Below are 95,464 nucleotides of genomic sequence, written 5' to 3'. Positions count from 1 at the left end.
GCTCACCACCCCACGGCGTCCCCGCCACCCCACACCCCGCGCTCACCACCCCACGGCGTCCCCGCCACCCCACGGCGTCCCCGCGCGGCCCGCGCCCGCCGATCTTGGAGTGTGGTGGGCGACGCACGAAGCGTTCGTGGTTGGCAGCGGGGCCTATGACCCCGACCAGGCTCCACGAAGCCGTCGCCCACACCCCCTAGCTCTCCACAGACCTCGTAGTGGTGTCGGCGATCAGGGGCCCGCCGGCCAGCAGCCCCGTGCCTTAGCCCATGACCGGGAACAAGCCTGTAATCGGACCGGAAAATTGCCGCCCGCGTGAGCCGGCAGCCGCCCGGTGCACGCCGCCACCACCGTGCCGCCACCACAGCGCCGCCACCACCACCGCGCGGCCGCCACCCTCTACCAGCCACCGGGCGCGCGTTCTACCGGGACCGTGCCGCCCGGTGTCCCGCCCGGTGTGCCGCCCGGTGTGCCGCCTGGCCCGCTGAGCCGCCCGCCCTCCGGGTCCATCACCTGACCTTGCGGCTCACCGACCGTCCGTGCCCGGCCTGGTGACCCTGCGGCCGACACCATGCTCGCCGGGAAAGACCCCGCCCGGCCGACACCGCCGCCTGCGGCATCACCCCCGCGTCCCCTCTGGCCCGGTGACGCCGATCGCGCGCCCACGTCGAGATGTTGATCTGCCAGCGCTACGAAATCGCTGTGATCATGGGGTTGAAACCGCGATTTCGCATCGCTGGCAGATCAACACCGCCACGCCACCGTGACGCAGCGGGCCGCGGCTTCCGCGCTACTCCCTCCGGAAGAACGCGCTACTCCCTAGAGACGAACGCGCTACTCCCTCGAGACGAACGCGCTACTTCTTGGGGACGAAACTGTCGAAGATCAGCTGGAGGTCCTTGCGGGCGGCGTCCCACTCGGAGTCCTTGGTCTGCCAGTAGAAGCCGTACGCCTTGCGGCTCGACACGACCACGCCGCGATTGTTGACGTGCTGGCGCGTACCGCCCCTGGTGAAGGTGAATTCCCAGTCCGCGGCCTTCTCGAAGTACTTGACCGAGGCGATTTTGACCTCGTCGTAGTTCGGGAAGTCGCCGCGCGACACCCGGTAGTCCGACTGACTGCGCCAGTCCGCCACCGGGTTCGACTTCGGCTTGTTCGTCTGGTCGATGCCGAGCACCTTCCCGTCACCGCGGAAGTAGTCGATCGTCCCTTCCTGCCGGTGCGTCCAGCCCACGGGCACATAGACGGAGTAGCCGGTCGAGTCCTTGTACTCCTCCCAGCCCGACGCCGGCAGCGCCGGACGCCCGGCGGCACTCGGCGGCGGCTTCGACGGTGCCGGCGCCGCCGAGGACGGCGCGGCCGACGACGCCGCGCTTGTCGGTGCCGTGTTCGCCGGTGTCTGCCCGGCGGGCGGGTTCGCCTGCGGCGCGCTGGTCGCGGTGGCCGGCGCGCTGGTGGCCGGCGTCGGGGTCGGCTGCGCCGCCGGGTCACCGTCGGGGCGGTTCATCGCCCACGCCACCCCACCGGCCGTCAGCATCGCGACGGTCACCACCGCCGCGAGCAGCCGCGGCGCCAGCCGACGCCGCGGCACGTCGTCGTCGGGCACCTCCGACGGCAGCGGGGCGGTGCGCTGGACGGGGATGTGCGGCTCCTCCGGCACGGGTACGGTCACCGCGCCGGTGTCTTCACCCAGGTCGGCGATCGCGATGCGGATGAGCCGTTCCGCCTCCTCGATGCCGATCCGCTTCTTCGGGTCCTTGCGCAGCAACCCGTCCAGTGCCCGCCGCAGCGGCCCGGCGTGCACCGGCGGTTCCGGATCCTCGGTGGCCAGCGCGGTCAGGGTGGCCATGGTCGACGAGCGCTCGTACGGCGAATGGCCCTCCACGGCCGCGTACAGCGTCGCGCCCAGCGACCACAGGTCCGCCTCCGGTCCGCTCACGCCCAGCCGCGCCCGTTCCGGTGCCATGAACTGCGGCGAACCCACCACCACGTCGGACCGGCTGATCACCGAGTCGTCGTCCATGGCCGCGATGCCGAAGTCGGTGAGCAGCACCCGGCCGTCGTCGGCGAGCAGCACGTTCGCCGGTTTGACGTCCCGGTGCTCGACCCCGTTGCGGTGCGCGGCACGCAGCGCGTCGAGCAGGGCCAGCCCGAGCCGGCCGGCCCGGCCCGGATCGAGCGGGCCGTCCTCGGTGATGACCTGTTTCAGTGACCGCGACGGCACGTACTCCATGACGATCCAGGTGCGTCCGTCCAGCTGCAGGACGTCGTACACCTGGACCACGTTCGGATGGCTGAGCCGCGCCGCCGCCCGCGCCTCCCGCAGGGTCCGCCGCGCCGCGGCGCCACCCTCCTCGCCGGGAGGTTGATCGATCTCTTTGATCGCGACGTCGCGTTCCAGCGTCTCGTCACGGGCCAGGCGCACCGCGCCCATCCCGCCGCGGCCCAGCAGCTCGCCCAGCCGGTACCGCTCGGCAAGGATTGTCGGCGCATCGGGCATAGGTTCCGTCATACCCTTTCCGCGGGCTTCCCCAACGTAGGCCGTGCCGGCCCCGCGTGTCGCCCGCCCAGGGCCGTCCCCGACCCGGTCGATTTCTGTCGCATCCGTCCGCCGCATCCCTGCCCCTGACCCGACCCCGGCACACCCTCAAAGGCATCCTAGGAGGCTAGGTTGATGCGGTGACTCCTGCGTTTGTCGTGCGGGCCTACGCTGGCCCGCGTGTCGTTCAACGATCATGAGACTGCCATAGCGGCGGCCGAAGCCGGAGCCGCCGTGGTCCGTTCCCGGTACGGCACCGCTCTGGGCCGTGTCGACAAGACCGGCGGCGACTTCGCCACCGAGGCGGACATCGCCGCTGAGCAGGCAATCCTTGCCGCGCTGCGGACCCACCGCCCCGGCGACGCGATCACCGGCGAGGAGAGCGGCAGCAGCGGCGACACCGGCAACGGGCGGCGCTGGCTCGTCGACCCGCTCTGCGGAACCCTCAATTACGCCGTACGCAATCCGCTCGTCGCCGTCAACGTGGCCCTGCGCCTGCCCTCCGGCGAGATCTCCGCCGCCGCCGCGGCCGACCCGTTCAGCGGCGAGACGTTCTGGAGCAACGGGCACCATGCCGGCGTACGCCGCGACGGCCGCGACCACCCCCTCCACCCGTCCCCGGAATCCACGCTCGTCGACGTGAACCTGGACCCGCCCTTCGACAGCCATCCCGCACTGCTGCTGTCCGCGCCCGGGTTCACGGGCACGTTCCGGCCGCGCGTACTGTCGACGACGCTGGCCCTGCTGTGGGTGGCATCCGGGCAGCGGGCGGCCTATGTGACATATGGCAGTGTCCGGGACAGCGTCCATTTCGCCGCCGGCACGGCCGTGTGCCGGGCCGCCGGCTGCGTCGTCACCGGGGTGCTGGGTCAGCCACTGCACACCGGCGCGGAAGGTCTGCTGGTCGCCGCGGACACCGCCACGCACGCCGCCCTGCTCACGCTGATCCGGGATTCGTGGTCATCGGCCGGTGCCCCTTCCTCTTCCCCCGCCGACTCTTCCCCCGCCTCCTCCTCGGTCGCTTCTTCCTCCGCCGGCCCCTCCTGATGGCTGATCCATAACGGCCACATCTCCCCCGGTAGTGAGACTCGGCGGGCTGACCAGCGGCGGGGCGATTAGTCGGGATTCGCAGGGGTACGTCTTCGTGCGGACAACCGTGCAGGACGGAGGGGACGATGACCCACACAGACGCACGTACCGAACAGGCGTCGACCGCTGAGCTGGTGAGCCGGCTCAGTGAGCAGGTGACCACACTGGTCCGGGACGAGCTGGCACTCGCCCGCATCGAGATGGTGGAGAAGGGCAAGAAGGCCGGTAAGGGCGCGGGCCTGCTGGGCGGGGCCGGCGTGATCGCGATGTACGGCCTCGGCGCCCTGTTCGTCACCATCGGCGCCGCGCTGGCCCTGGTGATGCCGGTGTGGGCGGCCGCCCTGATCGTGACGGTGGTGCTCTTCGCAGCCGCCGGGATCGCCGCACTCGTCGGGAAGAAAGAGGTCGAGCAGGCCGTACCGCCCACGCCCGAGAACGCGATGGCCAGCGGCCGCCGTGATGTGGAGACGCTGATGAACGCGGCCCGCGAGGGCAGGCAGTCGTGAGCCAGGACGCCTCGTCGCCGCAGAAGCGCGACCACAACCCCGGCACGCCGCAACCCACCCACGGGATGTCGGCGAACACGCAGAAGACGCCGCCGAACCGCCCCGGCCCGTCGTCGGGCGTGAACGCGACCACCCGGCCCCGGCCGACACCGGACCGCAAACAGCACGGCTCGAAGCCCACCACCCCGAAGCCGGCGCCACCACCTGGGCAGAATCGGACAGGCCCGGGTACGGCCAAACCTGCCCGCAGCGACGGCCCACCCTCGCCGGGCCGCACCGATTCCAGTGGCGCGCCCACGAAGACCTCCCCGACGCCGAACGAGCCGGTCAAGAGCGAGCCGGTGAAGGCTTCACCCGCGAGCACGGCGACGACCGGTGGGGCCGGCGCCAAGCACGGATCCGCGGCAGCCCGCGACCAGGCTGCGACGGCCACCCCGGCAAGCGGGACAGCTGCGGAGAAGCCGGCATCGGCGACCGCTGGGAAGCACGCGGCGACGACCGCCACCGGTAGCGTGCAGGCGGCGGCCACCTCCTCAGCTGGAAAGCCGGGGGCGGCGATCGGGCAGCACCGGGCCGATACGGCAACCGGATCAGGCACCGCAACCGGCTCGAGCACGGCAACCGGCTCAAGCACGGCAACCGGCTCCGGGACGGGGACCGGATCAGGCATGGCCGGCGGCGGTTCGACCTCGGCCGGCGGCGATCGGGTCCGCACCTCCGGTGGCAGCGGGGCGAGCGACAAGCAAGGCGCCGGCGGGACCACCGTTGCGGCCCGGCCGGCGGCTCCCGGCGAATCGGCGAAGAGTGGGGCACCGGCTGCCGGGAACGATTCCGGGAAAATGGCGGAGCCGGCGAAGAACGGGACCACCGGTACCGTTCCGGTCACCCCACAGAAGTCTGCCGGCAGTGATGGGCCGCCGTCCCGTACCAGTGAATTGAAGGAAGAAATCGAACGCACCCGGGCCGAGATGGGCGAGACCGCCGCGGCCTTGGCGGCGAAGGCGGATGTGCCCGGCCGGGTACGGCAGTCGGCCGCGCAAACCGGCAAGCACGTCGTGGAGTCGGCCGCCGAAACCGGGAGGCACGTGGCGGCGTCGGCCGCCGAAACCGGCAAGCAGGTGGCGGCGTCGGCCGCCGGAGCAGGCAAGCAGGTGGCGGGATCGGCCGCCGGAGCAGGCAAGCAGGTGGCGGGATCGGCCTCCGGAGCGGCCGGACGCGCGTCGGGCGCCATCGGTTCGATGCCCCGGCGGGTCGGCGAGGAGCCGCAGCGTTACGCGATTCTGGGTGCCGCCCTGGCTGCCGCCGCCATTGGCGCCGTGCTGATCCGAAAAGCACGCTGAACCGCGATTCTCAACGGCCGGGCCATTGATGGGCCCGGCCGTTTCGCATGCCGCCGCCGGTGTCCACCAAAGCGGCGAGGCACGAACCCCGAGCCGGCACCGCGGCCGAGGAACAATGCTCTCGGCACGCTGACCGCCGATGCATCACCGGGCCGGCAAACCCGGTCGCGGTCTTTGCGGCCCTGCTCGTATGCGGGCGCGCGCTTCCACCGCGTGCAGCCTCTCAAACGGCGTGACCGGGCGGTCACTGCGGGATTCGAGCTGGTGACGGCTCGAGAGCCACCGTACGCAAGCCAGGCGCCGCCGGCTGTCACCCACGGTCGCTAAACCCGTCCTCCGCCAGCCGTGGGTGACAGCCGACCCCCCAGCTGTCATCCACGGTCGAAAAACGCGCAGCCCGACAACCACGAGTGACAGCCGGCACCCAGCTGTCACCCACGGTCGAAAAGCCCGCCCTCCACCAACCGCGAGCGACAGCCAGACCCACCCAGCTGTCACCGACGGTCGAAAAACAGGCGCCCCACCAACCGCAAGCGACAGCCAGACCCACCTAGCTGTCACCCACGGTCGAAAAACGCGCAGCCCGCCAGCCATGAGCGACAGCCGGGACCCAGCTGTCACCCACGGTCGCCAAACCCGGCTCCCCAGCAACCGCGAGTGACAGCCGGACTCGATCGAGGACGACTACGGCGGACGGTGTCGCCCCCGCGCTGCTGAACGGAACACGTGAGCGCTCGGCCGGCTGCCGCTGCAGGGACCGGCGTAGTGGGCCGATGACATGTCCCGCGTGTCCGGTGACCTTCAGCCCAGCCCGACTGACGCCCAGCCCGACCAACGTCCCACCCTCGAGCAACGCCCAGCCCGACCAACGGTCCCACCCCCGAGCAACGCCCCACGCCAAACGCACCCCATCCCGAGCAACGCCCGGCCCGGACACACGCCGACCCTCTACCCCCACTCGAGACATACTTGAAACGTCTCACCCCACAACCCCCGAACGCCCCCGCTGACCAGGCATCGCCGCCCATCCGCGACGGCCACCCCGAATGCCCACCTCAAAGAGCACCGATCGCACCTCTTGACCCACCCCTAACACGATCGTAACGTGAGTCACACCCCCGCTAGAACGTTTCAAACATGTCCTTACTTGGAGGCGTCATGCGTCCTCGGTTCGCCGCCGCCGTCGCGCTCACCGCGACGGCTGCCCTGGCTCTCACCGGGTGCACGAAGAAGAACGACGACACGGCCGCGAGCGGAGACGCCGGCGGCGAAAAGACGTACAAAGTGGCTTTTGTACCGAAGCTGCAGGGTGTTCCGTACTTCGAGGCGATGAACGCGGGCGGTAAGGAAGCCGCCGCCGCGCTCGGCAACGTGGAGTGGCTCTACCAGGGGCCGACGCAGGCGGACGCGGCCGCGCAGGCCGACATCGTGCGGTCCTACATCCAGCAGAAGGTGGACGCGCTGATCGTGGCGCCGAACGACCCGGACAGCATGGCTCCGCTGCTGCAGCAGGCCAAGGACGCCGGCATCCACGTGGCGACCGCCGACACCGACGCGCCGAGCAGTGTGCGCGAGGTCTTCGTCAACCAGGCCACCGCCGAGGGTATCGGCCAGGGACTGACCGACGCGCTGCTGACCGCGATGGGCGGCAAGGGCAAGTACGCGATCGTCTCCTGCGGTCAGACCGCCGAGAACCTGAACTCGTGGATCGAGGTGCAGAAGGCGTACACGAAGGAGAAGTACCCGGAGGCTCAGATCGTCGACATCGTCTACGCCGGTGAGGACCAGGCCAAGGCGACGCAGATGGCGACCGACCTGATGAACGCGCACCCCGACCTGACCGGGCTGGTGGGCGAGTGCACCTCGTCCGCGCCGGGTGTGGCGCAGGCGGTGAAGGACGCCGGCAAGATCGGCAAGGTGTTCACGGTGGGTCTCGGCACGCCGCAGGCGATGAAGCCGTACCTGACCGACAAGTCGTCGACCGCGGCGATCCTCTGGGACGTGGAGAACCTGGGCTACCTGACCGCCTGGGCCGGCGCGCAGCTCGCGCAGGACAAGCCGTTCTCGGCCACCAACAACGTCTCCGGCGACCTGTCCTCGGTGACCTACGACGAGGCGAGCAAGATGCTGCTGCTCGGCCCGGCACTGCAGATCACCGACCAGAACGTCGACCAGTTCAACTACTGATGGCCGCGGAGACACAGATCCCCCGACTGCGCCTGACCGCTGTCTCCAAGCGGTTCGGCGCGGTCCGGGCCATTCAGCACGCCGATCTCACGGTACGGGCGGGTCAGGTGCACGCCCTCGTCGGGGAGAACGGCGCCGGCAAGTCCACGATGATCAAGATTGTCGCCGGTGCGGAGACGGCCGACACCGGCGAGATCGAGTGGGACGGCAGCCCGGTGCGGATCGGGTCGACCACCGACGCGATCGCGCTCGGCATCGCGACCGTCTATCAGGAACCGCAGCTCTTCCCGGAGCTGACCGTCGCCGAGAACATCTTCCTCGGCAAGGAGCTCAAGAAGCAGGGCCGGGTCGACTGGGCCACCCAGAACACCAGGGTGGTCGAGCTGCTGGAGCTGCTCGGCCTCCCGGCCGGCTATGCCACCGCCACCGTGGGCGACCTGTCCATCGCCGAGCAGCAGCAGGTCTCGATCGCGAAGGCGCTGTCCGGCGACGCGAAGGTGCTGATCCTCGACGAACCGTCGGCGATCCTGACCGACGCCGAGATCGAGGTGCTCTTCGACGTGGTGCGGCGGCTGACCGCCTCCGGGGTGAGCGTCATCTACATCTCGCACCGGCTGGACGAGCTGTTCCGCATCGCCGACGAGGTGACGGTGATGCGCGACGGGCGGACCATCGGCACGTACCCGATCGGCGAATTGAGCGTGCGCCAGATCGCTCACCTGATGGTGGGCGAGGAGCTGTCGGACGCCCGGCCGCACCGGGAGGTCCCGGCGGGGCCGGCCATGCTGGAGCTGCGCGGCCTGACCCGGACCGGCAAGTTCGCCGACGTCGACGTCACGGTGCACCAGGGTGAGATCGTCGCGCTGTACGGCCTCGTCGGCAGTGGCGTCTCGGAGATCGCGGCCTGCTGCTACGGCATCGAACGGGCGACCGGCGGCACGCTCGCCATCGCCGGAAAACCGGAGAATCCGAGAAATCCGGAACATGCGCAACGCCTGGGTGTCGCGCTGCTGCCCGCCAACCGCAAGGTCGAGGGCATGTTCGGCTTCCAGTCGCTGGCCTTCAACATCTCGGCCGGTCACCTGCGGCTGCTGTCGAAGCTCGGGGTGTTCGTGGACCGGGCCCGGGAGAAGGCTGTCGCGCTCGACCTGATCAAGCGACTGGCGGTGCGCACCCCGCACGAGCGGCAGCCGATCAGCGCGATGTCCGGCGGCAACGCGCAGAAGGTGGTGCTGGCCCGGCAGCTGGTGGAGCGCCCGAAGGTGCTGATCCTGGCCGAGCCCACCCAGGGCGTCGACGTGGGCGCCAAGGAGGAGATCCACCGCCTCATCACCGAGCTGGCCGAGGAGGGCACCGCGGTGCTGGTGGTCACCTCGGACCTGCCGGAGGCCCTGCGCATCGCCGACCGCATCCAGGTGGTGCGGGGCGGCACCACGACGGAGGAGTTCGGTCCGGACGCCAAGCAGGTCGATCTGCTGGCCGCGGCTGCGGGAGGAAGCGAATGACGATCACCGCCACTCCCCCAGCGAAGATCAAGAATCTGCCGAGCCCGGTCACCGGCCAGGAGATCGTCCTGATCGGCGTGATCGCGGTGCTCTGGGCCGCCCTGGCGGTCAGCACCCCGGCGTTCCTCACCGCCGGGTCCCTGCAGCCGCTGCTGGTGGCTACCGCGCCGGTCGCCCTGGTCGGCGTCGGCATGACCATCGTGATCATCACGGGCGGCATCGACGTCTCGGTCGGCGCGGCCATCATGGTGTGCTCGGTGATCACCGCGAAGACGCTCGTCGGCTCGGACGTGAACCTCGCCGTGGCGGTGCTGATCTCGGTGCTCGCCGGCGGTGCGCTCGGCCTGATCAACGGTTTCCTGATCGCCTACGGCCGGGTGCACGCCATCATCATCACGTTCGGCACGGCGAACCTTTTCATGTTCCTCGGCCTGCAGATCTTCGGCTCGGGCACGGTGAACGGGATCCCCGGCACGCTCGGCTTCTTCGGCCGCGGCGAGGCCGGGCGGACCCTGGGCATCCCGCACGCCTTCCTGATCACCGCGTTGATCACCGCGGCGGTCTGGTGGTACCTGCGGCACACCGCCGGCGGCCGGCACTTCTTCGCGATCGGCGGGGACGCGCAGGCGGCCCGGCTCGCCGGTGTCCGCGTGCAGCGCCGGGTCCTGCTCGCCTACCTGACCACCGGGGTGCTCGTCGGCCTCGCGTCCTGCTTCGTGATCGCGCAGGGCACGTCGACGCTCGACCAGTCGGTCGGTTCCGGCAAGGAACTCGCCGTGATCGCCGCCGTGGTGATCGGCGGTACCTCGATCATGGGTGGCCGCGGTTCGGTGCTCGGCACCTTCCTCGGCGCGCTGCTGGTGCAGACCGTGGCGTCCGGGGTGACCCAGCTGGGCTGGCGCTCGCAGCTGTCCGACCTGTTCGTCGGCATCTTCATCATCGTGGCGGTCGGCGCCGACCTGCTGCGGGCCAGGGCGAGGAGGTCCCGATGACGGCAACCACACTGGAGAAGCGCGAGAAGACGGATCTCACGCGGCTCTTCCTGACGCAGCGGATCCCGCTGCTCGCGGTGCTGATCGTCATCGTCGTCGTCACGTTCTTCATCAACGACGCCGGTGGCTACCTGACCGCGCCCTACGACTTCGACTACATGTCGGCGGCGCTGATCACCGCGGTTCCGCTGGCGATGCTCGGCCTGGCCGAGATGCTGGTGATCCTTTCCGGTCGCGGCGGCATCGACCTCAGTGTGGGCGCGATCGTCAGCCTGGCCGGGATGCTGTTCGGCTTCGCGTACGGCGAATGGGGCTGGCCGCTCTGGCTGGCGATCATCGCGACGGCCGCGTTCGGTGCGCTGCTCGGCGCGGTGAACGGTTTCCTGGTCTCCTACATCGGGTTCCCGGCACTGATCGCGACGCTGGCGACGTTCTACGCGTACAAGTCGCTGGCCATCGTGGTCAACAACCAGCAGCCGATCAGCACCGAGCCGATCCAGCAGCTGTTCTCGCTGAGCCGGTCGGTCGAACTGCCGATCATCGGTCAGTACATCCCGGACGTGCCGCTGGGCATCTTCACGTTCCTGCTGCCCACGGTGGTCGCGGTGTGGGTGCTGATGGCCCGGACGGCGTACGGGCGCCGCCTCTACGCGATCGGCACCAACGACGTGGCCGCGCGCTGGGCCGGCCTCCCGGTCCGGGACACGCGCTTCAAGGCGTACGTCTATGCGGGTCTGATCTCCGGCCTGGTCGCCGTGGTGACCGTGGCCCAGTTCGCCTCGGCACGCCCGGACGCCGGCGTCTCCGGCAACGGCATGGCCCTGCCCGCCATCACCATCGCCGTGCTCGGCGGCGTGGCGATCACCGGCGGCATCGGCCGGGTCGCCGGCGTCGTGCTCGCCACCCTGCTCATCGTCTGGCTCAACGCCGGCATCCTGCTCGCCTTCGTCGGCAACGAGGGCTCGCAGTACCAGCTCCTCGCCCTGGGCACCGTGCTCGTCTTCGCGGCACTGCTCAACGGGCTCACCAACCGCAAATACGGAGGCAGTTGACCATGAACCTCGACGGACTTGACGGCTTCACCATCGAGGTCCCCAGCTGGGCGTACGGCAACTCGGGCACCCGGTTCAAGGTGTTCACGACCCAGGGGGTGCCGCGCAACCCGTACGAGAAGATCTCGGACGCCGCGCAGGTGCACCGGGTCACCGGGCTGGCCTCGCGGGTCTCCCTGCACATCCCGTGGGACGTCGTCGACGACTGGTCGGACCTGCGGGCGCACGCCGAGAAGCTGGGCGTCTCGATCGGCGCCATCAACTCGAACCTGTTCCAGGAGGACGAGTACCGGCTCGGCTCGCTCTGCCACCCGGACGCAGCGGTCCGGGACAAGGCCGTCGCGCACCACCTGCGGTGCCTCGACGTGATGCGGCAGACCGGCTCCACCGACCTGAAGATCTGGCTTCCGGACGGCCTGAACTATCCCGGTCAGGACTCGCTGCGCGGCCGGCAGGAACGGCTGGCCGGGTCACTCCGCCGGATCTACGACGCGATGGACGGCGACCAGCGGATGCTGCTGGAGTACAAGCTGTTCGAGCCGGCCTTCTACAGCATGGACATCCCGGACTGGGGCACCTCGCTGCTGCACTGCCTGGCCCTGGGCGAGCGGGCCACCGTCGTGCTCGACACCGGTCACCACGCGCCGAGCACGAACATCGAGTTCATCGTCATGCAGCTGCTGCGGCAGAACCGGCTGGGCGCGTTCGACTTCAACTCGCGCTTCTACGCCGACGACGACCTGATCGTCGGCTCGGCCGACCCGTTCCAGCTCTTCCGGATCCTGTCGGAGATCGTGGCGGCCGGCGCGCACCGGCCCGAGTCGAAGGTCAACTTCATGCTCGACCAGTGCCACAACATCGAGGAGAAGATCCCCGGCCAGATTCGCTCGGTGCTCAACGTCGAGCAGGCGCTCGCCAAGGCGCTCCTGATCGACCAGGAGAAACTGGCGGCGGCGCAGCGGGCCGGCGACGTGCTGGGGGCGAACGCGATCCTGATGGACGCGTACGAGACCGACGTGCGCGGCGCACTGGCGGACCGGCGGGAGGCGCGGGGCCTGCCCCGGGATCCGGTGGCGGCTTTCCAGAGCTCGGGGTACGCGGAGACGGCCGCGGCCGAGCGTGTCGGCGGCACCCAGGCGAGCTGGGGGGCCTGACGATCCGCTCGCCGGCAGGCGCCCGCGCGGCCTTTCCGCGGCGCCCGCGCGGCCTTCTCTGCGGCGCCCGCACGGCCCTTCCGCGGCGCCCGGGCGAGCTGAGGCCGGGTGATCCGCCGAAGGCCGGGCGGGCGGCGGTGGCGCGGCGCACCATGGATCTCATGGACGCCGCGCAGGCCGCTCACGACGCCCGGACGGCGCAGGTCCGCGCCCGGCTCGCCGACATCACGCAGGGCGAGCCCGAACCGCACGAGCGGGCCCTGCTGGTGCGGTTGCTGCGCTCCTTCACGGCGAAGACGCCGGCCGCCGCCGACGAGGTGATCCGGCTGCTGGGTGAGGCGGCGGACGGGACGGCGGGCCAGGCGACGGATGGCACGACGGTCGGCGCGGCGGACGCCACGGCGAACCAGGCGGCGGCGGAGCTGCGGGAGCGGGCGCACGCTCTCAAGGGCTCGGCCGCCAACGTCGGCGCGACAGGTCTCGCGGCCGTCTGCGCCGACGTGGAGTCGCAGGCCCGCACCGGGGTGCGGCCGGACCCGGTGACCACCGCCCAGCGGATCCGTGCCGAGGTCACGGGCACGCTGCGAGCCGTCACCGAGGTGGCCGACGACTACGATCGGTGACTACGACCGGTGACTGCGGACCAGGTACCTGTGGTAGTCCGGCACCGCCGCCAGGACCGGCTCGACGATGTCCACCACCCGGGCGAAGTTGGTGAGCCGGTCCAGCATCACCTCGGTCGCCACGGTCCCCCGGCCGATCAGGACCAACCCGTTCACCGCGACCACGTCCTCGGCCAGGCGCATGCCGACCTCCAGCTCCATGATCCGGACGGACTTCACCACCTCCTGGTGCGCCCGGACGCCCTTGACCTTGCGCAGCGCGGCCAGCACATGCGCCGCGCCGTCCCCGCGCTCCTCGAGGGCACCGATCGCCAGCGCGGCGGTGGCCGACCGGGATTCCATTATCTCGAAGTCGATGGCGGTGCGCACCACGTTGATCCCGGCCTCGACAAGTGCCGAACGGCCGCTCTCCGGCGCCGGCTCGCCCGCCAGCCCCTGCACGATCTCGACCACGTCGTGCAGCATCGGGATGTCGCGGAGCAGGCGCACCGCGGCCCGCGGCATCGCGTTGACCATGGCCTGCTCGTCCGGGCCGAGCGCGACGCCCCGGTCCAGCTTCTTCAGCACCGCCGGCGGCACGGTCACCGCGCCGAGCTGCGACGCCATCGCGGCGACCTCGATCTCCCAGAGCCCGACGAGCTGCAGTTCGTGGCACAGCTCGGCGACCAGGGCGCGGATCCGGCCGGCCCGGGCGAACGCCACCGGGCTGGCCAGTTCGAGGCAGCCGAAGAGCGCCTGCACGCTGGTGCGCAGCGTCTTGTCGAGCAGTTCGCGCTCGGCCATCGCGCGGCTGTGCCGGGCGACCGCGTCGTCGACGATGCTGCGCAGCTCGTCGGTGCCGGCGGGCTTCGGCAGGTAGCGGTAGACGCCACCGGAGTTGATCGCGGCGATCGCGGTCTCGATGTCGCCGTGCCCGGTGTGCAGCACCCGGGTGGTGTCCGGGTACTCGATCTGGATCCGGCGCAGCAGCTCGATGCCGTCCATGCCGGGCATCCGCATGTCGCTGACCACTGCCGCGACCTGACCGTGCTCGGCGAGCACCCGCAGCGCCTCGACACCGTCGCCCGCGGTGAGCAGCTGGTGTTCGCGGCCCAGTTGCAGCGCGAGCGTCTGCAGCACGGTTTCCTCGTCGTCAACGAGCAGCACCACGGGCTTCTCGTTGTCGGCGCCGGCCGACCGGAACAGCTCGGTCCCCATGCTGGTTACCTACCTCTTCAGCGACGGTGTCGGTACGCCCGACCAATCGGCTGGCCCCGGCGCCTGGATGAGTGTTCGGCGGTACTGCGATTCGTGGCGGTGTTCTACTCAACCCGTTGCCGTCCGGCGCCGAATCTCTTTACACGTTCCGCCCATCGCCGCACCTCGGCCTCGAGAAACGGATGCCAATGACCGCACCTGGGCACGACGACTCCCGTATCGCGGCGGTGCGCAGTTACCGGTTGCTCGACGCGCCCCGCCCGGCGGTGCTCGACGAGCTGACCCGGCTCGCCGGTGCGGTCCTCGAGACGCCGATGTCCACCGTCACGCTCGTCGACCGGGACCACCAGTGGTTCGCCGGCAACACCGGCATGCCGGCCGACGGCGGCTCGCTCGACACCTCCTTCTGCGGGCAGGTGGTCGCCGGCCGGAGCGCGCTCATCGTCCCGGACGCGCTGGAGCACCCGGTCTACCGCACGTGGTCGAACGTGGTCGGCGCGCCGTACATCCGGTTCTACGCCGGGGTGCCGCTGCTGGACGAGGACGGGCACCTGATCGGGACCATGTGCGTGCTCGACACCCGGCCCCGCGACATCGGCGACCGCGAGCTGGACCTGCTCACCACGATGGCCGGGCAGGCGGCCGGGCACCTCTCGGCGATCCGTAACCGGCTGTTGCTGGCCGAGGTCGGCGACGAGCTGTCCCGGGCGATCGGCCGGGAGGAGGACTTCGTCGCGACCGTCTCGCACGAGCTGCGCACCCCGGTCACCACCATCCAGGGCTACCTGGAGCTGCTGGTGGAGAACGAGGAACTGGCACCGTACCGGCGGCTGATCGACCCGATCCGGCGCAACGGCGAGCGCCTGGTGCGGATGGTCGACCACCTGCTGGCCGGCACGCGTCCGGAGGCGACGCCGCTGCCGCTGCTGCGCGGCGGCAGCAACCTGGTGGCAGTCGCCGAGGCGGGCGCGGCCTCCTGCCGGGCGCTGGCCGAGCAGCGCGACGTGCGCATCGTCATCGAGGCCCCGGACGAGAGGGTACGGGTGATCGGCGACTTCACCCGGCTCAGCCAGGCGGCCGAACAGTTGATCAAGAACGCGGTGCTGTTCAGCGTGACCGGCACGACCGTCACGGTCCGGGTGCGGCCGGACGGTCTCGAGGTCGCCGACTCCGGCGCCGGCATCCCGGCCGGGGAACTGCCGCACGTGACCGATCGCTTCTACCGCGGCCGGCACGCGCAGGAACAGGCGGTCCCCGGGGTCGGGCTCGGCCTGAGCATCGCCGACCGGATCGTCCGGGCGCACGACGGCACCCTGGAGGTCACCTCCGACGGCGCCGAGCAGGGCACCACCGTCCGGATGATCCTGCCCGTCTGATCACGTACCGCTCAGTACCGCACCGATCCTGCCGAAACGGCTGACGAGGGCGGTTCGAGGCGGGAGATGTCATGGCGATCTTGCGACGGTTACGGCTGGCCGGGCGGCTCGGGGCCGCGTTCGCGGTGGTGCTCGTACTCCTCGGCGTCGCCGTGGCCGTCGGCACGCTCGGCCTGACCCGGCAGCGGGACGCGGTCGAACGCCTGCACACGCTGCAGAACCTGATGCACCAGGTGGCCGAGCAGAAGTTCTACAACGCCGACGTCTCCGGCTGGCAGCTGGCGTACGTCTGGGACGCGTACCGGCTCAGCCCGGTCAAGGCCGTCGACCCCGCCAACGAGAACCGGGCCGGCTTCCTGACCTCGCTCGACGCCTTGGACGACCTGCTGGCCGCGACGGACACCGCCGCCATGACCGACGCCGAGCGCGCGATCTTCGACGACCTGAGCGCGATGTGGGATGACTACCGCGAGGCCGACGAGCAGGTGGTGGCGTTCTTCAACGCCGGACAGACCGAGCAGGCCAGCAAGGTCATCCTGGGTAGCGTCTACGACATCTACTTCGACATTGTCGAGGGCACCAACGCGGTGGCCGCCTCGGTGACCGCCCGCGCCGACACCGCTGCCACGGACGCCCGGGCGGAGGCGTCGTCAGCCCGTACCCTCATGATCGTTGTCTTCGCCCTTGCCGTGGTCGCCGCGGTGCTCTTCTCGATCGCGGTGACCCGCAGCGTCACCGGCCCGGTCGCCCGGCTCGCCTCGGCGCTGCGCGGGATGGCCCGCGGTGACCTGACCGTGCGCGTCGACACCACCGGCTCCGACGAGATGGCCGAGATGAGCCGGGCCGTCGACGAGGCGGTCAGCGGTGTCCGCGCCACGGTCGTCGACATCCTCGAGAACAGTGGCCGGCTGACCGCCGCCTCCCAGACGATGCACCAGGTCAGCTCGCAGATCGACACCGCCATCGCGGACGCCGACCAGCAGGCCGGGCTGGCCGCCGCCAGCGCCGCCGGGGTGTCCGGCAACGTCAACACGGTCGCCGCCGGGTCCACCGAGATGGGCTCGGCGATCGTCGAGATCTCCCGCAACGCCGCCGACGCGGCCCGGGTCGCCTCCGAGGCGGTCGGCGCGGCCTCGGCCACCAGCACCACGATCAACCGGCTCGGCGACTCCTCGGCGCAGATCGGCGACGTGATCAAGACGATCACCGCGATCGCCGAGCAGACCAACCTGCTCGCCCTCAACGCCACCATCGAGGCGGCCCGCGCCGGCGAGGCCGGCAAGGGCTTCGCCGTGGTCGCCAGCGAGGTCAAGGACTTGGCCCAGGAGACCGCCCGGGCCACCGAGGACATCGCCCGCCGTGTCGAGGCCATCCAGAACGACACCGGGCAGGCGGTCACCGCGATCGACGAGATCAGCCGGATCATCACGCAGATCAGCGACTACCAGACGACCATCGCGTCGGCGGTGGAGGAGCAGAGCGCCACCACGGCCGAGATGAACCGGGGCGTCGGCGAGGCGGCGGCCGGTGTCACCGACATCGCGAACAACATCGCCGGCGTCGCGAGCAGCACCGCGTCCAGCCGCGAGGCGGTCGGGCTGGCGGCGCGCACGGCCCAGGACGTTCAGGCGCTCGCCGACCGCCTGCGCGACTCCGCCGGCCGCTTCATCGTCTGAGCTCAGCCCTCGACGCCGCCCGGCCGGGCGAACACGGCGGCCAGGCCGGTCGGGCTCATCGCCGGCAGCGGGGTGCCGTGGGTGAGCGCCCGCAGCACCCCGGTCGCCATCAGGGACCGCCGCACGATGCCGCGCGGCCGGGCCACCCGGAACTCGACGCCCCGCGCGTCCGTCTCGGCCCGGGCGGCGAGCAGCAGGTCGATGCCGGAGGAGTCGCAGAACGTCAGGCCGCCCAGGTCGACGATCAGCCGGTCCGGCACCGGATCACCGGCGAGCGCCCGGGTCACCTGCTCACCCACCAGGTCGGTGGTGGCCAGATCGAGCTCACCGCGCACCTGGAGGCGAACCACGGCGCCGTCGTCGATCCGCACGATTCTCACGACTCACCTCCGCGGCTGCTCACGGACTCGCCGACGCGGGCGTTCGGGCAGGGATGCAATTCGACCAGCACGCGCTTGCCGCCCTCGTGGTTCTCCACGGTCCAGCCGACCGCCAGCGCCTCGATCAGCGCGATGCCGCGGCCACCGACCCCGTCCGGGTCACGCCGGCGGGGCACCACCGACGAGCCGTCGGCGACCGACACGATCACCTTCGTGTCGTGGGCCTCCACGGCCAGCGCCACACAGCCACCGCCGTGCCGGACCGCGTTCGTGACCAGCTCGCTGACCACGACGGAAACACCGTCCAGCCAGTCCGGATCGCGGAAGCCCCAGCCGCCCAGCACCGCCGAGACTGCCCGGCGGGCGGAGCCGGGAGCGCCGCGGTCCAGCGGCACGTCCAGATGGGCGGTCAACACACTCATAAGCAAAACCCCGTGAGTCACCGATATGCGGCCGGACAGTACCCCGCGAACCGGTGATGTGAAACCTCGCCATCAGTGACTGTGGTCCCCCAGCAGCTTCGTCGCCAGCACCGCCGCCTGGGTACGCCGCTCCAGACCCAGTTTCGCCAGCAGGCTGGAGACGTAGTTCTTCACCGTCTTCTCGGCCAGGAACATCCGGCCGGCGATCTCCCGGTTGGTCAGGCCCTCCGCCACGAGCTCCAGGATCCGGCGCTCCTGATCGGTCAGGGACGCCAGCTCGCGGGGCTGTTCGACACCGTTGCGGATCCGCTCCAGGACCCGCTGGGTGACCGCCGGGTCCAACAGGGACTGTCCGGCGGCGACCCGGCGCACCCCGTCGACCAGATCGGTGCCGCGGATCTGCTTCAGCACATAGCCCGAGGCGCCGGCCATGATCGCGGCGAACAGGGCCTCGTCGTCCTCGTACGACGTCAGGATCAGTCCCTTGATCGACGAGTCGACGGCCCGCACGTCCCGGCACACGTCGATGCCGTTGCCGTCCGGCAGCCGGGCGTCCAGGACCGCCACGTCGGGGCGCAGCGCCGGGATGCGAGCCGCCGCCTCGCGCGCGGAACCGGACTCGCCGACGACCTCGATGTCACCGCCCGCCTGGAGCAGGTCGACGAGGCCGCGGCGGACGACCTCGTGGTCGTCGAGGAGGAAGACTCGGATCATGTCTCCTTCCTACCAACCAGCCGGCCCGCGCACCTAGGGCCATTGGTCCCGCGCCACCGGCCCGGCGCACCGGTACCCTCGACCCGTGTCCGACGCACCGCCCCCCTCGCTCGGCCTGAGCCCGCTCTCCCGGGTGCGCCTCGACGAGCTGCTCCAGGAGATGCAGAACCGGGTCGGCGAGATCGTGACCAGCCGGGAGCGGCTGCGCGCCCTGCTCGACGCGGTCGTCGGCATCGGCACCGACCTCGACCTGCGCAGCACGCTGCAACGGATCGTGGAGGCGGCCTGCGCCCTCGCCGGCGCGAAGTACGGCGCCCTCGGTGTGCTCTCCCCCGGCCACGACAGCCTCTCCGACTTCGTCACGCACGGCATCCCCGCCGAGGCGCACGCGCGGATCGGCGACCTGCCGCACGGCCGCGGTGTGCTCGGGGTGCTGATCACCGACCCGCAGCCGGTCCGGCTTCCGGACATCACCCAGCACCCCGACTCGTACGGTTTCCCGCCCCACCATCCGCCGATGCACAGCTTCCTCGGTGTGCCGGTGCGCACCCGCGAGCAGATCTTCGGCAACCTCTACCTCGCCGAGAAGCAGGGCGCCGAGCAGTTCAGCGACGACGACGAGGAGATCGTGGTGGCGCTGGCCGCCGCGGCGGGTGTGGCGATCGACAACGCCCGGCTCTACGAGCTGGCGCAGCGGCGGCAGCGGTGGCTGGAGGCGGCCGCCGAGATCACCGGCGTGCTGCTGGGCACCGTCCGGCGGACCGAGGCGCTGCGCCTGATCGCCCGCCGGGCCCGTGAGGTGGCCGGCGCCGCACTGGTCCTGGTGCTCCTGCACGACGAGGAGAACGCCCGGTTCACCATCGAGGTCGCCGACGGTGCCGACCCGGGCTGCGCCGCCATGACCGGCCGGGTGCTGCCGGTGGACGCGGTGCAGGTGCGCGACTTCGGCCGCAAGGCGTACCGGTTTCTCGACGACCTGCGCGACGCCGCCGAATGGCCCGGGCCGGTGCCCGCCGGCCCGGCGCTGGCCGCCCCGCTCGCCGGCGGTGACATCCCGCAGGGTGTGCTGATCGTCAGCCAGCCGCCGGAACGGGCCGCGTTCGGCGACGACGACGCGGTGCTGCTCTCCACGTTCGCCGGCCAGGCCGCGCTGGCCCTGGAGCGGGCCCGCGCCCAGGAGGAGCGCGAGCTGCTGGCAGTCCTGGAGGACCGTGAGCGGATCGCCCGTGACCTGCACGACGTGGTCATCCAGCGGCTCTTCGCCACCGGCATGCAGCTGCAGGCCGCCGCCGCGCCGCAGGCGGTCCGGCCGGACGTCGCCAAGCGCATCAACGCGGCCGTCGACGACCTCGACGCCACCATCCGCGACATCCGCCGGTCGATCTTCGAGCTGCGCGCCCCGGTCGGCGCCGCCCTGCGCACCGAACTGCGGGACACGGTCGACGCCGCCGCCGCGACCCTCGGGTTCCGGCCCGCCCTGGAGACCTCCGGCCCGGTGGAGAGCGCGGTCCCCGACGACGTGGTGCCGGAGCTGACCGCGGTGCTGCGGGAGGCGTTGTCGAACGTGGCCCGGCACGCCCGCGCCACCGACGTCCGTGTCTCGGTGCGGGTCGCCGGCGGCGAACTGATCCTCCAGGTGCGCGACGACGGCGTCGGCATGGATCCGGCGCTGGCCCGCGGCGGTGTGGTCAACATGGGCGAGCGCGCCCACGACCTGGGCGGCGCCTTCGAGATCGGTCCCGGTCCGGACGGCGGCGGCACCCTGGTCACCTGGCGTGTCCCGCTCGGGACCTTCGACTCTTAACGGCGGCGCCCGGGCGCGGCACGGTAGGGAGGACCACCGCCCGAAGGAGAACCGCCGTGAACCGCTACGACGAGTCGGACCTGCGCCGCGCCGCCGCGGCCGCGATCCAGGCGCCCTCGATGCACAACACCCAGCCGTGGTCGTTCCGGCTCCGGGACGGCGGGATCGAGGTGCTGGCCGACCCGTCCCGCCGGCTCGGCGTGGCCGACGGCACCGGCTGGGCGCTGCGCGTGGCCTGCGGCGCGGCCACCTTCAACGCGCGCCTCGCGCTGGCCTGGGCGGGCACCCCGGCCGAGGTGCGGCTGCTGCCGGCGGACGACCCCGGCGTGATCGCGCGGCTCACACCGGGCCGGCACCGGCCGCCCACCTACGCCGAGCGCGACAGGTACGCGGCGATCGAGCGCCGGCACAGCAACCGGGACCCGTTCTGGCCCGACCCGGTCCCCGCCGACGTGCGCGTCGCGTTGATCGAGGCGGCCCGGTCGGAGAACGCCTGGCTGGACCTGCTGGTCGGGATGACCGCGCTCACCGGTTTCTCGGAGATCGCGCACAGCGCCGACCGGGTGCTGCGCCGCGATCACCGGTACCAGGCCGAGCTGATCACCTGGACCGGCACCGAGGAGGCGCCGGACGGGATCCCGGTGGCCGCCGGTGCCCCGCTCGCGGAGCCGCAGGACCTGGTGCCGCAGCGGGTGTTCACGCGCCGGCGGCGGGCGCCGGGCCGCGACTACGAGCCGGAGCCATTGATCGGCATCCTCGGCACCGCGGGCGACCGGAAGCTGGACCAGGTGATCGCCGGGCAGGCGCTGCAGAACGTGCTGCTGACGCTCACCGACGCCGGGCTGTCCGCGTCGATGATCTCCCAGCCGATCGAGGTGCCGCCGGCCCGTGACCAGCTGCGCCGTTCGCTCGGCCGGACCGGTTTCCCGCAGATGGCGATCCGGGTCGGTTACGGCCGGCCCGGTCATCCCGCACCACGCCGGGACGTCGCCGACGTGCTCGGCCACTGACCCGGCACCTATGCTGTCGCCGGCGGCACGGCGTTGTCACCAGCGGCACGACGCTGTGGCCGGCAGTACGGCGCTGTCGCCGGCAGCACGGCACGGCACCAGGAGGCGGCATGGCACCACAGGGCACGGCGGTCATCGGATGAGCGCCGGTCACGCGCACCCGCTGCACCTGGAACGGGACAGCCCGATCCACCGGCTCTCCCCCGAAGTCAAGATCGTCGCGGTGGTGCTGTTCACGGTGATCGTGGTGGTCACCCCGCGCACCGAGTTCGCGGCGTTCGGCGGTTACGCGCTGCTCATCGCCGGTGTCGCGGTCCTGGCCCGTGTGCCGGCGCTCTGGCTCGCCAAGCGGGCCACCATCGAGCTGCCGTTCGTCCTGCTCGCGGTGGCGCTCCCGCTGGCCGGCCAGGGCGAGCGGGTGGACTGGCTGGGCCTGTCGCTCTCGGTCGACGGCCTCTACGGCGCCTGGAACATCTTCGCGAAGGGCACCCTGGGCGTGCTGGCCTCGCTGCTGCTGGCCGCCACCACCACGATGCGTGACCTGGTGCTGGGCCTGGACCGGCTGCACTGCCCACCGGTCTTCACCCAGATCATGACATTCATGCTGCGCTACATCGACGTGCTCGCCGACGACGCGCGCCGGATGCGGATCGCCCGGCTCTCGCGCGGCTACGACCCGCGCTTCCTCTGGCAGGTCAAGGCGTTCGCGGTCGGGGTCGGCGCGCTGTTCCTGCGCTCCTACGAGCGCGGCGAGCGGGTCTACCTGGCGATGCTGTCGCGCGGGTACACCGGCCGGCTGCCGCAGATCACCGGCGGCCCGGCGCCGGGCCGCGACTGGGCGCTGTCGGCGGTGCTCCCGGTCGCCGCCGCCGGCATCGCCGTCGCCGGCCTGCTGCTGACCTGAGCCGGCAGCCTTCCCCGGCACCACCCCGGCCCCCGCCTCCGCGCGACCACCGCCGAGCCGGAGCCGGGCCTCTCCTAACATGATCGGAGTGACCACACCGGCCCTGCGCATCAGCGGACTGCACTTCGCCTACCCGGACGGGCGCGAGGCGCTGCGCGGCGTCGACCTGAGCCTCGCGCCGGGCGAGCGGGTCGCCCTGCTCGGGCCGAACGGTGCCGGCAAGACCACGCTGGTGCTGCACCTCAACGGCATCCTGCACGGCGGGCCCGGGCGGGTGGAGATCTCCGGGATGCCCGTCACCCCCGGCGACCGGGCGGCGATCGCCGAGATCCGCCGCCGGGTGGGCATCGTCTTCCAGGACCCCGACGACCAGCTCTTCATGCCCACGGTCGCGGAGGACGTCGCTTTCGGCCCGGCGAATCTGGGCGTACGCGGCACCGAACTCGACGACCGGGTGAGCGAGGCCCTGGCCGCCGTGGGCATGTCGGAGCACCGCGACCAGGTGCCGCATCACCTCTCGTTCGGGCAGCGGCGCCGGGTCGCGGTGGCCACGGTGCTGGCGATGCGCCCGGAGATCCTGGTCCTCGACGAGCCGTCGTCGAACCTGGACCCGGCGAGCCGGCGGGAGCTCGCCGAGATCCTCGAGTCGCTGCCGGTCACCGTGCTGATGGTGACGCACGACCTGCCGTACGCCTTGGAGCTGTGCCCCCGCTCGGTGATCATCGACGACGGCCGGCTGGTCGCCGACGGCAGCACGGTGACGCTGCTGGCCGACCGCGAGCTGATGGCGTCGCACCGCCTGGAGCTGCCGTTCGGCTTCGACCCGGTGGCCGCGATGACCGCCCTGGCCGCGCGCCGCAAGAACCCGTAGACCGAGCGGACCCGCGCCGCAAGAGCCGCCAACAATCCGCCAGCAAGCCGCAAAGAACGCAGGCGGGACCCGGACCCGGCCGCCTCGAGCGGAAGCGCCGGACCCGGAACCGGCACCGCTCAGGCGGCCTGCCGCATCGAGGCGGACCGCACCCCGCCCACGAGGGCCTGCCAGGTGGTGCGGCCGGCCACACCGTCGGCCGGGATCGCGGCGCTCTCCTGGAACGCGCGCACGGCCTGTTCGGTCGCCGGGCCGAACTCCCCGTCCACCTCGGTCCGGAACTCGCGCTGCAGGCCGCGTACCGCATTGCCCCGCGCGCCCGGACCGACCTCGACGACCAGGGCCGCCCAGGTGTCCGGGCAGACGATCCCGTTGTCCGGAAGGTTCTTGGTCCACTGGAAGGCCCGGACCGCGTCGCCGGTCTGCGCGCCGAAGACGCCGTCGACGGTGACCGTCTGACCGTGTGCCAGCAACAGGAACTGCAGCGTGGTGACCGAGTGATCCTTGGCGCCCTGCCGGGTCGTCGGCCAGGGGTTCAGCGTGGCGGCCATAGAGGGGGTCCCCTTCCTCATCGTCGAGCGACGGGTGTTGCGCTTCCCTCACTTTCGCCAACGTTGCCGATGAATGAAAGGGTGAGACATGTCTCGGCCACAGATTCTTAAGAAAACCACCCCGGGATGCGCGATGACGCGCACACCGGGGTGGTTCCGCACCGGACGGGTCAGCTCTCGGCCCAGTCCCCCAGCGCCCAGTCACGCACCTCGGGCATGTCCTCCAGGTGCTCGACGACGTACCGCTCGTGGCGCTCCAGCTGCGACTCGCACCACGCCTTGAGCTCGGTCGCCCCGGTCGGCAGCCGGCGCGCGTTGTTTATCGCGTCGATCACCAGGTGATAGCGGGACGCCCGGTTGCGGACCGTCATGTCGAACGGCGTCGTGGTGGTGCCCTGCTCGATGAAGCCGCGCACCCGGAACCGGTCGGCGTCCGGCCGGCCGTGGACCAGCTGGTGGATGGCGCCCGGATATCCGTGGAAGGCGAACACCACGTCGACGTGGTCGGTGAACAGCTCCCGGAAGAACGTCTCGCTCATGCCGTGCGGGTGGTCCTTGGGCCGCGGCAGCGTCATCAGGTCGACGACGTTCACCACGCGCGCCTTCAGGTTCGGCAGCCGTTCCTTGAGGATCTGCGCGGCCGCCACGGTCTCCATCGTCACGACGTCACCGGCGCAGGCCAGCACGATGTCCGGGTCGGTGGTGCCGTCGTCGGTGCCGGCCCAGTCCCAGACCCCGGCGCCCCGGGTGGCGTGCTCGATCGCCGCGTCCATGTCGAGCCACTGCAGCTGCGGCTGCTTGTCGATCACGATCAGGTTGATGTACGACCGGGACCGGAAGCAGTGGTCGGCGACGGAGAGCAGGGTGTTCGCGTCCGGCGGCAGGTAGACCCGGGCCACGTCGCCGCGCTGGGTCAGCACGTTCTGGATCAGGCCGGGGCCCTGGTGCGAGAAGCCGTTGTGGTCGTTGCGCCACGCGGTCGAGGTGAGCAGGATGTTCAGGCTCGGAACCTTGGCCCGCCACGGCAGGTGGCTCGCCTCCTGCAGCCACTTGCCGTGCTGGATCGTCTGCGAGGCGCTGACCATGGCGAACGCCTCGTACGTGGCGAACATGCCGTGCCGGCCGGTCAGGTTGTAGCCCTCGAGCCAGCCGTGGCAGTTGTGCTCGGAGAGCACCTCCATGACCCGGCCGGCGTTGCTGATCTTCACGTCGTCCGGAGTGACGGACTCCATGAAGCCGCGGTCGGAGACCTCGAAGACCGCGCCGAGGCGGTTGCTGTTCGTCTCGTCCGGGCAGAACAGCCGGAACCGGTCGTCGTTGCGCGCGTAGATGTCGCGCATGAACTCGCCGAGTTTGCGGGTCGACTCGGCGCGGCCCTGCGCGGGCCGCTTCACCTCGACCGCGTAGTCCCGGAAGTCGGGCAGGTCGAGATCGCGGGTGAGCCGGCCGCCGTTGGCGTGCGGGCTCGCGCTCATCCGCAGGTCACCGTCGGGCGCCAGGTCCTTGACCAGGTCCACGGGCGCGCCGGAGGCGTCGAAGAGCTCTTCCGGACGGTACGACCGGAGCCACTTCTCCAGCTCCTGGAGGTGTTCCGGGTTGTCCCGGACCCCGGAGAGCGGCACCTGGTGCGACCGCCACGTGCCGGTCACGGTGATCCCGTCGATCTTTTCGGGCCCGGTCCAGCCCTTGGGCGTACGCATGATGATCATCGGCCAGTGCGGGCGCTCGCCGTCCCAGTCGCCGGTGCGCGCGGCGTCCTGGATGGCCCGGATCTTGCCCCACGCCGTCGCCAGCACCTCGGCGAACCGCACGTGCATGCCGGGCAGGTCGTCCCCGCCCACCTCGAGCACCTCGTAGCCGTGGCCCTCGAGCAGCTTGCGCACCTCGGCCGGGTCCTTGCGGGCCAGCACGGTCGGTCCGGCGATCTTCGCGCCGTTCAGGTGCAGGATCGGCAGGACCGCGCCGTCGTGCTTGGGGTTGATGAAGGAGATGCCCTTCCAGGAACCCTCCAGCGGGCCGGTCTCGGCCTCACCGTCACCGACCACCGCGATGCTGAGCAGGTCGGGGTTGTCCATCACCGAGCCGAACGCGTGCACCAGCACGTAACCGAGCTCGCCACCCTCGTGGATCGAGCCGGGCGTGGTCACCGAGACGTGGCTCGGGATGCCGCCAGGGCTGGAGAACTGCCGGAACAGCCGCAGCAGGCCGGCCTCGTCCTGGGCGACCTGCGGGTACACCTCGGAGTAGGTGCCCTCCAGGTATCCGGCGGCGACGAGCGCCGGGCCGCCGTGGCCGGGCCCGGCCAGGTAGATCGCCTGCTGCCCGGTCATCTTGATCAGCCGGGAGACGTGCGCGTAGACGAAGGAGAGGCCGGGGCTGGTCCCCCAGTGCCCGAGCAGGCGCGGCTTGATGTGCTCATTGCTCAGCGGCTCGCGCAGCAGCGGGTTGCCCTGGAGGTAGATCTGCCCGATGGTCAGGTAGTTGTTCGCCCGCCACCAGGCGTCCAGGCCGGCGACCTCCTTCTCGTCGGGCTCCGCCAGTCTGCGCACGAGCTCACCATGGTCGAGCGCGCTGGCCCGGTTCTCCGAAACGGCGGTCACGGTCAATCCTCTCCATCGTCTCTGTCAGAGGTCCTGCCGGTCACGATCAACGTATCGAGGGGCGATGCCCGGGGCACGGGTCCTTCGGCCCTGTCCCCTGGGTCACCGTACCCAGCACTCCTGATCACTCACGCCGACCGGCGGATGAACCTCGCGTAAAGTGGCACGCGGTGTGCCGGGAAGCCTGGTCGGCGTTCGCTTCGCCGTACCCTCCCGGAGGTCACCCATGCAGCCGCACCGCCTGCTCTCCCTCGGGTCGTGGCCCGAGGCCCGCCGGATCGCCGACGTCCTGCGCGCCGAGACCGTGGGTGGCGTGCTGTTGCTGGCCGCGACCGTGCTGGCCTTGGGCTGGGCGAACTCCCCATGGAAAGACTTCTACCAGGACCTGGCGGCGTTCCGGGTCGGCCCGGCGGAATGGCACCTGGATCTCCCGCTGTCCGCCTGGGCCGCCGACGGGCTGCTGGCGATCTTCTTCTTCGTGGCCGGCCTCGAGCTGAAACGCGAGTTCGTCGCCGGCGACCTGCGTGACCTGCGCCGCGCCGCGCTCCCGGTCGCGGCCGCAGTCGGCGGCATGCTCGCCCCCGCACTGATCTACCTGGCCGTGATCAGTGCCGGCGACGGTGCCGGGATGCGGGGCTGGGCGGTGCCGACCGCGACCGACATCGCGTTCGCGCTGGCCGCCCTCGGGGTGATCAGCACCCATCTGCCCGGTGCCCTGCGCACGTTCCTGCTCACCCTGGCCGTCGTCGACGACCTGCTCGCCATCACGATCATCGCGATCGTCTACACGGCCGCTCTGCACCCGGTCCCGCTGCTGCTGGCGCTGGTGGCGATCGCCGCGTTCGGCCTGCTGGTGCAGCGCGGGGTGACCCGCTGGTGGCTGCTGATCCCGCTGGCCGTGACCGCCTGGGCGCTGGTGCACGCGTCCGGGGTGCACGCCACCGTCGCCGGCGTGCTGCTCGCCTTCACCGTCCCGGTCCGCGGCGCCGACCTCGCGCACCGCTTCGAGCACCGGCTGCGGCCGCTCTCCGCCGGCTTCGCGGTGCCGGTCTTCGCGTTCTTCGCCGCCGGCGTCACCATCGGCGGCGGCGCCGGCCTGGGCGCGACCGTCACCCTCGCCGCGGTCCTCGCCCTGGTGATCGGCAAGCCGGTCGGCATCATGGCCGCGGCCTGGCTGGTGCAGCGCTTCACCCGGGCCCGGCTGGCGGAGGGGCTGAGCTGGTGGGACGTGCTGGGACTGGGCCTGCTGGGCGGCATCGGCTTCACCGTGTCCCTGCTGGTCAGCGAATTGGCGTACGGCCCCGGCAGCGCACTCGACGAGCAGGCGAAGATCGGTGTGCTCGCCGGGTCGCTGATCGCCGTGCTGCTGGCCGCGGTGCTGCTGCGGGTGCGCAACCGCCACTACCGGCGGCTGTGCGAGCAGGAGGCGACCGACGCCGACGCCGACGGCATCCCGGACGCCTACCAGCGCTGACATCGCGGGACACCCGGCGCCGCGCTGAATAGTTAAGCTCCTCGCTGTGACAGCTGTCGATAACGTGCTCGTCGTGGGCGCCGGCATCTCCGGCGCCGCGACCGCGATCAGCCTGGCCCGGTCCGGCGTCCGCGTGGACCTGGCCGACCTGCGCTCGACACCGCCCGCCGTCGGGTCCGGCATCAACCTGCAGGGCAACGCGCTGCGGGTGCTGCGCGAGCTGGGCGTCTGGGAACGCCTGCGACAGCACGGGTACGGATTCGACTCGCTCGGCCTCCGCGCACCCGACGCCTCCGCCACCCTGATCGCCGAACTCCCCGGCATCCGCACCGGCGGGCCGGACCTGCCCGCGACGTTCGGGACGTACCGCCCGGTGCTGGCCCGGATCCTGCTGGACGCCGCCGCCGCGGCCGGCGCCCGGCTCCGGTTCGGCACCGAACTGACCGGGCTCGACCAGGACGGCGACACGGTGGCCGTCACGTTCGCCGACGGGACGACCGGCCGGTACGACCTGGTGGTCGGCGCCGACGGCATCCGTTCCCGCACCCGGCAGGCCGCCGGCATCGAGCTGACCACGCGGGACGTCGGCATGGAGATCTGGCGGGTGGTGGCGCCGCGGCCGGCCTCGGTGACCCGCACCGACCTGTTCCTCGGCGGGCCCCTCTACCTCGCCGGTTACTGCCCGACCGGCGAGAAGACGCTCTACGCCTACCTGGTGGAACCGCCTCGCCACCGCGGCGACCTCACCCTCGGTGAACAGCTGGCGGTGGTGCACGAGCTGAGCGCGCCCTACCACGGACCCTGGGACGAGATCCGCGCCTCCCTGGCCGACGTGGAGTCGATCAACTTCACCACGTTCCGCACCCATCTGCTGGACCCGCCGTGGAACCGCGGCCGCGTCGTCGTCATCGGCGACGCCGCGCACACCTTCCCGCCCACCCTCGCCCAGGGCGCCGCACAGTCCCTGGAGGACGCCGCCGTCCTCACCGAGCTGCTGCTGACCCACGACGCCGTCACCGACGAGATGTGGGCGGAGTTCACCGCCCGCCGCCACGACCGGGTGCGCACCGTCCTGGGTGCCGCGCTGCAACACTGCCGCTGGCTGCTCGACGGCGACCGCGGCGACATCCCGGGCCTGCACTCGAGCGTGGCCGACCTCGTGTCCCGGCCGGCATGACCCCCGCACCCGGGTTCGTCAGGCAGCGAGTGCGACGCGGTGTTCCGTGCACCCGGCGCCCTTGGGCGCACGCGACCCCCTGCGCTGATCCGCGGCGTTGTTGATCTGCCAGCGACGCGAAATCGCGGTGATCAAGGCATGATCACCGCGATTTCGTAGCGCTAGCAGATCAACTTCTCGACACTGCCGGCGGCGCCGGGCAGCGCCGCCGGCCGCACCGGCCGGCTGCGCCGGGTGGACGCCACCGGCCGGTGCCGCCGGCTGTTACGCCACGGTCAGGGTGCAACTGTCGTCGCCGGCGCCCAGAGCGGTGACCGCGTCGCCGAGCTGGACGTTCCAGGGCAGGGCGGCCCCGTCGCGCACGATCGTCACGGCATCACCGCCGGCGTCGACCGTGAACACCGTGACGTCGCCGCCCGGGCCGGGTACGCGGACCGCCGTACGCCCCGCGGGCGCGAAGAGCCGCAGCGTGACCCCGTCCCGGTAGTCGTAGTCGGGCCGGTCCTGCCGGGCGCCGACCGGGATCACCGCGCCGGGCCGGACCAGCAGCGGCACGCTGTCGAAGCCGTGCGTCTCGGTGACCCAGCCCGGGCCGTCGACGGTCTCCCCGGTCAGGTAGTGCGTCCACCGCCCAGCCGGCACGTAGTAGGTCACCTCCCCCTCGGCGCTGAAGACCGGGGCGACCAGCAGGTCGTTGCCCAGCAGGTACTGCCGTTCGAGGTGCGTGACGGCCGGGTCGCCGGGGAAGCCGAGGAGCATGGAGTGCATCACCGGCACGCCCGTCTCGTGGGCCTCGCGGGCGGCGGCGAACAGGTACGGCATCAGCCGGTACTTGAGGTGGGTGAAGGCGCGCAGCACGTCCACGGCCTCGTCGTCGAAGTTCCACGGCACCCGGTACGACTGGTTGCCGTGCAGCCGGCTGTGCGAGGAGAGCAGGCCGAACGCGACCCACCGCTTGAACACGGCCGGGTCGGGCAGCCCTTCGAAGCCGCCGATGTCGTGGCTCCAGAAGCCGAACCCGGACGACATCAGCGACAGGCCGCCGCGCAGGCTCTCCGCCATGGAGACGAACGTGCCGGAGTTGTCGCCGCCCCAGTGCACCGGGAACTGCTGGCCGCCGACGGTCGCGGACCGGGCGAACAGCACGGCCTCGCCCTCGCCCCGGGCCTCGCGGAGCACGTCGAAGACGACCTGGTTGTAGAGCTGCGTGTAGTAGTTGTGCATCCGTTCCGGGTCGGAGCCGTCGTGCCACACCACGTCGGTTGGGATGCGTTCGCCGAAGTCGGACTTGAAGGCGTCGACGCCCATCTCGACGAGGCCGCGCAGCTTGGCCGCGTACCACTCGCGGGCGGCCGGGTTGGTGAAGTCGACCAGGGCCATGCCGGCCTGCCAGCGGTCCCACTGCCAGACGTCGCCGTTGGCCTTGCGGACCAGGTAGCCGCCGGCCTTGCCCTCGGCGAACAGGGCGGACCGCTGCGCGATGTACGGGTTGATCCAGAGACAGGTGCGCAGCCCTTTGCCGGCGAGGCGTTTGAGCATGCCGGGCGGGTCCGGGAAGACGCGCGGATCCCATTCGAAGTCGCACCAGGAGAACTCACGCATCCAGAACGTGTCGAAGTGGAAGACGCTGAGCGGCAGGTCCCGTTCGGCCATCCCGTCGATGAAGCTGTTCACCGTCTCCTCGTCGTAGGAGGTGGTGAACGACGTGGTCAGCCAGAGCCCGAACGACCAGGCCGGCGGCAGCGCCGGGCGGCCGGTGAGCGCGGTGTACTTGCGGATCACGTCGGCTGGGGTGGGCCCGTGGATGACCAGGTAGGACAGCCGCTGCCCGGCGACGCTGAACTGGGTGCGGGTGACCATCTCGGAGGCCACCTCGAAGGAGACCCGGCCGGGATGGTCGACGAGGACGCCGTACCCTCCGCTGGTCAGGTAGAACGGGACGTTCTTGTAGGCGAGTTCGCTGCTGGTGCCGCCGTCCTCGTTCCAGATGTCGACGCTCTGGCCGTTCTTGACCAGTGGGCCGAAGCGTTCGCCGAGGCCGTGGACGACTTCGCCGACGCCGAGGTCGAGCTGTTCGTGGATGTAGGACTCGCCGTCGGCGGTGTCGACCGCCCCCATCCCTTTCCAGCCGGAACCGGTGATCCGCCTGCCGCCGGCGAGGAAGTCCAGTCCCCAGCGCTCACCGCTGGTGAACCGGGCGGTCAGCGCGCCGGAGGTGATCTCGAGATCGCGGATGCCGGCGTCGACAGGCGACGGGGTGAGCGCGAAGTCCGGGTACTTCGCCACCTCGCCCTGGAAGTGCTCGATGGTGACCCGGATGACGTCCGGCGCGGGTGCGGTGCAGGTGATCGTGAGCAGCGGCGAGTCCAGGGTGTCGCCCCGGTCCCGCACCTTGCGGGTGGCGGCGAGAACGGTCAGCGAGTCCGCCCCGATGACGCTGTCCTGCACGTGCGCGGGGTGCAGCACGGTGACGCCGTCCCGCTTGCGCCAATAGCCGTCGGTGAACTTCATGGGGGTCCTTTACTTGATGGCACCGGCGGCGATGCCGCGCGTGAGGGTCCGCTGGAAAAGGAGGAAGAAGAGCATCGCGGGGAGGATGCCGATCAGCGCGGAGGCGCTTGTCGTGGTGGCGTCCATCATCCGGTCGCCCTGCAGGACGCCGAGCGCGACCGGAACCGTCTGGTTGTCGTTGGAGATCAGGAAGATCAGCGGCAGGAAGAACTCGTTCCACGTCCAGATGAAGAAGAACGTGAAGAGCACCGCGAGGGTGGGCCGGCTCACCGGCACCACGACCCGCCACAGCGCCCGCCACTTGCCGGCGCCGTCGATCGCGGCGGCCTCCAGCAACTCCTTGGGGAACTCGGTGTAGACCGAGGTGAGTAGGTACGTGCCGAACGCGCTCTGGATCACCGTGAAGATGATGATGATCGCGATCAGGTTGTCGTAGAGGCCGATCTCCTTGCCGATGTAGTACAGCGGGTAGACCAGCACCTCCTGCGGCAGCAGGTTCGCGACCAGGAAGAACACCAGGAACCAGACGCGGCCTTTGACCCGGCCGATGCCCAGGGCGTACGCGTTGAGGATGCTCAGCAGCACGCCGAGCACCGCGACGACGAGGCTGGTGATGAAGCTGTTCCAGAGCTTCTGACCGAAGTTGACCCGGTTCCAGAAGTCGACGATCCCGTCCCAGTAGAGGCTGGTCGGTATCGACAGCGGTCCGTCGGCGGCGTACTCCGCGGGGTTCTTGACCGCGTTGACAGCGACGACCAGCAGCGGGCCGACCATCAGGAGCAGCAGCACCACGAGCGCGGCGAGCACCCCGAACCGCACCGGATCGCGGTGCTTGGCGGCCCGCGGTGACTTGTCGTCCGCGGCGCGGGCCTCGGCGAGCGTTGCGGTGACTGTCATTTCGACTCCTCCGCCCGGTGCTGGAGCCGCAGGAAGACGAAGGCGAGCACGACGATCAGCACCGTGAGCACCGTGGAGATCGCCGACCCGTACCCGACCTGGGCTTTCTCGAAGAAGTTCTGGTAGGCGAAGTAGGACGGGACCAGGGTGGCGTTGCTCGGGCCGCCACTGGTCAGCACGAACACCTGGCCGAAGATCTTCAGGGCGGCGATCGTGGTGGTGATCAGCACGACGTAGAACTCGGGGCGGATCATGTAGACCGTGATCTTGCGGAACCGCTGCCACCAGCCGGCGCCGTCCAGGTCGGCCGCCTCGTAGAGCTCCGGGTTGACGCGGGAGAGGCCGGACATGAACATGACGATCGGGTAGCCGAGCTGGAACCAGATCATCACGGCCATCACGCTGTACAGCGCGTAGTCGGGGTCGCCGAGCCAGTTCCGGGTGAGCCCGCCCAGCCCGATCGACTCGAAGATCCGGTTGAGCGCGCCGTAGTCCGGGTGCAGGATCCAGCCCCAGACGATGCCGGTCACCGCGACCGGCAGCACCTGCGGCAGGTAGTAACCGGAGCGCAGGGCGCCGGCCCAGCGGTCACCGAAGTGCTTGGCGACGTAATCGAAGAGCACCGCGGCCAGGAAGAGCCCGACGAGCGTCGGTATCACGGCCATGGCGATCACGAGCAGGGCGATGTTGCCGAACGACTGCCAGAACAGCGCGTCGGCGAAGAGCCGGGTGTAGTTGTCGAAGCCGACCCAGCGGGGGCTGCCCACACCGGTCCACTTGGTGAAGCTGACGTAGACCGTCATCACGAGCGGCACGACGATCACCGCCAGGGAGGCGAGGACGCCGGGGATCAGGTAGATCGCGTACCCGCGGTTGCTGGTTGTGCTCTTGGCGGCCATGGCCGATTCCTTCCGCGAGGCGGGCGGTGGTCACCCACCGCCCGCGGCTCACTCACTTGCCCAGGTCGGCCAGGTTCTGCTGGTACGGCTTGGCGATCTCGTCGAGGAACGCGTCCGGGGTCTTCGAGCCGTTGATCAGGCCCTGGACGCCTGCCACGAGCACGTCGTAGTAACCGGGCGCCGGCCAGTCCGGGTAGAAGGCGAGGCCGTCACTGCCGGAGAGCTTGTTGAAGTTCTCGATCAGTTCCTTGTTCTTCGGGTCGGTGATCTGGGCGACGTCGGCCGCCACCGGGACACCGCCGGAGTTGCCGAGCAGCGCCTGCACCTCCGGCGACATGGTGATGTCGATGAAGTCGTACGCCAGAGCCTTGGCCTTGCTCTTCTCCGGCACCACCCACAGGTTGCCGCTGGAGCCCGGGTGCAGCGTGTTGCCCGGGAAGAGGAACGTGCCCCACTCGAAGTTCTTGATCTCCTCGGCGAACCGGCCGTACCACCAGCTGCCGGAGAACATGATCGGGAACTTGCCCTGGGTGAAGGAGACGCCCATGTCCTCGGCCTTGATGCCGGCGGAGTCCTTGGAGATGTAGCCCTTGCTCACCCAGTCGGCGAACGTCTGCGCGCCGTAGGTCAGCTGCGGACCCTTGAAGTCGACCTTGTTCTTGTAGAGCTGGTAGTCGTCGACGAACGCCCGGTCGCCCTTGGCCAGCGCGAGCTCGTAGAAGATCTGCTGGGCCGGGTACTCCGCGCCGCCCACCGCGAGCGGGGTCACCTTGTTCCGCACGAAGGTGTCCATCACCTTCGTGAACTCGTCGAGCGTGGTGGGCACGGCGAGCTGGTACTTGTCGAACAGGTCCTTGTTGTAATAGACCATGACGTACTCGCCGTAGTTGGGCACGCCGTAGAACTTGCCGCTGCCCATCACGCCGTCCTCGTCGTACTTGGCGGTGGCCTGCAGGCTCGGGCTCAGCTTGGTGTCCCAGCCGCGCTGGGTGGCCTGCTCGGTGAGGTCGGTGAGCAGCCCCTGCTTGGAGAGCAGGCCGGCGGTGGCGTTGCCCTTGTTGTACTCCATGATGTCGGGCGCGCTGTCCGAGTTGAGGATCATCTGGGCGTTCTGCTGGATCTGCTCGAAGCCCTTCTCCTCGAACTTCACCTCGACGCCGGGGTGGCTGGACTTGAAGAGCTCGATCGCCTTGTTCCAGGCGATGCCCATCGCGCTGTTCGGACCCTCGTAGTGCCAGAGGGTCAGCGTCTTGGCGTCGGCGCCCTCGTCGGCGTCGCCGCCGCCACCGCAGGCGGTCAGGGCCAGGGATGTCGCCAGCAGCAACGCGACGGCCGCTCGTGATCGGAACACGGGGTCCTCCCAGGGGGACTGGTCGAGGAGTGAAGGGGCGAGAGATGGGTCGGCACGGTCGTCGAAGCGCTTCGACAGTGCCGCAGCCGATTGTCGAAACGCTTCGACGCGGGGCCTGCGGAGAAACTATGGAACGAGCGCCGTTCGTGTCAACGGTGTGACGGCGAGATTTCCCGGCAGCTTCCCCGCTCCACCAGACTCGGCGCGAGCAGGCGCGTGTACTCCACCCGGCGGCCGTCGAGCAGCCGCATCGCCGTCTCCACCGCCAGAGTTCCCACGTCATGGGCGGGGATGTCGATCGATGTCAGGGTGACCGGCATGCTCGTCGCCACGTCCCGCGGGCAGATCGTCACGATCGACACGTCCTCGGGAACCCGGCGGCCGCTCGCCCGCAACAGGTCGAGCAGCGGCCGCAACGCCTCCTCGTTGTGCACCACCAGCGCGGTCACACCGGGCAACTGGGCGTCGATGTCGGCCAGGCAGTCACGGACCCCGGCGGCGCCCGGCTCGCACGGGTGCGTGACGGTGCGCAACTCCAGCTCGGCGGAAGCCTCCAGGAAGCCACTGAGGAACCGGTCGGCGTACGTCGTCTGCCGCTTGTAGACCGCCGGCGACGGACCCACCAGGCCGATCCGGCGGTGACCGTGCGCCGCCAGGTGCCCCAGCGCCTCCCGGGCGGCGGCGGCGAAGTCCAGGTCGACGCAGGCGATGCCGGTGTGGTCGGCGGGCAGGCCGATCAGCACCGACGGCTGCTTGAGCCGGCGCAGCGCCGGGATCCGCAGATCGTCGCGCTCCAGGTCCATCAGTATCAACGCGTCCACCATGGTGCTGTGCGCGACCCGCTCCAGCCCCGCGGTGCCCTCGTCCTTGGTCAGCAGCAGCACGTCGTGGTTGTGCGCGCGGGCCGCCGTCACCACGGCCGTGGCGAACTGCATGATGACCGGCACGTTGACGTCCACCCGCAGCGGCGCCACGAGCGCGAGCACGTTGGTCTTGCTGCTGGCCAGGGCACGGGCGCCGGCATGCGGGTGGAACCCCAGCTCGGCGATGGCCGCCTGCACCCGGGCCCGGGTCTCCGCCGAGATCGGGCGGCGGCCGCTCAGCACGTACGACACCGTGCTCGGCGACACCCCCGCCGCCCGGGCGACATCATTGATCGTCGGCACAGTGCCTCCCCATGTCACCCGGTCCCTCGCCAAGACCGCTCCCCTCGCCGATCCTACTGACCGTGTCGATCAGCACCGTTTTCCCCGCCGCCCGCGCATCCCGCCCGCGTGCCCGCTCCCGCCCGCACGGCCGTTCCTGCCCGCGCATCCCGGCCGTGCCGGTGTGCGGAGTCCGGTCCGGGTCACGGCGCCGGACTCCGCACACGCCGTCAGCGGATGCTGAAGGTGGCCAGCCGCAGGCCGGGGCTGGGCACCAGGTAGACGTCGTGCCGGCCGGTCACCGGCGCCAGCTTCGCGGTCACCGAGGCGTACGCGTAGACGCCGCCCGTGTCACCGAGAGTCGCCGTGCCGAGCAGCCGCCCGGTGGGCGAACCCAGCCGGACCTCGACGGTCCCCGCACCGGACGCCCGGGCCGTGAACGTGCGCCCGCCACGCAGCCCGGCGTCCCGGAACGCGAGCCAGTCACCGCGGGCCGCCGCACCGACGACGGTGCCACGCTCCTTGGTCTCGTCGAGCAGCCGCACCCCGCGGTAGTCGTCGAACGTCTCGGCCCGGGTCGGCCGGCTCAGATCGCGCGCCGGGATGGTCTCGCCGCGGACGGCCACGGTGCCCCGCGCCCGGATGTCGCCCGACGAGGGACCGAGCCACACGTCGTGCACCGCGGTCTCGACGACCCAGCGCTGCCGGGTGACGTCCCAGCGGGCCAGATCGGTGGAGCTCAGGTCGAACGTGACGGTCCGCGACCGGCCCGGCGCGAGTTGCACCTTCTCGAAACCGCGCAGCTGCTTCTCCGGCGTCACGTCCCGGGAGGTCCGCTGGTGGGTGTAGAGCTGCACCACCTCGGCGCCGGCCCGCCGGCCGGTGTTGGTGACGGTCACCGCGACCCTGCCGTCCCGGACCACCGGCCGCGAATAGCGGAACGAGGTGTACGACAGGCCGTGCCCGAAGGCGTACAACGGCTTGTCGTCGCTGTAGAGGTAGGTCTGCCCGGTCGCGATGATGTCGTACTGGTTCAGGTCCGCCGGCAGCTGCTCCACCGACCGCGGCCAGGTCTGGGTGAGCCGGCCGGACGGGTTCACGGCGCCGTAGAGCACGTCCGCGATCGCATGACCGGTCTCCGCACCAGCGTGCGTGGTCCAGACGATGCCCGGCACGTGCGCCTGCGCCCAGTTGATCGACTGCGGGTAGCTGCTCTGCAGCACCACGACGGTGTCCGGGTTCTTCGCACGGACCGCCCGGATCAGCGCCTCCTGCCGGGCGCCCAGACCCAGCGAGACCCGGTCGTGCACCTCGCGGCCGGCCACGAACGGGTCGGTGCCGACGACCACGACCGCGGTGTCCGCGGCGGCCGCCGCACGGGCCGCCTCGGCAACACCGTCGACAAGCAGCTCCCGGCTGAACCGGGCGGCGCCGGCCGCGTCCGGGGAACCGAGCGCCAGGTTACCGTCGGCGCCGACCGTCACGTACGTGTTCGCGCCGAACCACGGCTCCTGCGTCTCATAGCCCGCGTAGTGCAGCACGACCGTGCCGTCCGCCTGCTCCTCCACCTTGAACTGCTGCTGCACGAACCAGCCCGTCGGGTCCTGCTCGGCCGTGACGAACGGCCCCCAGTTGTAGCCGAGCAGCCTGCCGTTGGCGACGCTGCGCAGCGTGGACACCCCGTCGCCCCAGTCCACGGCGTCGAACTGGGCGGCCGGGCCCGCCGTGTCCCCGCCCAGACCGGCCGGGCCGTCGGTGGCGCTCAGGTAGCGGCCCGTGGTGACCTCCCGCAAGGCGATCCGGTCGGCGCCGAAGCTGGTGGTGACGTTCTCCGCCCGGTCCTTGACGCCGTCGAGGACCGTCACCTCGTACGGGAGGCGGCCCCCGTACCAGTCGCTGTAAAGCTTGTCGGCGAGCGGACCGACGACCGCGACGTCACCGCCCGGCTTCAGGGGCAACGCTCCCTTGCTGTTCTTCAGCAGCACCGCGGCCTCGGCGGCGGTCTCCCGGGCCAGCGCGCGGTGCTCCGGGCTGTCGATCACGTCCGGGGTGATGTCCGCGTACGGGCCGCCGTCCGGGTCGAACTCGCCCAGCCGGAACCGGATGCTCAGCGCGTTGCCCACCGACTCGTCGACCTCCGCCTCGGTGAGCAGCCCCCGCGCCAGGGCCTCCCGCACCGCCGTCACCGTCGGTCCGGCGTTGGTGTCGTTGACCGTGAAACTGTCCAGCCCGGCCTTGAGAAGCGCGGCGTTCGCCTCTGCCTGGGTCGGGAAGTACGCCTGCGAGCCGGTCAGGTTGGTCGGCGCCGCCGCGTCACTGACGTTGAAGAGCCGCCTGTCGCTCCAGTCGCGCACCACGCCGGCGAAGTCCGGGTCGACCGTCGCCGGCCGGCCGTTGATCAGGTTGTAGGACGCCATCACGCCGGTGGCGGCGTCGTTGCCCAGGACCGTCCGGAACGGCGGCCGGTCGTACTCGTTGAGCACCCGCTGCGGCACATTCGACGACGTCACGTCCCGCTTCGTCTCGTTGTTGTACGCGGCGTAGTGCTTCACCGTCGGCGCCGTCCGCAGGTGGTCCGGGTCGTCGCCCTGCAGCCCCCGGCCGTACGCCGTGGCCACCGCGCCGGACAGCAGCGGATCCTCCGAGTAGCCCTCCTCGTTGCGCCCCCAGCGCGGGTCCCGCAGCAGGTTGACCACCGGCGCCCAGGTGTTCAGGCCCCAGACCACCGGATCCCGGGCGTGGAAGCCGCGCAGCTCGGTGCCGACCGCCGCACCGACCCGCTTCAGCAACTCGGGGTCCCAGGTGCTGGCCAGCCCGACCGCCTGCGGGAAGACCGTGGCGGTGGCGTCCACCTTCGCCCCGTTCGCGGCATAATCGTTCGACCACGCCACGCCGTGCAGCGCCTCGGTACCGGTCTTGAACACGCCGATACCGAGCCGCGGGATGGCCGGCTGATACTGGTGCAGCAGGGAGATCTTCTCGTCCAGGGTGAGCCGCCCGACCAGGTCGTCGACACGCGCCGCGAGCGGCAGACCAGGATCCCGGAACGCGTGTACGGGTTCGGCGGCGCGGGCAGGCGCCGCGGGGACAATCAGCAGGGCGGCGGCGAGCAGGGCCGGACCGCGTAGTCGCATGGTGGTCTCCATCGAAGAACGGGCATGGCGGCGGAACGCCTCCGGACACGGCGCCGGCGCCGGCGTCAGCGCTGGCGTCAGCGCTCTCTTGCTGCCGGCGCTGGCGCTCTCTTGCCGCCGGCGTCGAGCTGTTCGCCGCGGTATCGGACTGTCATGGCGCGGCGTCAGGCTGTCGTGGCGTGGCGTCGGGGGTTGGCTCCGGCGCGGTGTTGCCGGGCTGTCATGGCGCGGGGGCGGCGCGGTGTCAGCCGCTTTGTCGAAGCGCTTCGACGATGCCGCCACGCGCGGGGGCGGTTGATGGGGTGCGGTGGGCTCACCATAGATCGCGGCTGATGTGCCAGGCAACCACTCGCGGCAGCTTTCCGGAAATCAACCGGTAACAGCGCCACTCCGCCGACCGGCCCCTCTCCCCCCGCACCCACGCCACCAGCCCGCCCACACATCCCCGCACCCACGCCGCCAGTCCGCCCACACCCCCCGCACCCACGCCGCCAACCCGCCCGCACACACCCCCTCACCCGGGCCGCCCAGTCCGTCACAAACCGGCAGATCCTCACCACTGCCGCTTGACAGCACCCATGGAACACCGCCGCCCGCCGCACCCCCCCCGATCGCCGATCACCACCCAGCCGACACCCTCCGCGCATCAACCCGGTGTCCCCTCGCGGGTCATAGTGGCGCCAGACGCGCCCCCGGCCGAGATGTTGATCTGCTAGCGATGCGAAATCGCGGTTTCGACCCCTTGATCACAGCGATTTCGCATCGCTAGCAGATCAACACCGCCACGCAGACCCAACGCAGTGGCCCACAGACCACAGGAAAGCCGAGGGCAGGAACACCACACCGCTCTCAGCTGCCTCGCCCGCCGCCGCATCGAAATCCTGCACACCGCACTGCATACGCGCCCCCTCCCCCCGCGTACCGGGGACCGCGCTGCCAGGCCGCCCCCTCCCCCCGCGTACCAGGGACCGCGCTGCCAGGCCGCCCCTCCCCCGCATACCAGGGATCGCGTCGCCGAGCCGCCCCCTCCCCCGCGTACCGGGGAACGCCTCGCCGAGCCGCCCCCTCTCCGGCGCCCCGGACGGCTGGCGCGTGGGGCAGAATGGACCGGATGCGACTGATCGTCATCGGCGGTGATGCGGCCGGGATGTCGGCGGCGTCGCAGGCGCGGAAGCGGCGTAAGCGGGACGAGCTGGAGATTCTCGCGTTCGAGCGGGGTGAGTTCACGTCCTATTCGGCATGCGGCATCCCCTACTGGATCGGTGGTCTGGTTGACGGGCCGGAGGCGCTTGTCGCGCGGGCACCGGCGGACTTCGACGCGGCCGGCATCGACGTGCGCATCCGGCATGAGGTGACCGGAATTGATCTCGCCGCGCGGACGGTGACCGTTGTCGACGCCGCGTCCGGGCGCGAGTTCCGGGAGGGCTTCGACGAGTTGGTGTACGCGGCCGGCGCCACCCCGGTGCGCCCGCCGTGGGCCGCGGACCGGATCGGCGGCGTCTTCGGGGTGCAGACGCTCGGCGACGGCGCGGCCGTGCACGACTGGCTCACCGTCGACGAGATGCCGACCGGCGGGCCGACGCAGCCCGGCCACAGATCGGCGGCCGCCCAGCAAGCCCCGACCGGCCAGCAGGCCCCGACCGGCCAGCAAGCCCCGACCGGCCAGCAAGCCCCGGCCGGTCAGCAGGCACGCGGCCGCCGGAAACGGAACGCCGTGGTGATCGGTGCCGGCTACATCGGGGTGGAGATGGCCGAGGCGCTGGTGCGCCGCGACCTCACGGTGACCCTCGTCGAGCAGGCTCCGCAACCCATGTCGACGATCGACCCGGACATGGGCGCCCTGGTCGGCGCGTCCGTCGAGAAGCTCGGCATCGATCTGCGGACCGGCGTCACCGTGCAGGGCCTGGAGACCGACAAGGGTCAGATCCGGGCGGTGGTCACCGACGCCGGGACGTTGCCGGCGGACGTGGTGATTTTGGCCCTGGGCGTACGGCCGAACACCGGGCTCGCCGAAGCCGCCGGCATCCCGCTCGGCGTCACCCGAGGTCTCGCCACCGACCTGCGGCAGCGAGTGGTCGGGCCCACCGGCCCGGTCGAGGGTGTCTGGGCCGCCGGCGACTGCACGCAGGTGCTCAACCGTGTCAGCGGACGCCCGGTGCACGTGCCGCTCGGCACCCACGCCAACAAGCAGGGCCGGGTGGCCGGCATCAACCTGGGTGGCGGGTACGCCACCTTCCCCGGCATCATCGGCACCGGCATCACCAAGATCTGTGACCTCGAGGTGGCTCGCACCGGCCTCTCCTCGAAGGAGGCGGCGCAGGCCGGCTTCCGGTTCGTGACCGCGACGGTGGAGTCCACGAACCGGGCCGGTTACATGCCCGGCGCCGTCCCGATGACCGTCAAGCTGATCGCCGAGCAGGAGACCGGCAAGCTGCTGGGTGCCCAGATCGTCGGCAAGACCGAGGCCGCCAAGCGGATCGACGCCTTCGCGGTGGCGATCTGGAACGGCATGACGGTGAGCGAGATGACCGCTCTTGATCTGGGCTACGCGCCGCCGTACGCCCCGGTCTGGGACCCGGTCCTGATCGCCGCCCGCAAGGCGCAGGACGCGCTGTAACCCAAGGCGGCCGCAGCCGGCGGCACGCGCGGCCGCGGCAGGACGCCGCTATTCCGGCGGCGTCCACTGGTACAGCGCCGATGTGGTGATGTCCCGGAAGCCGCACCGGCGCAGGATGGGCGCGCTGTGCGCCGACGCGTCGACGTGCAGCAGCCGGTAGCCACGGGCGACCGCCTCCCGGGCCCGGATGGCGAGCATCGCCCGGTAGAGGCCCCGCCCCCGCCATTCCGGCAGGGTCGTGCCGCCGAGCAGCGCGACGAAGTCGGTGCCGGTGTGGCGGACCGCCCAGGCCGTGCAGGCGAGCCGGTCGCCGGCCTCGGCAACCAGAACCGTGATCTGGCCGGGATCCGCCGACACCCGGGCGATGAGATCGGCCGCGACCCAGGAGCAGTCGAAGCCCCACACCTCGGTCTGCTGATCGCCGATGCGGCGCAGGTCTTCCGCCGCACTGACCTGCCGCACCACGACGCCCTCGGGCAGGACCGGTGCGGCGGCCACCTCCGCGGCCACCTCCTCGGCGAGGCCGAGCAGCACCGCCGACGGCTGCTGCGGTTCGAAACCGGCCGCGACCAGACGCTCGGGAAGGTCCGCAGGCAGGTCGTGTGCCCGTAGTTTCCACTCGACGGCCTGTCCACGAGCCCGGAAGTAGTCCCGCTGGCGGGCGATCAGACGGTCCAGCGCGGCGCCGGTGACGCCGACGTCGCGCGGCGCCCGGATCCGTCCCATGTGCGCGCCGACGATCCGGAGGAGCGGTCCGTCGTGTTCGTAGGTCACGCCGGTCGGGACGGTGCGGGGCGGCATGCGCATCTGTTCGTCGTAGGCGGCCAGGAGGGCTGCGGTATCGACCATGGTCACATGGTGCCCGACTTCGCGGCCACGCTTGCACCTCACGTGGCGTCAGGCCGCATAGTCGGTCGCATGGCAGAGCACCTGACCGTGGGACGCGTGGCCGAGCTGACCGGCGTGAGTGTCCGGACGTTGCACCACTACGACGAGATCGGGCTCATGCGGCCGTCCGCACGGACCTCGGCCGGCCACCGGGCCTACTCGACGGCCGACGTGGAGCGGCTGCGGGAGGTGCTCGCCTACCGGCGGCTGGGCTTCGGGTTGCGGGAGATCGCCGATCTGGTCGACGACCCGGCGACCGACGCGGTCGCGCGTCTGCGCCGGCTGCGCGGCCTGCTGCTGGAGCAGCGCGACCGCGCTGCCGCCATGGTCACGGCGATAGACGAGGAACTGGGGGCGCGGGCGATGGGCATCAGGACGACACCGGAGGAGCAGCTGAGAATGGTGGGCGCGCAGTTGTACGAGACCATCGGGTCGGCGTACCCGGCGACGCGGCGCACCGAGCCGCGGATCGCCGCGCGGGTCTGGGAGGCGCTCGGCGACGCCCGGACGGTGCTCAACGTCGGGGCCGGCACCGGCTCCTACGAGCCTGCGGACCGCGAGGTCACCGCGGTGGAACCGTCGGCGGTCATGCGGGCCTGGCGTGGTCCGGACGCGGCGCCGTGCGTGGCCGCCGGCGCGGAGAGCCTGCCGTTCGCGGACCAGTCCTTCGATGCGGCGATGGCGTTCAGCACCGTCCATCACTGGCACGACCCGGTCGCCGGGCTGCGCGAGATGCGCCGGGTGGCCCGCCGCGTGGTGGTGTTCACCCACGACGCGAGCGACACCGGCTGGCGGCGCCGGTTCTGGCTCACCCGCGACTACCTGCCCGAGGTCGCCGGCCTCGTCGCCGGCCGGCCCTCGGCGGACGAGCTGGCCCGGGCGATCGGGGGCCGCCTGGAGCCGGTGCTGATCCCGTGGGACTGCGCCGACGGCTTCCTCGAGGCCTATTGGCGCCGGCCCGAGGCATACCTGAACGATGCGGTACGCCGTGCGGTCTCGGTGTGGACCCGGGTCGGACCGGAGGCCGAGCAGCGGGCGGTGCACACCCTCCGTGACGACCTGTCCTCCGGGCGGTGGGCCGAACGCAACCGCGAACTCGCCGCCCTCGACGCGGCCGAGCTCGGCCTCCGGCTGCTCGTGGCCTGACCCCGGCGCAGCGGCGCCCGCTGGGCACGCCATCGAGCGGCGCGGTCACCCCGCGTCCGGGACCCGGATCTTGTCGAGCAGCGCCGGCAGATCGCGCATGTCGTCGAAGACGGTCGTGCCGGGGCCGTCGAGCCGGTCGGCGGCGGTGAGTCCGCCCGCGTAGGCCAGGCACCGCATGCCCGCGGCCCGAGCCGCCTGCACCCCGTACCGGCTGTCCTCCACCACCACGCATGCCTGCGGCGGTACGCCCATCCGTGCCGCGGCGTGCCGGAACAGGTCGGGGGCCGGCTTGCCGCGGGAGACTTCGGTGGCGCTGAAGATCCGGCCGGCGAAGCGCTGGTACAGACCGGTACGGCCCAGGGTGTGCCGCAACTTCGCATGCGTACCGCTGGAGGCCACACACGTCGGAACGGTGATCCGGTCCAACGCCTCCACGACACCGTCCACCGCGACCAGTTCGGCGTCCACAGCCTGCTGGAGTTCGGATTCGAACCGCTCGGTCCAGGTCGCCGCCGCCTCATCGCCGAGTCGCGCTGCGATGATCTCGGCGATGGACGCGTGGGACCTGGAGATGAAACGATCGATCACCTCGGCCGCTGTCAAAGGCCAGCCCAGCTCCGCGACGAGGGCCACGTTGACGCGGACCGCGATCCGTTCGCTGTCGACCAGCACGCCGTCGCAATCGAAGATGACGAGACCCCACCCGTTGATCATCACGTCAGCGTAATGACAGACATCAACGTGCGGTGCCGGCCGCCGCCGCGGATGTCAGGCCGCGCTCACCGGCCGGCGTGCAGGTGCACCAGGACGACCGGGGCCTCCTGGCCGGGCCAGCACGCGGTGAGCACCCCGTCGTCCGACGGGTCGACGGCGATCAGGGGGAGGCGGTGCACGGTGAGCGTCACGGCCCCGGCGGTGACCACGGTCGGGTCGCCGTCGGCGTGGGCGGTGACCGGCCCGGCGGGCTCGGACGCGGCGCCGCTGCCGGTCAGCTTGAGGTCGGTGTCGCGGACCTCGCCGTCCTCGAACTCCTCGGCCGCCTCGTGCCCGGCCGACCGGATCACGTCGACCACCTGCGCGAGATAGACCGGGTCGCCGGTCGCGTCGTAGACCCAGCGCCGGCCGAGCGCGGAGTGCTCCATGAACCCGATCAGGAAGTCGTCGCCACCCGGCAGCGGGGCGCCCCGGTAGGTGAGCGGGACGTGCAGCGCCGGCCCCTCCCCCGCGCGGACCAGCAGGACCTCGACGCCCACCTCGCCGGCCGGGTCGTCGAAACGGCCGGCGGCCACCCGGGTCAGGGTGGGCTCGGCGGGCCCGTCGAACCAGGACCGGGTGGGCAGCCAGGCGGCGAGCAGCTCGAGCTTCGTCGGGGTGATCGTCGCCTTGTGGATGAGAGCCATGACCGGCAGCGTAGTCGTGCTGGCGGGCCGGCACGCGCGCGCACCGGCCCGCCGTCGCGGGTGGCGCCGTCCCCCGTTGCGGATGCGCCTGCCCGTGGTGTCGGCTGTCAGGCGGGAAGCCCGCCCACCTGCGTGTTCACCCAGGCACGGATGGACGACAGGTCGCCGTAGATGGACGGCGCGGTCGCACACGTCGAGCTGTTGTTGCCGGCCCGGCTGGTGACGCCGATCAGGGCCCAGCGGCCGCTGACCTGCCGGACCTGCGGGCCGCCGGAGTCGCCGTAGCAGGCGCCGGCGTTGCCGTTGGTGTTGTTGGTGCAGATCTCGTACGCGGCGTCGATGCCGGCGCAGCGGCTGTCCGCCACGATCGACGTGTTCAGTTCGTTGGCGACGCGCGGTGCGGAGCCGCAGCCGCGCTGCGGGCAGGTCTGCCCCCAGCCGATGATCCGGGTGGCGGTGCCGGTCGCGCCCGACGCCGTGGGGATCGGCGCGGGGGCGTGGGTGACCGAGGAGGCGAGTTCGAGCAGCTTCACGTCGATCCGCGGGTGGTTCACGGCCCGGCGTACGGCGACGACCGTGCCGCCGCTGCTGCGGTCGACGCTGCCGACCCGTACCGATGCGGGTGTCGGGCAGTGTTTGGCGGTGACCGCCCAGTTCGCCTTGATCAGCGAGCCGGTGCAGCCGGAGACATAGACCATGAAGGAGTAGTTCTGGGTGGCCGGCTGACCGCCGACGACCATCGTGGTGGGGGGCGGCTCCGACGGGTCGGCCGCGGCCGCGGCGGCCGGCGCGAACATGCCGGCGACGGCCACGGCGGCAGCGAGGAGGAACCGAGCAGGGGTACGCATACGGTAGGCCCTTCTGGCGTACGTGGGGGAAGGGGGCGGTTGCCCGGCCCGACGGTAGCCAGAAAGTTACGCTTGTCGATACATCCCAAGCGGGGCCTATCGCGGGAGGATGGGGGGACGGGCAGGCTTGCCGGCGGTGCGGGCCTGCCCGTACCCCTTCCTCGTCTAGAGCCCCATGTCCTTCGCGATGATCATCTTCATCACCTCGGAGGTGCCGCCGTAGATCCGGTTGACCCGGTTGTCGGCGTAGAGGCGGGCGATCGGGTACTCGTTGATGAAGCCGTAGCCGCCGTGCAGCTGCAGGCAGCGGTCGATGACGCGGTGCGCCACCTCGGTGCAGAACAGCTTCGCCGACGCCGCCTCGGCGGCGGTCAGCTCGCCCGCGTCGAGAGCCTCGAGCGCCCGGTCGGCGACCGCCTGCGCGGCGTCCACCTCGGCCTGGCAGGCGGCCAGCTCGAACTTGGTGTTCTGGAACGAGGCGACGGCCTGGCCGAAGACCTTGCGCTCCTGCACGTACTGCTTGGCGAACCGGACGGCCGCGGCGGCCTGCGCGTAGGCGCCGTACGCGATCGACAGCCGCTCCTTCGGCAGGTTCTTGCCCAGGTAGGAGAAGCCCTTGTTCTCCTCGCCGAGCAGGTCCTCGACCGGGACCTTGACGTCGACGAACGCCAGCTCGGCGGTGTCCGACGTCTTCAGGCCCAGCTTGTCCAGCTTGCGGCCCACCGAGTAGCCGGGCGACTTGGTGTCGACCACCAGCAGCGAGATGCCGAACCGGCGGTCGTCGGGCTTGGGCGGCGACGTCCGGGCGCAGACGATCACCTTGTCGGCGAGGACGCCGCCGGTGATGAAGGTCTTGGCGCCGTTCAGCACGTAGTGGCTGCCGTCCGCGGAGAGCTTGGCGGTGGTGCTCATGCCGGCCAGGTCGCTGCCGGTGCCGGGCTCGGTCATCGCGATCGCGTACATCGCCTCGCCGGAGACGAAGTCGGGCAGCCAGCGGCGCTTCTGCTCGTCGGTGGCGAGCTGCAGCAGGTACGGCAGGCAGAGCGCCACGTGGGCACCGGACGCGCCGAACGAGACACCGGCCCGGGTCGTCTCCTCGGTCTGGATCGCGGCGAACTTGAACGAGTCGATGCCGGCGCCGCCGTACTCCTCGGGCACCTCGATGCCGAAGAGACCGAGCTCGGCGAGTTTCTTGTAGAGGTCGCGCGGTACCTCACCGGCGGCGAACCACTGATCGTAATAGGGCACTACCTCGGCCTCGATGAACTCCCGCAGGGTCTGGCGGAAAGCCTCGTGGTCCTCGGTGAAGACGGTGCGGCGCATGTCGTTCCAATCGCTCTAGAGACGGCGTCCGCCGTCGACGTAGACGGTCTGTCCGGTGATGAAGGACGCCGCGTCACTGGCCAGGAACGCGACGACCCCGGCGATGTCCGCCGGCCGCCCGACCCGGCGCAGCGGCGTGATCTCGGCCGCCTTGGCCTGCATGTCCGCGGCGGACACACCGACCCGGGCGGCGGTCGCGTCGGTCATCTCGGTGACGATGAAGCCGGGCGCGACGGCGTTCACATTGATGCCGAACGGTCCCAGCTCCATGGCGAGGGTACGCGTGAGTCCCTGGATCCCGGCCTTCGCCGCGGAGTAGTTGGCCTGCCCCCGGTTGCCCAGCGCCGACACGCTCGACGTGTTGACGATCTTCCCGGAGCGCTGCGGGACCATGTGCCGCTGCGCCGCCCGGCTGCACAGAAAGGCGCCGCGCAGGTGCACGTTCATCACGATGTCCCAGTCCGACGAGGACATCTTGTGCAGCAGGTTGTCCCGCAGCACGCCGGCGTTGTTGACCAGCACGTCGACGCTGCCCAGCTCGGCCGCGACCTTGTCGACGACCGCGTCCACCTGTGCTTCGTCGGCGACGTCGCAGCCGTAGGCCACGGCCGTGCCGCCGGCCCCCTTGATCTTCTCGACCACCTCGCCGCACGCGTCCGGATCGAGATCGAGTACGGCGACGGCCGCGCCCTCCTCGGCGAAACGCAGCGCGGTCGCGGCGCCGATGCCGCGCGCAGCCCCGGTGACGATGGCAACCCGCATTGGTGACCCCCTGTCAGAACGCGCTGATTCCGGTCAGCGCACGGCCGATGAGCAATTTCTGGATCTGGCTGGTGCCCTCGTAGAGGGTGGTGACGCGGGCGTCGCGCATGGCCTTGCCGACCGGGAACTCGTCGACGTAGCCGTAGCCGCCGAACACCTGGATCGCCTGGTTGGCGGCCTTGACCGCGGACTCGGTGGCGAACAGTTTGGCCATCGACGCCTCGGTGCCGAACCGCAGGCCCCGGTCGACCAGATCGGCCGCCCGCCAGACGAGCAGCCGGGCGGCGTCGGTCTCCACCGCCATGTCGGCGAGCATCTCCTGGACCAGCTGGTAGGAGGCGATCGGCTTGCCGAACTGGGTGCGCTCCCGCGCGTAGGCGACGGCCGCCTCGAGGCATCCGCGGGCGAGCCCGACGGAGCCGGACGCGACGGCGATCCGGCCCTTGTCCAGCGCCGCCATCGCGATCTTGAAGCCGCTGCCGAGGTCGCCGAGCCGGTCCGCGTCGCTCACCCGCACCCCGTCGAAGGTGATCTCGGCGGTCGCCTGGCCGCGCAGGCCGAGCTTCCCCTTGATCTCGCGCCGGGCCAGGCCCGGCGCGTCCGCGGGCACCAGGAAGGCGGTGATCCCTTTCGGTCCGGGCCCTCCGGTACGCGCGAACACCAGCACCACGCCCGCCCACGTGCCGTTCGTGATGAAGATCTTCTCGCCACTGATCACCCAGTCGTCGCCGTCGCGCACCGCCCGGGTGGTAAGCGATCCGGCGTCGGAGCCGGTGCCGGGCTCGGTGAGACCGAAACAGCCCAGGGTCTCCCCCGTGCAGAGCGGCGGCAGCCACCGCTGCTTCTGCTCCTGCGTGCCGTAGGACTGGATGCTCTTCGCGACCAGGCCGAGCGAGACCGAGACGATGCCGCGTACCGAGGTGTCGCCGCGGCCGAGCTCCTCCATCATCAGGATGTAGGAGAGGAAGTCACCGCCCGAGCCGCCGAACTCCTCGGCGATCCCGAGGCCGAGAAAGCCCAGCTCCCCGAGCTTGCCGACGATCTTCAGGTCGACCTGCTCGGCACGGTCCCACTCGGTGACGTGCGGGACGACCTCACGGTCCACCCACTCGCGGGCGAGGTCCCGGAACTGTTCCTGCTCCTGGGTCAGGCCGAGGTCCACAGAAACTCCTAAAACTAACGCTGTCAGGTTTCTCGACGGGTGCTAACTTAACACCGTTAGGCACCACCGCGAAAGGACCTCACATGCCCCGGCCGACCACGCCCCTGCTGAGCCAGGCCGGCATCCGGGCGGCCGCCCTGGAGATCATCGACCGGGACGGGCTGGACGGGCTGAGCATGCGCAAGCTCGCGACCGCGCTCGGGGTCAGCGCGCCGGCGCTCTACTTCCACTACCCGACCAAGGAACAGCTGCTCGACGACGTGGCCGGCGAGATCATGGAGAAGGTGGACGTCAGCGCGTTCGCGTCCGGCTGGCGCGAGGGGTTGCTCAGCTGGGCCCGGTCCTACCGGGCGGCGCTGGCCGAGCATCCGAACATCGTGCCGTTCCTGGCCCGCGGCCCCGGCCAGCGCGACGCGTCCCTGCGCCGCGCCGACGCGATCCACGGCGGCCTGGTCGGCGCGGGCTGGCCGGCCCGAGAGGCCACGATGATCGGCGCCTCGACCAAGTACCTGGTCGTCGGCGCCGCGATGGGTTCGTTCTCCCGCGGTTTCGTCGACGACGTGCAGGTCTACCTGAACCGGTACCCGGCCCTCGTCGACGCGCACCGGCTGCGCGAACACGCCGACGCCGTGGACCGGGACAGCTTCGAGTTCGCGCTCACCATGTTCGTCGACGGACTTGCCGCACGCCTCGCGCAAGCCAGGCAGGCGAGCGTCGCGCCGTCACGCGACCGGACCTGAGGATGCCTCGGCCGCCGCGGCCGGCCGGGTGTCTCGCGGAAGACCCCGGTACTGCCGAGGCCGCGACCCTTCCGGCCGACCCCGGCCTCACCCCGCTCACCCCGGCCCGAGCGTGTAGTTCCAGGCCGGTGGCCCGTCCGGCGGCGCCATCGGGGTGGCGACGGGACCGGTGCCGGTCATCACCCGCAGCTCGACCTCGTGGGAGTCGCACGCACTCCCGGCTCGCTGCACCATCACGGTGGAGCGGATCAGCTCCGCGACCCGGACCCACCGCATGGTGATCGGCGGGAGGTAGCAGACCGAGATGGTCAGGCCGGTGTCCGCGGCGAGCCCGGTCACCGCCCGGCGCCACACCCGGCTGCCGCTGGCCCAGACGGTCGCGTCGGGCACCAACAACAACTGACCGTGCGTCGCCGGCTGCTGATCCCACCAGACTCGGATGGCGCTCATCGTCAGCGCCACCGTCGCGTCGTCGGAGCCGGGGTCGTTCACGTCGATGACCCGGGCGGCCCCGGCCGACAGCGGTAACGACGGATCGAGTGCGCCGGCCTCCCGGTCATGCCGCTCACGCGTGACGCTGACGGCCAGCACCGGAAGATGGGCCGCGCGCCACCGGCCGACGTAGTCGTTGACCCGGCGAAGTTGCTCGTCGCGGTCGGGCCGGCCGTCGCGCGGCGCCGAGCGGGAGCCGGAGGAGAGCCGGAAGCCGTTCTGCCGCAGCAGCTTCGCCACCGACCACGCGGAGATCCGGTGGCCGTGGTCCTGCAACTCGGCGGCGATCGCCCGGGTCGACAGCGGAGTCCATTGCAGTTGTGGCAGGTCATCCGCGTTCGGCTCCATCAGTCCCAGCAGGGCGGGCAGCACGTCCGGATCGGTCTCGGTGAGGCTCTTGCGCCCGCCTCCGGGCCGGCGGAGGTTGCCGGTGTGGCCGTTGCCGCCGTGCAGCTCGGCGATGCCCTTGGTGACGGTGCGCGGATGCACCCCCACCGCCTGGGCGACCCGGCGGGCTCCGTCCTGCCCGAGTGACACCGCTCGCGCCGCCAGCACCAACCGGCGCTGCCGCTCGTCCAGATGCGGCTCGATGACACGGAACTCAGCAATGAAACTCTCCGGCACCTCGGACGTCACCGCCCGAGCACCCCCCCTGACGAATACCACCAGAACACCATACGGGGCGACGTATAACGCATTGATCGACTTATTTTCTCGCAGGAGCCCGCGGCGTACGTCTCCCACGTCGATGTGCTGCGGTCGGTCACAGCTATGACAGTGGCGCTGGTAAATGTCCCATTGTCTGTGACATCGACCGCGTGCTACTTGCTTGGGGGTTGGCCTGACGGGGGGCCGGCGATGCTCGGCGGGGAGGGCGTTCGTGTTGTCCACAAACGACCATGAGGCTTGGCCGTTGCTGTCCGCGCAGTCGGGCGTGTGGCTGTCGCAGACGCTGGGTTCCGACGGCGCTCACGACAGCATCAGCGACCGCATCGATCTCTTCGGCGCCGTCGACGCCGACGCGATGGCGGAGGCACACCGGCGGGTCGAGGCCGAGGCGGAGGCACTACGCCTGCGGTTCACGGCCACTCCCGAAGGCCCGGTGCATCATGTGGACGGCTCCGCGGCCACCCCGCTGCGGTTCGTGGACGTCAGCGCGGAAGCCGACCCGGAGGCGGCCGCCACCCGGTGGATGGAGGCCGACACCAGAGCGCCGGTGGACGTCTTCGGGCACGAACTGTGCGGCGCGGCGCTGATCCGGCTCGCCGCCGACCACTTCGTCCTCTACCGCCGCGTGCACCACCTCGCCGTCGACGGCTGGAGTCTGGCCGCCCTGCACCGGCGCACCGCCGAGTGGTACACCGCCCTGGTGGCCGCGTCGGCCGATGCGGCGGAGCCCGCCGGACGCCCCTTCCCGCCATACCGTGTTCTCGTCGACGCCGAAGCGGCCTACCACCGCGGTCCACGTCTCGAGCAGGACCAGCTCTTCTGGTCCCAGCGGCTGCGTGACCTGCCGGAGCCGGTCCGCCTGTCCGGCCGGCGGTACCAGCGCTCCGGCGTGGTGCTGCGGCAACGGGCCGAGATCCCGGTCGACCTGCTGGCCCGGCTGCACGCCACGGCGGCCCGGCTGGGCGTCGGCTGGTCCGAGCTGGCCGTCGCGCTGGTCAGCGCGTACGTGCTGCGCATGGCCGGCGCCGACGAGCTGGTCGTGGGCGTCCCGGTGACCGGCCGGATCAGCCGTGCCGAGCGGGCGACTCCGGGCATGACCGCGAACGGCATGCCGTTGTGCGTGCGCCTGACCGACGGCCAACGACTCGGGGACTTCGTCACCCGGGCCGCCGGCCGCCTGCGGGAGTCCCTGTTGCACAGCCGGTACCCGACCACTCGCATGATCACCGACCTCGACCTCACCGGCACCGGGCGTGCGCTGTGGGGTCCGATCGTCAACGTGATGGGCTCCGGCGCGGAGCTGGACTTCGCCGGGCTCGACCACCGGCTGCGGACCCTGTCGAAGCCCGACATCGAGGACTTCAGCGCGATCTTCTTCGACCTGCCCGGTGGCAGCACGGAATTGATCGTGGACGCCGACGCGGGTGGCTACTCGCCGGCGGAACTCGCCGGGCACCTGCGTCGCCTGCTGTTCTTCCTGGAGGGGGCCGCCACGGCCACCCCGGACACCGCGGTCGCCGACCTGCCCCTGGTCGAGCCGGCCGAGCGGCGTCGCCTGCTCGAGCTGGGCGCCGGCCCGATCCACGACGTCCCGGACATCGGCGTACACCAGATGGTCGAGGAGTGGGCCGACCGTACCCCGGAGGCGCCGGCGTTGCGGTGGCAGGGCGGCACTGTCACGTACCGCGAGCTGGACGAGCGGGCGAACCGGCTGGCACGCCTGCTGATCGGCCGGGCGGTGGGCCCGGGCCGGACGGTCGGCCTGGCCATGCCGCGATGCCCGGAGCTGGTGATCGCGGCGCTCGCGGTGCTCAAGACGGGAGCGGCGTTCCTCTCCGTCGACACCGCGTACCCCCCGTCGCGGATCGACTTCATGGTCACCGACGCCGAGGTGTCCGTGCTGCTGGTGTGTGAGGAGACCGCCACGGTCGCGGCCACGGTCACCGACCGCCTCGTGGTGGACGCGGCCGGCACCGCCACGGCCTGCGCGTCCGAGTCCGCGGACCGGCCGACCGATGCGGAGCGGACCGCACCCTTCTCGCCCCGCCTGCCGGCGTACCTGATCTACACCTCCGGCTCCACCGGCACGCCGAAGGCGGTCGAGGTCTCGCACCGCGGCGTCGTCAACGTGACCGAAGCGATGCGTGACCGGCTCGGACCGGGACCGGGCCGGCGGACCCTGCAGTTCGCCTCCCCCAGCTTCGACGCCTTCGTCGGCGAGATGACCCAGTCGATCTTCCTCGGCGGCACCCTGGTCGGGGCGCCGGCCCAGCGGCTCGCGCCCGGCGCGGACCTCGCCGGGCTTCTGCGCGAGGAGCGGGTCAACGACCTGGTCCTGGTGCCGTCCGTGCTGTCCACGATGGCCACCTCGGACGTGCCGGCCGACGCCACGATCTCCATCGTCGGGGAGGCCGCCTCGGCTCAGGTGATCGAGGGGTTCGCACCGGTGTGCCGGCTGATCAACGGCTACGGTCCCACCGAGTGCACCATCTCCACCTCGATGAGCGAGCCGCTCACACCGGACGACGCCACCGCACCGCCGATCGGCACCCCGTTGCGCAACGTCCGGGTGTACGTGCTGGATCAGGCACGCCGGCTGGCGCCGAGGGGAGCGGTGGGCGAGTTGTACATCGGCGGCGCCGGGGTCTCCCTGGGATACCGCAACCGCCGGGAACTGACCGCGGAACGCTTCGTGCCGGACCCGTTCGCTCCGCCCGGGACCGGCGACGAGGCGCGGATGTACCGCAGCGGGGACCTGGTCCGGTGGGACGCCGGCGGCCGCCTCGTCTTCGTCGGCCGCGACGACGGCCAGGCAAAACTCAACGGGCTTCGGATCGAGCTCGGCGAGGTGGAGGCGGCTCTGCTCGGCCTGCCGGGGGTGGCTCGCGCCGCGGCGACGGTGCACGAGGACCCCACCGGGGAACGGCGGCTGCTCGGCTACGTGGTGCCTGTCGCGGGCAGCCGGCCGGATCCGGCCGACCTGCGCCGCCGGCTCGCCACCGAGCTGCCGGGCCACCTGGTGCCCCAGCTCGTCGGCGTGCTCGACGACCTTCCGCTCAGCCGCAGCGGCAAGCTGGATCGCCGGGCCCTGCCCGACCTGCGCGGCGGCAGCGGGCTCGCTTCGCCGCCGGCACCGCGCGGTCCGGTTCAGGAGGCGGTCGCCGCGGCGTTCTGCGAGATCCTCCAGGTCCCCTCGGTGACGTTGGCGGACAACTTCTTCGACCTGGGTGGTCACTCGCTGTCGGCGACTCGCCTGGTCGGCCGGCTGCGCAGCCGGTTCGGGGTCCGCCTGGCCGTCCGTGAGATCGTCCAGAAGCTGACCGTCGAGGCGGTCGCCGAGCAGGTCGCCGCCGCGGTCGGGGACGACTGGGGTACCGAACCGCTGGTGCCCCTGCGGCCGACCGGCGACGCCGACCCGCTGTTCTGCGTCGCCCCCTCGGGAACCGACCCCTGGGCGTTCCTGCGCCTGGCCACCCATGTGCCGGACCGGCCGCTGTACGGCCTGCGCGCCCCGGCCGCGGACGGGACCGACCCGGTCACCGCGTCCGCGGACCTGGTGCGTGCCGTCCGACCGTCCGGGCCCTGTCACTTCCTGGGCGTCGGTGACGGCGCGGCACTGGCCCGGCGGATCGCCGCCGCGGTGCTCGCCGACCACCGCGACCCCGGTCTGCTGGTGCTGGTGGCCGACCCGGGCACCGACAACCCACCGGAGGCACCCGAGGCGATCACTGTCAGCGAGGAGCAGCTGGGCGCGGGTCCGGACGGAGTGTTCGACCCGGAGCCCCTGGCACACCTCGGCAAGCTGCTCCGGAGCAGGTGGGAAGGAGCGGACGCGAGCGCCTCGGAGAGTCGATGATGTTCGGCTTCGATCGACGACAGGAAGGGACGAGCAGCAGATGAAGATCGTCGAGAGCGAGCAGCCGCCACCCACAGCCGGACCGGCCGTGGTGGCCGGTGCCGGTCTGCGCGGCGAGTTCAAACACCTGCGCACCCCGATCAGCAACGGCGCGTTCGCCGCGAAACTCGCGGTCTGCGCCCTGCTCATCGCGGCCGGCGCGGCGTTGGCGCTGTACCCGGCCGGATGGAGCCGGACCGTCGGCGTCCTGCTGCTCGGGTGCATGTTCGCGCACGCCGCCGAGCTGCAGCACCAGGCCTTGCACAGCCTCGGGTTCCGCAACCGGCGGGCCAACATGGTGGCCGGCATCGCGCTCGGCGTGCCCATGCTGATTTCGTTCGCCGCCTACCGGGCGACCCACCTGCGTCATCACCGTGACCTCGGGACGCCGGAGAACCGGGAGTTCTTCGACTACGGCGACCAGTACGGCGCGGACGGCACCCGGTCCCGCTGGCGCACCGTGCTGGTGTGGACCATCCGCTTCACGATGCTGCACTTCTACCGTCTTTTCCTGGAGAACGCCGGCCGGGCGCTGCTGGGCCGCGACTACCCGGACGAGTCGGCGGCCACGTCTCGGCGGATCCGACGCGACCACTACGTCATCCTGGCCGTGCTGCTGGTCCTGACCGTGCTCTCCGTGCTGGTCCGCGAGCCGGTGGTGCTGTGGGTGTGGGTCCTGCCGCTGCTGCTGGTCGCCGGACCGGTGCACGCCGCGATCGAGCTGCCCGAGCACTTCCGCTGCGAGACGCTCAACCAGGACCCGTTCGCCAACACCCGGACGATCCGGTCCAACCGCTTCATGATGTGGTTCACCAACGGCAACAACTTCCACGTCGAGCACCATCTGATGCCGAACCTGCCGATCGAGCGGCTGCCCGACCTGCATGCGGAGGTGCGGCCCCGGTTGAAGTACTTCCACACCAGCTACCTGTCGTTCTTCACCAAATTGGTCCGCGGCCGATGACCGACGTCACGTCCTTCCACGTGGCGCGCACGGCGGAGGACCGGGCCGCTGTGATCCGGCTCCGTGACGCGGTGTACGTGCACGACCAGGGGCGGCTCGCCGACGTCGGCGACACGGCGGCCACCTTCGACCGGTTCGACGGGCACGCGGTCTACATCCTCGCCGGGAGCGGGGATGCCGCGGTCGGCACCGTCAAGGTGGTGCCGGACGGCGAGATCGGCCTGCCGTGTGACGAAGTCGTGGACCTCAGCGCGTGGCGACGGTCGGGGAACCGGCTGGTCGAGTTCGGCCACCTGATGACACTGCCGGAGATCCGCAACCGGTCGATCGGCATGTCGCTGATGCGCGAGGCGCTGGTGTACAGCGTGCGCGAACATCGCGCCACCCACGTGCTCGGCGACTTCTTCGCCGACGAGCAGACCGGTGGCCTGCGCCCGTTCTACCTGCAGATCGGCTTCGAGGCGGTGACCCCGCCGTATGCCGACCGTCGGTTCCACAACGCCCCGCTGAGCATCGTGGGCGCCCTGGACATCGTGGCGGCGGCGCGCCGTTGCCGCACCGCAGCCGAGCGCGACAACCGGATTCTGCAGTACTTCTTCGCCGACTACGACGCGTACGCCGCGAACTGACCACGCACGCGAGGAGAAACCAACCCGTGTCCTCACACCGACAGCGGCTGGCTGAGGCCAAGGCGGCGCACAACCATCCCACCTACGCCACGATGGCCTTCGTCATGGGCTGCGGGGTGCAGGGGCCGGGCACGCGGAGCCAGGTGACCGACACCGACGCGGACAGCGCCGGCCTGCTCGCCCTCTTCGATCAGTACGGCAACCAGTCCTTCGGGTACTCCCACCCGCGCATCATCGCGGCCATCGAGGACCAGCTGGCCGGTCGCCGGCTGAACAGCACGAAGATCATGTTCGAGGAGGAGCAGATCCGGCTGGCGGCCCGGCTGGCCGAGGTGACCGGCGGCAGCCTGCCGTACTCCTACCTCGCCAACGGCGGTGGGGAGAGCATCGACAACGCGTTGAAGCTGGCCCGGGCCGCGACGCGCCGCCCCGGGTTCGTCACCGCCGCCGGTTGCTTCCACGGCAAGACGCTCGCCGCATTGAGCGCGTCCGGGCGGCCCGAGCACGCCGCGCTGTTCGAGCCGTTCCTGCCGGGCTTCCAGCAGGTGCCGTTCGGTGATCTCGACGCGCTGGACCGGGCGGTCGGCGCGGACACCGCCGCCGTGCTGCTCGAGCCGGTGCAGGCCGAGGCCGGCGTGATCCCGCCACCCCCCGGCTACCTGGCCGAGGTCCGGCGGCTCTGCGACGAGCGTGGCGCGCTGCTGATCCTGGACGAGATGCAGACCGCGTTCGGCCGATGCGGAACGCTCTTCGCGCACCAGTTGTTCGAGGTGCAGCCCGACCTGATGTGTATCGGGAAGGCGTTCGGCGGCGGCATCGTGCCGATCTCCGCCGTGATGGGCACCGAACGGGTGTGGGGTGCGCTGCGCGATCAGCCGTCCACCTTCGGGTCCAGCCTCGGCGGCAATCCGCTCTCCTGCCGGGTCGGCCTGGAGGTGCTCGCCATCGCCACCGAGGACGGCTTCGTCGACGGCGTGGTGACGAAGGGCGCGGTGATCCAGGGCCGGCTGGCCGCGGCGGTGGCCCGCCACCCGCGGCTGCTGTCGGCACACCGCGGCGTGGGGATGATGCACGGCCTGGAGTTCCACGACGAGTCGCTGGGCGGGATGGTCCTGGGCGAGCTGCTGCGACGCCGGGTGACCTCCACCTATTCGCTCTACAACAATCGGGTGCTGCGGGTGCAGCCGCCGATGGTGATCGAGGCCGACGAGCTGGCCGCCGGACTGGACATCCTCGACGACGTGCTCGACACGCTCGACGGTGCGCACGGACCGGTGCCGGTCCGCCTGTCGCCGTACACCCGCACGGTCGCCGTGCCGCTCGGCGGCGCCGAGCTGGCCGCGTTGTTGCGTCGCAAGCCGCATCTGCTCGATCCGTTCGCGGCCGAGCCGGAGCAGGAGACTGCGGCACCGCCGGAGGTGGGGTCGGCGGGCGCGGATGCCGTCGTCGTGGAGCCCGGCCTGGCCGGCACGGTCGGCGGGCGGGACGCGGAGTGGACCGACCGGGTCGAGTGGCAGCCGGACGGCGTCGTGCTATGTGCCGAACCCGGCTGGCTGTGGAAGCGGCTGGAACGTTCGGTGCGGTGGCGCCCGGACGGCGAGGGCGGGAGCCTGCTCACCATCGCACTCGTCTGGGACGCCGGCACCGAGGGCTACGAGCCCATGCTCGGCGGTCACCTCGGCCGGATCGCTCATGACCGCCTCGACACCCTGCTGACCCGGCTCGACCGACTCGCACACGCGACGATCTGAGGAAGTGACATGGAGCTCGCACATCTGACGGAGCGCTACCGCGGCAACCACGAAGCCGTGGTCGTGGAGATCGACGGCGCCGGGCAGCGCCGTGAGATCAGCCACGCCGAGTTGGCCGCCCTGTCCGCCGCCCGGGCCGGCGAGTTGCGCGCTGCCGGGGTCCGGGCCGGGGATGTGGTGGGCCTGCGGGCCGTGAACGGCATCGACTGGGTCGCGTGGGACCTCGGCGTCCTCGAGGTCGGCGCGGTCCTGCAGGCGTACCCGGACGACTTCGAGGTGGGCGACGTCGCGAAGTTCGTGGCGGAGCACGGTCTCGCCCTGCTCATCCTTGGTGACCAGGTGCACCCCGGCACGCCCGGACGCCCGGAACCGGTCGTCACGCCGGACCTGCACAGCCTGGTCTACTCCTCGGGCACCAGCGGCGTCCTGAAGGGCGTGCGGATCAGCCGCAAGGGCACCGAATACGTGATCCGCCGGTTCATCGACGCCTTCCGCATCAACGGCGACGACCGGCACCTGATCTTCCTGCCGCTGTCCAACTTCCAGCAGCGACTGTCGGTCTACTGCTGCCTGTGGACAGGTGCGGACCTGGTGCTGACGCCGTACCAGCGGGTGTTCACCGCGCTGCGCGACGAGAGCCCGACGTTCCTGATCGGGCCGCCGATCTTCTACGACGCGGCACTGCAACTGGCCACCAAGACCGGCAAGGGCGCGACGCTCGGTGAGTTCTTCGGTGGCCGGCTGCGTTTCGCCATCACCGGCATGGCGCCGATCCGGCGCGAGACGCTGGAGGCGTACGCGACGGGCGGCGTACGCCTGCTCGAGGCGTACGGCATGACCGAGAGCGGGATGATCGGGTGGAACACGCTGGAGCACAACCGGCCGGGCAGCGTCGGCCGGCTCATCGACCCGGAGGCGGTCACCTTCCTCGACGACGGTGAGCTGCTGATCCACCGGCCGGCGCCGTTGAGTCTGGGGTACTTCGGGGTGAGCGCGGAAGTCGCCGCCGAGACGTTCCGGCCGGACGGCGTCATCGTGACCGGCGACTACGGGCGGCTCGACCAGGACGGCTACCTCACTCTGGTCGGCCGCAAGAAGGATGTCATCGCGCTGTCCAGCGGCCGCAAGGTGCACCCGGGCGAGGTGGAGAGCAACTTCGCCGGGGTGCCCGGCATCGCCGACGTCATCGTGGTGCCGCAGCCCAACGGGCACGGCCTCGGCGCCGTCGTCACCCCGGCCGACGACGGCGACGAGCAGCGCGCCGCCGTGCTCGAGGGCATCCGGAAGGTGAACGAGCGGGTGGACGGTCACTTCCAGATCGCGTCGGTGGTGTTCAGCGCCGAGCCGTTGCGGGGCAACCCGGCGTTCCTGACCGCCAATCTGAAGCTGAGTCGTTCCGCGGTGGCCGCCTACTTCGCCGAACGCCGGGAACAGGACAGCGCCATCTGATGATCATCGACGCACATGTGACGCTGGCCAGCGTCCGAGCCACCCCGCGTGACTTCCTCGCGGCGCAGGCGGCCAATGTCGCCGACCGGCTCGCCGCCTACGGCGTGGCCGACCGGCACGCGGCCGTGCTCGACCAGCTCCTGGCCGGGTACGCGGACCACAACGGTGACCGGCTGGTCGCCGAGCTGGACGAGGCCGGTGTCGATCAGGCCGTCCTGGTCGCCGCGGACTACTCGCACGCCAGCCCGTACGCGGTACCTCCGGAGGAACTGGCGCGGCTGCACCACGACGTCTGCGTACGTCATCCGGGCCGGTTCCGGGTGATGTGGGGCGTCGACCCGCGGGCCGGGGCGGCGGGCGTGGAACTGTTCGAGCGCTGTGTGACCGAGTACGGCTTCGCCGGCATGAAGCTCTACCCGCTGACCGGCTACTCGCCGAGTGACCGCCGCCTCTACCCGTACTTCGAGGTGTGCGCCGCGCGGGGGCTTCCGGTGCTGACGCACACCGGCCCGGGCTGGGGTCCGCTGGACTTCACGCTCGGCCGGCCACTGCTGGTGGACGACGCCGCCCGGGACTTTCCCGGCGTCGACTTCATCCTCGGACACGGCGGGGTGACCCACGTCGAAGAGGCGTCGTACCTCTGCGCCCACCGGCCCAACGTGCACCTGGACATCAGCCAGTTCCCGTCGATGCTCGGCGTGGGCGGCTGGGTTGCGCACCTGAACCGGCTGTTCCGGACCGGGATCAATCACAAGATCCTGTTCGGTACGTGCTGGCCGTCGTTCCGGATGTCCGCGTCTCTGGCCACGGTGGTCACCGAGTTCACCCACGGCACCGTCTTCGCCGGCGTCAAACGCCGCGAGCAGCAAATGATCATGAGCGGCAACGCACTGCGCCTGTTCGGCGCGGGCCGGGCCGTCGTCACCACAGGAGGCTCCGATGGACGTTGACACCGCGACCCTGCACCAGGAACTCGTCGAATGGATCGAGAACTGGAACGAGGGCGAGACGGACCGGCCGGTCACCGTGGACACCCCGCTGCTGACCACCGGGCTGCTGGACTCGATGGGGATGGTGGCGTACCTGTCGTTCCTGGAGGATCGCTCCGGGCGCAAGTTCGACATGATGTCCTTTCCCGGCGGACGGTCGGCGACCATCCGGCAGACCGTCGAGCACTGCCTGCAGTGATCTACGACGGCCACTGCCACGTCGCCTCGACCGACTTCATCCCGGAGGCGTTCATCGGCGATGTCGTCGCCGGCATGAGCCGGCGGCTGGCCGCGGCGTCGGCCGGGCCGGCGCCGCAGCGACTGCATGACGACTACGTCGCCCATCACCAGGACCATCACGCTGACCGGCTGGTCGCCGAGATGGACGCGGCCGGGGTCGCCCGGGCGGTGCTGATGGTGCCCGACTTCAGTCTGGTCATGCCGACCAAGCTGGGTCTGGCCGAGATGGCACGCCGGCACCACGACATCCAGCGCCGCCACCCCGGCCGGTTCTGGGTCTACCTCGGGGCCGACCCGAGACGAGGGCCGGAGGGCGCCGACGCCTTCGCCGACCTGCTGGACGAGTACGGCTTCGACGGCTTCAAGCTCTATCCGCCCTGCGGGTTCTCCCCGTCGGACCGGATCGTCTACCCCTACTACGAGGTGTGCCGCAGCCGGTCGCTGCCGGTCTTCGTGCACACCGGGCCGACAGCGCACTCCCTGACCTTCACTCCCGCGGAGGCGCTGCTGATCGATCAGGCCGCCCGCGACTTCCCGGACGTCACGTTCGTTCTCGGGCACGGTGGCGTCACGGACGTGGAGGTGACGTCGTACCTCGCCGCGTACCGGCCCAACATCTATCTCGACACCGGCGGGTTCGCCGCGTCGCCGTTGCCGGGCGGCTGGCCGGCCCACCTGAACCGGCTGTTCCGGATGGGCGTCAACCACAAGATCATCTTTGGTACGGACTGGCCGTTGAACCAGCTCACCGGCGGCCTACCCCGGCTGCTCGGCGAGATCCTGGAAGGCGACGAGGTGCTCGCCGGAGTGCCTCGGCGCGACCGCGACCTGATTCTCGGCGGCAATCTGCTGCGGGTGCTCAGCCCAGAGAGCGCGTCGGTGGCCGCCCCGGGTCCGCCTCCCGGGACGGTTCGATGACCGCCCCCGCCGGCCGCGCCAGGCAACCGCACCCGCTCACCGGCCACACCGGGCAACCCGGCCGGCCGGGACGAGCGGTGGCCGGCCGGGCGCCCTTCAGGTGGCCGTCAGGCCCGGATCAGCGCCGGTTCGCCGGCCTCGATGCTGGGCAGGAACGCCGCGTAGAACGCCTCCAGCTCGTCGAAGGACTCGGCGCAGAAGAGCACCGGCTGGAAGTCTTCCACCGAGTAAGCCTGGTGCAGCATCGCGGGCAGGTCGAGCGGCCGCACCTCCACCGCCGTGCGGAACTGCTCCAGCTCGCCGACCGAGGAGAGCAGGCTGGCGCCGTACGCCTTCGGCACCCCGTCCTCGCGGACCAGGCCGTACTCCATGGTGAACCAGAACACCTGGGACAGCGCTTCCAGCGCCTCGGTGCCGGAAGCGCGCCGCGCGGCCTGGCCGACCCGGCGGTACAGCGCGGCCAGCCGCTGGTTGGCCAGGGCGTTGCCGTGGCCCACCACCTCGTGCACCATGTCCGGCTCGGGCGAGAACCGGGGCAGCGAGCTGTGCCGGATGTACTGGGTGGCCTGGAACCGGCCGTCGGCGAGCGAGCCGTAGAAGTCGGCCAGGCCGACGATGCCGGCGGCCGGGGTGAAGTGGAAACCCGTAAGCGCTCGCACGCGGTCGGAGACCTCGCGCAGCTGCGGCAGCCGGTCCGTGGGCAGGGCCAGCCGACGGGAGCCGTCCAGGAACTCCGCCGAGGCGTATCGGCGGTGTTTGGCCTGCAGGTCGGCGACGACCATGCCCCAGAGTTCAATCTCCGCTGCGGTGTACTGCACCTCCGGCACCGGCTCGCCGACCCGGTAATTCAGCGCCAGCTCCGCGATCACCGCCCGGTGCCGCTGGTAATCGGGGTCCTGCGCCCCGGGGTGCTCCTCGGCGAAGACCACCGAGACCGTCCCGCTGTCCTGCCGGATCACCGGCGAATAGACAGTCGCTTCCTCGAACATCGTAATTCCCTCTTCCGCTTGTCGGGGGATGCGCCGGGCGAGGCCCGGCGTGCCGCGGCACGCCTGTCGGAGTGCCGTTGTGACCGAGGTCGAGGCTGCGGGCACGTTCGTACCCGCCGTGCTGGAATCACCGGCGCGGTGCGCCGAATGTTCGCCCCCGTGTTGTCCGATTGTCGGCCGAGTCCATTGTAGACCTTAAATGTCCTGATCATCGAGCAGAAAATAGAAAGAATCACAGATTCGCCATCCCGGAACCATTCGGGGCGGCGGGCCTAATCGTATTTCCGCAATTCCATGCCATTCCCGGGAGAAACTGTGGCACATCGCACTCCGCTCTTCACCGCTGGCGGTCCCGGTGTCGACCTGACCGATCCGCAGTTCTTCACCGACGAGCGTTTCCTCGAGGTGGCTCGCGAGGCTCGGCGTCGGCACCCGGTGGCCTGGACCGGCCCGGACGAGGACGGGTTCTGGTCGGTCACCACCCAACGGCCGGCCCGGGAGGTGCTCCGGCGCTCGGACGTGTTCACGTCGACCCGCGGCATGCGGCTGGGAAGCCGCGCGGAGGCGGTACGCGCGGCGAGCGGCCGGATGCTCGTGGTCTCCGACGGAGCCGACCATCATCGGTTGCGCGCCGCCCACTCGCGCTGGTTCACCGGGCCGGCCCTCGCCGGTCTCGCCGCCGAGCTGCGTGTCATGGTCGACAGGCGGCTGGACGACCTGATCGGCGGTGGCGAGCCGGTCGATGTGGTCGCCGGGTTGGCCCTGCCGGTGCCGTCCTGGCTGCTGTTCCAGATGATGGGTGTGCCCGCCGAGGACCGGGATGACCTGGCCGATCTGATCGCCGCCGGGTTCGACGACTCCGACGGCAGCCCAGCCGCCGTGGCGGAACGGTCCGCCGCGCACTCGGAGGTCTTCGCGTACTTCGCCGATCTCCTGGAACGCCGTCGTGCCGAGCCCGGCGACGACATCGTCTCCACGTTCGCGACCGCCACCTACGACGGGCGAGCGCTCACCGACGACGAGATCCTCCTCAACTGCGACGGCCTGCTCAACGGCGGCCTGGAAACCACCCCGCACGCCATCTCCGGAGCGGTCCTCGCCTTCGCCCGCCACCCCGAGCAGTGGCAGCGGCTGCGTGCGGAGCCGGATCTGGTCGACTCCTCGATCGACGAGATCCTCCGGTACACCTCACCGCCCGGGCACGCGATGCGCACCGTGGTCCGCGACACCACCCTGGGCGAGGTGTACCTCGCCGCAGGCGATCGGGTGGTGGTCTGGTTCCCGTCCTGCAACCGGGACGAGGAGGTCTTCGCCGACCCGGACAGTTTCCGTGTCGACCGGCGCCCGAACCAGCATCTGAGCTTCGGCGGCGGCCCCCACTACTGCGTCGGCGCGCAGCTCGCCCGGCTCGAGCTGCGCTGCGTGCTGGAAAGCCTGCTGGACCGGGTCCACGAGGTGCACGTGGTGGGGCAGCCGATCCGGCAGGCGTCCAACTTCCTCAACGGCCTGCGGCGCCTCGACGTCGAGCTGCGGCCGGCGGTCAGGCCGGCCGGGGTGACCGGCGGGTTGCCTCGATGACGTGCATGCCGGGCGGCCCGGGCACCGTCGCCCGCAACTGCCAGCCGCTCCTCTCCAGCAGCGTGCGGTACTCCGCCTCGGTGCGTTCGCGGGCGCCGTCGTACAGCAGCATCATGGCGATGTCGGCCCAGGCCTGCGCCGCACCGGCCGAGCCGTCCGCGGGCAGCACGTCCTCGAAGAGGACGAGCCGGGTCCCGTCCGGGCTCTTCTCGGCCACCAGGCTGAGGATCCGTGTCACCGCCTCGTCGTCCCAGTCGTGCAGCACTCGGGACAGCAGGTACACGTCGCCGGGCGGTGGCTCCTCGAACAGATCACCGGCCGCCACCTCGCACCGGTCGGCCAGGCCCTGGGCGGTGATCGCGGCCCGGGACCGGTCGAGCACGTGCGGCTGGTCCACCAGCACACCCCGCAGGCCGGGCACGGCCCGCAGCACCGCGGTCAGCAGGGCTCCGGTGCCGCTGCCCAGGTCCACCACGGTGCCCTCGGCCGGCCAGTCGACCAGGTCCACGCAGGGCAGTGAGAGCAGTCGGGACTGCTCGGCCATCGCCTGGCTGAACACCCGCTGCCGGTCCGGTCGCGCCGCGAGGAACTCCCAGAAGCCCTCACCCAGGGCAATCGGCGCGGCCGGTTGTCCGGTGCGCAGGGTGTGGTCCATCCGGTGTGCCACGTCCGAGACGCCGAGCGTGGCGAACGTCGCCGCCAGCGACATCGGATGGTCCGTGCGCAGCAGCTCGCCCCGATCGGTGAGCGCCACTTCGTCGGTGCCCGGCTCGAAGGTGACGATGTCGTGCCCGTCGAGCAGCCGCAGCAGCCGCCGCAGGGCGTCCACATCGGTGCCGGCCTCCGCCGCGACCGTCCGAACCGGCCGGGGCGTCTCGCCCAGCAGGTCCGGGACGCCCAACCGCGTCAGTGCGCACAGGGCGTGGAAGACCAGGCCCGTTTGGTACACGTCGAACAGCGCCGCTACTTCCGCGACCGATTCCCGCCGCATGTCGTCATGCCTCCCCGTAGCTGAACATGGTCACAGGTGGGCAACATACCTAATGGAAGGACTGCTATGACGGGACTGTCGACTGAGGACCGGCTGCCGCTGTCCCACGCGCAACGCCAGCTGTGGTTCATCGACCAGCTCAGTCCTGGTGAGTCCACCTACAACAGCCCGCTTGTCTATCGCCTGCGCGGGCCGGTGGACGTCGCCGTCCTCCGAGACGCGCTGACGCTCCTGGTCCGCCGGCACGACGGGCTGCGTACCCGGTTCGGCATCGCCGACGGGGTGCCGTACCAGGTGATCGCGCCACCGCCGGAGACGGTCGAGCTGATGGTGCGGGAGCTGCCTCGCACGGCCGGCGACGACGTGGAGCGGGCCGTCGGCGCGGCGCTGCATCAGGAGGCCACCGAGATCTTCGACCTGCAGGTGGGGCCGCTGTACCGGTTCCGGTTGATCCACGTCGACGCGGACGACCAGATCCTGGTGCTCGCGTTCCACCATGTGGTGACCGATGGCTGGTCCACCGGGGTGGTGCGGCGGGACCTGTCCGCCGCCTACCGGGCTCTCGCGGCGGGTCACGTCCCGCGGCTCCCGGCGCCGCGCACCACCTTCGCCGACTATGTCACCGCTCGGGGCCGACAGTTGCCCGGCGACGCGCTGGAGGAGGGCCTGGCGCACTGGGAACGCACCCTCGGCGGTCTGCCGGCGCTGGATCTGCCCACCGACCGGCCCCGTCCTCCGGTGCCCAGCCAGCGCGGCGGGACCGTGGTACGGCACCTCGACACCACACTCCTCACCGAGCTGCGCAAGGTTGCCGACGCCAGCGGCGCCACGCTGTTCATGGTGCTCACCACCGGACTCGCCGCGGTGCTGCACGCGCACACCGGGCAGGACGACGTCGGTATCGGGGTGCCCATGTTCGGGCGTTCGGACCCGGACCTGGAGGACACCGTCGGCCTGTTCGTCAACATGGTCGTGCTGCGCCTCGACCTCTCCGGAGACCCGTCGCTCGGGGTGCTGCTGGACCGGGTCACCGACGCCAGCTTCGCGCTCTACGACTACGAGGACGTGCCGTTCGAGCTGGTGGTGGAGCGGCTGCGCCCGGTTCGCGACCAGGCCCGCAACCCCCTCTTCCAGGTCTCCGCCCAGTTGCTCGGCGACGGCACCACCGGCGGCGGGCTGGACTTCCCCGGGGTCGACGCGGAGCTGCTGATGCCGCCTTCCGGCCGGGCCGCATTCGACCTGTCGTTCGACTTCTCGCTCGACGGGGACCGGCTGTCGCTGTACATCGAATACGCCACTGACCTCTTCGACCGGTCCCGCATCGAGTCGCTCGCCGGCCACCTCGAGCAGGTGCTGCGGATCCTGCCCGCCGAGCGGGACACACCGTTGCCCCGGCTGCCGCTGCTCTCCGCGGAGGAGACGCGGGCGCTGCTCGCCCTCGGCGACGGCGGCCCGGTCACCGTGCCGGAACAACCCGTGCACGTGCGGATCGCGGCCACCGCGGCGGCCCGCCCGGAGGCCGTGGCGGCCGTGTGCCGAGGCCGGGAACTGACCTACGGCGGCCTGCTGGACGGTGCCGACCGGATCGCCCGCCGGTTGCACGCCGCCGGGGTCGGCCACGAGCACACCGTCGCCCTGGTGCTGGACCGGGACCTGGACGTGCTCCCCGCGATGCTGGGCGTGCTGCGTGCCGGCGCGGCCGTCGCCCCGTTCGACCCGGGCCACCCCGCCGACCGGCTGTCGTACCTGATCCAGGACGCCGGCGCGCCGGTGGTACTGACCCGTCGCGCCCTGGCGGAGCGTCTGCCCACGCCGGCCGGCTGGACCGTGCTGCTGGTCGACGAGGAGCCGGCCGGCGAGGTGACCGGACCGGCGCCGGTGGACCGGTCCGGCCCCGGCTCGGTCGCATACCTGCTCTACACCTCGGGGTCCACCGGCCGGCCGAAGGGCGTACAGGTGGAACACGGAGCGATCGGGATCTACGTCGATCGCTTGACCGAGCTGGTCGGGTTGCGGCCGGAGGACCGGATCCTGCAGTTCGCCGCGCTCACCTTCGACGTGTCCTGGGGCGAGATCTTCGCGACGCTGACCTCCGGGGCCACCCTGGTCCTGGTGGCGCCGGAGGAAGGCGCCTCGCCGGCCGAGGTGGCCGCACTGATCCGCCGGGAACGGGTGACCTGCGCGGCGCTGACCCCGACCATGCTCAGTCTGCTGGACCCGGAGCCGTACCCGGACCTGCGCACGGTCGTCAGCCTCGGCGAGGCGCTCACGGCGGAGCTCGCCAACGCGTGGACACGACCGGGGCGCGCGCTGTGGAACGTCTACGGGCCGACCGAGGTCGCCGTCGCGTGCACCGACCACGACTGCGGCACCGAAAGCCGGCAGATGCCGCCGCCGATCGGCCGCCCGCATCCCGGCCGCCGGCTGTACGTGGTCAACACCGCCGACCGGCTGGCGCCCCGCGGCGCCCCGGGAGAGCTGCTCATCGGTGGAGCCGGACTGGCCCGGGGTTACCTGAACAACCCGGAGCTCACCGCCGCGCGATTCCACACGGACCCGTTCCGGCCGGGTGAGCGGGTCTATCGCAGCGGTGACCTGGTCCGCTGGAACAGCGACGGCGATGTGGAGTACCTGGGGCGCATCGACCAGCAGGTCAAGCTGAACGGCATCCGGATCGAGCCGGGCGAGATCGAGTCGGCGTTGCTGGCACATCCCGGGATCAGATCCGCGGTCGTCGCGGTGCGTCCGGACCGCCGGGGAGAACCACGCCTGGTCGGCTACCTGGTCACCGACGACGGCGAGCCACCAGCCGGGCCCGGCCCGCGCGAGTTCCTCAGCCGGACCCTGCCGCCGTCGATGATCCCGAGCGTCTGGGTCCACCTCGACAGGCTGCCGATGACCCTGTCGCACAAGGTGGATCGCAACGCGCTCCCGGAACCCGCCGACGATGACGGCGGCGGCCCGGTGGCCGAGCCGGCCACGCCCACCGAGGCGGCGCTCGCCCGGATCTTCGCCGACGTGCTCGGCCGGACCGACATCGGCGCCGACGCCAACCTCTTCGATGCCGGCGGTTCCTCGCTGCAGGCGATGCGGGTGATCGCCCGGATCAGCCGGGACTTCGGGATCAAGCTGAACCTGCGCCAGCTCTACGGCACCGCCACGGTCCGTGCGATCGCCGAACGCATCGACGGGCTGGCCGGGCGGGACGGTGGCGCGCCGTGACGGCCGGTTTCGACCCGGTGTTGCCGCTGCGGCCGAACGGTTCGCGGCCACCGTTGTTCTGCGTCCCACCGGTCTCCGGATCACCGTACGTCTACCGCGCCCTGCTCCCTCTCCTCGACGAGGAGCAGCCGGTCTACACGCTGGAGTCGCCCGGCTTCGACGGTGACGAACCACCGCTGGATTCGGTGCCGGCCCTGGCGGAGCTGTTCCTCACGGCGCTGCGCCGGTGTCGCGGCGAGGGTGAGGTGGCGCTCCTCGGCTGGTCGATGGGCGGGGTCGTGGCGTACGAGATGGCCACTCGGCTGACCGCCCTCGGGGTGGCCGTGCCGCTGCTGATGGTGGTCGACGCGGCGGCCCCGGGCACGCATCCCGCGCCGCCCGCCGGGGCGGTGGCCCGGCTGCTGGCGCGTGACCTCGCGGCGGTCAACGGCCTCCCGGCCGAGCCGCTGGAACGGGCGCTGGAGGCGGCGTCCCCCGACGCCGGAGCCGATGACGTGCTCGCCGCGGTGGCCGGCTCCGGCGTGCTGCCGCCGGACTGCGATCAGGACTTCCTGCGCCAGCGGTTGCGCCCGTTCGCCGCGCATGTCCGGGCGCTGGCGTCCTACCGGCCGGCCGGGCGCTATCCGGGCACGGTCACGCTGATCCGGGCGGAGCAGTCCACAATAGACCGGGACAGCTGGCAGCGAATCAGTACTGACCTGGACGAATATCTCATTCCCGCTGATCACTATACGATCTGGCGAGGTGATGCGCTGGCATCACTGGGCGCCGCCGTGCGACACCGGCTCGACGGCCTTCGCCACCCCCACATCGCCTGAACCGTGTTACTTCGAGAGGAGCCCTTTTCTCATGCAGGCCCCCCTGTGGCGCCGGGTGAGCATCCTGGCGGCACTAGCCCTGTCGGCGTTCATTTTCAACACCACCGAGAACCTGCCGATCGGGCTCCTCAGCCTGATCTCCGATGACCTGGGGGTGTCCCTGCCGTCCGCGGGCTTCCTCGTGACCGGTTACGGGCTCACCGTGGCCGTGGTGTCGTTGCCCCTCGCCGCCGTCACGCAGCGCATCCCGCGGCGGTACGTGCTCACCGCGCTGCTCGCCATCCTGGTGATCAGTACGCTGGCCTCAGTGCTCATCGCCTCGTACCCGTTGCTGTTCGGCGCGCGGGTGGTCACCGCGATCGCGCAGGCGCTGTTCTGGGCAGTGCTCGGTCCCACCGCGGTGGGCCTGTTCCCCCGCGAACGCCGCGGCCGGGTCATCGCCGTGATGTCGGTGTGCGGATCCCTCGCAACGGTCCTGGGCGTGCCGGCCGGCACCTGGCTGGCCCAGCACAGCAGCTGGCAGACGCCGTTCCTGGTGATCACTCTCCTCGGACTGGTGGCACTGGTGATCGTCGCCGTGCTGCTGCCGACCACCCGCCCGGAGGAGAGCCACGGCGCCTTCGGCTCGCACCCGGACACGTGGCGATTCGCCATCGTGATCGCCACTACGGTGCTCTCGGTGACCGGGATGTTCGCCGGCTTCACCTACATCACCGAATTCCTGACCAAACTCACCGGCTACACCGAGGCCTCGGTCGGCGGCATGCTGTTCGTCTTCGGCGCGGCCGGCACCGCGGGGGTGGTCGCGGTCGGTCCGCTGCTGGACCGCCTGCCGCGCGGTTCCCTGCTGCTGACGGTCGGCCTGCAGGGAGTGAGCCTGCTGATGCTCGGCCTGTTCCCGGGTAACAAGATCTTGGTCGTCGTGATGCTCGGCCTGCTCGGCTTCTCCGCCGCGCCGGTCTTCATGGCGACGCAGGCGCGAATCCTGCGGGTGGCACCGGGCCGGACCGAGATCGGCTTCGCGGCGAACTCGGCGGGGTTCAACGTCGGTGTGGCGGCCGGCTCCCTGATCGGCGGGTTGCTGCTGTCGCCGTTCGACGCCCGGGCCGGGTTCTTGGTCGGCGCGGCCCTGACCGCGCTGTCAGTGGCGCTGCTGCTGGTGGACCCGCTGCTGCCGGCCCGGCCCGAGCGGCTCGTCGGCGGCGAGCCCACGGTCCCGGTCGGCGCGGCCGAATGACCACCGGGGTGCACCCGCTGCTGCGGCGTCCCGGCAGCCGGCGGGCGCACGACACCTGCCGGCTCGGGTAGGTCGGGCGACAGCACACCGGGCCGGGATCTCAGGGTCCGGGTCGGGCTCCCGGGTCCCGGTGTGCCAGGAAACGCCTGGCGCACGACGACGGGCGCCGCATGCCGCGGCGCCCGTCCGAAGGTGTGTGTCTCAGGCGATGCTGGTCCAGCCGCTGCCGATCTGGCGGCCGGTGCTGTAGGGGGCGGTGTTGTCGCGGGTGTGGGTGTAGAGCCAGAGGGTGCCGTCGGGTTTGGTGGCGAGCAGATCGGCGTGCTGATCGCCGGTGACATCGGCGGCGTGGACGCGGTCGAACTGCTGCCAGGCCGAGCCGATGACGGCGCCGGTGCTGTACGGCGCGTTGACGTTGCCGGTGTGGCTGTAAAGGCGCAGCTGACCGTCCGCACTGACGGTGAACAGGTCGGCCTTGCCGTCGGCGTTGGCGTCAGCGGCACTCAGGTGGGTGAACGCCCAGCCCGTACCGATCTGGCGGCCCGTGCTGTACGGCGCGGCATTGTCGCCACCATGGGCGTAGAGCAGCAGCGCACCGTCCCCGGCGGCAGCCACCGCATCGGCCTTGCCGTCACCGGTGACGTCACCCGCCGTGACCTGCCGGAACCCGGCCCAGCCGGTACCCACCTGCCGCGCGGTACCGTACGGAGCTGAGTTGTCGCCACCATGGGCGTACAGCAGCAACGCACCATCGTTACGCACCGCCAGCACGTCACCCTTACCGTCACCGGTGACATCAGCGACCCGGAACGTGGTCATCGACTGCCACCCCGAACCGATCTGAGAATTCGGGCCGTACGGCGTACTCGCGCTCGCACCACCGTTCGGGTACAACGCCAGCGAACCGTCCGCCCGCCGTCCCAGCACATCGGCGAACCCGTCACCGGTCACATCCCCGGCCGCCACCCCACCGGTCCCGGAGAACAGCGAGCCGGCGATGATCGCACCGTCCGCAGCCTGCGGTTCGTACCGGCTGGGGTAGGCCGACACCTGGACGGCCTGCGCCACCTGACCGACCGGGCGCGTCCGCCAGGAGCCGTCCGGGTAGAGGCTGAGCATCTTGTTGAGGAACGCGTTGGTCGCCCAGACCGGGTCGAGGCGCTGCTGCCGGCTGCCCCAGGAAGCGCGCTGCTGGAACAGGCCGAGACTGTCGTGGTCGACCTCCTCGGAGATGTTCTGGATCGTCGACTCGACGATGACCGTGGCCATCGCGATCGTGGCGGCGCGGACCTCGAGCCCCCGAGCCTGCACGGCGCCGACGACGGCCCGGGCACACGACACCCGGTAACCGGTCATCTGGCCGCGCATCGAGCCCTGCAGGCGTGCGTTGAGAGAGGTGGCGAGCGCGTTGTCGGCGACTGTCACCCCGGCGGAACTGCAGGCGACGGTGGCCCAGGCGTGGGCCGGCGTGATCGTGGATGTCAGCAGGGCGGCGCTGAGGGCGGCGGCGGCCAGTGCGGTGAACCTGCCACGCCGGTGGAAGATGCTGTTCATGTCAGTTCTCCGTCCGTTCGTTTCCGGGTCAGGCGATGCTGGTCCAGCCGCTGCCGATCTGGCGGCCGGTGCTGTAAGGGGCGGTGTTGTCGCGGGTGTGGGTGTAGAGCCAGAGGGTGCCGTCGGGCTTGGTGGCGAGCAGATCGGCGTGCTGATCGCCGGTGACATCGGCGGCGTGGACGCGGTCGAACTGCTGCCAGGCCGAGCCGATGACGGCGCCGGTGCTGTACGGCGCGTTGACGTTGCCGGTGTGGCTGTAAAGGCGCAGCTGACCGTCCGCACTGACGGTGAACAGGTCGGCCCTGCCGTCGGCGTTGGCGTCAGCGGCACTCAGGTGGGTGAACGCCCAGCCCGTACCGATCTGGCGGCCCGTGCTGTACGGCGCGGCATTGTCGCCACCATGGGCGTAGAGCAGCAGCGCGCCATCCCCGGCGGCAGCCACCACATCGGCCTTGCCGTCACCGGTGACGTCACCCGCCGTGACCTGCCGGAACCCGGCCCAGCCGGTACCCACCTGCCGCGCGGTGCCGTACGGAGCGGCGTTGTCGCCACCATGGGCGTACAGCAGCAACGCACCATCGTTACGCACCGCCAGCACGTCACCCTTACCGTCACCGGTGACATCGGCGACCCGGAACGTGGTCATCGACTGCCACCCCGAACCGATCTGAGAATTCGGGCCGTACGGCGTACTCGCGCCCGCACCACCGTTCGGGTACAACGCCAGCGAACCGTCCGCCCGCCGGCCCAGCACATCGGCGAACCCGTCACCGGTCACATCCCCGGCCGCCACCCCACCCGCCGCGCTGTCCTGGATCTTGACGTAGCGCATCGGCTTGTAGTTGCTCAGCACCCGGTTGCTCGTCTGCGACCACTTGCGGTGCACGGCACGCGGCGGGGTCTGCTCGTAGATCCAGAAGTCGCCACCGACCGCGCCGACCCAGCGGTCGAAGAGCACGACGTGCGAGCCGTTGTTCGGGTTCGCGGGGTTGTGATAGTTCAGGAAGTCACCGGGCTTGAGGCCGTTGAAGGCGATCGGCGTACCGATCTCGTGCAGGTTGCCGGTCCAGTAGCTGCCGCTGGTCTTGAGCGCCATGGAGATGAATCCGGAACAGTCGGTGCGGTAACCCCCGTAGTAGGCGTCCATGCTGTACGGCACCTGGGCGGCCACCCAGGTCTGTGCCCGGGAGATGACCTCGGTACGGCTGATCACTGTCCCGGGGCTCACCGCCGCGCTCGCCGCCCTCGGCTGCGGTGTGGCGACGTCCTTGCCGGCGGTCGCCTGCGCCGGGACGCCCAGGGCGATAGCGGCGGTGAGGCCGGCCAGAGCGGAGGTCGCGGTACGGAACAAGGTGCTGGTCATCGATATCTCCTTCGGTGTGAGCCCCGCTGATCGGCGGGCACCGATGACGATCCGAGCAGGCACCAGAAATCTGCTGTAGAAGCTCTACAACCCCGGCACAGGGCCGTATCGGGCGTGTGCCGCCCCGGTGGCGATCGCCCAGGACGAGTCGCCATAGGACCAGTGCCACCAGCGCCCGGCGTCGTTGACCAGCCCGGATGCGCTCAGCGCCCCGGACAGCAGCCGCAGGCACGCGGGCGCGGCCGGCGCCGCGGGATCGCCGGGGCAGCCGGGCAACTCGGCCGGCACACCGTCGTCGACCTGGAACAGAGCGAGATCGACGGCGCCGCCGGTCAGGTGCGCGGCATCGTCCGCGCCGTGACCGGCGACGACGAGAATCTGCAAGTGCCGGGGCAGCAGGCTCTGCGCCAGCACCAGCCGTTCCACCACCGCGAAACGCAGCAGCGCCCGCCTGCCGGGCGCGACCTTCAGCGGCGCGGACGCGACGTCGACCAGGGCTTCGGTTGATTCGTTGAGCGACATCGGGACTCCTGCACGTGCGGGGGCGGGGAACACACCACCGTCACGGAGTCCTCTTCAGGTTCGCTGTAATTCAATTACAGAGTTCGTGATACTCACGGGCGCCGAACGTCCGGAAGGCGCGCAGCGCCTCGGCACGGGCGGTCTCGGCCGCGACCCGGTCGCCGCGTGCCGACTCCAGGTCGGCGATGTCGCGCAGGGTGCGCGCGCAGAACAGCGCAGCCTCCTGGCCACGGAAGATCTCCAGCGCCGCGCTCAGCCACTTGGCCGCGTCGTCGAGCCGGCCGGCGGCCAGTTCCAGTTCGCCCATCGTGCGCAGCACCATGGCCTCACCCCACTGGTCACCCATCGCCTGGTGCACGGCGAGGGCCTCCTGCAGCGGCTCCCGGGCCTGTTCCAGCCGGCCCATCCGGACGTACGTCTTGGCCAGCGCCCGCCGCGAGAAGGCGATGAGTGACCGATCACCGAGCTCCTCGAAGATCGCCAGCGCCCGGTTCAACGCCTGCTCGGCCTCGGCAAGCCTGCCCTGTGCCCGGTGCGCCAGCCCGATGGTGCGCAGCGACAGCGCCTCACCGCGGCGGCTTCCCGCCCGCCGGTACGCGGCCATCGCGGCGTTCAACGCCTGCTCGGTGGCCGCGAAATCGCCGCGTTCCAGATGCACCGAGCCGAGCACGCGGGCACAGTGCCCGGCCGCCCGGTCGTCGCCGAGCGTCTGCGACAGCTCCGCCGCCTGCTTGAGGAAGTGCACCGCCTCCGGCAGATAACCCTGCTCCCGGCAGGCCAGGCCCAGAGCACTGAGCGCGCTGGCCTGCCCCCGGGCGTCGCCGAGGTCGCGGAACCGTTCCGCGGCCTCGGCCAGGTGCTGCCGGGACTCGGTGAACTGGTCCTGCTCGTAGCGCAGTTGGCCGAGTTCGGCGATCAGCACCGCCTCGGCGTGCGCGTCACCGGCCGCGCGGGCCGCGCCCAGCGCGGCGCGATGGGCCCGGTTCCACAGGTCCGGCACGTTGCCGAGGGCGTACCGCGAGGCGCAGAGCACCGCGGCCACCGCCACGGCCTGCTGGGCCAGGCCCAGTTCGGCGGCGCGTTCGACGGCCAGCACGAGCGATGTCTGCTCCATGTCGAGCCAGCCGCGCGGATCGCTCACCGCGTTGCCCACCACCTCCGGGTCGGCATCGGCTCCCGGGGGTGGCACCACCGGCAGGACCGCCCCCGAGGTCACGTGGTCGGCGATGTGCTGCGACAGCCGGTTCAGCGCCGCCGACCACGCCTGCACCACCCGGCGGGTGGCGGCTACCAGGCGGTCCCGGTCCTCGTGCTCTTCGGCCTGCTCGCGGGCGTAGATGCGGATGAGGTCGTGCAGCCGGTAACGCAGCAGGCCGGTGTCGTCGACGTAGGTGTAGTCGACCAGGTGGGCGTCGACGAGTTGTTCCAGGATTCGTTCGGCTGTCCGGATGTCGGTGTCCAGGGCGTACGCGAGCACCCAGGACCGGAAGTCGGACAGGCCCAGATGGCCCAGCCAGCAGATCGCGGTGTGCGCCACCGGGTCCAGGCTGGCGAAGCTGAGCGCGATGCTGACCCGGACCTGCTGGTCACCGGCGGACAGCTCGTCGAGCCGGCGGCGTTCATCGCGCAGCCTGCCGGCCATCAGGGCCGCGGTCCACTGCCGGCGACTGGCCAGCCGCGCGCCCGCCACCCGAACCGCGAGCGGCAGGTTGCCGCAGGCCGCGACGATTTCGGCGGCGGCCTGGGACGCGGGCGCGATGCGGTCCACCCCGACGACCTGGGTCAGCAGGGCGGTGGCCTCCGCGGTGGAGAGCAGGTCCAGCTCGACCAGCCGGGCACCGGCCAGGCCACCGAGCTTGCTCCGTGAGGTGACCAGCACCGAGGAGCCGCCGCTGCCCGGCAGCAGCGGCCGTACCTGCTGCTCGCCGGCGGCGTCGTCGAGCACGATCAGCACCCGGCGGCCGGCGAGCACCGTACGGTAGGCGTCCATCCGCTCGTCGGCGCCGTCCGGTACCGCCTGCTGCGGCTCCAGCGCGCGCAGGAAGCGCCCGAGGACCTCGGCGGGTGAGGCCGGGGTGTCGGTGTTGCCGCGCAGGTCGACGTGCAGTTGCCCGTCGGGATAGGCGGAAGCGGCCCGATGAGCCACGTGGGCCGCGAGCGCCGACTTGCCGACCCCGCCCGGTCCCAGCAGCGCCACCACGGCCGGGCCCTCGGCCAGCGCCGTCCCCAGTTCCCCGATCAGCGCCTCGCGTCCCACGAACCCGGGCGGATCCGGCGGCAACTGGGCCGGGCCGCGGCGCGGGTGCTGCTGCGGCGCGGCCGGCTCCGGGCCGAGCAGAGCAGGGTCGGCGCGCAGAATCCGCTCGTGCAGGACGGTCAGTTCGGGGCCGGGTTCGAGGCCCAGTTCCTCGATCAACGCCTCGCGGCCCTGCCGGAAGACAGTCAGTGCCTCGGCGGTGCGGTCCGCCCGGTGCAGCGCCAGCATCAGCTGTCCGCGCATCGTGCTGCGGGTGGGGTGTTGGCCGACCAGGACGGTCAGCTCCCCGATCAGCTCGTCGTTGCGGCCGAGTTCCAGCTCCGCGGCGATCCGGGCCTCGACGGCTGCGACCCGCTGCTCGTCGAGGCGTGCCGCCTCGGCCGCGAGGATCCGGCTGCGGACCCCACCGAGCGCGGGCCCGCGCCACAGCAGCTCCGCGGCCCGCAAGGCGTTGGCCGCCTGCCGGTGGCGGCCGTCGGCCGCGGCGGCGCGCCCCTGGCCGACGAGGGTGGCGAAGCGGTGCCGGTCGAGGTCCTCGTCGCGGACACACGCCTGATAGCCCGGCGCCTGGGTGATGACGGCCTCGTCACCGACCGCCCGGCGCAGCGTGGACACGTAGGTCTGCACCAGCGCGCGGGCGGTGCCGGGTGGATCGTCGTCCCAGAGGATGTCGATCAGGCGATCGGTCGGCACGACACGGCGCGGTTCGAGGAGCAGCGCGGCCAGCAAGGTGCGGATCTTGGTGCCACCCAGACTGACCTGCTCACCATCGCGGAAGGCCTCCACCGGCCCCAGGAGACGAAACTCCATCTAGGTTCCCCTATATGCACCCTGGTGGATGCTCTGCGGTGCACCTTACGCCAGGGAGGGCCTGCCCCTCACCGAGTGAAGTCAATCCGATGGACGCCAGCCCAGGGCTGGACCGAGCGACCCCGCCATGTCGGTGAGGATCTGCACGTAGTCGTCGTGCTCGAAGGTGAACGGCAGCGCGAACGCCACCTCGTCGATCTCCCGGTACGCCGCGTGCTCCGACAACCGTTCGGCGATCTCCCGCGACGACCCGACGAGGTCGGGGGCGAACATCATCCGGGCCGGGCCCTGCGGCGACCCGGTGCGCGGGAGCCGCTTCCGCGCGTACGCCTGATACTTCTCCTTCTGTGCCGCCGACGCGCTGTCCGTGGGGATCACCACCAGCCCCTGCGACACCCGCGCCTTCGCGCCGTCCGGGTGCGCCTCCCGGAACGCGCGCACCTGCGCCAGCTGGATGCGGGCGAAGTCCGTGTCGTCGCCCTCGGCCTTCACCACGCTGCTGGTCAGGAAGTTCATGCCGCGCTCGCCGGCCCACCGCGCGGACCGCAGGCTGCCACCGCCGTACCAGAGACGCGACGCCAGGCCCGGCGAGTGCGGCTGCACCCGGTCGGAGAACTCCTCGAAACCGACCGTGCCCCGGAATGCGGTGACCGGTTCACCGCGGACGGCCGCGAGCAGGCGCTCCACCCGCCCGTACCCGAAGTCCTCGTCGGTGTCCGGGTAGAGCGCGCCCTTGACCTGCTCGTAGTGCATCGGCGGGCCGACGCTGACACCCGGGTTGAGCCGGCCGCCGGAGAGCAGGTCCACGGTCGCCAGGTCCTCGGCCAGGCGCAGCGGGTTCTCCCAGCCGAGCGGGGTGACCGCGGTGCCGAGCTCGATCCGGCTGGTCCGCTGGGTGGCGGCGGCGAGGACCGCGACCGGCGAGGAGATCCCGTACTGGAGGTGCCGGTGCCGCAGCCAGGCACTGTCGAACCCGAGCCGCTCCCCCAGCTCGATGATCTCCAGGGTGGACTCGTGACCACGGCGCGGATCCGCCTCGTCGAACAGGCCGATCGGGAGAAAACCCAGCTTACGCAGCATGATCGCACTCTAGTCCCGGCAATCCCCGCCGGACAGGTAGGAGTTGCGAAAGCCACTGCCGACGACCGAGCCGCCGGCCCGAGCCGGCTGTCGGCATCCCGGCTCACCCGACCCGTAACCGTCCCGGTCGCCGCAGGTGAACCCGCAGGCCCGGCCGGCTATCGGGAATGTTCCTCACATCGGCTGCGGCGGGTGCCGCTACCCTGGTCGGATGCCGAGCGCCCCCCACGTCGCAGCACCGCGCAGCCGGACCCGTGCGTACCTGTTGATCCTGACGGTGGCCGCGCTGCTCCTGGCCCTCGGCGCGGCTGTCGCGCTGGCCCGCGGCAGCGCGCCGGAGAGCACCGCCGGCACCTGGGTGAGCCCGGCGTCGTCCGCCGCCGCGTCGTCGCCGGCACCGGCGCCGAGCAGCAAGCCCAAGCCGGCGGCCGAGCCGCCCGACGACCTCCCGGTGATCACGTACGCGGAGGGGCCGACCGGCCTGCCCGAGGACCCGGGGGCGACCTCGCTCGACGTGCCGTCCGAGGCGCTGCGGCCGGAGAAGCGGATGGCGCTCTACGACGAGCCCGGCGGCGAACCGCGCGCCTGGCTGCCGCCGCGGATCAGCGGGCTGCCGACGGTGGCGCCGATCGTCGCGCGCGACAACGGCTGGGTGGCGGTGCTCGCGCCCTCGTCGAACCGGCGGATCGGCTGGGTGCCGGCAGCCGGCTGGAAACCCGAGCCGCTGCGCGACCACATCGTCGTCGACCTGAGCGATCACCGGCTCACCTGGCTGCGCGAGGGCGAGGAGCAGCGGTCGTGGGAGGTGTCCGTCGGCTCCGAGGAGACGCCCACCCCGCTCGGCCGCACCTTCGTGATGGGCACGACCACCACGGACGGCGCGATCTACGAGAACCTCGACGCCCTGGTGCTGGGCACGGTGCCGGAGAAGAAGGAGAACCTGGCGGCGTCGCTGCGGGGCGCGCACACCGCGATCCACGCCTGGTCACGCACGAGCGCGTTCGGGCGCAGCGTGTCCAACGGCTGCGTGCGGATGCCCGCGGCGGCCCAGCGCAAGCTCCTCAAGGAGATCGACCCGGGGACGCCGGTCATCGTGGTCGCCTGAGCAACAGCCGGACGACCGGGCGCCGGGCAGGGGAAGGTCAGGCGACGGTGCTTCGCGCGTACACCTCGAGGGAACGCACGCAGCGCAAGCGTCCCGCCGACCGCAACCCCCCACCGGTCCGCACCGCGCCGCCCACCGAGCAACGCGTCACCGGACCGCCACCGCCGGGAGCCCGGTGCGTGATCAGGCGGGCGCCGGCGCGCGGCGTGACGGGCGCGGTGCGCAGCAATTCCTTGCGGGCCTCGTCGAGCAGGTCCGGCAACGGCAGGCCGAGCGCCCGGCAGATCGCGGCGAGCACCTCCGACGACGGCTCCTTCGTGCCACGTTCCACCTCGGAGAGGTAGGGCAGCGACACCCCGGCCGCGTCGGCCACCTCCCGCAACGTGCGGCCCTGGCCCTGGCGGACCCGCCGCAGAACCGCCCCGATCACCCGGCGTAGCAATGCCATTCTCATCTCCTCGGTGCGCGCGTCAATCGCCATCATCGCGCACCGGTGCTACGAGCTGACACCCCATCGAGGACGGCGGTTCCCTCACGATCATCGCGACTGCCCTGGTGGAGAACGGTGCCACGACCGGCGCGAAGGCATGGAGCAGCTGCGCACGCAACTGCGGACCACCTCCGGCAACGCGGCCGTCCGGCAGCGGGTCAAGGCCTCGATGCGGTACGCGTGACCCGTACCCCAGCTGCCGGAGAAGGGCCCACGCGTCCACCGGCGATGGGCAACGCCGATGCCGTTCACACGGGTGGGCAACGCGGCACCCCCGGCCCGATAGGCTTCTGCGATGGCGGTCGAGGCCGTGGTGCGCGAGTTGCTCGCCGTGATCCCGGTGGGCTGCACCTGGCTGCTCCCGATCCACCGCGACGGCGAGGTCGTCGACTACCGGATCGCCGCGACGAGCGGGCAGGTCGCCGACGTCAAGGGCCGCGGCACCACACGCATCGACCAGTTGCTCAGCGAGCTCTACCCGTCCATGGTCGGCGGGCCGCTCTGGCAGCTCTACGACCGGGTGCTGCGCACCGGTGAACCGGGCCGGCTCGACGAGTTCCGCTACGAGGAACGGCAACCGGGCGTCGTCGCCGAGTCGCGTTTCGAGGTGAGCGTGCACCGCGGGCTGGGCGGGCTGCTCGTCTGGTGGCAGCGGGTCGACGAGAACCAGCGCCGCCTGGAACACACCGAGCTGCTGGGCAGTCTCGGCTGGCTGGAGTACGACCTGGCCAGCGCCCGCACCGACTGGTCACCGGGGATGTACCGGATCTTCGAACGAGCCCCGTCGCTGGGGCCGCTCACCCGCACCGCTCAGGCGCAGATCATGCTGCCGGCGGACCGGGGGCTCGCCGAGGCCGCGTGGCAGACCCTGGACAGCGGCACCACCTCCGACGTGACCGTCCGGTTCCGGATCGGCACCGGGGTGAAGCACCTGCGGATCCTTTCCGACGTGGCCCGCGACGCCACCGGCGCCCCGGTGAAGATCTACGCCGTGGTGCAGGACGTCACCGCCCGGGTCGGCACCCGCACCGAGATCGAGCGGCTCAGCGACCGGTTGCGTACCCGGGAACTCACCGCCCTGGCCGAGCACCGCCTCGCCGGCCAGTTGCAGACCCTGATCCAGCCGGTGCCACCGGGACCGTTCGCCCTGGAAGGCCTGGAAGCGATGGTCAGTTACCTGCCGGCGGAGAAGACCGTGCAGGTCGGCGGCGACTGGTACCACGCACAGGCCCTGCCGGACGGCCTCGTCGTCCTGGCCATCGGCGACGTCGCCGGGCACGGCCTGGACGCCGCCAGCGGCATGGCCCACCTGCGCTTCGCCCTGGTCGCCTGGCTGTCCATCGGCATCCGCGAACCCGGCACCCTGCTGCGCCACATGAACCGTCTCAGCACCCAGCTCGGCATCACCGGCACGGCCCTGGTCGCCGTCTACGACCCGCACACCCGCACCCTGCCCTGGGCCCGCGCCGGCCACCTGCCCCCGCTGCTCGCCCGCGCCGGCGTCCCCACCGAACTGGACCGCCCGACCGGCCTGCTGCTGGGCGCCGAACCGGAGGCGGACTACCCGGTCGCCCTGGCCCGCCTGGCACCCGGCGACCTGGTCCTGTTCTACACGGACGGCCTGGTCGAGCGCCGCACCGGAACCCGCGTCACCGAGGTGCGCGACCACCTGTCGGCCGTCTCCGCGGACCCGGGCGCCGATCCGCTGAGCCGGCTGCACCGGTTGCTGCACGCACCGAGCCCCGACGACGACACCTGCACCCTGACGGTCCGCGTGACCTCCTGACCACCCCACACCCGCAACCGGCAACCATCCGCGGGCGGGCGAAGCGGGCGGGCGGGCGAAGCGGGGCGGGCGAAGCGGCCGGGAAAAGCGGCCGGACAAGGCGGCCGGACAAGGCGGATCGGCGGCGGGTTACCGGGTCAGAGGTCGAGGCAGATGCGGACGAGGGTGCCGCCCGGGACCGTGGTCGTGTAGACGTCGTCGCAAATCCGCTCCACGATCGCCAGGCCGCGGCCGCCCACCGCCTCCGCCGACGGCATCGCGCGGCCGAACGGGCGCTCGGCACCGCGGTCGACCACGTCGCAGACGAGGCGGCCGCCGTCGACGAAGAGCCGGATGTGGCCGCCGCCCGTGGTGTGCTGCAGCGTGTTCGTGGTGAGCTCGCTGACCGCCAGGGTGAGCAGGTCGATGCGGGCCTCGCTCATGCCGAGCGCGAGGGCCCGCTCGGTCACGAAGACGCGCACCGCCCGCAGGTCGTCGGGCGCCTCGTACGACATGCCGTCACCGCCGGACGGCCCCGACGTGCCTTCGTCGCCGAACGGCCCCGGCACGGCAGCGCCACCGGACGAACCCGACCCGGCAGCATCGCCGGACGACCCGGTCATGCTGTCGCCGTCGAACGGCTCAGACATGGCGGCGCTCCTCGGCGGGGGCGCGGAGCAGGGCGCCGACACCGGTCAGTTCGAGAACGGAGGCGACCGGGCCGGCGGCGTTGACCACGTAGATGTGGGCGCCGGTGTGTTTGGCCGCGTGGTGGGCGGTGATCAGGCTGTGCACGCCGCTGGAGTCCATGAAGGTGAGCCGGGCCAGGTCGACGAAGACGGCCCGGGCGCGGGTGAGCGCGTCGAGCAGGATCGCGGTGAGGTGTTCGCGGGCGGCGAGGTCGCACTCCCCGGCGAGGGTCACGGTGATCCGGCCGGGGCCGGCGGAGGTCCGTGCCTCGAAGTTCCCCATCGGCCCGCCACACCTCCTTGACGTTGTCGCAGGACGCGGTGCCGGCCTGCCCGGCCCATCATGTCATCCGGCAGCCCGGTCCGCCCTCACCGCGGTCGACGCTTCAGCCGATGGCGTCGACAAGTGCGCCGAGCCCGCGGCCCAGGGTGTCGAGCCCGGGTGTGGGCGCGCCACCGGGCTCCCGCATGTAGATGTCGCGCCGGATCTCCACCATCAGGGCGGAGACGGCGGTGTCGCGCTGCCAGTAGGCCGACGGGACGTAACATCCGGCGAACGGACTGTTGAGCCCGATCTCCCCGGCGCCGGCGAAGGCGCCCCGGGCAGCGTCGAGCAGCCAGGGCGGGGTGTGCGCGCCCTCCGTGCCGAGGCAGATCGGTGGTCGCGGCCCGGTGCCGTGCAACTCGTAGGGCAGCGGCTCGCTCGGGTACGAGTGGATGTCGAGGATCACCGCCCGCCCGGTCGCGGCGAGCCGCTCGCCGGTCAGGGTGGTCATCGCTGCCGCGTACGGGAAGAAGTGCTCCGCCAGCAGTGCCGCGTCGCGGGCCGGATCGTCGGCACGCAGCCGCCGCCCCGCGTAGCCGTGGGTGTAGACCGGGCCCATGCCGGCGGCGAGCATCTCCTCGGTGTCGTCGGTGAACCGCTCCGGGTCGACGACCAGGCGGGACAGCCGGTTCACCAGCATCCAGGGCCGCCGGAGCGCCGCACCGGCGGCGCGGGCCGCGATCACGTCGGTCCACGCGTCGGTCAGGTTGTCCAGCTCCTCGGCGAGCTCGCCGGCGCCGAGCAGCAGCCCGGAGCCGACGACCTCGCGGGAGGCGTGCGGGACGTGCAGGATCACCGGCGAGCCGGGGTCACCGGCGACTACCTCGAATGTCACGCCGGGGAGGCTACGCGCGGGGTACGACGAAACCCCGCGCGCAGCCCGCCGATCAGGCCAGGGCCGAGCAGATCGTGTCGATCAGCAGCCGGGTGACGACGTACGGGTCGACGTTGGCGTTCGGGCGGCGGTCCTCGATGTAGCCCTTGCCGTCCTTCTCCACCTGCCACGGGATGCGCACCGACGCGCCGCGGTCGGAGACGCCGTAGCTGTACTCGGTCCACGGGGCGGTCTCGTGCAGGCCGGTGAGCCGCTGGTCGATGCCGGCGCCGTACCCGTCGACGTGCTCCTGGCGCTTCTTGCCCAGGGCCTCGGCGGCCGCGATGATCGCGTCGTAGTTCTCGCGCATCGCCTTGGTCGAGAAGTTGGTGTGCGCGCCGGCGCCGTTCCAGTCGCCCTTGACCGGCTTCGGGTCGAGGGTGGCGGAGACGCCGTGGTCCTCGGCGATGCGGTAGAGCAGCCAGCGGGCGACCCACAGCTCGTCGGCGACCTGGGGTGCGGCGACCGGGCCGATCTGGAACTCCCACTGACCCGGCATGACCTCGGCGTTGATGCCGGAGAGGTTGAGGCCGGCCGCGAGGCAGGCGTCCATGTGCTCCTCGACGATCTCCCGGCCGAAGACCTCGTCCGCGCCGACGCCGCAGTAGTAACCGCCCTGCGGGGCCGGGTAGCCGCCGCCGACCGGGAAGCCGAGCGGGCGGCCGTCCTTGAAGAAGGTGTACTCCTGCTCGATACCGAAGATCGCCTCCTGGTCGGCGAACTTCTCGGCGACCTCGCGCAGCGGCGCCCGGGTGTTCGTCGGGTGCGGGGTGCCGTCGATCAGCTCGACCTCGCACAGGACCAGGATGTTGTTGCCGCCGCGGATCGGGTCCGGGCAGACGAAGACCGGCTTGAGCACGCAGTCGGACTTGTCGCCGGGCGCCTGGTTGGTGCTGGAGCCGTCGAAGCCCCAGATGGGGGGTTCGGCACCGTCGGCCAGGATCTTGGTCTTGGAGCGCAGCTTGGCGGTGGGCTGGGTACCGTCGACCCAGAGGTATTCGGCCTTGACTGCCATTTCTCGTCTCCCCAAAAAGTAAAAATCCGGGCTTTCACCCCGAGTGCCTGCAAGCCGGGCAACCCTGACGCGGCGCGAGGATGCTATCGACCGAAGATCAAATCCACGTTTCCGATCCCGCACCTCGGACACGTGATCCCGGTAACCTTTCAGCCCCCGAATGTTTCCGCCGATGAAGTGGTCGTGACGCACTCCCTGGCCCGCTCACCAGGCGGTTTCGAACTGGGCTACCTCGCGCTCCACGCCGGTCGGCTCGTGCAGAACGCCGTCGAGCTGGCCGCCGAGCAGGCCGGGATGCCGGCCATGGACCTGCTCGCGCTCTACATCCTCGGCGAGCACGACGGGCTGACCGGCGGCGCGCTGGCCCGGTTGCTGAACGTCCAGCAGTCCTCGATCACCCCGCTCGCCGACCGGCTGGAGGCGGCCGGCCTGATCGAGCGCTCCCGTGACGAGGCCGACCGCCGCCGGGTCTGGCTCTGCCCCACCCCCGCGGGCGAGGCCGCGCTGCGCACCACCGGCCAGCTGGCACGCGATGCGGTACGGGAGTCCTTCGCCCCGCTCACCACCGGCGCCGCGACCGCCCTCGCCGCCCTGCTCGGTGAGGTGGTGGAACCGTGGCTGACCGAGATCACCGGGGCACCGCGAGCGGCTCGGCTCACCACAGGCGGCCCTGCATGAGCAGCGCGGACCGGGCGGCCGCGACGTGCGGCGTCTCCCGTACCGCCGCCCGCGTCGCCAGGTAGAGCGTGTTGATCGGCGGGTCCTCGGCCGGGTGCAGCTCGACGAGCGCGCCGGACCCCAGCTCATCGGCGATCAGGTAGCGCGGCAGGACGGTGACGCCGATCCCGGCCACCGCGGCGGCCCGCAACCCGCGCAGGTCCGGCACGACGAGCACGGCCCGCCGCGGCGGCGGGTGCCCGAGGACGTGCCGCCACCAGCGCCGGATGATCGGCAACTCCTCGGCGTAGGCCAGCAACGGCAGCCCTTCCGGGTCCCGGCCGGTGAACGCCCGCGCGCCGACCAGCACGAACTCCTCGTCGCACAGCGGTTCGGCGTGCAGACCGGCCCGCCGCGGCCGCACCGAGCTGACCACCAGGTCGAGCCGGCCGGCGGACAGGTCGGCGAGCAAGTCGTCGGCCAGACCCAGCCGGACCCGGACGCTCACCCCGCCGGCGATCACCCCCGACAGCGCCGGCAGCACCCGCGCGGTCATCAGCTCGGCCGGCCCGCCCAGGTGCAGCGTGTTCCCCGGCGAACCGCCCAGCGACCCGGCGATCCCGGCGAGCGCGTCGAGCGGGCCGTCGAGGCGCCGGGCCAGGTCGTCGGCGGCCGCGGTGGGTGTCACGCCCCGGGCGCCGCGGACGAACAGCGTCTGCCCGAGCCGCGTCTCCAGGGCCCGCAGCTGGGCGGTCACGGTCGGCTGGGAGAGGCCGAGCACCTCGGCGGCGCGGGTGAGCGTCCCGGCGCGGTGCACGGCCAGGAACGTGTGGAGCAGATCGAGCGAGACGGGTGTCGACACATCAGGAATCCTATGGCTGACCCCAATGCTTCCTCTTGGACGCTGATGGCTCGGCGAGACAGGATCGGGTCATGACTTCCACCAACAAGATCCTCATCGCCCTGACCAGCCACAGCGACCTGGGCGGCAAGCGGTCCACCGGTTACTACCTGCCCGAGGCCGCGCACCCGTGGCACGTGTTCCAGCAGGCCGGTTACACGGTCGACTTCGCCAGCGTGGCCGGCGGCGAGCCGCCGATCGACGGCGCCGACCTGTCCGACCCGGTGCAGCGCGCCTACACCGACGACGCCGAGGTGCAGGCCAAGCTGAAGAACAGCCCGAGGTTCGCCGACGTCGACCAGGCCGAGTACGACGCGATCCTCTTCGCCGGCGGGCACGGCGCGATGTGGGACTTCCCGAACGACGCCGACCTGGCCACCTTCGCCCGGGAGCTGTACGAGCGCGGCGGTGTCGTCGCCGCCGTCTGCCACGGTCCGGCCGCGCTGGCCGGCATCACGCTCTCCGACGGCACGCCGATCGTGGCCGGCAAGCGGATCGCCGCGTTCACCAACTCCGAGGAGGCCGCCGTCGGCCTGACCGACGTGGTCCCGTTCCTGCTGCAGAGCCGCCTCGAGGAGCAGGGCGGCAAGCACTCCGGCGTCGAGGACTGGCAGCCGCATGTGGTCACCGACGGCCGGCTGGTCACCGGCCAGAACCCGGCGTCGTCGGCGGGCGTGGCCGAGGCCGTCCTGGCAGTGTTGAAAGCCTGACGCCGGCGCACCGCGGAGACCCCCGGAAAGCCTGAACCCGCCGGAAATCGTGCGCACCCGGCAAGAGAACCGGGCAGCCTGAGCGAGCCGGGCCGATCGGCCCGGCTCGTCCCGACTTCCGCCCTTGCCGCACGGCCGTCCAGACACGACGATCGTGAGTAGGAACGCCGAGGAGGTGAGTGCCGTGCCCGATCACCGGATCGTGGTGGGATATGACGGCTCTCCGGACGCCCACAAGGCAGCCCGATGGGCACTGGACGAGGCAGAGCGCACGGATGCGCCGGTCGAGCTGCTCTATGCGTACGAGTGGCCGACCTACGTCCCCGCCGCCGCCATGATGCCGGCCGCCGCGGTCTACCCGGACGCGGAGACCGACGACGCCGTGGGCGACATGCTGAGCCGCGCCATCGCGAGCGCCGCCGGCACCCACCCCGGCGTCCGGGTGCACGCCCGGGTCGAGCACGGCACCGCCGCGGTGGCACTCACCCAGCGCGGTGCCGACGCCGGGCTGCTGGTGGTCGGCGGTCCCCGCCACTCCGGGATGCGCGCGCTGCTCGGCTCGACGGCCGCCTCGGTCAGTACGCACGCCCGCTGCCCGGTGGTGGTGGTCCGCGGCGAACCCCGCGCCACCGATCCGGTGCTGGCCGGCGTCGACGACTCCCCCGCCGCCGCGACGGTGCTCGGTTTCGCGTTCGAACAGGCCGCGGTCCGCGGCGTGCCGGTCCGCGCGGTGCACGGCTGGCCGGTGCCGGACGGCGGGCGCGACCTGCTCTGCGAGCGCAACCTGGAGGCGGTCGCCGCCGAGCGTCACCGGCTCGACGAGATCGTCGCCTGCTGGCGGCGCCGGTTCCCTTCGGTGCCGGTGACCACCGAGGTGCTGGTCGGCCCGCCCGGTGAGGTCCTGGCCGAGGCGGCCGCGGGCGCCCAGCTGGTGGTGGCCGGCGCCCGGGTGCGCCGGATGCTGCGGATGACGCTGCACGGCTCGGTCGGCCGGCAGCTGCTGCACCGGGCCCGGTGCAGCATCGCCCTGGTGCAGGGCACAACGCCCGCGGCGTAGTCCGCTCTCAGCCGGTCAGCACTCGGCCTTGCCGAGGCGCCAGTAACCCATGAAGGCGACCGCGCGCCGGTCGACGCCGCAGCCGGTCACCAGATGGCGGCGCAGCGACTTGATCACCGCCGCTTCGCCGGCCAGCCAGGCGTAGAAGCCGTCGATCGTCGTTTCGGTGCCGTCCGGCACCTCCCACAGGATGTCGTTGTCGACGTCGACGTCCTCCAGCACCGCGCCCACCGGCTTGGTGCAGTCGCCGAGCAGGCGCTGGGCCGCGGCCTCGACCTCCGGGATCAGGTGGGTGCCGTGCGCGGCGCCGTCGCGGGCGAGCCAGGTGACCCGGAAGCCCGCCGGTGCGGTGATCGCCAGGCGGTCGGCCCCCTCGGGGACCTCGAGCACGGCCTCACCGCAGGCGTCGGCGGGCAGCTTGCTCAGGATCGAGGCGATCGCCGGGACCGCGGTCTCGTCGCCGCCGAGCAGGATGCGGCGGGTGCCCGCGGGCGGGTGGAAGTCGATGCCACCGGAGGTGCCGGCGAAGTCCGCGTTCGGGCCCATCAACCGGGCCTGCGAACCGGGCCGGGCGTTGACCGCCCAGCGCGACGCCGGGCCGCTCACCCCGTGCAGCACCATGTCGACGTCGACCTCACGCAGCTCCCGGCGCACGGCGCGGACCGTGTAGGTGCGGATCGGGTTGCGCTGCTCGTCGGGCAGGCAGCGCCACTGCGTGTACCAGTCGAGGCCCTCGGGCAGGTGCGCGAAACCGGAGTCGTCGAGCGGCGGGATCAGTTTGATCCGCTGGTCGAACCCGTTGTCGGCGAACCGGTCCAGGTCGGCGCCGGTGAAGGTCACCCGCACGAAGTTCGGGCTCAACCGGGTGACCCGGGCCACCTCGGCTTCGAAGAAGCGGAACGGGGTCGCCACGGTCGGCACGGCGGTCTGGGTCACGGAAGCCTCCCAGGCATCGCGATTAGGTAACCCTAACCTAATCGGTCGGCGGGCGGCTGTCACGGGCACCCCCTGCTCCCGTTCTGCAACTACCACATTCCTGCTGGTCGCAGTGGTCGGACCGATGAGGGGTGTCCCAGCGACGAAGGAGCCGAGATGCCGCAGTCCTCGACCACGATCACGTTCAGCGACGCCGAAGCGGGCGGCCTGTGGCGGGTGGAGGACTGGGCTGCCGCGCTGGAGCCCCCGACCGTGCTGGTCGTCGAGGACGACGAGGAGATCCGGGAGCGGATCGCCGAGGAGCTGCGTGCTGCCGGGTACCGCGCCCTGGTGACCGACAACGGGCGCACCGCCATGGCGCTGGCCGCCGGCGAGCGGCCGAACCTGATCGTCCTGGACGTGACGACCCGCAAGCTCAACGGCCTCGGCTTCTGCTATGAGCTGCACTCGTCACCGGAGACCGCGCGGATCCCGGTGATCATCTGCGGCGACGGCGAACCCTCCGACATGGAGCTGGGCCGCGTCGTGGGCGCCGAGGACTACCTGGTCAAGCCGTTCGCCCCGGCCGACCTGCTGGCCCGGGTGAGCGCCCTGATCCCCGTCTGACCGGCTTGATGCTGTTCAAGAACTGACAGCGCGGACGTCCGATGGGTGCCAGAGTGCGCAGTATCCGATGGTTGCCGCCTGAGGAGATGTGAGATGACCGAACCCGTTCGCGCCGAACTGCGCCGATCGAGCGGCTTCGCCGGTCGATCGCTGCACGTGGTGATGGACTCCCGGACCCTGCCCGCCGACCAAGCCCGCCAACTCGTCCAACTCGTCCGATCCCTCGACCTCACCAGCATCGGCGCGATGATCATGGCGCCGTGCACCGCCGACCTGCTCCGTTACGACCTGTCCGTCCAATGCGGTGGCCGGCACTGGCGGGGCACGGTGGCCGAACCCACCGTGCCCGCCGAGCTACGCCCGTTGATCCAGTTCCTGACCGAGGCCGCGATGGTCAGGCGCTGACGTACTCCGCGAGGTGCCGGCCGGTCAGCGTGGAGCGGTCCGCCACGAGATCGGCCGGCGTCCCCTCGAACACCACCCGGCCGCCGTCGTGCCCGGCGCCCGGACCGAGGTCGATGATCCAGTCGGCGTGCGCCATCACGGCCTGGTGGTGCTCGATCACGATCACCGACTTGCCGGCGTCGACGAGCCGGTCCAGCAGGCCGAGCAGGTGGTCCACGTCGGCCAGGTGCAGACCGGTGGTCGGCTCGTCGAGCACGTAGACGCCACCCTTGCCACCCATGTGCGTGGCCAGTTTGAGACGCTGCCGCTCGCCGCCGGAGAGGGTGGTCAGCGGCTGGCCCAGGCTGAGGTACCCGAGGCCCACGTCGGCGAGCCGCGTGAGAACCGCGTGCGCCGCCGGTGTCCGCGCGTCGCCGGCGCCGAAGAACTCCTCCGCCTCGGTCACCGACATCGCCAGGACCTCGCTGATGTCCCGGCCGCCGAACCTGTACTCCAGCACCGCGGCCTGGAACCGCTTGCCCTCGCATTCCTCGCACGGCGTCGCGACACCGGCCATGATGCCCAGGTCGGTGTAGATCACGCCGGCGCCGTTGCAGGTCGGGCAGGCGCCTTCGGAGTTCGCGCTGAACAGCGCCGGCTTCACCCCGTTCGCCTTGGCGAAGGCTTTGCGGATCGGTTCCAGCAGCCCGGTGTACGTTGCCGGGTTGCTCCGCCGCGAGCCCCGGATCGCCGCCTGGTCGACCGAGACCACGCCCGCGCCGGCCGGGATCGAGCCGTGGATCAGGGAGCTCTTGCCGGAACCGGCCACCCCGGTCACCACGACCAGGACGCCAAGCGGCACGTCGACGCTCACGTCCCGCAGGTTGTGGGTGCTCGCGCCGCGGATATCCAGGGCGCCGGTGGGGGTACGGACCTTGTCCTTCAGGGTGGCCCGGTCGTCCAGGTGCCGGCCGGTCAGGGTGCCGCTGGCGCGGAGGCCGTCGAGCGTACCCTCGAAACAGATCGTGCCGCCGGCCGTGCCGGCGCCCGGACCGAGATCGATCACCCGGTCGGCGATCGCGATGGCCTCCGGTTTGTGCTCCACCACCAGGACCGTGTTGCCCTTGTCGCGCAGCCGCAGCAGCAGCTCGTTCATCCGCTGGATGTCGTGCGGGTGCAGCCCGATCGTCGGCTCGTCGAAGACGTAGGTGACGTCGGTCAGCGCCGAACCCAGGTGCCGGATCATCTTGGTCCGCTGCGCCTCCCCGCCGGAGAGGGTGCCCGAGGGGCGGTCCAGGGAGAGGTAGCCGAGCCCGATCTCGACGAACGAGTCGAGCGTGTGCCGGAGCTTGCCGAGCAGCGGCGCCACCGACGGCTCGTCGAGGCCACTCACCCACGCCGCCAGGTCGCTGATCTGCATGGCGCAGGCGTCGGCGATGCTGATCCCGGCGATCTTCGACGACCGGGCCGGCGCGCTGAGCCGGCTGCCGCCGCACTCCGGGCAGGTGGTGAATGTGATCGCCCGCTCCACGAAGGCACGGATGTGCGGCTGCATCGCGTCCACGTCCTTGGACAGGAACGACTTCTGGATCTGCGGGATCAGACCGAGGTACGTCAGGTTGATCCCGTCGACCTTGATCTTCGTGGCCTCCTTGTAGAGGAGGGCGTCCAGCTCCTTCTTCGTGAACTCCTTGATCGGCTTGTCCGGGTCGAAGAACCCGCAACCCCGGAAGATCCGGCCGGACCAGCCGTCCATGCTGTACCCGGGGATAGTCATCGCGCCCTCGTTGAGCGACTTGCTGTCGTCGTAGAGCGCGGTCAGATCGAAGTCGGTCACCGAGCCGCGGCCCTCGCAGCGCGGGCACATGCCGCCGGTCACGCTGAACGAACGGCGCTCCTTGGTGGTCCGGCCGTCCTTCTCGATCGTCACGGCCCCCGCGCCGGAGATCGAGGCGACGTTGAAGGAGAACGCCTGCGGCGACCCCACGTGCGGCTGCCCGAGCCGGCTGAACAGGATCCGCAGCATCGCGTTGGCGTCGGTGGCCGTGCCGACCGTGGACCGCGGATCCGAGCCCATCCGCTCCTGATCCACGATGATCGCCGTGGTCAGCCCGTCGAGCACGTCCACGTCCGGCCGGGCCAGCGGCGGCATGAAGCCCTGCAGGAAGGCGCTGTAGGTCTCGTTGATCATCCGCTGTGACTCGGCCGCGATCGTGCCGAACACCAGCGAGCTCTTGCCCGAACCGGAGACCCCGGTGAAGACGGTGAGGCGCCGCTTCGGGATCTCGACGGTCACGTCCTTGAGGTTGTTCACCCGCGCGCCCTGCACCCGGATCAGATCATGACTGTCCGCGACGTGTGTCTCCGTGCTCATCGTGTCCCCTCGTTCGCCCAGCGCCGTCAACCGTAGTCACGCTAGACGCGCCGCGTGGTCCCTTGCTTCTCGATTTCTGCCCGTTGTTCTCCTCAACTCCTTACCGGGTACGCCGATCGGAGGCTCCCACGGATCCCCTTCTTCCTCAGGCAGGCCGATGAGCGCCAAGCACCGCTACGCCACCACTTCCGCCCTGTTCGCCGCCGGATACCTCGCCGTCGCGTACACCGCGGCCGGCCCGTTGTCGATGAGCCCGATCATGCTGCCGGCCCTGGCTGTCGGCGCCCTGTGGTTGCTGGCGCAGGCCGGGTACGGCCGCTTCCGCCTCGACGTCATCATGCTGACCACCGCGGCCGCCGTCGCGGCCACGCTGAACGGGGCCGGGTTCCTGCTGGCTTTGACGTACGCCGTGGTCGCCGCCATCCCGGCCGTGCTGTTCGCGATGGCGATGAACCGGCTGCTGCCCGGCTGGTGGCTCGGTCACGGCGACCGCTTCCGCGCCCGCGGATTCGTCTTCGGCCGGCTCGCCACCGCCTCCGCGCTCGCCGCCGTGGCGAACGCCGTGCTGCTGGCCGTCGTCGACGCGGACACCGCTTCCGCCGGCGCCGTGTTCCACGCCGCCCGGGACACCCTGCTGGTCATGCTCATGGTGTGGGCGGCCCGGTCGTACCGTCTGAGCAAGGAGCCCCGGCGCGGCGGCCTGTCCGTCGTCCGCTGACGACGTGAGCAATCTCGGCTGACACCCCGTCGTGTCAAGTCTTGGACATCGCAAGGCCTACTGTCCGATTAGCGTCGGTTCCAGAGCGTGAATGAACGGCATCGCAGGGTTGGACAGTGCAGGAGCAGGGGCATACCCCGACATAACCCCAAGGCAGTGCATCCTGAGAGGTGAGCGATGACCACCACGGACCAGACCACGCAACTGACCACCGGTTCCGCGTACGACGAAGAGACCCGCTCGCGCGCCCGCCAAGCGGTGACCACCGCCCGCACCAAGGCGACCGCGGCCGGCCAGGCCGCCCGCCGCAACCCGAAGTCCACGACCGCCGGCTTCCTGGCTCTCGCCGGCGCCGCCGTGGCAGCCGTGCTGATGGGGCGCCGTCGCTCCGCCGCCAAGGCAGCCACCCCACGAAACCGGCTGACCGCCCTGCTCCATCGCTGACCCCTGACCTCCGCGCCCCACCTGCCGCCGCCCGGCCCGCCCGGGCGGCGGCAGGCTTCTGTCAGGCCCGCTCCTCGCTCACGTCCGCTCCTAGCTCAGGCCCGTTCCTCGCTCACGTCCGCTCTCCCGTGATGTAGTCGGCGAGGGTGCTCCGCTCGGTCTCGAGCTCGTCGATGCGGAACTTGACCACATCCCCGATGCTCACCACCCCGCCGAGCGCGCCGCCGACCACCACCGGGACATGCCGGAACCGCCGCTCGGTCATCAACCGCTCGACGTCCTCCAGCTGGGCATCCGGTTCCACCGTCCGGACCTGTGTCGTCTGGATGGCGCTGACCGGTTCGCCCAGCACCCCCGCACCCCGCGCGGCGAGGGCCCGCACGATGTCCCGCTCACTGACGATGCCCTCCACCGCCGTCCCGTCCCGCGACACCACCACCGCACCGATCCGATGCTGTGCGAGAACCTCGAGGAGTTGCTCCACCGGCGTACCCGGCGGCACCGTGACCACCTGATCACCTTTGACTCGGAGAATGTCACTGATCCGCATCGTCCCTCCCTGCACTGGGTCGGCACCGTACCCACCTCTATGCCGGAGCCCTCACTCCCTGTCAAGAAGGACAAACCACAAACCCGCCAGGTGGTACGCCCACACCCCCTCCCACCCGCCGAAGCCCCAATTGCCACTTCACGCACGCCCACCGACCAGGAGTCCCGATGCTCCTCGACATCCGGCCGTACCGGGTCCACGTCCCCGACGCCGACCTCGCTGACCTACGAACCCGGCTGGCCGGCACCCGCTGGCCGAACCGGCGCCCACGCCCGGCTGGGAGCAGGGGATGCCCCTGGACGTGATGCGCGACCTGTGCCGGTACTGGGCCGAGGAGTACGACTGGCGGGCCACCGAGGCGCGGCTCAACGCGGTGCCGCAGTACCTCGTCGGCGTGAACGGCCTGCGGGTGCACGTCGTGCGCGCCCGGTCCCCGTACCCCGGAGCACTGCCCTTGATCCTCACCCACGGCTGGCCCGGCTCGGTGCTGGAACTCGTCGGCCTGATCGGGGCGCTGACCGACCCGGTGCGTCACGGCGGTGCACCCGAGGACGCCTTCGACGTGGTGATTCCGTCCCTGCCCGGGTACGGCTTGAGCGACAAACCCACCACCCCCGGCTGGGGTGTCGAACGGATCGGGCACGGACACGGACACGGACACGCCTGAGGTCAGACCCGCGACCGACTACCCAGCACTGGACGGCCTCGATGACTGGACCCCCACGGCAGGGGCGCAAGCGAAGCGTCGCATCAGCGATATCCAACAGCTTTCACCGAGCCACCCAGTCCCTGCACGACGCTGGTGCCGACGCAACCGATCCGATCCCGGCCGCCTTCAAGACCCGGTACGCCCTGCTGGCAACGCTCCTGTGCTCGATCGCCACCGGACTGTTGAATCCAACCCACTACCGACAGCAGCTCACGATCTCCCACAAAAATAGGCCACACCGACGCGATGGAGCGATCCAAGGTTCTGCGACAAGATGTTGATCTGCTAGCGCTACGAAATCGCTGTGATCAAGGCCCCGAAACCGCAATTTCGCATCGCTAGCAGATCAACATCGCCCATCCACCAGGGCCCGCCGGTCTCGCTCAAGCCGTAACGGAGACCGGTGTCGTTCAAGCCGTAACGGAGGCCGCACCCCACCGCCCGGGCCGCGTAGTGTCGCGGATCCGTGAATGGCGGCAGCCGGCGCAAGGTACCGAGGTTGTGGGGCGGGGATGGTCCACGCAGGGATCAAGCCTGACCGCCCGGAGTGGGGCCATCCCCGCCCCACAACCGTCCCCGCCCGCGTCGTGAACGCCAACGATAAAAAGCCGCCGGGGAACACAGAAAGGCCCACCCCCGAAGGGATGGGCCTTTCCATACGTTGAGTCCGGCGGCGTCCTACTCTCCCACACCCTCCCGAGTGCAGTACCATCGGCGCTGGAGGGCTTAGCTACCGGGTTCGGAATGTAACCGGGCGTTTCCCCTCCGCTAT

General features: G+C 71.3%; 78 protein-coding genes, 1 rRNA gene and 1 pseudogene. 42 read left to right on the top strand and 38 right to left on the bottom strand.

Annotated elements, in window-relative coordinates; all coding sequences use genetic code 11:
* Window positions 1-856: 856 nt before the first annotated feature.
* Window positions 857-2,512: a serine/threonine-protein kinase gene (locus LPA41_RS35185; protein ID WP_229075572.1), complete on the bottom strand. Its 1,656-nt coding sequence runs from the start codon at window positions 2,510-2,512 to the stop codon at window positions 857-859.
* Window positions 2,513-2,719: 207 nt separating this feature from the next.
* Here LPA41_RS35185 and LPA41_RS35180 point away from each other — a divergent pair, with 207 nt between their 5' ends.
* The 9 genes from LPA41_RS35180 to LPA41_RS35140 all read left to right on the top strand — a co-directional run bounded on the left by LPA41_RS35180 (window position 2,720) and on the right by LPA41_RS35140 (window position 12,987).
* Window positions 2,720-3,586, top strand: coding sequence for an inositol monophosphatase family protein (locus tag LPA41_RS35180; protein WP_229075571.1), 867 nt, complete (start codon window positions 2,720-2,722; stop codon window positions 3,584-3,586).
* A gap of 128 nt (window positions 3,587-3,714) precedes the next feature.
* Window positions 3,715-4,134 carry a phage holin family protein gene (locus LPA41_RS35175; protein ID WP_229075570.1) on the top strand — a complete coding sequence of 140 codons (420 nt, stop codon included), beginning with the start codon at window positions 3,715-3,717 and terminating at the stop codon, window positions 4,132-4,134.
* Window positions 4,135-4,802: 668 nt separating this feature from the next.
* Window positions 4,803-5,474, top strand: a complete 672-nt coding sequence (locus tag LPA41_RS35170) for a DUF3618 domain-containing protein (protein WP_229075569.1) — start codon at window positions 4,803-4,805, stop codon at window positions 5,472-5,474.
* 1,158 nt (window positions 5,475-6,632) lie between these two features.
* Window positions 6,633-7,661: an autoinducer 2 ABC transporter substrate-binding protein gene (locus tag LPA41_RS35165; RefSeq protein ID WP_229075568.1), complete on the top strand. Its 1,029-nt coding sequence runs from the start codon at window positions 6,633-6,635 to the stop codon at window positions 7,659-7,661.
* Window positions 7,661-9,166: a sugar ABC transporter ATP-binding protein gene (locus tag LPA41_RS35160; RefSeq protein WP_229075567.1), complete on the top strand. Its 1,506-nt coding sequence runs from the start codon at window positions 7,661-7,663 to the stop codon at window positions 9,164-9,166. The genes LPA41_RS35165 and LPA41_RS35160 overlap by 1 nt, the downstream gene beginning before the upstream one ends.
* Window positions 9,163-10,158, top strand: coding sequence for an ABC transporter permease (locus LPA41_RS35155; protein WP_229075566.1), 996 nt, complete (start codon window positions 9,163-9,165; stop codon window positions 10,156-10,158). The genes LPA41_RS35160 and LPA41_RS35155 overlap by 4 nt, the downstream gene beginning before the upstream one ends.
* Entirely contained in the window at window positions 10,155-11,210 is a 1,056-nt protein-coding gene (locus LPA41_RS35150; protein ID WP_229075565.1) for an ABC transporter permease, read from the top strand. The genes LPA41_RS35155 and LPA41_RS35150 overlap by 4 nt, the downstream gene beginning before the upstream one ends.
* Before the next feature lie 2 nt (window positions 11,211-11,212).
* Window positions 11,213-12,364: an L-rhamnose isomerase gene (rhaI, locus tag LPA41_RS35145; RefSeq protein WP_229075564.1), complete on the top strand. Its 1,152-nt coding sequence runs from the start codon at window positions 11,213-11,215 to the stop codon at window positions 12,362-12,364.
* Window positions 12,365-12,525: 161 nt separating this feature from the next.
* The gene (locus tag LPA41_RS35140; RefSeq protein WP_229075563.1) at window positions 12,526-12,987 is read left to right on the top strand and encodes an Hpt domain-containing protein; all 462 of its coding nucleotides are present in this window, start codon (window positions 12,526-12,528) and stop codon (window positions 12,985-12,987) included.
* Here the strand turns inward: LPA41_RS35140 and LPA41_RS35135 are convergent, their stop codons facing one another.
* Window positions 12,988-14,184, bottom strand: a complete 1,197-nt coding sequence (locus tag LPA41_RS35135) for a response regulator (RefSeq protein ID WP_229075562.1) — start codon at window positions 14,182-14,184, stop codon at window positions 12,988-12,990.
* A 188-nt stretch (window positions 14,185-14,372) separates the two neighbouring features.
* On the opposite strand from LPA41_RS35135, the gene LPA41_RS35130 reads away from it, so the two are divergent.
* Window positions 14,373-15,560, top strand: a complete 1,188-nt coding sequence (locus LPA41_RS35130; RefSeq protein WP_229075561.1) for a cell wall metabolism sensor histidine kinase WalK — start codon at window positions 14,373-14,375, stop codon at window positions 15,558-15,560.
* 71 nt (window positions 15,561-15,631) lie between these two features.
* The gene (locus LPA41_RS35125; protein WP_229075560.1) at window positions 15,632-17,236 is read left to right on the top strand and encodes a methyl-accepting chemotaxis protein; all 1,605 of its coding nucleotides are present in this window, start codon (window positions 15,632-15,634) and stop codon (window positions 17,234-17,236) included.
* Between the two features lie 2 nt (window positions 17,237-17,238).
* Here LPA41_RS35125 and LPA41_RS35120 read toward each other — a convergent pair whose 3' ends face one another.
* From LPA41_RS35120 to LPA41_RS35110, 3 genes are all read right to left on the bottom strand, one after another.
* Window positions 17,239-17,616 (bottom strand): STAS domain-containing protein, encoded by a 378-nt coding sequence (locus LPA41_RS35120; protein WP_229075559.1) that lies wholly within the window; start codon window positions 17,614-17,616, stop codon window positions 17,239-17,241.
* Window positions 17,613-18,038 carry an ATP-binding protein gene (locus LPA41_RS35115; RefSeq protein WP_229075558.1) on the bottom strand — a complete coding sequence of 142 codons (426 nt, stop codon included), beginning with the start codon at window positions 18,036-18,038 and terminating at the stop codon, window positions 17,613-17,615. Before LPA41_RS35115 ends, LPA41_RS35120 begins: the two co-directional genes overlap by 4 nt.
* Before the next feature lie 72 nt (window positions 18,039-18,110).
* Entirely contained in the window at window positions 18,111-18,752 is a 642-nt protein-coding gene (locus LPA41_RS35110) for a response regulator transcription factor (protein WP_229075557.1), read from the bottom strand.
* A 160-nt stretch (window positions 18,753-18,912) separates the two neighbouring features.
* Here LPA41_RS35110 and LPA41_RS35105 point away from each other — a divergent pair, with 160 nt between their 5' ends.
* The 4 genes from LPA41_RS35105 (at window position 18,913) to LPA41_RS35090 (ending at window position 23,341) form a co-directional block, all read left to right on the top strand.
* Window positions 18,913-20,556 carry a GAF domain-containing sensor histidine kinase gene (locus LPA41_RS35105; protein ID WP_229075573.1) on the top strand — a complete coding sequence of 548 codons (1,644 nt, stop codon included), beginning with the start codon at window positions 18,913-18,915 and terminating at the stop codon, window positions 20,554-20,556.
* A 56-nt stretch (window positions 20,557-20,612) separates the two neighbouring features.
* Entirely contained in the window at window positions 20,613-21,566 is a 954-nt protein-coding gene (locus LPA41_RS35100) for a nitroreductase family protein (protein WP_229075556.1), read from the top strand.
* A gap of 139 nt (window positions 21,567-21,705) precedes the next feature.
* Complete coding sequence (cbiQ, locus tag LPA41_RS35095) at window positions 21,706-22,470, top strand: cobalt ECF transporter T component CbiQ (RefSeq protein ID WP_229075555.1); 765 nt, start codon at window positions 21,706-21,708, stop codon at window positions 22,468-22,470.
* A 79-nt stretch (window positions 22,471-22,549) separates the two neighbouring features.
* Complete coding sequence (locus LPA41_RS35090; protein ID WP_229075554.1) at window positions 22,550-23,341, top strand: energy-coupling factor ABC transporter ATP-binding protein; 792 nt, start codon at window positions 22,550-22,552, stop codon at window positions 23,339-23,341.
* 119 nt (window positions 23,342-23,460) lie between these two features.
* On the opposite strand, the gene LPA41_RS35085 is transcribed toward LPA41_RS35090, so the two are convergent.
* Both LPA41_RS35085 and LPA41_RS35080 read right to left on the bottom strand, forming a co-directional pair.
* Entirely contained in the window at window positions 23,461-23,892 is a 432-nt protein-coding gene (locus tag LPA41_RS35085) for a peptidoglycan-binding protein (RefSeq protein WP_229075553.1), read from the bottom strand.
* A 170-nt stretch (window positions 23,893-24,062) separates the two neighbouring features.
* Window positions 24,063-26,498 carry a phosphoketolase gene (locus LPA41_RS35080; protein WP_229075552.1) on the bottom strand — a complete coding sequence of 812 codons (2,436 nt, stop codon included), beginning with the start codon at window positions 26,496-26,498 and terminating at the stop codon, window positions 24,063-24,065.
* Window positions 26,499-26,718: 220 nt separating this feature from the next.
* Between LPA41_RS35080 and nhaA the strand changes: the two genes are divergently transcribed.
* Window positions 26,719-27,966, top strand: a complete 1,248-nt coding sequence (nhaA, locus tag LPA41_RS35075) for a Na+/H+ antiporter NhaA (RefSeq protein ID WP_229075551.1) — start codon at window positions 26,719-26,721, stop codon at window positions 27,964-27,966.
* A 46-nt stretch (window positions 27,967-28,012) separates the two neighbouring features.
* Window positions 28,013-29,143 carry an FAD-dependent monooxygenase gene (locus LPA41_RS35070; RefSeq protein ID WP_229075550.1) on the top strand — a complete coding sequence of 377 codons (1,131 nt, stop codon included), beginning with the start codon at window positions 28,013-28,015 and terminating at the stop codon, window positions 29,141-29,143.
* Window positions 29,144-29,407: 264 nt separating this feature from the next.
* Here the strand turns inward: LPA41_RS35070 and yicI are convergent, their stop codons facing one another.
* From yicI to LPA41_RS35040, 6 genes are all read right to left on the bottom strand, one after another.
* Window positions 29,408-31,654, bottom strand: a complete 2,247-nt coding sequence (yicI, locus tag LPA41_RS35065) for an alpha-xylosidase (RefSeq protein ID WP_229075549.1) — start codon at window positions 31,652-31,654, stop codon at window positions 29,408-29,410.
* A gap of 9 nt (window positions 31,655-31,663) precedes the next feature.
* Complete coding sequence (locus LPA41_RS35060) at window positions 31,664-32,551, bottom strand: carbohydrate ABC transporter permease (protein ID WP_229075548.1); 888 nt, start codon at window positions 32,549-32,551, stop codon at window positions 31,664-31,666.
* Window positions 32,548-33,450: a carbohydrate ABC transporter permease gene (locus LPA41_RS35055; protein WP_229075547.1), complete on the bottom strand. Its 903-nt coding sequence runs from the start codon at window positions 33,448-33,450 to the stop codon at window positions 32,548-32,550. Before LPA41_RS35055 ends, LPA41_RS35060 begins: the two co-directional genes overlap by 4 nt.
* A 52-nt stretch (window positions 33,451-33,502) precedes the next feature.
* Window positions 33,503-34,801, bottom strand: coding sequence for an extracellular solute-binding protein (locus tag LPA41_RS35050; protein WP_229075546.1), 1,299 nt, complete (start codon window positions 34,799-34,801; stop codon window positions 33,503-33,505).
* 149 nt (window positions 34,802-34,950) lie between these two features.
* Entirely contained in the window at window positions 34,951-35,967 is a 1,017-nt protein-coding gene (locus LPA41_RS35045; RefSeq protein WP_229075545.1) for a LacI family DNA-binding transcriptional regulator, read from the bottom strand.
* 209 nt (window positions 35,968-36,176) lie between these two features.
* Complete coding sequence (locus tag LPA41_RS35040) at window positions 36,177-39,080, bottom strand: glycoside hydrolase family 3 protein (protein WP_229075544.1); 2,904 nt, start codon at window positions 39,078-39,080, stop codon at window positions 36,177-36,179.
* A gap of 1,111 nt (window positions 39,081-40,191) precedes the next feature.
* On the opposite strand from LPA41_RS35040, the gene LPA41_RS35035 reads away from it, so the two are divergent.
* Window positions 40,192-41,697 (top strand): FAD-dependent oxidoreductase, encoded by a 1,506-nt coding sequence (locus LPA41_RS35035; RefSeq protein WP_229075543.1) that lies wholly within the window; start codon window positions 40,192-40,194, stop codon window positions 41,695-41,697.
* 48 nt (window positions 41,698-41,745) lie between these two features.
* Here LPA41_RS35035 and LPA41_RS35030 read toward each other — a convergent pair whose 3' ends face one another.
* Window positions 41,746-42,546 (bottom strand): GNAT family N-acetyltransferase, encoded by an 801-nt coding sequence (locus LPA41_RS35030; protein WP_229075542.1) that lies wholly within the window; start codon window positions 42,544-42,546, stop codon window positions 41,746-41,748.
* A 69-nt stretch (window positions 42,547-42,615) separates the two neighbouring features.
* Here LPA41_RS35030 and LPA41_RS35025 point away from each other — a divergent pair, with 69 nt between their 5' ends.
* Window positions 42,616-43,731 carry a MerR family transcriptional regulator gene (locus LPA41_RS35025; protein ID WP_229075541.1) on the top strand — a complete coding sequence of 372 codons (1,116 nt, stop codon included), beginning with the start codon at window positions 42,616-42,618 and terminating at the stop codon, window positions 43,729-43,731.
* A 45-nt stretch (window positions 43,732-43,776) separates the two neighbouring features.
* On the opposite strand, the gene LPA41_RS35020 is transcribed toward LPA41_RS35025, so the two are convergent.
* From LPA41_RS35020 to LPA41_RS34995, 6 genes are all read right to left on the bottom strand, one after another.
* Complete coding sequence (locus tag LPA41_RS35020; RefSeq protein ID WP_229075540.1) at window positions 43,777-44,445, bottom strand: HAD family phosphatase; 669 nt, start codon at window positions 44,443-44,445, stop codon at window positions 43,777-43,779.
* A gap of 65 nt (window positions 44,446-44,510) precedes the next feature.
* Complete coding sequence (locus tag LPA41_RS35015; protein WP_229075539.1) at window positions 44,511-45,131, bottom strand: hypothetical protein; 621 nt, start codon at window positions 45,129-45,131, stop codon at window positions 44,511-44,513.
* Window positions 45,132-45,238: 107 nt separating this feature from the next.
* The gene (locus LPA41_RS35010; RefSeq protein WP_374238247.1) at window positions 45,239-45,928 is read right to left on the bottom strand and encodes a trypsin-like serine protease; all 690 of its coding nucleotides are present in this window, start codon (window positions 45,926-45,928) and stop codon (window positions 45,239-45,241) included.
* Between the two features lie 216 nt (window positions 45,929-46,144).
* Window positions 46,145-47,302 (bottom strand): acyl-CoA dehydrogenase family protein, encoded by a 1,158-nt coding sequence (locus LPA41_RS35005; RefSeq protein WP_229075537.1) that lies wholly within the window; start codon window positions 47,300-47,302, stop codon window positions 46,145-46,147.
* A 15-nt stretch (window positions 47,303-47,317) separates the two neighbouring features.
* Window positions 47,318-48,064, bottom strand: coding sequence for a 3-oxoacyl-ACP reductase FabG (gene fabG / locus LPA41_RS35000; RefSeq protein ID WP_229075536.1), 747 nt, complete (start codon window positions 48,062-48,064; stop codon window positions 47,318-47,320).
* Between the two features lie 13 nt (window positions 48,065-48,077).
* Window positions 48,078-49,226 carry an acyl-CoA dehydrogenase family protein gene (locus LPA41_RS34995; RefSeq protein WP_229075535.1) on the bottom strand — a complete coding sequence of 383 codons (1,149 nt, stop codon included), beginning with the start codon at window positions 49,224-49,226 and terminating at the stop codon, window positions 48,078-48,080.
* 83 nt (window positions 49,227-49,309) lie between these two features.
* Between LPA41_RS34995 and LPA41_RS34990 the strand changes: the two genes are divergently transcribed.
* Window positions 49,310-49,966: a TetR/AcrR family transcriptional regulator gene (locus tag LPA41_RS34990; RefSeq protein ID WP_229075534.1), complete on the top strand. Its 657-nt coding sequence runs from the start codon at window positions 49,310-49,312 to the stop codon at window positions 49,964-49,966.
* Window positions 49,967-50,062: 96 nt separating this feature from the next.
* Here LPA41_RS34990 and LPA41_RS34985 read toward each other — a convergent pair whose 3' ends face one another.
* On the bottom strand, window positions 50,063-51,124 hold the full coding sequence (locus LPA41_RS34985) for a hypothetical protein (RefSeq protein WP_229075533.1): 1,062 nt from the start codon (window positions 51,122-51,124) through the stop codon (window positions 50,063-50,065).
* 214 nt (window positions 51,125-51,338) lie between these two features.
* Between LPA41_RS34985 and LPA41_RS34980 the strand changes: the two genes are divergently transcribed.
* Genes LPA41_RS34980 through LPA41_RS34945 form a run of 8 tightly spaced genes read left to right on the top strand, consistent with a single transcriptional unit; the run spans window position 51,339 to window position 61,962 of the window.
* Window positions 51,339-54,983, top strand: coding sequence for a non-ribosomal peptide synthetase (locus LPA41_RS34980; protein ID WP_229075532.1), 3,645 nt, complete (start codon window positions 51,339-51,341; stop codon window positions 54,981-54,983).
* Between the two features lie 40 nt (window positions 54,984-55,023).
* Window positions 55,024-55,986 carry a fatty acid desaturase gene (locus tag LPA41_RS34975; protein WP_229075531.1) on the top strand — a complete coding sequence of 321 codons (963 nt, stop codon included), beginning with the start codon at window positions 55,024-55,026 and terminating at the stop codon, window positions 55,984-55,986.
* Window positions 55,983-56,615, top strand: a complete 633-nt coding sequence (locus LPA41_RS34970; protein WP_229075530.1) for a GNAT family N-acyltransferase — start codon at window positions 55,983-55,985, stop codon at window positions 56,613-56,615. The genes LPA41_RS34975 and LPA41_RS34970 overlap by 4 nt, the downstream gene beginning before the upstream one ends.
* Before the next feature lie 26 nt (window positions 56,616-56,641).
* Window positions 56,642-58,366 carry an aspartate aminotransferase family protein gene (locus LPA41_RS34965; RefSeq protein WP_229075529.1) on the top strand — a complete coding sequence of 575 codons (1,725 nt, stop codon included), beginning with the start codon at window positions 56,642-56,644 and terminating at the stop codon, window positions 58,364-58,366.
* A gap of 9 nt (window positions 58,367-58,375) precedes the next feature.
* Window positions 58,376-59,815 carry an AMP-binding protein gene (locus tag LPA41_RS34960; RefSeq protein WP_229075528.1) on the top strand — a complete coding sequence of 480 codons (1,440 nt, stop codon included), beginning with the start codon at window positions 58,376-58,378 and terminating at the stop codon, window positions 59,813-59,815.
* Window positions 59,815-60,765, top strand: coding sequence for an amidohydrolase family protein (locus LPA41_RS34955; RefSeq protein WP_229075527.1), 951 nt, complete (start codon window positions 59,815-59,817; stop codon window positions 60,763-60,765). Before LPA41_RS34960 ends, LPA41_RS34955 begins: the two co-directional genes overlap by 1 nt.
* The gene (locus LPA41_RS34950; protein ID WP_229075526.1) at window positions 60,755-61,003 is read left to right on the top strand and encodes a hypothetical protein; all 249 of its coding nucleotides are present in this window, start codon (window positions 60,755-60,757) and stop codon (window positions 61,001-61,003) included. The genes LPA41_RS34955 and LPA41_RS34950 overlap by 11 nt, the downstream gene beginning before the upstream one ends.
* Window positions 61,000-61,962, top strand: a complete 963-nt coding sequence (locus LPA41_RS34945; RefSeq protein WP_229075525.1) for an amidohydrolase family protein — start codon at window positions 61,000-61,002, stop codon at window positions 61,960-61,962. The genes LPA41_RS34950 and LPA41_RS34945 overlap by 4 nt, the downstream gene beginning before the upstream one ends.
* A gap of 107 nt (window positions 61,963-62,069) precedes the next feature.
* On the opposite strand, the gene LPA41_RS34940 is transcribed toward LPA41_RS34945, so the two are convergent.
* Complete coding sequence (locus LPA41_RS34940; RefSeq protein ID WP_229075524.1) at window positions 62,070-62,951, bottom strand: phenylalanine 4-monooxygenase; 882 nt, start codon at window positions 62,949-62,951, stop codon at window positions 62,070-62,072.
* Between the two features lie 315 nt (window positions 62,952-63,266).
* Here LPA41_RS34940 and LPA41_RS42815 point away from each other — a divergent pair, with 315 nt between their 5' ends.
* Window positions 63,267-64,529: a cytochrome P450 gene (locus tag LPA41_RS42815; RefSeq protein ID WP_229075523.1), complete on the top strand. Its 1,263-nt coding sequence runs from the start codon at window positions 63,267-63,269 to the stop codon at window positions 64,527-64,529.
* Here the strand turns inward: LPA41_RS42815 and LPA41_RS34930 are convergent.
* A complete protein-coding gene (locus LPA41_RS34930) occupies window positions 64,492-65,520 on the bottom strand; it encodes a methyltransferase (RefSeq protein ID WP_229075522.1) in 1,029 nt (342 codons plus the stop codon). The genes LPA41_RS42815 and LPA41_RS34930 overlap by 38 nt on opposite strands.
* Before the next feature lie 66 nt (window positions 65,521-65,586).
* Here LPA41_RS34930 and LPA41_RS34925 point away from each other — a divergent pair, with 66 nt between their 5' ends.
* Genes LPA41_RS34925 through LPA41_RS34915 form a run of 3 tightly spaced genes read left to right on the top strand, consistent with a single transcriptional unit; the run spans window position 65,587 to window position 70,797 of the window.
* Window positions 65,587-68,742: a non-ribosomal peptide synthetase gene (locus LPA41_RS34925; RefSeq protein ID WP_229075521.1), complete on the top strand. Its 3,156-nt coding sequence runs from the start codon at window positions 65,587-65,589 to the stop codon at window positions 68,740-68,742.
* A complete protein-coding gene (locus tag LPA41_RS34920; protein ID WP_229075520.1) occupies window positions 68,739-69,560 on the top strand; it encodes an alpha/beta fold hydrolase in 822 nt (273 codons plus the stop codon). The genes LPA41_RS34925 and LPA41_RS34920 overlap by 4 nt, the downstream gene beginning before the upstream one ends.
* A 31-nt stretch (window positions 69,561-69,591) precedes the next feature.
* The gene (locus tag LPA41_RS34915; RefSeq protein ID WP_229075519.1) at window positions 69,592-70,797 is read left to right on the top strand and encodes an MFS transporter; all 1,206 of its coding nucleotides are present in this window, start codon (window positions 69,592-69,594) and stop codon (window positions 70,795-70,797) included.
* Window positions 70,798-70,998: 201 nt separating this feature from the next.
* On the opposite strand, the gene LPA41_RS34910 is transcribed toward LPA41_RS34915, so the two are convergent.
* The 5 genes from LPA41_RS34910 to LPA41_RS34890 form a co-directional block, all read right to left on the bottom strand.
* Entirely contained in the window at window positions 70,999-72,351 is a 1,353-nt protein-coding gene (locus tag LPA41_RS34910; RefSeq protein WP_229075518.1) for a VCBS repeat-containing protein, read from the bottom strand.
* A 28-nt stretch (window positions 72,352-72,379) separates the two neighbouring features.
* Window positions 72,380-73,714 (bottom strand): FG-GAP-like repeat-containing protein, encoded by a 1,335-nt coding sequence (locus LPA41_RS34905; protein ID WP_229075517.1) that lies wholly within the window; start codon window positions 73,712-73,714, stop codon window positions 72,380-72,382.
* Between the two features lie 84 nt (window positions 73,715-73,798).
* Window positions 73,799-74,236, bottom strand: a complete 438-nt coding sequence (locus LPA41_RS34900; RefSeq protein ID WP_229075516.1) for a hypothetical protein — start codon at window positions 74,234-74,236, stop codon at window positions 73,799-73,801.
* Between the two features lie 70 nt (window positions 74,237-74,306).
* Entirely contained in the window at window positions 74,307-77,303 is a 2,997-nt protein-coding gene (locus LPA41_RS34895) for a BTAD domain-containing putative transcriptional regulator (RefSeq protein ID WP_229075515.1), read from the bottom strand.
* Window positions 77,304-77,384: 81 nt separating this feature from the next.
* Window positions 77,385-78,383 carry an LLM class flavin-dependent oxidoreductase gene (locus LPA41_RS34890; protein WP_229075514.1) on the bottom strand — a complete coding sequence of 333 codons (999 nt, stop codon included), beginning with the start codon at window positions 78,381-78,383 and terminating at the stop codon, window positions 77,385-77,387.
* A 211-nt stretch (window positions 78,384-78,594) separates the two neighbouring features.
* Between LPA41_RS34890 and LPA41_RS34885 the strand changes: the two genes are divergently transcribed.
* Entirely contained in the window at window positions 78,595-79,488 is an 894-nt protein-coding gene (locus tag LPA41_RS34885) for a L,D-transpeptidase (protein WP_229075513.1), read from the top strand.
* Between the two features lie 115 nt (window positions 79,489-79,603).
* On the opposite strand, the pseudogene LPA41_RS34880 reads toward LPA41_RS34885, so the two are convergent.
* Window positions 79,604-79,936: pseudogene (locus tag LPA41_RS34880) on the bottom strand (helix-turn-helix domain-containing protein); the annotation flags it as partial.
* 337 nt (window positions 79,937-80,273) lie between these two features.
* Here LPA41_RS34880 and LPA41_RS34875 point away from each other — a divergent pair.
* Window positions 80,274-81,764 carry a PP2C family protein-serine/threonine phosphatase gene (locus LPA41_RS34875; RefSeq protein ID WP_229075512.1) on the top strand — a complete coding sequence of 497 codons (1,491 nt, stop codon included), beginning with the start codon at window positions 80,274-80,276 and terminating at the stop codon, window positions 81,762-81,764.
* A 137-nt stretch (window positions 81,765-81,901) separates the two neighbouring features.
* On the opposite strand, the gene LPA41_RS34870 is transcribed toward LPA41_RS34875, so the two are convergent.
* The 4 genes from LPA41_RS34870 to glnII form a co-directional block, all read right to left on the bottom strand.
* Window positions 81,902-82,393, bottom strand: a complete 492-nt coding sequence (locus LPA41_RS34870; protein WP_229075511.1) for an ATP-binding protein — start codon at window positions 82,391-82,393, stop codon at window positions 81,902-81,904.
* On the bottom strand, window positions 82,386-82,715 hold the full coding sequence (locus tag LPA41_RS34865) for an STAS domain-containing protein (protein WP_229075510.1): 330 nt from the start codon (window positions 82,713-82,715) through the stop codon (window positions 82,386-82,388). Before LPA41_RS34865 ends, LPA41_RS34870 begins: the two co-directional genes overlap by 8 nt.
* Window positions 82,716-82,818: 103 nt before the next feature.
* Complete coding sequence (locus LPA41_RS34860; RefSeq protein ID WP_229075509.1) at window positions 82,819-83,592, bottom strand: N-formylglutamate amidohydrolase; 774 nt, start codon at window positions 83,590-83,592, stop codon at window positions 82,819-82,821.
* 52 nt (window positions 83,593-83,644) lie between these two features.
* Window positions 83,645-84,646, bottom strand: coding sequence for a glutamine synthetase (gene glnII, locus LPA41_RS34855; protein WP_229075508.1), 1,002 nt, complete (start codon window positions 84,644-84,646; stop codon window positions 83,645-83,647).
* Window positions 84,647-84,829: 183 nt separating this feature from the next.
* Between glnII and LPA41_RS34850 the strand changes: the two genes are divergently transcribed.
* Window positions 84,830-85,324 (top strand): MarR family winged helix-turn-helix transcriptional regulator, encoded by a 495-nt coding sequence (locus LPA41_RS34850; RefSeq protein WP_229075507.1) that lies wholly within the window; start codon window positions 84,830-84,832, stop codon window positions 85,322-85,324.
* Here the strand turns inward: LPA41_RS34850 and LPA41_RS34845 are convergent.
* Window positions 85,302-86,165: a LysR family transcriptional regulator gene (locus LPA41_RS34845; protein ID WP_229075506.1), complete on the bottom strand. Its 864-nt coding sequence runs from the start codon at window positions 86,163-86,165 to the stop codon at window positions 85,302-85,304. The genes LPA41_RS34850 and LPA41_RS34845 overlap by 23 nt on opposite strands.
* A 71-nt stretch (window positions 86,166-86,236) precedes the next feature.
* On the opposite strand from LPA41_RS34845, the gene LPA41_RS34840 reads away from it, so the two are divergent.
* Together LPA41_RS34840 and LPA41_RS34835 are read left to right on the top strand one after the other, a co-directional pair.
* Window positions 86,237-86,914: a type 1 glutamine amidotransferase domain-containing protein gene (locus LPA41_RS34840; protein ID WP_229075505.1), complete on the top strand. Its 678-nt coding sequence runs from the start codon at window positions 86,237-86,239 to the stop codon at window positions 86,912-86,914.
* 154 nt (window positions 86,915-87,068) lie between these two features.
* Window positions 87,069-87,971, top strand: a complete 903-nt coding sequence (locus tag LPA41_RS34835; RefSeq protein ID WP_229075504.1) for a universal stress protein — start codon at window positions 87,069-87,071, stop codon at window positions 87,969-87,971.
* A 15-nt stretch (window positions 87,972-87,986) separates the two neighbouring features.
* On the opposite strand, the gene LPA41_RS34830 is transcribed toward LPA41_RS34835, so the two are convergent.
* Window positions 87,987-88,907 carry a siderophore-interacting protein gene (locus tag LPA41_RS34830; protein WP_229075503.1) on the bottom strand — a complete coding sequence of 307 codons (921 nt, stop codon included), beginning with the start codon at window positions 88,905-88,907 and terminating at the stop codon, window positions 87,987-87,989.
* Between the two features lie 156 nt (window positions 88,908-89,063).
* On the opposite strand from LPA41_RS34830, the gene LPA41_RS34825 reads away from it, so the two are divergent.
* Together LPA41_RS34825 and LPA41_RS34820 are read left to right on the top strand one after the other, a co-directional pair.
* Window positions 89,064-89,513, top strand: a complete 450-nt coding sequence (locus tag LPA41_RS34825) for a response regulator transcription factor (protein WP_229075502.1) — start codon at window positions 89,064-89,066, stop codon at window positions 89,511-89,513.
* A gap of 93 nt (window positions 89,514-89,606) precedes the next feature.
* Window positions 89,607-89,918 carry a protealysin inhibitor emfourin gene (locus tag LPA41_RS34820; protein ID WP_229075501.1) on the top strand — a complete coding sequence of 104 codons (312 nt, stop codon included), beginning with the start codon at window positions 89,607-89,609 and terminating at the stop codon, window positions 89,916-89,918.
* On the opposite strand, the gene LPA41_RS34815 is transcribed toward LPA41_RS34820, so the two are convergent.
* Window positions 89,908-92,271, bottom strand: coding sequence for an excinuclease ABC subunit UvrA (locus LPA41_RS34815; protein ID WP_229075500.1), 2,364 nt, complete (start codon window positions 92,269-92,271; stop codon window positions 89,908-89,910). The genes LPA41_RS34820 and LPA41_RS34815 overlap by 11 nt on opposite strands.
* Window positions 92,272-92,428: 157 nt before the next feature.
* On the opposite strand from LPA41_RS34815, the gene LPA41_RS34810 reads away from it, so the two are divergent.
* Window positions 92,429-92,989 (top strand): hypothetical protein, encoded by a 561-nt coding sequence (locus LPA41_RS34810; RefSeq protein ID WP_229075499.1) that lies wholly within the window; start codon window positions 92,429-92,431, stop codon window positions 92,987-92,989.
* 177 nt (window positions 92,990-93,166) lie between these two features.
* Window positions 93,167-93,433 carry a hypothetical protein gene (locus LPA41_RS34805; RefSeq protein ID WP_229075498.1) on the top strand — a complete coding sequence of 89 codons (267 nt, stop codon included), beginning with the start codon at window positions 93,167-93,169 and terminating at the stop codon, window positions 93,431-93,433.
* Window positions 93,434-93,545: 112 nt separating this feature from the next.
* Here LPA41_RS34805 and LPA41_RS34800 read toward each other — a convergent pair whose 3' ends face one another.
* Window positions 93,546-93,983, bottom strand: a complete 438-nt coding sequence (locus LPA41_RS34800; RefSeq protein ID WP_229075497.1) for a CBS domain-containing protein — start codon at window positions 93,981-93,983, stop codon at window positions 93,546-93,548.
* A 250-nt stretch (window positions 93,984-94,233) separates the two neighbouring features.
* On the opposite strand from LPA41_RS34800, the gene LPA41_RS34795 reads away from it, so the two are divergent.
* Entirely contained in the window at window positions 94,234-94,650 is a 417-nt protein-coding gene (locus LPA41_RS34795; RefSeq protein ID WP_255691130.1) for an epoxide hydrolase, read from the top strand.
* 707 nt (window positions 94,651-95,357) lie between these two features.
* On the opposite strand, the gene rrf is transcribed toward LPA41_RS34795, so the two are convergent.
* A 5S ribosomal RNA gene (gene rrf / locus LPA41_RS34790) occupies window positions 95,358-95,464 on the bottom strand; the annotation flags it as partial.

This window comes from Actinoplanes sp. DH11, assembly GCF_020873875.1.
In the GTDB taxonomy this organism is placed as follows: domain Bacteria; phylum Actinomycetota; class Actinomycetes; order Mycobacteriales; family Micromonosporaceae; genus Actinoplanes.
The sequence above is the reverse complement of the archived record's forward strand: the minus strand, read 5'-3'. Positions and strand labels throughout refer to the sequence as shown.

What these genes read in the sequence shown, in the direction of transcription:
- fabG (WP_229075536.1), bottom strand. Translation starts at nt 48,064, where the DNA reads ATGCGGGTTGCCATCGTCACCGGGGCTGCGCGCGGCATCGGCGCCGCG.
- LPA41_RS34810 (WP_229075499.1), top strand. Translation starts at nt 92,429, where the DNA reads ATGAGCGCCAAGCACCGCTACGCCACCACTTCCGCCCTGTTCGCCGCC.
- LPA41_RS34940 (WP_229075524.1), bottom strand. Translation starts at nt 62,951, where the DNA reads ATGTTCGAGGAAGCGACTGTCTATTCGCCGGTGATCCGGCAGGACAGC.
- glnII (WP_229075508.1), bottom strand. Translation starts at nt 84,646, where the DNA reads ATGGCAGTCAAGGCCGAATACCTCTGGGTCGACGGTACCCAGCCCACC.
- LPA41_RS35170 (WP_229075569.1), top strand. Translation starts at nt 4,803, where the DNA reads ATGGCCGGCGGCGGTTCGACCTCGGCCGGCGGCGATCGGGTCCGCACC.
- LPA41_RS35060 (WP_229075548.1), bottom strand. Translation starts at nt 32,551, where the DNA reads ATGACAGTCACCGCAACGCTCGCCGAGGCCCGCGCCGCGGACGACAAG.
- LPA41_RS35115 (WP_229075558.1), bottom strand. Translation starts at nt 18,038, where the DNA reads ATGAGTGTGTTGACCGCCCATCTGGACGTGCCGCTGGACCGCGGCGCT.
- LPA41_RS35085 (WP_229075553.1), bottom strand. Translation starts at nt 23,892, where the DNA reads ATGGCCGCCACGCTGAACCCCTGGCCGACGACCCGGCAGGGCGCCAAG.
- LPA41_RS34865 (WP_229075510.1), bottom strand. Translation starts at nt 82,715, where the DNA reads ATGGGGAACTTCGAGGCACGGACCTCCGCCGGCCCCGGCCGGATCACC.
- LPA41_RS34840 (WP_229075505.1), top strand. Translation starts at nt 86,237, where the DNA reads ATGACTTCCACCAACAAGATCCTCATCGCCCTGACCAGCCACAGCGAC.
- LPA41_RS35105 (WP_229075573.1), top strand. Translation starts at nt 18,913, where the DNA reads ATGCAGAACCGGGTCGGCGAGATCGTGACCAGCCGGGAGCGGCTGCGC.
- LPA41_RS35130 (WP_229075561.1), top strand. Translation starts at nt 14,373, where the DNA reads ATGACCGCACCTGGGCACGACGACTCCCGTATCGCGGCGGTGCGCAGT.
- LPA41_RS35055 (WP_229075547.1), bottom strand. Translation starts at nt 33,450, where the DNA reads ATGGCCGCCAAGAGCACAACCAGCAACCGCGGGTACGCGATCTACCTG.
- LPA41_RS34955 (WP_229075527.1), top strand. Translation starts at nt 59,815, where the DNA reads ATGATCATCGACGCACATGTGACGCTGGCCAGCGTCCGAGCCACCCCG.
- LPA41_RS35165 (WP_229075568.1), top strand. Translation starts at nt 6,633, where the DNA reads ATGCGTCCTCGGTTCGCCGCCGCCGTCGCGCTCACCGCGACGGCTGCC.
- LPA41_RS35035 (WP_229075543.1), top strand. Translation starts at nt 40,192, where the DNA reads ATGCGACTGATCGTCATCGGCGGTGATGCGGCCGGGATGTCGGCGGCG.
- LPA41_RS34990 (WP_229075534.1), top strand. Translation starts at nt 49,310, where the DNA reads ATGCCCCGGCCGACCACGCCCCTGCTGAGCCAGGCCGGCATCCGGGCG.
- nhaA (WP_229075551.1), top strand. Translation starts at nt 26,719, where the DNA reads ATGCAGCCGCACCGCCTGCTCTCCCTCGGGTCGTGGCCCGAGGCCCGC.
- LPA41_RS34975 (WP_229075531.1), top strand. Translation starts at nt 55,024, where the DNA reads ATGAAGATCGTCGAGAGCGAGCAGCCGCCACCCACAGCCGGACCGGCC.
- LPA41_RS34820 (WP_229075501.1), top strand. Translation starts at nt 89,607, where the DNA reads ATGACCGAACCCGTTCGCGCCGAACTGCGCCGATCGAGCGGCTTCGCC.
- LPA41_RS35025 (WP_229075541.1), top strand. Translation starts at nt 42,616, where the DNA reads ATGGCAGAGCACCTGACCGTGGGACGCGTGGCCGAGCTGACCGGCGTG.
- LPA41_RS35090 (WP_229075554.1), top strand. Translation starts at nt 22,550, where the DNA reads ATGATCGGAGTGACCACACCGGCCCTGCGCATCAGCGGACTGCACTTC.
- LPA41_RS34900 (WP_229075516.1), bottom strand. Translation starts at nt 74,236, where the DNA reads ATGTCGCTCAACGAATCAACCGAAGCCCTGGTCGACGTCGCGTCCGCG.
- LPA41_RS35005 (WP_229075537.1), bottom strand. Translation starts at nt 47,302, where the DNA reads ATGCGCCGCACCGTCTTCACCGAGGACCACGAGGCTTTCCGCCAGACC.
- LPA41_RS34825 (WP_229075502.1), top strand. Translation starts at nt 89,064, where the DNA reads ATGCCGCAGTCCTCGACCACGATCACGTTCAGCGACGCCGAAGCGGGC.
- LPA41_RS35020 (WP_229075540.1), bottom strand. Translation starts at nt 44,445, where the DNA reads ATGATCAACGGGTGGGGTCTCGTCATCTTCGATTGCGACGGCGTGCTG.
- LPA41_RS35135 (WP_229075562.1), bottom strand. Translation starts at nt 14,184, where the DNA reads ATGGGGACCGAGCTGTTCCGGTCGGCCGGCGCCGACAACGAGAAGCCC.
- LPA41_RS35140 (WP_229075563.1), top strand. Translation starts at nt 12,526, where the DNA reads ATGGACGCCGCGCAGGCCGCTCACGACGCCCGGACGGCGCAGGTCCGC.
- LPA41_RS34930 (WP_229075522.1), bottom strand. Translation starts at nt 65,520, where the DNA reads ATGCGGCGGGAATCGGTCGCGGAAGTAGCGGCGCTGTTCGACGTGTAC.
- LPA41_RS34910 (WP_229075518.1), bottom strand. Translation starts at nt 72,351, where the DNA reads ATGAACAGCATCTTCCACCGGCGTGGCAGGTTCACCGCACTGGCCGCC.
- LPA41_RS35030 (WP_229075542.1), bottom strand. Translation starts at nt 42,546, where the DNA reads ATGGTCGATACCGCAGCCCTCCTGGCCGCCTACGACGAACAGATGCGC.
- LPA41_RS34895 (WP_229075515.1), bottom strand. Translation starts at nt 77,303, where the DNA reads ATGGAGTTTCGTCTCCTGGGGCCGGTGGAGGCCTTCCGCGATGGTGAG.
- LPA41_RS35015 (WP_229075539.1), bottom strand. Translation starts at nt 45,131, where the DNA reads ATGGCTCTCATCCACAAGGCGACGATCACCCCGACGAAGCTCGAGCTG.
- LPA41_RS35040 (WP_229075544.1), bottom strand. Translation starts at nt 39,080, where the DNA reads ATGCGACTACGCGGTCCGGCCCTGCTCGCCGCCGCCCTGCTGATTGTC.
- LPA41_RS35125 (WP_229075560.1), top strand. Translation starts at nt 15,632, where the DNA reads ATGGCGATCTTGCGACGGTTACGGCTGGCCGGGCGGCTCGGGGCCGCG.
- rhaI (WP_229075564.1), top strand. Translation starts at nt 11,213, where the DNA reads ATGAACCTCGACGGACTTGACGGCTTCACCATCGAGGTCCCCAGCTGG.
- LPA41_RS34870 (WP_229075511.1), bottom strand. Translation starts at nt 82,393, where the DNA reads ATGTCTGAGCCGTTCGACGGCGACAGCATGACCGGGTCGTCCGGCGAT.
- LPA41_RS35160 (WP_229075567.1), top strand. Translation starts at nt 7,661, where the DNA reads ATGGCCGCGGAGACACAGATCCCCCGACTGCGCCTGACCGCTGTCTCC.
- LPA41_RS34950 (WP_229075526.1), top strand. Translation starts at nt 60,755, where the DNA reads ATGGACGTTGACACCGCGACCCTGCACCAGGAACTCGTCGAATGGATC.
- LPA41_RS34970 (WP_229075530.1), top strand. Translation starts at nt 55,983, where the DNA reads ATGACCGACGTCACGTCCTTCCACGTGGCGCGCACGGCGGAGGACCGG.
- LPA41_RS35155 (WP_229075566.1), top strand. Translation starts at nt 9,163, where the DNA reads ATGACGATCACCGCCACTCCCCCAGCGAAGATCAAGAATCTGCCGAGC.
- LPA41_RS34925 (WP_229075521.1), top strand. Translation starts at nt 65,587, where the DNA reads ATGACGGGACTGTCGACTGAGGACCGGCTGCCGCTGTCCCACGCGCAA.
- cbiQ (WP_229075555.1), top strand. Translation starts at nt 21,706, where the DNA reads ATGAGCGCCGGTCACGCGCACCCGCTGCACCTGGAACGGGACAGCCCG.
- LPA41_RS34805 (WP_229075498.1), top strand. Translation starts at nt 93,167, where the DNA reads ATGACCACCACGGACCAGACCACGCAACTGACCACCGGTTCCGCGTAC.
- LPA41_RS34890 (WP_229075514.1), bottom strand. Translation starts at nt 78,383, where the DNA reads ATGCTGCGTAAGCTGGGTTTTCTCCCGATCGGCCTGTTCGACGAGGCG.
- LPA41_RS34875 (WP_229075512.1), top strand. Translation starts at nt 80,274, where the DNA reads ATGGCGGTCGAGGCCGTGGTGCGCGAGTTGCTCGCCGTGATCCCGGTG.
- LPA41_RS35010 (WP_374238247.1), bottom strand. Translation starts at nt 45,928, where the DNA reads ATGTTCGCGCCGGCCGCCGCGGCCGCGGCCGACCCGTCGGAGCCGCCC.
- LPA41_RS34915 (WP_229075519.1), top strand. Translation starts at nt 69,592, where the DNA reads ATGCAGGCCCCCCTGTGGCGCCGGGTGAGCATCCTGGCGGCACTAGCC.
- LPA41_RS34800 (WP_229075497.1), bottom strand. Translation starts at nt 93,983, where the DNA reads ATGCGGATCAGTGACATTCTCCGAGTCAAAGGTGATCAGGTGGTCACG.
- LPA41_RS35110 (WP_229075557.1), bottom strand. Translation starts at nt 18,752, where the DNA reads ATGATCCGAGTCTTCCTCCTCGACGACCACGAGGTCGTCCGCCGCGGC.
- LPA41_RS35185 (WP_229075572.1), bottom strand. Translation starts at nt 2,512, where the DNA reads ATGACGGAACCTATGCCCGATGCGCCGACAATCCTTGCCGAGCGGTAC.
- LPA41_RS34815 (WP_229075500.1), bottom strand. Translation starts at nt 92,271, where the DNA reads ATGAGCACGGAGACACACGTCGCGGACAGTCATGATCTGATCCGGGTG.
- yicI (WP_229075549.1), bottom strand. Translation starts at nt 31,654, where the DNA reads ATGAAGTTCACCGACGGCTATTGGCGCAAGCGGGACGGCGTCACCGTG.
- LPA41_RS35175 (WP_229075570.1), top strand. Translation starts at nt 3,715, where the DNA reads ATGACCCACACAGACGCACGTACCGAACAGGCGTCGACCGCTGAGCTG.
- LPA41_RS34960 (WP_229075528.1), top strand. Translation starts at nt 58,376, where the DNA reads ATGGAGCTCGCACATCTGACGGAGCGCTACCGCGGCAACCACGAAGCC.
- LPA41_RS34905 (WP_229075517.1), bottom strand. Translation starts at nt 73,714, where the DNA reads ATGACCAGCACCTTGTTCCGTACCGCGACCTCCGCTCTGGCCGGCCTC.
- LPA41_RS34885 (WP_229075513.1), top strand. Translation starts at nt 78,595, where the DNA reads ATGCCGAGCGCCCCCCACGTCGCAGCACCGCGCAGCCGGACCCGTGCG.
- LPA41_RS35150 (WP_229075565.1), top strand. Translation starts at nt 10,155, where the DNA reads ATGACGGCAACCACACTGGAGAAGCGCGAGAAGACGGATCTCACGCGG.